We start from the raw sequence: 111,588 nt of genomic DNA on the forward strand, positions 1-111,588 counted from the left end.
GAACGGACGCTTCCTTCGTACTCACCCTCACGGGCTTTCCTCCGGGCTTTTCCCTCCGGTACTTCGTGTTCTTGCGTTTCCGACTCTATCAGATCCTTTCGGCATCTGATTCCCAGTCAGCGGGATTCGTCTTTCCGGCTGTTGGGCCGTTCCGACGAGTGAGACTTTAGCGGATTCCCTGCCTCCGACGCTAATCGGGGGCTGCGCTCAGATTTCGAACGCGGATTCCCTCATTTCGCAAAAACGCACGGAGAGCACGATGGCGCGGCAAAGCACCATCAGCTTCAGTAGGTCTTGCGGAATGGCTGTCCGGGGCCGACCGGGGTCGGTGCTCACGTCGGACAACTCGGAGAACCTTACGGATCGGCGATTCCCATGTCAACCCAGGCCCTGAGGCGTACTCTCTGCGTATGACTACGCGTGCGCACACCACCCAGTGGTGGGCCGCCTGACGGCGGCCCGCACTCGCGCATGCACCACGCGGCCGCCGCTCTCGGCGGCCGTTCGCGTATCCCCCTCCGGGAGGCGGCCGTCGGGTCGGCGCCCAGGAGAAGAGGGAGAACGAAACGCGATGACGAGGATCTTCAGCGGGGTCAAGCCGACCGGGCACCTGACGCTGGGCAACTACCTCGGGGCCGTCCGGCGGTGGGTCGAGATTGATCAGCATCGGGCGGACGCGCTGTTCAGCGTCGTGGACCTGCATGCGCTGACCGTCGAGCACGAGCCCGCGCGGGTGAGGCGGCTCAGCCGGCAGGCGGCCACGTTGCTCCTCGCCGCGGGGCTCGATCCGGAGCTGTGCACCTTGTTCGTACAGAGTCATGTCGACGAGCACGCGCGGCTGTCGTACCTGCTGGAGTGCACGGCCACGGACGGCGAGCTGCGGCGGATGATCCAGTACAAGGAGAAGAGCGTCCGGGCGCAGGCCGCGGGGCAGGGGGTACGGCTGTCGTTGCTGACGTATCCGGTGCTGATGGCGGCGGACATCCTGGCGTACGGGGCCGACGAGGTGCCGGTGGGTGAGGACCAGACGCAGCACGTGGAGCTGACCCGGGACCTGGCGGTGCGGTTCAACCAGCGGTACGGGCACACGTTCACGGTGCCGAGGGCGACGCGGCCGGAGGTGGCCGCGCGGGTCATGGACCTTCAGGACCCCACGTCGAAGATGGGGAAGTCGCACGTGAACGGGGCCGGGATCGTCTATCTGCTCGATGACGCGGAGACCGTGCGGCGGAAGATCATGCGGGCCGTGACCGACAGCGGGCGGGACGTGGAGTACGACCGGGAGGGCAGGCCAGGGGTCGCCAACCTGCTCGATCTGTTGGCTGCCGCGACGGATGGGAACCCGGAGGCGCTGGCCGGTGTATATGAAACGTACGGAGCGTTGAAGAAGGACACGGCGGACGCGGTCGTCGAGCTGCTGAGGCCCTTGCGGGAGCGGCATGCCGAGCTCGCGGCGGACCCCGGCTTCGTGGATCAGGTGCTACGGGACGGGGCCGAGCGGGCCCGGGGGACGGCTCGGCCCCTGGTGGACCGGGCCTATGGCGCGATCGGGCTGTTGCCTGCCGGGTGACGGAACGCGTTGCGGTAGTCGCGCGGGCTGGTGGCGAGGTGCGAGGCGAAGTGCTGGCGCATCGTGACCTCGCTGCCGAAGCCCGCGCGGCGGGCCACCTCGGGGAGGGGGTGGTCGGTGAGTTCGAGGAGTTTCTGCGCGGCGGCGACACGCCGGCCGATGAGCCAGTGCAGGGGGGTGGTTCCGGTGGTGGCCTGGAAGTGGCGGGCGAAGGAGCGGGGGGACATGCCGGCGCGGGCGGCCAGGGTCGCGACGGTGTGGGGCTCGTCGAGGTGAGCGAGGGCGTGGGCGCGGACGTCGGCCAGGGCGTCGGCGTCGCGGTCGGCGCGGGGAGTGGGGTGCTCGATGAACTGGGCCTGGGTGCCCGTGCGGAAGGGGGCGGTGACCATCGAGCGGGCGATGGAGGCGGCGGCCTCGGCTCCGTGGGCGGTGCGGACGAGGTGGAGGCAGAGGTCGATGCCGGCGGCGGTGCCGGCGGAGGTCCAGATGCCGGTGTCCTCGAGGAAGAGGGCGTCGGGTTCGACCTGGATCTCCGGGTGGCGGGCGGCCAGGGTGTCGGCGAGGTGCCAGTGGGTGACGGCGCGGCGGCCGTCGAGGAGTCCGGCGCGGGCGAGGACGAAGGCGCCGGCGCAGAGCGAGGCGACCGGGATGCCGGCGGTGTGGGCGCGGCGGAGGGCGTCGAGGACGGGGGCCGGAAGGTCGGCGTCGGGGTCTTCGATGCCGGGGACGAGGAGCAGGTCGGTGGTGGTGAGCTCGTCGAGCCAGCTGAGCGGGCGGTCGGGGGTGAGGGTGAGGCCGCCGCGCAGGGGGACGGGGGTGTGCGGATCGGCGGCGGCCCGGCGGAGCTCGAAGGGCGGGACGCCTCGGAGGCTGCGGTCGCTGCCCCAGACCTCGGTGATGACGGAGACGTCGAAGGCCCGGATGCCGGGGAAGGAGAGGAGCGCGATGCGCTGGGGGCGCGAGGGGGGGTGGACGGCACGTGTGGCAGTAAACCATCGATCGCTGTCATTCGTTCCTCTGGGAGAGGGGGTCGGCCGGAGGAAGGATCGTGGACATGGAGATCGCACAGAACGCAGCGCTGGTTGTCATCGACGTGCAGAAGGGCTTCGAGGAGGAGTTCTGGGGGAAGCGGAACAATCCGGCCGCGGAGGAGAACATCGCGGCTCTGATCGACCTGTGGCAGGAGACGGGGCGGCCGGTCGTCTTCGTGCGGCACGACTCGGTGGAGGGCTCGCAGTCGCCGCTGCGGAAGGGGTACGTGGGGAACGACTTCAAGGACTTCGTCGAGGAGCGGCGCGGGAAGGGTGCCGGGCCCGAGCTGCTGGTGACGAAGTCCGTGAACTCTGCCTTCTACGGAGAGCCGTCGCTGCAGGAGTGGCTGGCGGGGCAGGACATCGCGCAGATCGTGATCGTCGGGATCCAGACGAACATGTGCAACGAGACGACGGCCCGGATGGGCGGGAACCTCGGGTTCGACGTGGTGTTCCCGCTGGACGCGATGCACACCTTCGACCTGGAGGGGCCGTTCGGGTGGTCGCGGAGCGCCGACGAGCTGTCCCGGGCGACGGCCGTGTCCCTGCACGGGGGGCAGTTCGCGAAGGTCGTGTCGACGGAGGAGGTCGTGGAGGGGGTGTCCGCCGGGGGCCGGTGACCCCGGCGGGGCGGGGGCAGGGCGTCAGCTGTTGCCCGAGGCGAGTTCGCGGCTGCGGTCGCGGGCGGCTTCGAGGGCGGCGATGAGGGCGGCGCGGACGCCGTGGTTCTCCAGCTCGCGGATGGCGCTGATGGTGGTGCCGGCCGGAGAGGTGACGGCCTCGCGGAGTTTGACCGGGTGTTCGCCGCTGTCGCGGAGCATCACGGCGGCGCCGATGGCGGCCTGGACGATGAGGTCGTGGGCCTGGGCGCGGGGCAGGCCGAGGAGGATGCCGGCGTCGGTCATGGCCTCGACCAGGAAGTAGAAGTAGGCGGGGCCGGAGCCGGAGAGGGCGGTGGCCGCGTCCTGCTGGGACTCGGGGACGCGAAGGGTCTTGCCGACGCCGCCGAAGATCTCCTCGGTGTGGGCGAGGTGCTCGGGGGTGGCGTGACTGCCGGCCGAGATGACGGACATCCCCTCGTCGACCAGGACGGGGGTGTTGGGCATGACGCGGACCACGGGGGTGCCGGTGGCGAGGCGCTCCTCGATGAAGGAGGTGGGGATGCCGGCGGCGGCACTGATGACCAGGCGGTCGGCGGCGACGTGCGGGGCGAGTTCGTCGAGGAGGCGGCCCATGTCCTGGGGCTTGACGGCCAGGATGAGGGTGTCGGCGCGCTTGGCGGCCTCGGCGTTGGTGACGGTCTCGACGCCGTAGCGGGTGCGCAGTTCCTCGGCGCGTTCGGCGCGGCGGGCGGTGACCAGGAGGTTCGCGGGGCGCCAGCCCGCGCGGATCATGCCGCTGAGGAGCGCTTCACCGATCTTGCCGGTGCCGAGGACTGCGACGGTCTGGGTCATGGCTCTGTTCACCTCGCCGGAGGGGGTACGTGTCGTCATCCTCGCACCGGTGGGCCGGGTGGTGTGCGGGTGTCCGAGGGGCGGTCAGGCGGTGCGGCGGCGAAGGGTGGCCGCGCCGAGGCCGAGGACGAGGAGGGCGCAGCCGGCGACGACGAGGGCGTCGCGGACGAAGTCGCCGGTGATGTCGGGGTGGCGGAGGACCTGGTTCATGCCGTCGACGGCGTACGACATCGGCAGGACGCCGGAGATCGCTTCGAGGGCGGGGGCCATCCGGTCGCGCGGGGTGAACAGTCCGCAGAGCAGCAGCTGGGGGAAGATCACGGCCGGCATGAACTGGACGGCCTGGAACTCGGAGGCGGCGAAGGCGGAGACGAAGAGGCCGAGGGCGGTGCCGAGGAGGGCATCGAGGAGGGCGACAAGGAGCAGGAGCCAGGGGGAGCCGATGACGTCGAGGCCGAGGAACCAGATGGCGAGGCCGGTGGCCAGGGTGGACTGGACGACGGCGAGGAGGCCGAAGGCGAGGGCGTAGCCGGCGATGAGGTCGGCCTTGCCGAGGGGCATGGCGAGGAGGCGTTCCAGGGTGCCGGAGGTGCGTTCGCGGAGGGTGGCGATGGAGGTCACCAGGAACATCGTGATGAGCGGGAAGATGCCGAGGAGGGAGGCGCCGATGTTGTCGAAGGTGCCCGGGCTTCCGTCGAAGACGTACCGGAGCAGGAAGAGCATGACGCAGGGCACGAGGAGCATCAGGGCGATCGAGCGGGGGTCGTGGCGCAGCTGACGCAGGACGCGGGCGGCGGTGGCGAGGGTGCGGGCGCTGCTCATGGCCGGGGCTCCTCCTGGGTGGTTCGGGGGTGCGGGTGCGCTGCTCGGGCGGCTGCGGCGTCGACCAGGTGGAGGAAGGCCTCCTCGACGGTGGCGGTGTCGTTCCGGTGGCGGAGGGCTTCGGGGGTGTCGTCGGCGAGGATCTCGCCCTCGCGCATGAGGAGGAGTCGGTGGCAGCGTTCGGCCTCGTCCATGACGTGTGAGGAGACGAGGAGCGTCGTGCCTCGGTCGGTGGCGATCTGGTGGAAGAGGTTCCACAGGTCGCGGCGGAGGACGGGGTCGAGGCCGACGGTGGGTTCGTCGAGGACGAGGAGTTCGGGGGTGCCGAGGAGGGCGACGGCGAGGGAGACGCGGCTGCGCTGGCCGCCGGAGAGCCGGCCGGCGAGGGAGTCGGCGTGCGAGGCGAGGTCGACGTCGGTGATGGCCCGGTCGACGGCCGTGCGGCGGTCGTGGCGGTGGGCACGGCCGGGGAGCAGTACGGCGGCGAAGTAGTCGAGGTTCTGACGGACGGTGAGGTCGTCGTAGACGGAGGGGGCCTGGGTGACGTAGCCGATGCGGGAGCGGAGGGTGGGGTCGCCCGCGGGGCGGCCGAGGACTTCGAGGGTTCCCTCGACCTTGGCCTGGGTGCCGACGATCGCGCGCATGAGGGTGGACTTGCCGCAGCCGGAGGGGCCGAGGAGGCCGGTGATCCGGCCGGCCGGGACGGTGAAGTCGAGGCCGCGCAGGACGGTGCGGGAGCCTCGGACGGCGGTGAGGTGGTGGGCGGTGACGGCCGGGGTTCGGGTGGTGTCGGCCGGGGCGTGGGTGGTGATGGCCGGGTCGGCGGTGGCCTTGGGCGTGGCCTTGTCGGCGGCCTCACCCGCCGGATAATTCATCATGTGATGAATAGTGCGCCTGGGGGTGCCGACCGTCAAGGATCCGGGGGTCGCATGTGCCCGGGGCTAGTTGCGCCTGGGCTTCCTGCGGGCGGACGGGTTGCCGGTGCGGGCGCCGCGGCGCTTCTCGTACCGGGTGCGGGCCGTCTCGTACTCCGTGCGGTGCAGTTTCTCGCCGGGGGCCTCGACGAGGCAGCGGACGCAGTAGGCGAGGAGCGAGCCGATGAAGCCGATCGCCTTGAGGCTGCGCAGGGACTCCTCGCGGGCCGGGTCGGCGGGCCGGCGGAGGAAGCCCTCCCAGGTCTTACGGAAGGCGATGGCGCTGCAGACGGCGAACATGACGACGACCAGCGTGTTCAGGATGCCGCCGACGTCCGCGATCTGCAGGCCCTGGTAGGCGAAGCGCAGCAGGAAGCCGGCCGCGACCGCGGCGGCGAGCGAGCCGGCGGCCAGGCCGGCGCGGCGCAGCGCGTAGTGGCCGCCGTGGTCGACCCAGGTCGTGCCGAAGAAGCGGATCTCCTCGGGCCGGGGGCCGGCGGGGGTGCCACCGGTCGTGCTGGGGGTCTGCTCTTCGTCGCTCACGAGGTCGATTATCCCCGGGGCGACGGAGGAGGGTCTCAGGCGCAGCGCGGCGCGACGAAGCCGTCGCTGCCCGTACGCACGTAAGCGTCGGAGACGTACTCACCCGGCGCTATGTTGTCCCAGATCCGCGTGGTGCCGTAGGGGCCGCTGATCCATTCGCCGTTCTTCTGGCAGGAGATCGCCACGGTGGTGTCCAGGGGCAGGACCCGGACGATCGGGTACTGGGTGCTCGGCCCCGAGCGCACGTTGACCCGGTAGCCCGGCGCGACCGCGTAGCGCGTCGCGCTCAACGTGGTCACGGTCTCCCCGGCGGGCTTCTTCTCGTCCGTACCCATGGTGTCCTCCCCCTTGGCGCAAAAGCGCTCCACTGAGTTTCACTCTGTGCGACGCGCAGGCTAGCAAGCTCCACCGACATCGCGAGGCCCATGGACTAGGCTCCGTCGGGTCGCGCACGTGCGCGCGAGTGACGGGGACTCACACGGGGGTGGGCGATGCCGCCGTTGCGCGGTACCGGTGCCGGCCGGGAAGCGGAGGGGCCCGAGTACGCGGGCGACTACCGTCTCCAGGCATGTCTGGGCGCCGGCGGCATGGGCGTCGTACACCTCGCGGCCTCGGCCTCCGGGCTGAGACTCGCGGTCAAGGTCGTGCACGCACGGTATGCGGAGGACCCCGAGTTCCGAGCGCGTTTCCGCCAGGAGGTCGCCGCCGCGCGCCGGGTCAGCGGAGCCTTCACCGCGCCGGTCGTCGACGCCGACCCGGATGCCGTACGCCCCTGGATGGCCACCCTCTACGTCCCCGGGCCCACGCTCGCCGACCAGGTCAAGCGGAACGGTCCGCTGGCTCCGGCCGAGCTGCGCCGGCTCACCGCCGGACTCGCGGAGGCACTGCGCGACATCCACCGCGCCGGTGTCGTGCACCGCGATCTGAAGCCCAGCAACGTCCTGCTCACCGACACCGGCCCCAAGGTCATCGACTTCGGCATCTCGCGGCCGGTCGACAGCGATCTGCGCACGGAGACGGGCAAGCTCATCGGCTCGCCGCCGTTCATGGCGCCCGAGCAGTTCCAGCGGCCGAGGGAGGTCGGGCCCGCGGCGGACGTGTTCGCGCTGGGTTCCGTGCTGGTCCACGCGGCGACCGGGCATGGTCCCTTCGACTCCGACAGCCCGTACATCGTGGCGTACCAGGTCGTCCACGACGAGCCGGATCTGACCGGTGTGCCGGTGGAGCTGGCGCCGCTGGTCGCGCGTTGCCTCGCCAAGGAGCCCGCCGAGCGGCCGACGCCGGACCAGATCATGGCGGCGCTGCTGCCGCCCTCGTACGCGGCGGAGGCGTTCATACCGGCGCAGCGCCGACGGCCCGCCCTGCCGGACGGGGAGGACCGCGCCCAGGGTCCCGCGCCCGCGTGGGACGCGGACACGCCGGTACGCGCCCCCGCGGCTCCTCCGCGCCGCCGGGGCACGCGCGTCCGGCCGCGGCTGCCGATCGCCGTCGCCGCCGCGGTCGCGCTGGCCGGGGTCGGTCTGTACGCGGTCCTGAGCCCCTCGGCGCCCGGCGGTCCCGAGACCCCCACCCGCCCGGCCGAGGTGGCCAAGGCCTTCGTCGGCTGGCAGACCACACTCCAGAAGCACGGGCCCACGGTCGCGCCCGCGTGCACCCACGGCGGGGGCGCGCTGTACTGCTCGGCGCGGGGCGTGGACCTCGCCCGGCTCGACCCGGTGACGGGACGGGTCCTCTGGTCCCGGCCCGTCCCCGTCAGGGCGGAGTCCCCGGCCACCCCCTTCCCGCTCGCGGACGGCCTGGTCGGCGCCGCCGCCCCGGCGGGCCCGCTGCGGGCGTACGCGGCCGCCGGCGGCACGCCCGGCTGGAGCGCCGGGGCGAAGCTCCCCGAGCTGTACCGGCCGGCCGGGACCGCCGTCGTGCTCTCCGACGGACAGGGCGGGATCCGGGCCGTCGACAGCCGGAGCGGCAAGGAGCTCTGGCGGCACGGTCTCGCCGGCTTCGGAGTTCCGCGGCCGGGTCCGTACGACGCCCCGTCCGGGCTGCTCACGGTTTCCGAGACCTCGCCCGACGGGACGCGCACGCGGATCGGCACCGTCCGGCCCCGTACCGGCGAGGTGAACTGGCGGCGCGACCTGGACGGCGGCCTCGACCCGCTGGGTCGTACCGACGACGGAGCGCTGGTCCTCGCCTCGCTCCACCAGACCTCACTGGTCGACGCCCTCGTCCTGCTCGACCCGGACGACGGCGCGGTGCGGCGGCTCCCCCTCCCCTACCGGATCGACGTCCGGGGCGTCGCCGTGCGCGGCTCGGTCGTCCATGTGCTCGACGCGAACGGGCACCTCACCGCCTTCGACACGGCGGCGCCGAAGGGGCGGGTGCTGTGGGGGCTGGAGACGGGCGCCGGGAACGTGTCCGCGCCGGTCGTCGGCCCCGGTGACCGGCTCTACTTCTCCGTCCAGGACGGGCGGCTGCTCGCCGTCGACACCGTACGCGGCGCCCTGATCGGCCAGACCCGGCCGCGGCTGCTCAACGGGCGGCTCGACTACGCGCCCCTGGTGCCGCCGCCGCTGGTCGTGGGGGACCGGGTGTTCGGGACGGCCCCGGACGGCTCCGTCTTCGCGGTGGACACGCAGGACCCCGCGTCCTGGTGAGTCACGCGGGCGCGTAGCCCGTGCGCGTACCCGGGAAACACCGCGGCGGCGGGGAGCGGGCATCGTGTGCCGCTCCCCGCCGCCGCGGGTCGTCGCCGGGGTCGGCCGATCGTCGCCGGGCTCAGCCGAGCTTGGTCACGTCCCTGACCGCGCCCTTGTCGGCGCTCGTCGCCATCGCCGCGTACGCGCGCAGGGCCGCCGACACCTTGCGCTGCCGGTTCTTCGGCGCGTACACGCCGTTCAGCGCATCCTTGCGGGCGGCGAGGGTGGCCTCGTCGACGAGGAGCTCGATCGAGCGGTTCGGGATGTCGATGCGGATCCGGTCGCCGTCCTCGACGAGGGCGATCGTGCCGCCCGAGGCCGCCTCCGGCGAGGCGTGACCGATGGACAGGCCCGACGTGCCGCCGGAGAAGCGGCCGTCCGTGACAAGCGCGCAGGTCTTGCCCAGGCCCCGGCCTTTGAGGAAGGAGGTCGGGTAGAGCATCTCCTGCATGCCGGGGCCGCCGCGCGGGCCCTCGTAGCGGATGACGACCACGTCGCCGTCCTTGACCTGCTTGTTCAGGATCTTCTCGACGGCCTCGTCCTGGGACTCGCAGACCACGGCCGGGCCCTCGAAGGTCCAGATCGACTCGTCGACACCGGCCGTCTTGACCACGCAGCCGTCGGCGGCGAGGTTGCCGTGCAGGACCGCGAGGCCGCCGTCCTTCGAGTACGCGTGGGCCGCGTCGCGGATGCAGCCGCCGGCCGCGTCCACGTCAAGGGCGGCCCAGCGCTCGGACTGGGAGAAGGCGGTCGCCGAGCGGACGCAGCCGGGGGCCGCGTGGAACAGCTCGACGGCCTCCTCCGACGCGGAGCCGCCGCGGACGTCCCAGGTGTCCAGCCACTCCTTGATGGAACGGGAGTGGACGGAGTGGACGTCCTCGTCGAGGAGACCTGCGCGGTAGAGCTCGCCGAGGAGGGCCGGGATGCCGCCGGCCCGGTGCACGTCCTCCATGTAGTACGTGCGGTCCTTGGCGACGTTCGGGGCGACCTTGGCCAGACAGGGGACCCGGCGCGAGACCTCGTCCATGTCCGGCAGGCCGTAGTCGAGCTCGGCCTCCTGCGCTGCGGCGAGCAGGTGCAGGATCGTGTTGGTCGAGCCGCCCATGGCGATGTCGAGGGCCATGGCGTTCTCGAAGGCCCCGCGGGTCGCGATCGAACGGGGCAGGACGGAGGCGTCGTCCTCGTCGTAGTAGCGACGGGTGATGTCGACGACCGTGCGGGCCGCGGCCTCGTACAGTCCCTTGCGGGCGGTGTGGGTGGCGAGCAGCGAGCCGTTGCCGGGGAGGGAGAGGCCGATCGCCTCGGTCAGGCAGTTCATCGAGTTGGCGGTGAACATGCCGGAACAGGACCCGCAGGTCGGGCAGGCGTTCTCCTCGATCCGGAGGATGTCCTCGTCCGAGATCTTCGGGTTCACGGCGTCGGACATCGCGTCGACCAGGTCGAGCGTGCGGACCGTGCCGTCGACCAGGGTCGCGCGCCCGGCTTCCATCGGGCCGCCGGAGACGAAGACCGTCGGGATGTTGAGGCGCAGGGCGGCCATCAGCATGCCGGGGGTGATCTTGTCGCAGTTGGAGATGCAGATCAGGGCGTCGGCGCAGTGCGCCTCGACCATGTACTCCACGCTGTCCGCGATCAGGTCGCGGGAGGGCAGCGAGTAGAGCATGCCGCCGTGACCCATCGCGATGCCGTCGTCGACGGCGATCGTGTTGAACTCGCGCGGGATGGCACCGGCGGCCGTGATGGCCTCGGAGACGATCCGGCCGACGGGCTGGAGGTGGGTGTGGCCCGGGACGAACTCCGTGAAGGAGTTGGCGACCGCGATGATCGGCTTCCGGCCGATGTCCGCGCCGGGTACACCGGAGGCGCGCATAAGGGCGCGTGCGCCCGCCATATTGCGACCGTGGGTGACTGTGCGGGACCTCAGCTCGGGCATCGTCGCTCGCTCCTCGTGATGGGTGTGCTTGCTTTCGAGCGTACGCCGACGGCCCAAGATCTGGACAGCGCGTCCGTATGCCGGACGAGGTGTTCAGCTTTCGGTCAGTTGCCGCTCGGCGCCCCCATGGCCCTCAGGACTCGGTCAGGTACCGCTGGAGGGTCGGGGCCACCATCGCCACGATCTTCTCCGGGTCCGCCGACGCCAGCGGCTCGACCTGGATCACGTACCGCATGATCGCGATCCCGATCATGTGCGAGGCCGCCAGCTCCGCGCGGAACTTGGGGTCCGGTACGTCGAGCTCGTCCGCGATCCGCTCCAGGAGCCGTCGCAGCACGAAGGTCCGCAGCACCTTGGCCGCGGCCTCGTGGGTCAGCGCGGAGCGGACGATCGCGAGGAGCGGGGCGCGGCTGACCGGGTTCTCCCAGACGCCGATGAAGAACCGCGCGAGCCGCTCCCCGATGCCCTCGCGCGGGCCGCCGACGATCGCGGGGACGACGGTCGCCGGTTCGAAGGAGACCTCGATCGCGGCGGCGAAGACCTCGTCCTTCGTACCGAAGTAGTGGTGCACGAGCGCCGGGTCGACCCCGGCCGCCTTGGCGATGCCGCGTACCGAGGCCTTGTCGTAGCCGCGCTCGGCGAACTGGGCGCGGGCCGCCTCCAGGATGCGCTCGCGCGCGCCGGGTCCGCCCTCCTCCCCGGTGCGGGAGGGGCGGCCGCGCCGACGTGGGGCCGGTCCGGTCGGTCCGGACTCGGTCGGTCCGGTCGGTCCGGTCGGTCCGGTCGGTCCGGTCACGGTCGGCGGACCCGGGAGGAGCGGGTGGCGGCCGACGCGAGGTGGAGCCGGGTGAACGCCAGGGCCTCCGCGAGATCGGCCTCGCGTTCGGCGGCTGACATCGCGCGGCGGGTGTTTACCTCGATGACGACGTGCCCGTCGAAGCCGGTGAGCGCGAGGCGCTCCAGGAGCTCGGCGCAGGGCTGGGTGCCGCGCCCGGGGACCAGGTGCTCGTCCTTGGCGGAGCCCTTGCCGTCGGCGAGGTGGACGTGGCCGAGCCGGTCGCCCATGCGGTCGATCATCGCGAGGGCGTCGGTGCGGGCGGTCGCGGTGTGCGACAGGTCGACCGTGAAGTGCCGGTAGTCGTCCTTGGTGACGTCCCACTCGGGGGCGTACGCGAGCATCTCGCGGTCCTTGTACCGCCACGGGTACATGTTCTCGACGGCGAACCGCACGTCGGTCTCGTCCGCCATCCGCCAGATGCCGGTGACGAAGTCCTTGGCGTACTGGCGCTGCCAGCGGAACGGGGGGTGGACGACCACGGTGGACGCGCCGAGCTTCTCGGCCGCCGCCCGTGCGCGCCGGAGCTTGACCCACGGGTCGGTGGACCAGACGCGCTGGGTGATGAGGAGGCAGGGGGCGTGCACGGCCAGGATCGGCACCTGGTGGTAGTCGGAGAGCCGGCGCAGTGCCTCGACGTCCTGGCTGACCGGATCGGTCCACACCATGACCTCGACACCGTCGTAGCCGAGGCGCGCGGCGACCTCGAAGGCCGTCGCCGTCGACTCCGGATAGACCGAGGCCGTCGACAGGGCGACCTTCGCATCCGGGACGCGCACCACTGGTTCTGCCACGGGGACAGGGTACGGGGCGGGCCGGGGAGTGGAGGGTGGTTCAGGTCACGCCGGGCTTCCGTCCCCCTGGCCGCCCTGTGCCGCCCTGCGGCCGCGTACGGTCCGCGCACCCCGGTCCGGGGCCGCCGGCCGGTCCCGTCCCGGGCCGTCCACCGGTCAGTGCTCCGGCAGGTGGTCCAGGCGGCGGAGGATGACGCCCTCGCGCAGGGCCCAGGGGCAGATCTCCAGTTCCTCCACGCCGAGCAGGTCCATCGCGCCCTCCGCGACGAGCGCGCCCGCGAGGAGCTGTCCGGCGCGGCCCTCCGAGACGCCCGGCAGGGCCGCGCGCTCGGGGATGGTCATCCCCGCGAGGCGCGGGACCCACTCCTCGAGGGACTTGCGGGTCAGGATCCGCTGGACGTAGAGCCCCTCGCCCGAGCCGGGGGCGCCGGCGATCCTGGCCAGCTGCTTGAAGGTCTTGGAGGTGGCCACGACGTGGTCGGGGCGGCCGGCGCGGCTGAAGACTCCGACCGTACGGGCGATCTGCGCGCGCACGTGGCGGCGGAGGGCCTTCACGTCGTCGAGGTCGGCCGGGTCCCCCGGCAGCCAGCCGGCGGTCAGCCGGCCAGCGCCGAGCGGCAGGGAGACGGCCGTGTCGGGGTCCTCGTCGATGCCGTACGCGACTTCGAGGGAGCCGCCCCCGATGTCGAGGAGGAGCAGTTTGCCGGCGGACCAGCCGAACCAGCGGCGGGCGGCGAGGAAGGTGAGCCGGGCCTCCTCCTCGCCGGTGAGGACCTGGAGGTCGACCCCGGTCTCGTCCTTCACGCACGCGAGGACGGCGTCGGCGTTGCTGGCCTCGCGGATCGCGGAGGTCGCGAACGGCAGCACCTCCTCGCAGCCCTTGTCCTCGGCGGCCAGGAGGGCGTCCCGGACGGTCGCGGTGAGCCGCTCGACGCCGTGGGGCGCGATGGCGCCCCGTTCGTCGAGGAGTTCGGCGAGCCGGAGCTCCACCTTGTGGGAATGGGCGGGCAGCGGCCGGGCGCCGGGGTGGGCGTCCACCACCAGGAAGTGCGCCGTGTTCGAACCGACGTCGAGGACTCCGAGTCTCATGGGCGGAACGGTACTGCGCGCACCCGCATACGCTTGGTGTTGTGCCAAAGACGAAGAAGGCGAAGCCGGGCAAGGACAGCGGCGGCGACACGGGTGTGCCGGCCGTGACGGCTGTGACGGACGTGAAGGCCGGCGGGGCGACCGGGGCCGCCGAGGCGGGCAAGGCCGTGAAGAGCGGCAAGAAGCGGGGAAAGAACGTGGAGCCGGACGAGAAGGGCCTCGACTTCGCGCGCGCATGGGTCGAGTTTCCCGACCCGGCCGACGAGGAGCAGGTCTTCCGCTGCGACCTGACCTGGCTGACCTCGCGCTGGTCGTGCATCTTCGGCAGCGGCTGCCAGGGCATCCAGGCGGGCCGGGCCGACGACGGCTGCTGCACGCTGGGCGCGCACTTCTCCGACGAGGACGACGAGAAGCGGGTCGCGACGCACGTGGCACGCCTCACTCCGGAGCTCTGGCAGTTCCACGACGTCGGTACGGAGACGGGCTGGGTACAGCTCGACGAGGACGGCGACCGGCAGACCCGCCGCTGGGAGGGGTCCTGCATCTTCCAGAACCGTCCCGGGTTCCCGGGCGGCGCGGGCTGCTCGCTGCACATCCTGGCCCTCAGGGAGGGCAAGGAGCCGCTGGAGACCAAGCCGGACGTCTGCTGGCAGCTGCCGGTGCGGCGCACGTACGACTGGATCGACCGGCCCGACGACACGCGGGTCCTCCAGGTGTCGATCGGTGAGTACGACCGCCGGGGCTGGGGTCCTGGCGGCCACGACCTGCACTGGTGGTGCACCTCGGCCACGTCGGCGCACGGCGCCGGGGAGCCGGTCTACGTCACGTACCGGCCCGAGCTCACCGAGATGATGGGCAAGGAGGCGTACGAGGTCCTGGCCGGGCTGTGTGAGGCGCGGCTCTCCTCGCAGCTGCCGCTGGTGGCCCCGCACCCGGCCGACCCGAAGGCCTAACCGCCGGGCCCCGCATCCGGCCGGCCCGAAGGCCTAACCGCCGGGCCCGGCCCCGTACGCCGGTCGGTCCGGAGGCCCGGGAGCCCGTTCAGGACGTGGGCGACGAGGGTGACTCCTCCGTCGTCGGCGGCGGGGTCGTCGGCTCCGTCGTGCCCGGGTCCGTCGTGGTCGGGGGCGGTTCCTCCGTCGTCGGCGGCGGAGTCGTCGGCTCCGTGGTCGGCTCCGTGGTCGGCGGAGTGGTCGACGGAGGTGTCGTCGGTGGTTCCTCCGTCGTCGGCGGCGGAGTCGTCGGCTCCGTGGTCGGCGGGCTCGTCGGCGGGGTCGTCGGCTCGGTGGTCGTCGGCGGCGGGGTGACCGGGTCGGCCGGGTCCACCGGGGCGGCCGGCGGAGGGGCGCCGACCCCGCGCCCGTCGATCCTGACCACCGCGCCCGAGGGGTTCACCCCGATCCTGGCGCTCCACGCGCCCCGGGGTGCCCGGCCGTGGTCGACGCGGACGGCGATCGTGATCGTCTCGCCGGGACGGAGCGTGCCGGAGGCGCGGCTCACGTACAGCCAGGGCGCGTCCGTCCACAGCGACCACTCGACGGGGGAGCCCCCGGAGGCGGTGAGGGTGAGCAGGGTCAGGTCGCCGTGGCCGCGCGCCGCGACCGTGAGCCAGCCCGACGCGGCCCCGCCGGGGCGGGTCGGGTCCATGGGGCCGGTGGGGCCGCCGGGGCTGATCACCTCGACGGAGACGTCGGGGGCGCGGCTGCCCCGGGTGAAGCGGGGCTCGGGGGTCGTACGGGCGTTGCCCGCGTTCTCGTACCGGTCGTAGGGGCGGCCGTCGGGGCCGACCGGTTCGTCCGCCTCGCGCGCACTGACCCGGGACCCGTCGTGGGCGCTCACGTCGGCGGCCGGAACGCCCCGGTAGGAGGTCCACAGGGCGAGGACGGGTGCGGCGACCACGGCCGCGACCACGGTGGTCGTCACCGCCCGGGCCCGCATCCGGTCGCGGCGGGCCGCATGGTCCTTCGGGTCCATGGGGAAGCCGGTCGGCATGAAGCGGGGGGCTCCGGCACGCGCGCGGGGGACGTGCAGCATCGCCATGTACGCGGCGGCCCGGGGCGCCTCGACGAGCGGCAGCCCGGCCGGGGGCAGGGCTCCGGCGCCCGGCCAGGGGCCGGCGGCGCCGACGCGTTCGGCGGCCCGCCGGCAGCGGGGGCAGTCGTCTACGTGCCGGACGAGTTCGGCCCGCAGGGCGGCCGACAGGAGTACCCGCTGGTCGCCGGTGAGCCGGGCGACGGTGGGGCAGCTCCCGGTCTCGACGACGGCGAGGGCGGCCCGGGTGCGCTCGACCTCGCAGCCGGCGGTGGCGAGGAGTTCGCGGGCGGCGAGCGGGTCGAGGGAGAGCACCGCGGCGACCTGACGGTGGCTGAGCCCGTGCCGTACGGCCAGCTCCAGGGCCTCGCGCTGCTCGGGCGTGGTGCCGGCGGCCTCGGGCCAGGCGAGCAGCGCGAGCTCGGCGCGGCGCCGCTCGGCGGTCTCCTCGGGGATCCGGGGCGGCTCGGGCGCGGTGACGGCGGGCCGGCCGGTGTGGGCGCCCTGGCGCTTGCGGCGCTGCTCGCCGAGGCTGCGCAGACAGGCCCAGCGGGCGAGGGCGTACAGCCAGGCCGTACGGCCGTCCTCGTCGGAGGGGCAGCGGCCGTGGTGGCGCTCGGCGACGGCGAGGACGTCGCCGAGAACGGCGGTGGCCGTGTCGTGGTCGCAGAGCACGGAGAGGCAGTACGTGAAGAGGCCGTCGAGGGCGGCCTCGTAGCGGGCGGGGGGCCGGCGGCCGAGCGTGCGCGGTCCCTCGTCCGTGGCGCGGTGCGCCCCGTGTGCGCCGGTGGGGCGTCCGTGAGATTCCAGCCTGCTGCTCGTCACCCGGTGACCGTAGGCAGCACGGGGGGCACTTTTCGTACCGGTCGCGTTCTTCTCATTCTTACGGGTGAAGGTATCGCTCGAAAGGGGACAGGAACCGGTCGTTCCGGGGCCGGGAACCGGTCCGGGGCCCGTTGTCAGTGGGGGCCGCTACGGTGGCGACATGGCTGCCCGTACGAAATCGACCAAGGACAGGCCGTCCTACCGCTGCACCGAGTGCGGCTGGCAGACGGCCAAGTGGCTCGGCCGCTGCCCCGAGTGCCAGGCCTGGGGGACGGTCGAGGAGTACGGCGCGCCCGCCGTCCGCACGACCGCGGCGGGCCGGGTCTCCACCGCCGCCGTCCCCATCGGGCAGGTCGACGGCCGGCAGGCCACCGCCCGCTCCACCGGCGTCGACGAGCTGGACCGGGTGCTCGGCGGAGGTCTCGTGCCCGGCGCCGTCGTGCTGCTCGCGGGCGAGCCGGGCGTCGGCAAGTCCACGCTCCTGCTCGACGTGGCGGCCAAGGCGGCGAGCGACGAGCACCGCACGCTCTACGTGACGGGCGAGGAGTCCGCGAGCCAGGTCCGGCTGCGCGCCGACCGGATCAACGCGCTCAGCGACCACCTGTACCTGGCGGCCGAGACCGATCTGTCGGCGGTCCTCGGGCACCTCGACGCCGTGAAGCCGTCGCTCCTGATCATGGACTCGGTGCAGACCGTCGCCTCCCCCGAGATCGACGGCGCGCCCGGCGGCATGGCCCAGGTCCGCGAGGTCGCGGGGGCCCTCATCCGGGCCTCCAAGGAGCGGGGCATGTCCACGCTCCTCGTCGGCCACGTCACCAAGGACGGGGCCATCGCCGGTCCCCGGCTCCTGGAGCACCTGGTCGACGTCGTCCTGAGCTTCGAGGGCGACCGGCACGCGCGCCTGCGGCTGGTCCGGGGCGTCAAGAACCGGTACGGGGCGACCGACGAGGTCGGCTGCTTCGAGCTGCACGACGAGGGCATCACGGGTCTGGCCGACCCCTCCGGGCTCTTCCTGACCCGGCGTGACGTGGCCGTGCCGGGCACCTGTCTGACGGTCACCCTGGAGGGCCGCCGGCCGCTGGTCGCCGAGGTCCAGTCGCTGACCGTGGACTCCCAGATCCCCTCCCCGCGCCGGACCGTCTCCGGTCTGGAGACCTCCCGCGTCTCGATGATGCTGGCGGTCCTGGAGCAGCGCGGCCGGATCAGCGCGCTGGGCAAGCGGGACATCTACAGCGCGACCGTGGGCGGCGTGAAGCTCACCGAGCCCGCCGCCGACCTGGCGATCGCGCTCGCCCTCGCCTCCGCGGCGAGCGACACCCCGCTGCCGAAGAACCTGGTGGCGATCGGCGAGGTCGGGCTCGCGGGCGAGGTCCGGCGGGTCACGGGCGTCCAGCGCCGGCTGGCCGAGGCGCACCGGCTGGGCTTCACGCACGCGCTGGTCCCGACGGACCCGGGCAAGGTGCCGGCGGGCATGAAGGTGACGGAGGTCGCGGACATGGGCGACGCCCTGCGGGTGCTGCCGCGCGGCCGGCGCGCGAAGGCCCCGGAGACGGCGGAGGGGTAGGCACCCCTTCACGGCTTCACGGCTTCACGGCCGAGGGGCGGGGGTGCCCCGTACGGCGGAGACATAAGAGGGCAGTCCATACGGCGGAGGCGTGGGGGGAGGAACAGTCCGTACGGCCGCGGCGTAAGGGGGACAGTCCGTGCGGCCGAGAGGCAGGGGTACCCCGTACACGGGGGTGACAGGTTCGCTCCGTACGCTTCACGGAGGCGCGGAGGGTTAGGTCCGTGCCGGGGCGGGGACCCCTTTCGGACCACCCGGGATCGGTCGGGGGCGGAGGGCGGCGGGGTGGTGTCGCTAGACTTTGCCCTGGTCTCGCCCATCCGTACGAGCCGGAGGAGTGCAGTGGCAGCCAAGGACGGGGCAGCAGCTCCTGGAAAGTCCGGCGCGGGCTCCGGCAACGAAGCACTGATGCGTGCCGCGCTGAGCGCGGTCGCGCCCGGCACCGCGCTGCGCGACGGCCTGGAGCGGATCCTCCGCGGCAACACCGGTGGGCTCATCGTGCTCGGCCTGGACAAGACGGTCGACTCGATGTGCACCGGCGGGTTCGTGCTGGACGTCGAGTTCGCCGCCACGCGCCTGCGTGAGCTGTGCAAGCTCGACGGCGCGCTCGTCCTCGACAAGGACATCACCAAGATCCACCGCGCCGGTGTGCAGCTGGTCCCCGACGCCTCCATCCCCACCGAGGAGACCGGCACCCGGCACCGCACGGCGGACCGGGTCTCCAAGCAGTGCAACTACCCGGTCGTCTCCGTCTCCCAGTCGATGCGACTGATCGCGCTGTACGTGAACGGGGAGCGCCGGGTCCTGGAGGAGTCGGCCGCGATCCTGTCCCGCGCCAACCAGGCCCTCGCCACCCTGGAGCGGTACAAGCTGCGTCTCGACGAGGTGGCCGGCACGCTCTCCGCGCTGGAGATCGAGGACCTGGTCACGGTCCGGGACGTCACCGCCGTCGCCCAGCGTCTCGAGATGGTCCGCCGGATCGCCACCGAGATCGCCGAGTACGTGGTCGAGCTCGGCACCGACGGACGGCTCCTCTCGCTCCAGCTCGACGAGCTGATCGCGGGCGTGGAACCGGAGCGCGAGCTGGTGATCCGGGACTACGTGCCGGAGCCCACCGCCAAGCGCGCGCGTACGGTCGCGGAGGCGCTCACCGAGCTGGACGCGCTCACCCACACCGAGCTGCTCGAACTTCCGGTGGTGGCGCGGGCCCTGGGGTACAGCGGCTCGCCGGAGACCCTCGACTCGGCCGTCTCGCCGCGCGGCTACCGGCTCCTGGCGAAGGTCCCGAGGCTGCCGGGCGCGATCATCGAGCGGCTGGTGGAGCACTTCGGCGGGCTGCAGAAGCTGCTCGCGGCGAGCGTGGACGACCTCCAGACCGTCGACGGCGTCGGCGAGGCCCGCGCCCGCAGCGTGCGCGAGGGCCTGTCGCGGCTCGCGGAGTCCTCGATCCTGGAGCGGTACGTCTGATCCCGGGGCGGTACGGCCTGGGAGTGCCGGGCCGTGCGGCCTGGGAGTGCGGCCTGGACGTACGGGGCGTGCGGCTCGTCAGTCCTTGGCGAGCGTGAACGAGGCCGGGAGCACCCTGGCGCCCGGCATCGTCGCCTCCACGAGGTAGGTGCCGGGACCTGCCTGGCCCTTCGGAGCGGTGGCGCACTGCGGTGCGCTCCGCTCGCGGTCCCACTCCACGGTGTGGGTGACGGTGGCCTTCGCGGGGACGCTCAGCAGCACCGGGGTGCCGGGGCGGGGGCAGTCCGCGGAGGACCAGATCTCGTCGTCCTGGGCGTCGCTGATCGTCAGTACCGCGCTGCGGGGTCCGAAGTCGGCCTTGCAGGCGGTGTTCGAGGTGTTCTTCGCGACGAGGTGGAAGCGGGGCTTCTCCCCGGCCTCGTAGCTGACCCGCACGCTGCGGAGCGTCAACTGCAGCGCTCCGGCCGGGCAGTTGGGGAGGGGGGAGTCGGCCGGGACCTGCTGCCCCGCGCCGGTGCCCGCGCCTCCGTCGCCGCCCGCGCCGTCGGTGTCACCGTTCTTGCCGCCGCCACCGGTGCCGGTGGACGTACCGGTGTCCGTGCCGGCGTCGGCGCCCGAGCCCGGGTCCGTACCGCCGCCGTCCGAACCGCCGTTGCCGCCACTGTCGCCGTTGCCGCCGGTGGTGTCGTCCGAATCGTCCGACTCGTCGCGTCCGCCGGGCTGTTGACTGATCGCCGGTCCCGAGCCGGAGGGGCCGGGGGTGATCGAGGGAGGGGTGGGGGACGAGCCGTTGGCCGCGTCGTCCGACTTCTTCCCGCCCCCGTCACCGGAGGTGACGGCCCATACGGCGAGGAGCGCGAGAAGCGCCACCAGGCACGCCGCCACCGCCCTCCGTCGCCAGTAGATGGTGGAGGGAAGCGGCCCGACCGGATTGCGCAAAGATCCCACGACCCGAACCTTACGAGAGATCCGGCCCAACTCCCGCCCCACCCGCCGCCCGAGACCTCAAGTTTTGCCGATGATCACATCCATCGGTTCCGGGAACTTTTCCCGCGACGGCACCTGATTCCCTCGCCACCTCACCCGAAACCGGGGGGAAACGGACGGAACGGCGAGACCCCCACTTTCGTCGGGGGTCGTTCTGGCCGTTGGCCCGGGGCGGCGGACTTCGGATTCCGGTTAGCGTCGTCCACCATGAACACCCTCCTCGACCTGTCCGACCGGCTGTATCTCGACGTCGCCGACTTCGCCCACTCCACCCCCCACTGGTTCCAGTGGCTCGCCGAGGTCTGGACCGAGGCCGGACTGCTGCTGTTCGGCGCGCTGTTCCTGGCCGGCTGGTGGCGCTCCCGCGACGGTTCGAGCCGGCTGATGGCGCTCGCGCTGCTCGCCCCGCTCGCCACCGCCTTCGGATACGTGGTGAGCGAGGGACTGAAGTCGCTGATCGACGAGGAGCGCCCGTGCCGCGCGGTCGCCGGGGCACCCGCCTCGCTCGTGACCTGCCCGCCGTACGGCGACTGGTCCTTCCCCAGCAACCACTCGGCCATCGCGGGCGCCGCCGCCATCGCGCTCGCGCTGTCCTGGCGCGGGATCGTCTGGCTGACCGTGCCGATGGCGCTGCTCATGGCCTTCTCCCGGGTCTTCGTCGGCGTGCACTACCCGCACGACGTGACCTTCGGTCTGCTCCTCGGTGGTCTGGTCGCCTTCCTCGTCATGCGGGCGGCGGTCCGGCCGGTGGGGTCCCTGGTGGAGACGGCCCGGTCGAGCCGGAGCTCGGCCGTGGTGTGGTGCGCGGGGCGCGGGCCCCGTACGCACGCCGCCCCGCGCGCGGAGGAGCCCCGGCGGGTGGGCCAGGGCACGTACTGAGCGGTCGCCGGGCCCGGGGCGCCCGTGCGGTCCCCGGGCCCGTACGGAACGCGCCTCGGAGCCCCGCGCCCGCGTGCGTACGGCTGACGCCTCGGAGGCCCGCGCCCGCTTCGGTGGGTGCCGCCCCGGCGTGCGCGCCTCGGCGCGCGGCGCGATGCCACCCCGGCATCCGTGCCACGGCGTGTACGGATCACTCCGCGGACGTGCCAGGATCGGAGGTGCCATGAATTCCATCGACGCTCCCCTCACGCCCGAGGCCCCCCGTCCGCCCGTCGCCCCCGCCGTCCCGGCGCCGCCCGCCGAGCTGCACGGTCCCGTCCTCGCCTGGTTCGACCGGCACGCCCGCGACCTGCCCTGGCGCCGCCCCGAGGCCGGCGCCTGGGGCGTCATGGTCAGCGAGTTCATGCTCCAGCAGACCCCGGTCGTCCGCGTCCTGCCGGTGTACGAGCAGTGGCTCGCGCGCTGGCCGCGCCCGGCCGACCTGGCCGCCGACGCCCCCGGCGAGGCGGTCCGGGCCTGGGGCCGGCTCGGATACCCGCGGCGGGCGCTGCGGCTGCACGCGGCCGCCGCGGCCATAACGGAACGGCACGGCGGCGACGTACCGAGCGATCACGGGCAGCTGCTCGCGCTGCCCGGCATCGGCGAGTACACGGCGGCGGCGGTGGCCTCCTTCGCGTACGGGCAGCGGCACGCGGTCCTGGACACCAATGTGCGCCGGGTCTTCGCCCGCGCGGTGACCGGCGTCCAGTACCCGCCGAACGCGACCACGGCCGCCGAGCGGCGGCTCGCCCGCGCCCTGCTGCCCGAGGACGAGACGACCGCGTCCCGCTGGGCCGCCGCCTCGATGGAGCTGGGCGCGCTGGTGTGCACGGCGAAGAACGAGGACTGCGGGCGCTGCCCGATCTCCGGGCGGTGCGCCTGGCGGCTGGCCGGGAAGCCGGCCCACGAGGGTCCGGCGCGGCGCGGTCAGACGTACGCGGGGACCGACCGGCAGGTCAGGGGCCGGCTCCTCGCGGTGCTGCGGGAGTCGGCGGACCCGGTGCCGCAGGCGGCCCTGGACGCGGTCTGGGACGAGCCGGTGCAGCGTGCCAGGGCCTTGGACGGCCTGGTCGCGGACGGTCTCGTGGAGCCGCTGGACGACGGGTACTACCGGCTTCCGGTGTCCTGAGGCTCCCGGCCGGCCGCGCCCCTACCGGCCGTCGAAACCTCTTCCGCCCGCTGTTACACAACCGATGGGTAGCCGTGCGTCCACCGACGGCTGCCCCGCACAGCCCCGTGACAACCGCTCCGTAGCGTCGTCCACGACACGAGGAACGAAGCTGGTCACGGGGTTGCGGAGGCGGTTGGGATGAGGCATGGAGAGGTGCTCGACTTCGAGGAGTACGTACGCACGCGGCAGGAGGCGCTGCTGCGCAGTGCCCGTCGTCTCGTCGCCGACCCCGTCGACGCCCAGGACCTCCTCCAGACGGCCCTCGCCCGCACCTTCGGGCGCTGGGACGGCATAGCCGACAAGTCCCTGGCCGACGCCTATCTGCGCCGGGTCATGATCAACACCCGGACCGAGTGGTGGCGTTCCCGCAAGCTCGAAGAGGTGCCCACCGAGCAGCTGCCCGACGCCTGCGGCGACGACCCCACCGAGCAGCACGCCGACCGGGCCCTGCTCATGGACGTCCTGAAGGTGCTCGCGCCGAAGCAACGCAGCGTCGTCGTCCTGCGCCACTGGGAACAGATGAGCACCGAGGAGACGGCGGCGGCGCTCGGCATGTCGACGGGTACGGTGAAGTCGACGCTCCACCGCGCGCTCGCCCGGCTCCGCCAGGAACTGGAGAGCCGTGACCTCGACGCCCGCGCCCTGGGGCGGACCGGAGAGCGGACGACCGTACGGGGCGACGAACGGGAGCGGGAGCGGTGCGCGGCCTAGACGGCGGAGCCGACGGCAGCAGACACGACGACGGCATCAGCGGTGATGGCCGCGGCAGCGGTGACGGCCGCCGGCACGACAGCGACCGCAGGCACCACGGCGGCAGCGGTCACGACGACGGCAGACACCCCGACGGCAGCGGTGACGGACCCGGCGACGACCGGTACGGGACCGGGCGCCGTCGGCGCCGTACCGTCAAGGCGGCGAGCATCACGGCGGCGGCCGGGCTCGTCGCCGTCGGGCTGTCCATGGCCGCCTGCTCCACCGGCGGCACCGGATCGCGTGACGAGGGCGCGGCGGGCACCCACGACGTGGCCTCGGCGGCGCCCACCTCCGCCCCCTCCGCCGACGGTGGACCACGGGCCGCCGAGCGGGTGGACCCGATCGCGCTGCTCAAGGCCGATCCGAAGATCGGCGAGCGGTTCAAGACCGATCTGAAGCCGTGCGTCGCGGACGCCTACCCGGTGGACGCCTCCTACGGCAATCTCACGGACGCCCCCGCCCCCGATGTCGTCGTCAACGTGATGACCTGCGGCGATGCAGTCGGCATCGGCACGTACGTCTACCGGAAGCAGAGCGACCGGTACGAGAACGTCTTCATGGCGGAGGACGCGGGGGTCTACGCCACGATCGACCGGGGCGAGCTCGTCGTCACCCAGCAGGTGTACGCGAAGGGCGACCCGGTCGCGTACCCCTCGGGCGAGGACGTGATCACCTACCGCTGGGCGGGAAACAGGTTCGTCCAGCACGACTGGGTGCACAACGACTACAGCCGGGCCGTCGGCGACGGCGGCATCGAGGAGCCCGCGCCGAGCGAGCCCCCGGCGAACTGAGCCGTGACCGTCCACCGAGCCGTACACCGCCGCGACCGCTCCAGCGCACGACCCGAAGGGCACCGCACGATGGCCGAGACCCATGTCCTGTTCGTCGAGGACGACGACGTCATCCGCGAGGCCACCCAGCTCGCCCTGGAGCGGGACGGCTTCCGCGTCACGGCCGTGCCCGACGGGCTCTCCGGTCTGGACGCCTTCCGCGCGCAGCGGCCGGACATCGCCCTGCTCGACGTGATGCTGCCGGGCATGGACGGGGTCAGCCTCTGCCGCCGCATCCGTGACGAGTCGACGGTGCCGGTGATCATGCTGTCGGCGCGCGCCGACTCGATCGACGTCGTCCTCGGTCTGGAGGCGGGGGCCGACGACTACGTCACCAAGCCCTTCGACGGCTCCGTGCTGATGGCCCGTATCCGTGCCGTGCTGCGCCGCTTCGGCCACGCGGGCGGGCCCGGCGCCGGTGACCACGGCGGGGAGGGGCCGGGCGGCGGGCTCCTCGTCTTCGGCGACCTGGAGGTCGACACCGACGGCATGGAGGTCCGCAGGGGCGGGGCGCCGGTCGCGCTGACCCCGACCGAGATGCGGCTGCTCCTGGAGTTCTCCTCGGCGCCGGGCACGGTGCTGTCCCGGGACAAGCTCCTGGAGCGGGTCTGGGACTACGGCTGGGGCGGCGACACCCGGGTCGTGGACGTCCATGTGCAGCGGCTGCGCGCCAAGATCGGCCAGGACAGGATCGAGACGGTCCGCGGCTTCGGCTACAAGCTCAAGAGCTAGGGACGGGGCGTGAAGCTGTTTCCCCTCCGTACCGGGGTCCGCTGGAAGATCGCCGTCGCCATCGCGGCGGTCGGCGCGCTGATCGCGGTCACCCTGAGCGTGGTCGTGCACAACGCCGCCCGCATCTCGATGCTCGACAACGCGCGCGAGGTGCAGATGGAGCGACTGCTCTTCGCGCAGCGGCTGTACGAGACGTCGAAGCCGAAGGAACCGCGCTTCGGCACGAAGATCAACGACCCCGCGCTGCCCGCCCAGCTCGACGAGCTGATGCGGGACAGGCGGCGCGGCACGTACGTGCAGGAGCACCGGGGCGGCGGGCCGCCCGACGTGTGGGCGGCCGTGCCGCTCGCCAACGGCGACGTGCTCTCGCTGCACATCCCCTTCGCCGACCGCAGCGCGACGATCATGAACGATCTGGACCGGGCGCTCGTCATCGGCTCGGTCTCGGTGGTCTTCGGCGGCTGCGCGCTCGGCGTGCTCATCGGCGGCCAGCTCTCGCGACGGCTGCGGAAGGCCGCCGTCGCGGCCGGCCGGGTCGCCCAGGGCAACACCGACGTCCGGGTGCGGGAGGCCGTCGGCGGGGTCGTACGGGACGAGACCGACGACCTGGCGTGGGCGGTCGACGCCCTCACCGACGCCCTCAACGAACGGATCGAGGCCGAGCGGCGGGTCACCGCGGACATCGCGCACGAGCTGCGCACCCCGGTGACCGGGCTGCTCACGGCGGCCGAGCTGCTGCCGCCGGGGCGCCCCACCGAGCTCGTACGGGACCGGGCGCAGGCCATGCGGACCCTTGTCGAGGACGTCCTGGAGGTGGCCAGGCTCGACAGCGCGTCCGAGCGGGCCGAGCTCCAGGAGATCTCGCTCGGCGAGTTCGTGGAGCGGCGGGTGCGGGCCCTCGATCCGGAGGTGGTCGTCCGGGTCGTCCACGAGTCCTGGGTGAACACCGACCCGCGGCGTCTGGAGCGCGTCCTGGGCAACCTCCTCGCGAACGCCGCCAAGCACGGCAGGCCGCCGGTGGAGGTCACCGTCGAGGGCCGGGTCGTCCGCGTCCGCGACCACGGTCCTGGCTTCCCCGAGGCGCTCCTCAAGGAGGGCCCGAGCCGGTTCCGTACGGGGTCGAGCGACCGCGCGGGCCAGGGCCACGGCCTGGGCCTCACCATCGCGGCGGGCCAGGCCCGGGTCCTCGGCGCCCGGCTGACCTTCCGGAACGTGGCCTCCGAGAGCGCGCCGAACGGAGTGGGAGGTGCCATCGCGGTGCTGTGGCTGCCGGACCACGCGCCGACGAACACGGGCAGCTTCCCGGTGCTGCGGCAGCCCGACTGATGCTGCGGCAGCCCGACTGAGCTTCCTCCGGCGTACGTGAAGGCGGGGCCGGCCCCCTCCGGGACCGGCCCCGCCTTTTCCGTACCGCTTCGGCGCCGGGTCAGACCGGCTCGGCGACCTTCGCGTGGCCGTCGCCCTCCGCCGCCTCCGGGGCCGGCGCGGGGCCGGCGCCGCGGAGCGCCACCTCCTTGACGAGGAAGGCGAGGACGAAGCCGAGGACGGAGACCGCCGCGGCGACCAGGAAGGCGCTGTGCGTACCCGAGGAGACCGCGTGCTGGTAGGCCTCGCGGAGCGCCTCCGGCAGCTTGGCCAGGCTCGCCGCGTCGAGCTGGGCGGTCCGCTCGGTGAGCCCGGACCCGCCGCGTACCGCCATCTCGTCCTGGACGCGGCTCGTGAAGAGCGCGCCCATGATCGCGACGCCGAAGGAGGAGCCGAGCGTCCGGAAGAGGGTGGTGGAGGACGAGGCGACGCCCATGTCCTTCATCTCGACGCTGTTCTGGGCGACGAGCATGGTGATCTGCATGAGGAAGCCCATGCCGGCGCCGAGGAGGGCCATGTAGATCCCGGAGGTCAGCCGGGAGGTTCCGGTGTCCATCTGGGCCAGCAGGAAGAGACCGACCGTCATGAGGGCGCCGCCCACGATCGGGAAGATCTTGTACTTGCCGGTGCTGGTGGTGAAGCGGCCGACGAGCAGCGAGACGACCATCATCGCCATGAGCATCGGCAGGAGCAGCAGACCGGAGTTGGTGGCCGAGGCGCCCTGGACGGACTGCTGGAAGATCGGCAGGTAGAGGACCGCGCCGAACATCACGAAGCCGGTGATGAAGCCGATCAGGGACATCACGGTGAAGTTGCGGCTGCGGAAGATGTGCAGCGGCATGATCGGGTCGGCCGCCCGCGTCTCGACGTACAGGAAGGCGGCGAGCGCGGCGGCTCCGCCGACGGCGAGGCCGACGATGGTGGCCGAGCCCCAGGCGTACTCCGTGCCGCCCCAGGTGGTGACCAGGACGATCGCGGTGATGCCGACGGTCAGCAGCGCGGCGCCGAGGAAGTCGATGGGGGTGCCCGTCGCGCGCCGCTTCTTCGGCAGGTGCAGGACGACGCCGACCATGGCGAGGGCGACGGCGCCGAGCGGCAGGTTGATGTAGAAGGACCAGCGCCAGCCCCAGTGGTCGGTGATGGTGCCGCCGACGAGGGGGCCGCCGATCATGGCGAGGGCCATCACGCCGGCCATCATGCCCTGGTACTTGCCGCGCTCGCGGGGCGGGATGAGGTCGCCGATGATCGCCATGACGCCGACCATGAGACCACCGGCGCCGAGGCCCTGGATCGTGCGGAAGCCGATGAGCTGGCCCATGTCCTGGGCCATGCCGCTGAGCGCCGAGCCGATCAGGAAGATCACGATCGAGGTGAGGAAGACGCCCTTGCGGCCGAACATGTCGCCGACCTTGCCCCAGAGGGGGGTGGAGGCGGCGGTGGCCAGGGTGTAGGCGGTGACGACCCAGGAGAGGTGCTCGAGGCCGCCGAGTTCGCCGACGATCGTCGGCATCGCGGTGCCGATGATCATGTTGTCCAGCATCGCGAGGAGCATGGCGATCATCAGGGCGAGAAGGACGACGCGGACACTGCGCGGCTTCTGCTCCGCCTTGTCCCGCACCGGCTCCTCCCGCGCTGGTTCAGCTGCTGTCTGCGTCGTCATGTCCGTTCCTTACTTGCCGCCCGGCTAGTTACTACACTGGGGACGGTAGGCCCGTAACTTGCCGGTCGTCAAGTAAGTTTTCTGGAAAGTGGAGAGCAGCCATGGCCCGAGGCAACACCCGCCAGCGCATCCAGGACGTGGCCCTGCACCTCTTCGCCGAGCAGGGGTACGAGAAGACCTCGCTGCGCGAGATCGCCGAGCACCTCGACGTCACCAAGGCCGCGCTGTACTACCACTTCAAGACCAAGGAAGACATCATCATCGGCATCTTCCAGGACCTCACCCGGCCCATGGACGAGCTGATCGCCTGGGCGCGTGAGCAGCCGCGCACGCTGGAGGTCAGGGAGCAGATCCTCCGCCGCTACCAGGAATCCCTGATGAGCGCGTACCCGCTGTTCCGCTTCATGCAGGAGAACCAGGCGGCCGTCCGCGACCTCAGCATCGGCCTGACCTTCAAGGAGCGGATGCTCGAACTGAGCGGCCTGATCCAGGAACCGGACTTCGCCGTGCTCGACCGGGTGCGCTGCGTCAGCGCGATCTTCACGCTGCACGCGGGGATGTTCTTCATGGACAACGTCGAGGGCGACTCCGAGGAGAAGCGCGAGGCCGTCCTCGAGGTCGCCCTCGATCTGCTGAACCAGGCCCACGGGGCCGGATAGCGGGAGCTCGGAGGCTCGCGCCCGGGTGGCGGAGCTTCCTCGGAGGCTCACGCCCGAGTGGCGGAGCTTCCGAGGAGGCTCACGCCCTGGTGGCGGAAGCTCAGATGGTCACGCCGTGGGACCGCAGGAAGGCGGCCGGGTTCACGGCGGTGCCGTAGTTCGGGGTCGTACGGATCTCGAAGTGCAGGTGCGGGCCGGAGGAGTTGCCGGTGTTGCCCGAGAGGGCGATCTGCTGGCCGGCGGCGACCTTCTGGCCGACGTACGCCTTGATCTTCGACAGGTGGGCGTACTGCGAGTACGTGCCGTTGGCGTGCTTGACGACGATCGCGTTGCCGTACGCGGGGCCGTCGCCGCCACCGTTCGGGCCGGCCTTGACGACGGTGCCCGAGCCCGCGGCCTTGACCGGGGTGCCGACCGGGACGGCGAAGTCCTGGCCGGAGTGCTTGTGGGACCACATGGCGCCGCCCTGGTTGTAGCTGGCGGTCAGGGTGTACGAGGTGACCGGCTTGACCCAGGACGGGGCCTTCTTGGCGGCGACGACCTTCGTGGCGGCCTGCTTGACGGCGACCTGCTTCGCGGCGATCTGCTTGGCGGCCGTGGCCTTCGCCGCGGCGGCCTTGACCTGGGCGGCGACGTGGGCCTGGGTCTCGGCCTGGGCGGCGACGGCGGCGGACGCGGTCACCGCGACCGGGGCGACGGCCTTGCCCTCGGCGGCGAAGGCGGACCCTGCTCCGGTCACCATCGTCGCTCCCAGGCCGGCGGCGGCAAGAGCGACGACGGTGACACGGGCGGCGGGGTTCATGCGCTTCGACATACGGGGGAAACCTCCGGGAAGTACGGGACCCGACGCGAACGGTGCTGCGCCGGGCTTGCTCATCCTTGGTAACCCGGACCCCCATCCAGCCCAAAACACCCCATCTACGACATCACGTCGTAGCGATCTCCACGGAAGTTCACCTCTTGACGACCTCGGAGGCCCGCTTCGAAAACGGACATACCAACACAAGAGAATCGGTTTATCCGCATGTCGCCAGTGCCCGGAACCGCCGGAAAAGCCGCCCGTCGCCCGGTTCGGGACCCCTCGGGACCAAAGTCCCGACGGTTCACTCGTGAACGTCCCGAATCAACACCAAAGGTCGCAACTATTCCGGTTAGTACCCTTCGAAACCCCTGTGCGCCTTGTCACCAGGCGCGGGCCCCGGATGGGATCTGGGTCACGCGACCGGGCCGTCCGGAACCCTCTCCCGCACTACGCTGACCGCATCGGGGACCCAGGGGGGACACATATGGAACCGGCACTCATCGGCACGCGCCTCGCCTCGGCGGCGATCGGCCCGATCCTGAGGAAACTGCTGGCCGGCGACGGGCCGGGGGCGGGCCTCACGGGCAAGGCGGCCAAGATCCGGCTCTCCGGCCTCGTCTCCTTCCGCGGCGAGAAGCGCACGCTGACGGAGAAGGACGTCCGCGGGCTCGCCGCGACGCTGGTCGAACACTCCCTCGGCGGGCCGGGCGAGGCGCCGTTCCCCGCCGACGAGACCGAGGCCGTCATCCATGCGCTGGGGACGACCCTGCTCGCCCTCGGCGACCTCGACATGGACGACGTCCAGGCCGTCCGCCTCGGCCACACCGCCCTCGCCCGGCGCCTGCGCGCGGCGGCGCCGGCCCCCGACGGCCTGTCGACGGACTCGGCCCTCTACCTGGATTCGCTGACCGAGTGGGCCTGCCTCCACATCCTGGAGTTCTTCACCCAGCGCTCCACGTTCGTCGCCCGCAGCCTGGTGGAACAGACCCGCGGCCAGACGGAACTCATCGCGAAGACCGACGAGCTCATCCGCCGGACACCGCGGACGGACGGCCGGGACGCGGAGTTCGAACGGCGCTATCTGGCCCACCTGGCGAAAAAGCACGGGCGTCTGACGATCTACGGCATCGACCTGCACGACTCGCCGGACCGGTGGCCGCTGGACATGGCGTACCTGTCGCTCGAGGCGACGGGGCGGGAGCCGGGGATCTTGACCGCGACGAACGAGACGGGGCGCCTCGCCGCGTCGCAGCGCGAGCAGTCCCCCCTCCGCGCCGATCTCGCCCTCACCCGCCACGACAAGGTCCTGCTGCGTGGCCTCGCAGGATCCGGCAAGACGACGCTCGTCCAGTGGCTGACGGTCTCGGCTGCCGTGGAGGGCCGCACCGGGGACATGGCCTACCTGAACGGCCGTATCCCCTTCGTCCTCCCCCTGCGCACCCTCACCCGCCACGGCGAGCGGCTCCCCGCCCCCGACCACTTCCTCTCGGCCGCCGGCTGCCCGCTCGCCCCGCCCGAGGGCTGGGCCGACCGGGTCCTGGCCGCCGGGCGGGGCCTGGTCCTCGTCGACGGCATCGACGAGATCCCCGAGGCCGAACGCGGCCGGACCCGCGACTGGCTCCGGGGCCTCCTCGACGCGTACGAGGGCAACCGCTGGCTGGTGACCTCCCGCCCCACGGCCGTACGGGACGACTGGCTGACCACCGACGGCTTCACCGAGCTGACGCTCGCGCCCATGTCCCGCGCCGAGGTCGCCACGTTCGTGCGCCGCTGGCACCGGGCCGCAGGCCCGGAGGCGGAGCCGTACGAGCAGCCCCTCCTCGACGCCCTCCGCACTGCCGAACACGTCGCCCGGCTCGCCACCAACCCCCTCATGTGCGGCCTCATCTGCGCCCTGCACCGCGACCGGCGCGGCTACCTGCCCCGGGGCCGCAAAGCCCTCTACGAGGCCGCCCTCTCCATGCTCCTCACCCGCCGCGACCGCGAACGGGACATGGCCGCCCCGTACGGGATCGCCCTCGACGAGGCCCCGCAGATCCAGCTGATCCAGCGGCTCGCGTACTGGCTGACGCTGAACGGACGCCTCCAGATGGACCGCGCCCACGCGGAATCGGTGATCGCCGAGGCCGTCCCCGCCGTCGTGGAGGCATCGGGACACGAACCCGGCACGGTCTTCACCCACCTCCTCCACCGCAGCGGCCTGCTGCGCGAGCCGACGGCGGACACGATCGACTTCGTCCACCGCACCTTCCAGGACTACCTGGCGGCCAAGGCCCTGGTGGACCACTGGGACATCGGCGTCCTGGTCCGCCACGCGACGGACGACCGGTGGGAGGACGTCATCCGCATGGCGGTCGGCCACGCGCGGCCCCGCGAGTGCGCGGAGATCCTGCGGGAGTTGCTGGGTGCGGCGGACCGCGCCCAGGACCGGCAGACCCAGCTGCGGCTGGTGCTTCTCGCGGCGACAGCGCTTGAACACGCGACGGAAGTGCCCTTGGGGGTACGGGAGGCAGTCATGGCCCGTACGGCCGAGGTGATCCCCCCGCGCGATCCGGACGAGGCCCGCGAGCTGGCAGCGGTGGGCCGGCTGGTCCTCGACCTGCTCCCCGGCCCGGAGGGCCTGAGCGACGAGGCGGCCAAGATGGTGGTGATCACCGCCAGCCACATCACCGTCGACGCCGCGATCCCCTATCTGGCTCGCTTCACCGGCCACTCCAGCCTGCAGGTCCGATCCCAGCTCGTCTGGGGATGGTCCCGCTTCGAGACGGAGCGGTACGCCGAGGAGATCATCGCGCGGCTCGAACCCGATCAGCTGGAATACACCGTCGCGAACGACGATCAGGTCGCCGCACTCGTGCGGCTCGGTCTGCGGCCCGACTCCCTGGACCTCCGAGAGCCACTTACGGAGCACGGCATCGAGCTCCTACGCGTGCTGCTCCCCCACGTGCGGCGACTCCTGCTGCCCAGGCCGGATCACGGCTCGCTGATCCACGATCTGGGCGACCTCCGCTTGCCCCGGGTGACGGCGCTCCATCTGTGGGCCGGATCCGGCGCCCCCGCCTTCGAGGAGATCGCCCGCGTGTTCCCGCAGCTGCACGAGCTCCATGTCTATGGCGAGGACCTCCCCACGTACGACGTGGCGTCGCTCGGGCCGCTTCAAGAGCTGACCCTCGTACACACCTACAGCGTCGAAGGCGGCAGAAGAGCTCGCCACGTCCTGTGACACAAAGGGGCGGGCCCGGAACCGTCAGGTTCCGGGGCCGCCCCTTTGTGCACTACACGCTCAGCGCGTGCGTCACGCGTCCTTCGACAGGTTCGGGCCCGTGCCGCCCGTCGCCTCGATCGGCGGGGCGTCCGGCAGGGCCGTCTTCTCCTCGCCGCGGAAGGTGAACTGGCGCTCCTCGCCCTCGCCCTCCGTGTCCACGACCACGATGTGACCGGGACGCAGGTCGCCGAAGAGGATCTTCTCCGACAGCGTGTCCTCGATCTCGCGCTGGATCGTCCGGCGGAGCGGACGGGCGCCGAGCACCGGGTCGTAGCCCTTCTTCGCGAGCAGCTCCTTCGCCGACTGGGAGAGCTCGAGGCCCATGTCCCGGTCCTTGAGGCGCTCGTCGACGCGGCCGATCATCAGGTCGACGATCTGCAGGATGTCGTCCTGGGTCAGCTGCGGGAAGACGATGACGTCGTCCACACGGTTGAGGAACTCCGGGCGGAAGTGCTGCTTCAGCTCGTCGCTGACCTTCGCCTTCATCCGCTCGTAGTTGGACTTCGTGTCTCCCTGGGCGGCGAAGCCCAGGTTAAAGCCCTTCGAGATGTCCCTGGTCCCGAGGTTGGTGGTCATGATGATGACCGTGTTCTTGAAGTCCACGACCCGGCCCTGGGAGTCGGTCAGGCGACCGTCCTCCAGGATCTGGAGAAGGGAATTGAAGATATCGGGGTGGGCCTTCTCGACCTCGTCGAAGAGGACGACGGAGAACGGCTTGCGGCGCACCTTCTCGGTGAGCTGGCCGCCCTCTTCGTAGCCGACGTATCCGGGCGGCGAACCGAAGAGACGGGAAACCGTGTGCTTCTCGCTGAACTCCGACATGTCGAGGGAGATCATCGCGTCCTCGTCGCCGAAGAGGAATTCGGCGAGCGCCTTCGAAAGCTCGGTCTTACCGACACCGGACGGACCGGCGAAGATGAACGAGCCACCGGGGCGCTTCGGGTCCTTCAGACCGGCCCGCGTACGGCGAATGGCCCGCGAGAGGCCGATGACGGCGTCCTTCTGCCCGATGACGCGCTTGTGGAGCTCGTCCTCCATGCGGAGCAGGCGGCTGGACTCCTCCTCGGTCAGCTTGAAGACCGGGATGCCGGTGGCGGTCGCGAGGACCTCGGCGATCAGATCGCCGTCGACCTCGGCGACGACGTCCATGTCGCCGGCCTTCCACTCCTTCTCGCGCTTGGCCTTCGCGGCGAGGAGCTGCTTCTCCTTGTCGCGGAGCGAGGCGGCCTTCTCGAAGTCCTGCGAGTCGATCGCGGACTCCTTGTCGCGGCGGACGCCGGCGATCTTCTCGTCGAACTCGCGGAGGTCCGGCGGCGCGGTCATCCGGCGGATGCGCATCCGGGAGCCGGCCTCGTCGATCAGGTCGATCGCCTTGTCCGGGAGGAAGCGGTCCGAGATGTACCGGTCGGCCAGGGTCGCGGCCTGGACGAGGGCCTCGTCGGTGATGGAGACCCGGTGGTGGGCCTCGTACCGGTCGCGGAGACCCTTGAGGATCTCGATGGTGTGCGGCAGCGACGGCTCGGCGACCTGGATGGGCTGGAAGCGGCGCTCGAGGGCCGCGTCCTTCTCCAGGTACTTCCGGTACTCGTCGAGCGTGGTGGCACCGATGGTCTGGAGCTCACCGCGGGCCAGCATCGGCTTGAGGATGCTGGCGGCGTCGATCGCGCCCTCGGCGGCACCCGCACCCACGAGGGTGTGGAGCTCGTCGATGAACAGGATGATGTCGCCGCGGGTGCGGATCTCCTTGAGGACCTTCTTCAGGCGCTCCTCGAAGTCACCGCGGTAGCGGGAGCCGGCGACCAGCGCGCCGAGGTCCAGGGTGTAGAGGTGCTTGTCCTTGAGGGTCTCGGGCACCTCGCCCTTGACGATGGCCTGCGCCAGGCCCTCGACGACGGCGGTCTTGCCGACGCCGGGCTCGCCGATGAGCACCGGGTTGTTCTTGGTGCGGCGGGACAGCACCTGCATGACCCGCTCGATCTCCTTCTCGCGCCCGATGACCGGGTCGAGCTTGGATTCGCGGGCCGCCTGGGTGAGGTTGCGGCCGAACTGGTCGAGGACCAGGGACGTCGAGGGGGTGCCCTCGGCAGGGCCGCCGGCCGTGGCGGCTTCCTTGCCCTGGTAGCCGGAGAGCAGCTGGATGACCTGCTGCCGCACCCGGTTGAGGTCGGCGCCCAGCTTCACGAGGACCTGGGCGGCGACGCCCTCGCCCTCGCGGATCAGGCCGAGCAGGATGTGCTCGGTGCCGATGTAGTTGTGGCCGAGCTGGAGGGCCTCGCGGAGCGACAGCTCCAGGACCTTCTTGGCACGCGGGGTGAAGGGGATGTGCCCGGACGGGGCCTGCTGCCCCTGCCCGATGATCTCCTCAACCTGCTGGCGGACCGCCTCGAGCGAAATCCCGAGGCTCTCCAGGGCCTTAGCGGCGACACCCTCACCCTCGTGGATAAGGCCCAGAAGGATGTGCTCGGTGCCGATGTAGTTGTGGTTGAGCATCCGGGCTTCTTCCTGAGCCAGGACGACAACCCGCCGCGCGCGGTCGGTGAACCTCTCGAACATCGTTAATCGCTCCTCAGAGCGGTCAGTCAGTTAGGGGTCGATCCCCTCCCTGTCCTTCCGCAGCTTAGTCCCGCAAGCGGGGACCGCTCATTCCAACTGCCGACATCCGTCCGGATCACCCCTCTTCCGTGGGGGGACCTGCCGCCGAACAACCGACAAATGCTCCAACCCGATGGTGCGAGACGATGTTCCCGCAGGCCAAGTAGTTAGCCGCGCCTTGAGTACGCCGATGGCGAACGTGAGACGCCGAAGCCCGCGAGTCACCCCTCTCCACTAGGAATGTCTTACCCGTAAGGACTGACACTCCATGCGGCGCACCCCGGTTCCCTCCGCTACCAGCGAACACCCTTGCGCTCCCGAATGCACGCGTACGCCCCATCACGGACACCTTGGGCGTTCGGAAGGGAACCGTCCGTCACCGGGGGCGTAACCTACGCGCCCCCGCGGGAGTTCCCCGGACATGGCCTTCACCGTCCCGCTTCCCCGTAGGCCGCTCGACGGCGGTCTGGCGCGGTGGTACGAACACGAGCTCGGCTGGGCGACGGTGGCGGGTCCGCCGGTGCAGCTGGTCACGGGGCTGCGCTTCGACGTCCTGGAGCTGCCTGCGGCGGCCGGTCGCGGCGTGCTGCGACGGATGGGCCCCGCGACGGGGCCGGTGGCCCTGCTCGGGCGCCGGATGCGGCTTCTCGTGGCCGCGGGGAGCGCGGAGGAGCTACCGGGCCTGCTCGACTGGCTCGAGTGGGGCGGTATCTCGCTCGATCTCGCGATGCTGGGCGCCGACGGCCGGATGACCGCGCCCCTTCCCCCGGGGGGCGGATCCGGCGCGCCTGACGCGGCCGTGTGGCTGCGGGCCCCGGCACCGGGTCGCGAGGTCGAGTCCTCGCTGCCGGCGCTGCGGTCCGCGCCGTGGGGCGATGCGGACGCCCCCTGCCTGGTGCGGCTCGTGGCCGCCGCGGCGGTGGAGTGCCATCGGGTGCGGCTGCTGAGTGCCCGGACCCGGGGGCCGGCTGCTCAGCAGCTGTCGCCTCAGCGGTTCGCGTCCTCGTAGGCCGCCTTGATGTCGGCGGGCACGCGGCCGCGGTCGTTCACGTTGTAGCCGTTGTCCTTCGCCCACGCGCGGATCTTCGCGGTGTCCGGGCTGCCCGTCGCCACGGCGCGGCCCTTGCCGCGTCCGCCGGTGGTGCGGCCACCGGTGCGACGGCCGCTCTTGGTGTACGGCTCGAGCAGGCCACGGAGCTTTTCCGCGTTGGCGGTGGTGAGGTCGATCTCGTAGGTCTTGCCGTCCAGCGCGAACGTCACGGTCTCGTCCGCCTCGACGCCGTCGAGGTCGTCGACAAGAAGGACCTGAACCTTCTGTGCCACCGGATTTCCTTTCATCGAAAATGCAGTACGCGGAAAGGAAACCGCTTTTCCCGGAAAAACACAAACCCCTGGCAGAGGTTCAGAACCCCGGCAACGCGGGAAACGTGCGCGATTCGGACATAGGGTTCCGTGCGGGGTTCATGACGGGGTTCCACCGTGGTTCCGCCGGGGTTCCGCCGCGGTTCCGCGCGGGGTTCAGGACGGGTTCCGTGTCACAGGTGCAGAAGCATCCGGCTGTTGCCCAAGGTGTTCGGCTTCACTCGTTCGAGACCGAGGAACTCCGCGACTCCCTCGTCATAGGAACGCAGGAGCTCGCTGTAGACATCTCCTTCGACCGGGGTCTCACCGATCTCGACGAAGCCGTGCTTCGCGAAGAAGTCGACCTCGAAGGTCAGGCAGAATACCCGCCGCACCCCGAGCCATCGGGCGGTGTGCAACAACTTGTCCAGCACCTGATGTCCCACACCGGCTCCCTTGAACTCGGGATCGACGGCGAGAGTGCGCACTTCGGCGAGGTCTTCCCACATCACGTGGAGAGCACCACAGCCGACGACGGTGGCGTCCTCGTCGCGTTCCGCGACCCAGAACTCCTGGATGGACTCATAAAGGGTGACGGTCGCCTTGTCGAGCAGGATGCCGCGCCGGACGAACGGATCGACGAGACGGCGGACCGCGGCGACATCTCCGGTGCGGGCCCTGCGTACGGTGACGGCTTTGGCGGAGGCCGCGGAGGCGGCCGGGGAAGCAGACGGCGACATGGGGGGACGCTATCGCTCCTGGGCCCCGGTCCCGTCGGCGCCCTCCTCGGGCGGGGCGGTGATCGGGGTATCGCGCTGGACGATACGGATCGCGTCGTTCAGGGCCTCGCGCTGGTCCTGCGACATCATGCCGAAGAAGGCGATGAGCGCCGCGGCGGGGTTGTCGCTCTGCGCCCACGCCTCGTTCATCAGGGCGGCCGCGTATGCGGCGCGGGTGGAGACCGCCGTATATCGATAGGCACGGCCTTCGACTTCTCTGCGGACCCAGCCCTTCTGATGGAGATTGTCCATGACGGTCATGACGGTGGTGTAGGCGATGGACCGTTCCCGCTGAAGGTCCTCCAGAACTTCTCGGACGGTCACCGGACGGTTCCATTGCCAGACGCGCGTCATGACGGCGTCTTCGAGCTCTCCCAAAGGACGGGGCACAACGTCACTTTAGAACGCAAACCGTCATTAAGGGGCTATTGACGGAAAGAAACGCAACAAAAGGACGTACGACCTCCGAGGGTCGTACGTCCCGGGGACTCAGGAGGCGGGGGCTCAGGAGGTGGCGGGGCCGTCCGCCTGCCGGGCGGCCTCGGCGCGGGCGAGGGCGGCGTCCACGACCGCGTCCTCCTTGGCCTTGTTCGGGCCGCCCTGGCTCTTGACGATCGTGACGACGAGGCCGATGAAGAAGGCGGCCATCACGACGGGGGGCAGGAGCGCGGATACGTAGTCCATGGCGACCAGGGTAGCTAGCCGGCGACCCGTTCCTCGGGCGGGGGCGGGGGTACGGGCCTGCGGCGCGGCGGGAACGCCTCGGAGGGCTTGGGGACCGGGCGCTCGGTCGGGACGGGCGGCGTCGGCTTGGGCTCGTCCGCCGCCGCGCGTCCACCGGGCAGCACGAGCAGCCGGGCCCTGGGGGCGGCCGCCTCGGGGGTGGTGGTGGCCTGGGTGACCCGGGCCAGGCGCGCGCGCACGGAGCGCTCGGCGAGGGTCTGGCAGCGGGCGAGCAGCGTGGCGGCGGCGGGATTGTGGCGCAGTGCGCGGAGGGCGGCGAGGTCGTCGGCCGCCGGGTCGTACCCGGCGGCGAGCGCGTCCCGTAGGAGCTCCAGATAGCCGCCGAGAGAGCCGGGCAGCGCCTCGCGGTACCGGGTCAGATCGTCGAGGAGGAACGCGCGGAGACGGCCGGCCTCGCGTACGGCCTCGTCCACGGATTCGGCCAGGCGCAGAGCGTCCTGGACCTCCTCGTCCTGGAGGGGGGCGGGGTGGAGGGCGACGGCGAGGGCACGGCGGAGCACACGCAGCTCGTCCGCGCTGAACGCCATGCCGCCGCGGGATCCGTATGGCGTGGGCATGGGCCGACGATACGCGCTAATCGGACAATTTCCGCTTAGCGATCATTACGGCGCGTCGACGGCCGGGGCCCGGAGGAGGGCGGCGGCGACGGCTGCCGCGCCCGGGCGTCACCGGCGCCTCGCCAGGCCTTGTCCGGGCCTCACCGGGCCGTGTCGGGCTTCGTCAGGCCGCATCCGGGCCTTGTCCGGGCCTTGCCGGGCCGCGCCCGAACCCCGCCTGGTCGGGTCCGGGCCTCATCAGACCTCTCCGGGCCTCTCCCGACCGCGTTCGGTCCCGCCGGGCGGGGTCCTCACATGCGGGAGACGTTGCGCTCGTAGACCAGGCGCAGGCCGATCAGGGTCAGCCAGGGCTCGTGCTCGTCGATCTCCTTGGAGTCGGCGAGGACCATCGGCGCCAGGCCGCCCGTCGCGATCACCGTCACGTCCGACGGGTCGCCGTTCGGGCCGACGAGTTCCCGCTTCATCCGGGCGACCACTCCGTCGACCTGGCCCGCGTAGCCGTAGACGATGCCCGACTGCATCGCCTCGACGGTGTTCTTGCCGATCACGCTGCGGGGCCGGGCCAGCTCGATCTTGCGGAGCATGGCCCCCTTGACCCCGAGCGCCTCGACGGAGATCTCGATGCCCGGCGCGATCGCCCCGCCCGCGTACTCGCCGCGCGTGGTGATCGCGTCGTACGTCGTCGCCGTACCGAAGTCGACGACGATCGCCGGGCCGCCGTAGAGCTCGACGGCGGCGACCGCGTTGATCACGCGGTCCGCGCCGACCTCCTTGGGGTTGTCCGTGAGGACCGGGACGCCCGTCTTGACGCCCGGCTCCACCAGGACCGCCGGAACGTCCCCGTAGTACCGCCGCGTCACCTCGCGCAGCTCGTGCAGCACCGAGGGGACCGTCGCGCAGATCGCGATCCCCTCGATGCCGTCGCTCAGCTCGACGCCGAGCAGCGGGTGCATGCCCATGAGGCCCTGGAGCAGGACCGCCATCTCGTCGGCGGTGCGGCTCGGATCCGTGGAGATCCGCCAGTGCTCGACGATCTCGTCACCGTCGAAGAGACCGAGGACCGTGTGCGTGTTGCCGACGTCGATGGTGAGCAGCATCAGGCCCGCACCTCGCGCAGGTCGAGGCCGATGTCGAGGATCGGGGAGGAGTGGGTGAGGCCGCCGACCGCCAGGTAGTCCACGCCGGTCGCCGCGTACGCCGCCGCGTTCTCCAGGGTCAGCCGGCCCGAGGACTCCAGGACCGCGCGGCCCGCGACGAGGGCGACGGCCTCCTCGGTCTCGGCCGGGGTGAAGTTGTCGAGCAGGATCAGGTCGGCGCCCGCGTCGAGGACCTCGCGGACCTGGCGCAGGGTGTCGACCTCGACCTCGATCGGCAGCTCGGGGAACAGCTCGCGCACGGCCTTGAAGGCCTCGGCGACACCGCCGGCCGCCACCACGTGGTTGTCCTTCACCAGGGCCGCGTCGGACAGTGACATGCGGTGGTTGACGCCGCCGCCGCAGCGGACCGCGTACTTCTCCAGGGCGCGCAGGCCCGGAGTCGTCTTGCGGGTGTCGCGGACCTTGGCCTTCGTGCCCTCCAGGACGTCCGCCCACGCGCGCGTGGCGGTGGCGATGCCGGAGAGGCGGCACAGGATGTTGAGCGCGCTGCGCTCGCCGGTGAGCAGGTCGCGGGTGCGGGCGGTGACGCTGAGGAGCAGGTCCCCGGCCTCGACGCGCTCGCCGTCCTCGACGTGCCGCTCGACCTCGAACTCGTCCGCGCAGACGATGGACAGCACGGCCTCGGCGACCCGCAGACCGGCCACGACACCGGCCTCGCGGGCGGTGAAGTCGGCGGTGGCGACGGCGTCCTCGGGGACGGTGGCCACGGTCGTCACATCGACCCCGCCGTCGAGGTCCTCGGCGATCGCGAGGTGGGCGATGTCCTCGACCTGGATGGGGTCGAGACCGGCGTCCGCGAGGAGTTCGGCGAGCGCGGGGTCGAGACCGCACTCGAACTCCGCGCCGTCGCCGCAGCCGCAGTCGTCGCCGCAGCCGCCCTCCTCCTCGGAGGGAACCGTGCTGATCTGGATGAGAGGGACGTCCACGGGCTCGGGACGGGCTTCCTCGGGCGTGCTCACTTACGGCTCCCTGGGGCGTCGAGGGTGGGGGGAAAGTCGAAGGTGTCGGTGGTGCGGACGTCGAGGGCCCGCTCCGGGGTGAGGTGGACGACGAGGTGCCTGCGCCAGTTCACGTCGTCCCGGTCGGGGTGGTCCTCGCGCCAGTGGCAGCCGCGGGTCTCCTCGCGGCGGCGGGCGGCGGCGACCAGGACCCGGGCGACGCACAGCAGGTTGGTGGTCTCCCACGAGTCCACGCCCGGCTCGGCGGCCTTGGTGTCGTCGGTGCCGCCCGCGAGGGCGTCGTCGTGCAGGGCGTCCAGGGCCTCCGCGGCCTCCCGCAGGCTGGCCTCGGAACGCAGCACCCCGGCGCCGGCCGTCATGGTCCGCTGGATACGGGTCCGGGCGCCCGCCGCGGGCAGCGGCAGGGTCACCGGGGCCGGGTGCGGCACCGGTGCGCCCGCCGCGCGCGGCGCGGCGGCCGTGATCTCCTCCGCGATCCGCTCGGCGAAGACCAGGCCCTCCAGGAGCGAGTTCGAGGCGAGCCGGTTGGCGCCGTGGACGCCCGTGCAGGCGACCTCGCCGCACGCGTACAGGCCGGGGACGGTGGTACGGCCCCGGAGGTCGGTGCGGATGCCGCCGGAGGCGTAGTGGGCGGCGGGGGCGACCGGGATCGGCTCCGTCACCGGGTCGATGCCGTGGGCGCGGCAGGCGGCCAGGATCGTCGGGAAGCGCCGCTCCCACATCTCGGCGCCGAAGTGGCGGGCGTCGAGGTACATGTGCTCGGTGCCCTGCTCCCGCATCCGGCGCATGATCGCCTTGGCGACGATGTCCCGGGGCGCGAGCTCGGCCAGCTCGTGCTGCCCGGTCATGAAGCGGACCCCGTCGGCGTCGACCAGGTGGGCGCCCTCGCCCCGTACCGCCTCGGAGACCAGCGGCTGCTGGCCCTCGGAGCCTGCGCCGAGGAAGAGCACCGTGGGGTGGAACTGGACGAACTCCAGGTCGGAGACCTCGGCGCCGGCGCGCAGGGCGAGCGCGACGCCGTCGCCGGTGGAGACGGCCGGGTTGGTGGTGGCGGAGAAGACCTGGCCCATGCCGCCGGTGGCGAGGACCACCGCGGGCGCGTGGACGGCGCCGACGCCGTCGTGCTGCCCCTCCCCCATGACGTGGAGGGTCACGCCCGCCGTACGGCCCTCGGCGTCCGTCAGGAGGTCGAGGACGAGGGCGTGCTCGATGGTGCGCACGCCCCGGTCCCGTATCGCCTCGACCAGGGCGCGGGAGATCTCGGCGCCGGTCGCGTCCCCGCCCGCGTGCGCGATGCGGCGGCGGTGGTGGCCGCCCTCGCGGGTCAGCGCGATCTCGCCGTCGGCGGTCTTGTCGAAGTCGGCGCCGGTCGCGATGAGGCGGTGGACGGCGTCGGGGCCCTCGGTGACGAGGGCGCGCACGGCCCGCTCGTCGCAGAGCCCGGCGCCGGCGACGAGCGTGTCGTCGAGGTGCTGCTCGGGGGTGTCGCCCTCGCCGAGCGCGGCGGCGATGCCGCCCTGGGCCCAGCGGGTGGAGCCGTCGTCGAGGCGCGCCTTGGTGACGACGACCGCACGGAGCCCGGCGGCGGTGCAGCGCAGGGCGGCGGTGAGGCCCGCGACGCCGGAGCCGACCACGACGACGTCGGCGTCGATGGCCCAGCCCGGCGCGGGCGCGTGCAGCCGTATTCCGGTCACTTGGCGGCTCCGAAGGTCAGGGGGATGTTGTCGATGAGCCGCGTGGTCCCCACGCGCGCGGCGACCGCGAGGATCGCCTCCCCGTCGTGGTCGTCGGCGACCTCGGTGAAGTCGGCCGTGTCGACGAGCGCCAGGTAGTCGAGGACGAGCGGCGGCTCGGCCCGTGCCGCGTCGTCGAGGACGGCGCGGGCCGCGGCCCGCACGGCCCCGGCGCAGCCGCCCTCGACCGCCTGGGCGACCGCGTGGGCGTCGGCGGCGGCGCGGGCCTCGCCGAGCCGGGACAGCGCCTCGGCGCGGTTCTCCGCCCGCCCCTGGGCACCCGGCAGGGACGCGGCACGCGCGCGCAGCGCCTCCTGGGCGGCGAGCCGGTCGGCGGCGGCGAACAGCGCGCCGGACAGCGCGAGGGCGGTACGGCGCTCGTCGGCCGACAGGTAGCGGTTGCGGCTGGACAGGGCGAGGCCGTCGCTCTCCCTGACGGTCTCCACGCCGACGATCTCGACCGGGAAGTTCAGGTCGCGGGCCATGCGGCGGATCAGGGCCAGCTGCTGGGCGTCCTTCTGGCCGAAGAAGGCCAGGTCGGGCGCGGTGAGGTGGAGGAGCTTGGCGACGACGGTCAGCATGCCGTCGAAGTGGCCGGGCCGTGAGGCGCCTTCGAGGCGCTCGCCCATGGGGCCCGCGGTGATCCGGACCTGGGGCTCCCCGCCGGGGTAGACCTCGTCGACGGAGGGCGCGAAGACGACGCTCGCGCCCGCGTCGAAGGCGAGCTCCAGGTCGGCCTCGAGGGTGCGGGGGTAGCGGTCGAGGTCCTCGCCCGCGCCGAACTGGAGCGGGTTGACGAAGACGGTGACGACGACGAAGCCCTCGGCACCGACACGCTCGCGGGCGGTACGGATCAGGGCGGCGTGACCCTGGTGGAGGGCGCCCATGGTCATGACGACGGCGTTGCGGCCGGGCAGCCCGTGGTGGGCGGCGGCGTCGGCCAGGTCCTCGACCGTGGGGAGGAGCTCGGCCGGCCGGTGGCGGACGGGGCGGCCGCCCTCGGCGCTCGTGCGGGCGGACAGGGTCATCGGTCGTCTCCTTGCGGCCCGTCGGCCGCTCCGGCGGTGCCCGTCGAGGTGTCGGCGGCGAGTACCCCGAGCAGGTCCTCGGCCAGCTCGGGCTTGAGCAGGCCGTGCGCGAGCGCCCGGTCGGCGGTCGTGCGGGCCATCGCCAGATAGCCGGCGACGGTGCCGGGCGCGTGCTTGCGCAGCTCGGCGACGTGGGCGGCGACCGTGCCGGCGTCGCCGCGCGCGACGGGGCCGGTGAGGGCCGAGTCACCGGACCGCAGGGCGTTGTCCAGGGCGGCGCCGAGGAGCGGTCCCAGCATCCGGTCGGGGGCGGCGACCCCGGACTTGCGGAGCAGCTCCATCGACTGCGCCACCAGGGTGACCAGGTGGTTCGCCCCGAGGGCCAGGGCCGCGTGGTACAGCGGGCGGGCCTCCTCCGCGATCCACTCGGGCTCGCCGCCCATCTCGATCACCAGGGCCTCGGCGGCGAGCCGCAGCTGCTCGGGCGCGGTCACCCCGAAGGAGCAGCCGACGAGCCGCTGGACGTCGACCGGGGTGCCGGTGAAGGTCATCGCGGGGTGCAGGGCGAGCGGGAGGGCGCCGGCCCGGCGGGCGGCGTCGAGGACCCGTACCCCGTACCGCCCGGAGGTGTGCACGATCAGCTGTCCCGGCCGTACGGCTCCGGTGTCGGCGAGGCCCTCGACGAGACCGGGCAGGGCGTCGTCCGGCACGGTGAGGAGGACCAGGTCGGCCAGGGCGAGGACGCGCGCGGGCTCGACGACCGGGACCTCGGGCAGGAGGTCCGCGGCGCGGCGCCGGGAGGCGTCGGAGACGGCGGAGACGGCGACGGGGCGGTGCCCGGCGAGCTGGAGCGCGGCGGCGAGGGCGGGGCCCACGCGGCCGGCGCCGACGACTCCGACGGTGAGCCGGGCGGGTCGGTCCTCGGCGCGGGGCTCTGGCGCTGCTGGTGCGTTCACGGTGGGGACGGCCTTCCGTTCCAGTCCTCGGCGGGTACCGGACGATTTCTGGTCATGCTACGCCAGCGTTTCGCGCCGCCCGCGGCTGTCCACAGGGTGGGGGCGGCGGTGTGATGATCGGGCCATGAATCCTGTGGACTCCGTGGACCCTGTGGACGAGGAAGCGGCCCGGCTCCACCGGGCGAAGGTCTGGGGCGGCGCCGACCGCAAGCTGTGGCACACCCCGGTGGACGGCGCGGTCGGCACGCGCCTGCGTGAGCTCGCCGAGTGGACGGAGGCGTCCGGGCGGGCGGAGCAGCCGGTCGACACGTACGGGGACGGGCCGGTCGAGGAGCTGGAGCGGCGCGTCGCCGAGCTGCTCGGCATGCCCGCCGCCGTGTTCTTCCCGACCGGCACGATGGCCCAGCAGGTGGCGCTGCGCTGCTGGGCCGGACGCACCGGCAGCCCCGCCGTCGCCCTCCACCCGCTCGCCCACCCCGAGGTCCATGAGGGCGGCGCGCTCGGGGCCGTCTCCGGGCTCCGTACGGTCCACCCCACCGACGCGCCCCGGCTGCCGACGGCCGAGGAGGTACGGGACCATCCCGAGCCCTTCGGGACGCTGATGCTGGAGCTGCCGCTGCGGGACGCCGGCTTCGTACTGCCGACCTGGGACGAGCTGACCGAGGTGGTGGAGGCCGCCAGGGAACGGGACGCGGTGGTCCACTTCGACGGGGCGCGCCTCTGGGAGTGCCCGACGCGTCTCGGCCGTCCGCTCGCGGAGATCGCGGGGCTCGCCGACAGCGTCTACGTCTCGTTCTACAAGTCCCTCGGCGGCCTGTCCGGCGCCGCGCTGGCCGGACCCGACGAGGTCATGGCGGAGGCCAGGGTGTGGCGGCACCGGTACGGGGGCCTGGTCTTCCAGCAGTACCCGGCGGCCCTCTCCGCGCTCCGCGGCCTGGACGTGGAGCTGCCCCGGCTGCCCTCGTACGTGGCCCACGCGCGCGTGGTGGCCGACGCGGTCCGGGAGGCGTTCGAGGAGGCGGGAACGGGCTGGTTCCGGGTCCACCCGGAGGCCCCGCACACCCACCAGTTCCAGGTCTGGCTGCCGTACGCCCCCGAGACCCTGACGGCGGCGGCCCTCGCCCAGACCGAGGCCACGGGTACCGCGCTCTTCCACCGCTGGTCCGCCCCGGGCCCGGGCGGCCCGCCGGGGGTGTCGGTGACGGAGCTGACGGTGGCGGAACCGGGCCTGGAGTGGACGGCGGAGGACGTGAAGGCGGCGGTACGGGACTTCCTGTCGCGGCTCACCTAGAGGCGCGTGGGTGCCGTCGTCGGCGCAGGGAGGCGCGGATGCCGCCGCGCGGGAGGCCGCCCCGCGGGAGGCCGGCCCGCGGGAGGCCGGCCGCCACCACCCGCTCGAAGCGGCGGCGGTCGCGGGCGGCCCGGAGCAGGGCGACGTCGTAGGTGCCGGGCGGCGGAGGCGGGGGCTCCCCGAGGCGGGCGGCGCGGTAGCTGTCGAAGAGGTACTGGTGCAGCGCGTTCATGTCCTCACCGTGCGCCGCGCCGGTGCGGTCCGGCCCGTCGTTTGACGACCCCCGTCAAACGGCACGACAGCGTCCCCGTCCCACCCCGCACCATGGACGGGTGAGCGTGACGATCGACATCACCGGACTGCCGCACGAGCGGATCACCTTCTGCCCCTCGCCCCTGGCGGAACTGGGCGCCGCCCTGCACGCGCTGGCCGAGCCCGCGCACCACCCCCGGCTGCACGCCTGGACCACCACGACGACGGCGGCGCTGAAGCCGGAGCTCGCGGACCGGCTCCACGAGGCCGACTTCATGTGGAACTCCACCCGCTCGGACATCCTGCTGCCGCCGCGGCCCCGGGAGACCCTGGCGGAGGAGCTGGACGACCTCGACCGCATGGACGACGAGACGTACGTGGGATCCGCCCTGGAGATCTCCTGCAACGGCAAGTACACGCGCGGCGCCCCCTCGCCGCTCGTCAACGAGCGGATGCGGCGCCGCGCCCTCGACCTGGCCGCGGCGCGGGGGCCCCGGCAGACCGCGTTCGTGGAGCGGATGCTGGCCGACCCTCCCGGCACGCGCGCGTGGATCCGGCGGCTCCTGGAGGACTGCGACGAGGCCTTCTTCGCGGACACCTGGCGGCGCGTCCACCTCCAGCTCGCCGCCGACGCCCGCCACAAGACCGAACTGATGCGGCGCAAGGGGCTGGCCGAGGCCGTCGCCGACGCCTCCGCCGCCATGACCCTGGAGGAGGACGCGCAGGGCTCCCGGATCGTCGTCGACAAGCTGGTCCAGGGCCGGACGAGGGCCCAGGGCTCCGCGGTGACGTTTCTGCCGACGGCCTTCGGCTGGCCGCACCTCTTCGCTCTCTACACCCCCGGCTGGCAGCCCGTCATCCAGTATCCGATCCCCGCCCGCGACCTGGGCGGCGCGGCCTCCGTCGAGGAGGTCAGGCTGCGCCTGGAGGCCGTCGCCCACCCCATGCGGATGCGGCTCTGCCGCAGCCTGGCCCGCGGCTCCAGCACGACGAGCGAGCTGGCCGACGCGTACAACATCACCGCCCCCGAGGTCTCGCGGCACCTCGCGGTCCTGAAGAAGGCCGGTCTGATCACCACCCAGCGCCGTGGCCGGTACGTCCTGCACCAGCTCGACGCGGCCGTCGTCGCCCGCCTCGGCAGCGACTTCCTGGAGTCGGTCCTGCGCTGAGCCCGCCAAGGCCGGCCGCGCCGGGCCCGTCAGGGCGGCGGGGAGGCTCTCAGGACCTGCCGCCCGCCCGCACCAGACCCGTCTCGTACGCGAGGACGACGACCTGGACCCGGTCACGGAGGCCCAGCTTGGTCAGGATGCGGCCCACGTGGGTCTTCACCGTCGCCTCCGACAGGACGAGCCGGGCGGCGATCTCGCCGTTCGACAGGCCCTGGGCGACCAGCATCATCACCTCGCGCTCGCGGTCCGTCAGACGCCCCAGCTCCTTGTGCTCGGGCTCCTTGCCCGACGACGGCAGCATCGGCGAGAAGCGGTCGAGCAGCCGCCGGGTGGTCGAGGGCGCCACCACCGCGTCCCCGCTGTGCACCGAGCGGATCGCGCCGAGCAGCTCCGCCGGGGGCACGTCCTTCAGCATGAAGCCGCTCGCGCCCGCCTTGAGCCCGGAGAACGCGTACTCGTCGAGGTCGAAGGTGGTCAGGATGAGCACCTTCGGGGCGTCCGGCTGCGAGCAGATCCGCCGGGTCGTCTCCACCCCGTCCAGCTTGGGCATGCGCACGTCCATGAGGACGACGTCGACCGCCGTCGCCCGCAGCACCTCGAGGGCCTCGACCCCGTTGCCCGCCTCCGCCACGACCTCCATGTCCGGCTGGGCGGCGAGCACCATGCGGAAACCGGTGCGCAGCAGCACCTGGTCGTCGACAAGCATCACACGGATGGACATCAGATTCCTTCGGGGTCGTCAGTGGGCGGGCTTGAGGGGGAGCAGGGCACTGATCCGGAAGCCTCCACCGGGACGCGGGCCCGCGTCCAGCGTGCCGCCGACCATGCCGACCCGCTCCCGCATGCCGATCAGGCCGTGGCCCCGGCCGTCGGCTCCCCCGTCCTCGTACATCTCCTGCGGCGCTCCCCGGCCGTCGTCCTCGACGAGCAGTCCGAGGCCGTCGTCGAAGTACACCAGCCGGACGGCGGCACCGACGTCGGGACCGCCGTGCTTGCGCGTGTTGGTGAGGGCTTCCTGCACGATCCGGTACGCGGTGAGCTCGACCCCGCTGGGCAGCGGGCGGGGGCTGCCCTCGACCGCGAAGTCCACGGTGAGACCGGCGCCCCGCACCTGCTCGACGAGGTCCTCGATCTGCCGCACGTCGGGCTGGGGGACGTACTCCCCGGCCTCCTCGTGCTCCCCGGTGCGCAGGATGCCGAGGAGCCTGCGCATCTCGGCGAGCGCCTGCCGGCCCGTGGTGGAGATGGTCTCCAGGGCCTGCTTCGCGGTCTCCGGTGAGGAGTCCATGACGTAGGCGGCGCCGTCGGCCTGCACCACCATCACCGACACGTTGTGCGCGACGACGTCGTGCAGCTCGCGGGCGATCCGGGCCCGCTCGGCGGCCACCGCGACCTTGGACTGGGCCTCGCGCTCCTGCTCCAGGCGGGAGGCGCGCTCCTCCAGCTGCGCGAAGTAGGCGCGGCGGGTGCGGAGCGAGTCGCCGAGGACCCAGGCGAGCGCGAACGGCACGGTCATGATGACCGTGAAGAAGACCTTGGCCGCACCGGAGTCGGTGCCCTCTATGGGCCACCTCAGCTGCGAGAGCGTGGAGGCGCAGAGTCCGCCGACGAGCGCGAGACGGGACGCCCAGCGGGGTCCGTCGTGCGCCGCGACGGCGAAGATGATCATGAGCATGGCGAAGTCGGCCAGGAACGGCCTCAGCCCGAAGCCGAGCTGCGCGATCCCGAGACCGCCCGCGAGCAGCAGCATCTTCTCCGGTGCCCGCCGCCGCAGGGCCACGACCAGGGAGAAGAGCACGGCCACGAGACCGTACGCGGCGGGGTGGTCGACCGCCGGGTAGGTCGTCCCCACCCACAGCAGGGAGAACCCGAGGAGGACGACGGCCCAGAAGGTGTCGACGCCCGTCGGGTGTCTGCGGAGGAAATCGTAGAGGCGCTGCACGTCACCCAGAGTAGGGAAGAGAGGGAGGTGCTCGGATCAACCGTGGGGTCGATCCTTGACACGGGGCCCGTACTCCCCGAGGTGGAGACTGGGGCTCGTGACGGATGAGACGTGTCAGTGGCAGGGGTGGCGTGAGGCCACGGAACGGGCGCTGTACGGCCCGGGAGGCTTCTACCTGCGCCCCGAGGGCCCCGCGGGGCACTTCCGCACCTCGGTGCACGCCTCCCCGCTCTTCGCGGCGGCCGTGGCCCGGCTGCTCGGCGAGGTCGCGGAGGAGCTGGGAACGGCCGAGGTCGACCTGGTGGACGTGGGCGCGGGGCGCGGTGAGCTGCTCACGGGCGTGCTCGCCGCGACGGAGGGCGGCGGGCTCACGGTCCGGGCGTGCGCCGTCGAGCGGGCCGCCCGCCCGGCGGGGCTCGACCCCCGGATCGTGTGGACCGCCCGGCCGCCCCGGGGGACGAGGGGGCTCCTCTTCGCGAACGAGTGGCTCGACAACGTGCCGGTGGACGTGGCCGAGGCGGACGCGGAGGGCACGGCGCGGTACGTGGAGGTCCGCGCGGACGGCGCCGAGCGGCTCGGCGCGCCCGTCTCCGGTCCGGACGCGGAGTGGCTGGCCCGCTGGTGGCCCCTGCGGGAGCCGGGTGCGCGGGCCGAGATCGGCAGGACGCGGGACGAGGCCTGGGCGGCGGCGGTGGCCTCGCTCGCGGCCGGCCGGGCGGTGGCCGTGGACTACGCGCACGTACGGGACTCCCGGCCGCCCTTCGGCTCCCTGACGGGGTTCCGCGCGGGCCGCGAGGTCCCTCCGGTGCCTGACGGCAGCTGCGACCTGACCGCCCATGTGGCACTGGACGCGTGCGGACGCCTGACGGAAGATCCGGCGGGCGAGGGGCACACGGGCGCGTACGGGAGCCTGACGGCGGGGCCGGTCGGCGACGGGCCCGTCGCCGGCACGGGCGGGGCGCCGGCTCCGGGGTTGCCCGTGGCCGAGCTGGTCACGCAGCGGGAGGCGCTGCGGCGGCTCGGGGTGTCCGGGGAGCGCCCGCCGCTCGCGCTCGCCTCGACCGACCCCGCCGGCTACGTCCGCGCGCTCGCGTCCGCCGGCGAGGCCGCCGAACTCACCGCCCGCGGTGGTCTCGGCGACTTCCTCTGGCTGACCCAGCGGGTTCCGGACGGCACCGACCGCTGACCACCCGGCCGGTCACGGCCCCCGTCGGCACCCGGCCCCACGGGTCGCGTCGCCGCCTCGGGTCCGTCCTCCGGGCGGGGAGCCGGCGGCCCGGGGCGGCAGGGGATACTGGCCGCATGACGGAGACGACGGTCGGCATCGGCGGCGCGGCGGAGAGCACCGACATGGTGCTGAACATCGGGCCGCAGCATCCCTCGACCCATGGCGTGCTCCGGCTCCGGCTCGTGCTCGACGGCGAGGTCGTCCGGCAGGCCGAGCCGGTCATCGGCTACATGCACCGCGGTGCCGAGAAGCTCTTCGAGGCGCGGGACTACCGGCAGATCATCATGCTGGCCAACCGTCACGACTGGCTCTCCGCCTTCTCCAACGAGCTCGGCGTGGTCATGGCCGTCGAGCGGATGCTGGGCATGGAGGTCCCGGAACGCGCGGTGTGGACCCGTACCCTCCTCGCCGAGCTGAACCGGGTCCTCAACCACCTGATGTTCCTCGGCTCGTACCCCCTCGAACTGGGCGGGATCACCCCGGTCTTCCACGCCTTCCGGGAGCGCGAGGAGCTCCAGGCGGTGATGGAGGAGGTCTCCGGCGGCCGGATGCACTACATGTTCAACCGGGTCGGCGGCCTCAAGGAGGACCTGCCCGCCGGATGGCTGGGGCGGGCGCGTCAGGCCGTCGCGGACGTGCGGTCGCGGATGGACGTGTACGACCGGCTGGTCCTCGGCAACGAGATCTTCCGGGGCCGTACGCGCGGGGTCGGCGTCCTGTCCCCGGCCGCGGTCCACGCGTACGGGGTCTCGGGGCCCATCGCCCGCGCCTCGGGCGTCGACTTCGACCTGCGCCGTGACGAGCCGTACCTGGCGTACGGGGAGCTCCGGGACACGCTGCGGGTCGCGGTGCGCGAGGAGGGCGACTGCCTGGCCCGGTTCGAGTGCCTGCTCGACCAGACGCACAACTCCCTGGACCTGGCGGACGCCTGTCTGGACCGGATGGCGGAGCTGCCGCCGGGACCGATCAACCAGCGGCTGCCGAAGGTGCTCAAGGCTCCCGAGGGCCACACGTACGCGTGGACCGAGAACCCGCTCGGCGTCAACGGCTACTACCTGGTGTCCAAGGGCGAGAAGACCCCGTACCGGCTGAAGCTGCGCTCGGCCTCGTTCAACAACATCCAGGCCCTCGTCGAGCTGCTGCCGGGGACGCTCGTCGCCGACATGGTGGCGATCCTGGGTTCGCTGTTCTTCGTCGTCGGCGACATCGACAAGTAGCCGGCGCGCGGCGGAGGCTCAGGGTCCCCAGCGCATCACGGCGTACTGCCGCTCCTCCGTGCCGGGCGTCCGCCGGTCGACGGTGCTCCAGCCCCAGCGTGCGTACCGGTCCGTCAGTTCCGGTACGTCGAGGGTCATGAGCAGCGCCGGTCCGGACGTCCCGACCACGAGCAGCGCGTCGTGGAGGTGCTTGCCGATGCCCTGGCCCTGGTGGGCCGGGGCGACGACGAGTTCGGCGAGCTCGAAGGCGGGAGCGCCGCCGGACAGGGCCGTGTCGTTCCATCCGGCCGCGAAGCCGAGCAGGGCGTCGTCCGGGGCGAGCGCGATCACCGCGGTGAACCCGTCCTTCCGCGCGGCCGCGTCGAGCAGCCTGTCCACGGTCCGTACGGCGCTGAGCGGCGGCTCGTGCCAGGGGGCGCCGCAGAACGCCTGCGCGCACAGGGCCAGCAGTTCATCGCGGCGGCGGGTGCCCTCGCCGACCGGGAGGTCGGTGAGGCGGTACGTCACGAGTTCACCGCTCCGCGCAGCTCGGCGACGTCGAGCTGCTCGGTCTCGTCGTGCGCGGTCAGGTCGATGACCTGGCCGATCGCCTGCGCCGGAGCCGTGACGCGCGGCGCGAGCGGGTTTCCCGCGGCCGTGCCGGCCGGGTCGGTGACGGACGCGACCGGGGTGAGGAGCGGGGCGCCGAGCGCGGTCCGGGCCGCCAGGGCCTCTTCGAGGACCTCCTCGCCCACGACGTCGGCGAGGTCCGTGTTCTGCACGGCCTCGATGGCCTCCGCCGCCTTCTGCGTGCCGAAGAAGTCGAAGCCGCCCTCGGGGCGCGGGACGGGCCTGCGGGCCGCGTACGGGACGATCGCGGCCGCGGTCGGCACGGTCGGCACCTTCGTGGAGGCCGGCGGGACCGGGGCGGCCTGCGGCAGCGCGAGGGCGGTGGCGGCCGGGCGGGCGTGCTCGGTTCCGGCGGCCGCCGCGTGCTTCCCCTGCGGTTCCTCCGTCTCACGGGCCCGCTCCGCGAGGTCACGCGCGCGGGCCGCCTCCGCGGTACGGCGGGCCTGCTGCACGGCGGCGTTGCGCGGGAGGTCGCGCAGCGCCTGGGCGGCGCGGCGGAACGCCTCGGGGGTGGGCGTGGAGCCGCCGGCGGGCAGCGCCTTGGCGGCGCCGGTGCCGGACGCCGTGCCGGTCGTCTCCAGGGCGAGGACACGACGGCCCTCCAGCGCGCTGGCCCGCTCGGTCTCGGCGGTGGCGTACCGGCGGAGCAGGTCGGCGTGCTCCCCGCGCAGCGCGGCGAGCTCCACGCGCTTGGCGCGGAGCTTGGCGTCGAGCCGGGCGCGCAGCGCGCGGGACTCGTCCAGGTCGGACTCCAGCTCGGCGGTCCGCTCCTCGGCCTTCCACTGGTCCGCGGCGCGGGCCCGGTCGAGCTCGGCGACCCGCAGACCGGCGCTCCGGTCCCAACTGCGCATGAAGACGGCACCGGTGACGGCGGCGGCCGCCGCCGCGGCGGCGAGCAGCCGCACGACCACCAGATCGCCGGGCAGCCAGGAGGCCGCGGCGCACACGACCGCGGCGCCGGCGACCGCGGAGGGCGGCAGCAGCTTGTGCAGAGGCGGGGAATGGCGGTGGCGTCCACGTGGCATGGCCTGAAATTTACCGTGCGTAGGCGCCGTGTGGGGCGTCGGCCCGGCAATCTCTTGGCCACTTCTCGCCATCAGAAGTGGATATCCGCCGTTCCGGTTCCGTTTCGGGCCGACTCCCCTCACCCGGTGCCTACTTCTTGAGCAGCCCCTTCTCCGTCAGATACGCCTTGGCGACGTCCTCCGGCTTCGCCCGCTCGGCGTCCACCTTGCGGTTGAGTTCGGCGAGATCCGCCGTGGTCAGTACCTTGGTGATCTTGTCGAGAGCGGCGGCTATCTCCGGGGAACCGGCGTCCTTCGCGTTGACCACGGGCAGCACGTTGTCGGCGTTCTGCAGCTTCTTGTCGTCGTCGAGGAAGACGAGTCCGTAGCTGTCGAGGGTGGCGTCCGTGGTGGTCGTCAGGACCAGCTGGTCCACCCCGTCCTTGACGGCCTGCTTGGCCTGCGGGGTGCCGACCCCCTTGGGGTCGATCCCGGTCACGTCGATCCCGTACGTCTTCTTCAGACCCGGCGCGCAGAACGGCCGTACCGCGCATTCGTCACCGGCGGCGATCCTCACCTTCAGCTTCGCACCGCCGAGATCCGAAAGCGTCTTCAGCTTGTTCTTCTCGGCGAATTCCTTCGTCACCGCGAACGCGTTCTGATCGACCGCCTCACCGACCGCGAGCACCTTCAGACCACGCGGTTCGGCGAGCTTCCGCAGCGCCTCGACCGTGGCCGCCGCGTCACCGGAGGCGACCGGCTTCTCCTCGGGCGCCTTCGGTCCGTTCACCTTCGCGTTGAGGAATTCCGCGATCGTCGCCGCGTATTCCGGGACGATGTCTATCTCGCCCTTCTCCAGGGACGGTTCGTACAGTTCGCGGTTCTTCACGGTGGTGATGGACACGGAGTACCCGGCGTCCCGCAGCGTCTGCGCGTACAGCTCGGCGAGGACCTTGGCCTCGGTGAAGGCCGCCGCGCCGACCACCAGCGAACCGGCGCCGGCGCTCCCGGTGCTCCCGGCCCCCTTCTCCTTGCCCTGCTCCAGGCTGTCACCGCCGCACGCGGCGAGCGCGACGGTCAGCGCCGTCGTACCCAGTACCGCGCCCGCGATACGCGAGACCCTGTTCACGAGATCACCCATCTCCAGTCAGTTTTCGATCGGTCTTTCACGTCGTCGTCCGAGAAGGCGGTCCGCGCCCACGAGGACGCCCTCCACCAGGAGGGCGAGCAGAGCCACGAGCACGGCGCCCGCGACGACCCGCGCGGTGTCGTACGTGGCGAAGCCGGCCGTGATGATCCGGCCGAGGCCGCCCTGCCCGACCATCGCCGCGACCGTCGCCGTGGCGACCACCTGCACCGCGGCCGAGCGCACCCCGGTCATCACCACCGGCCGGGCGAGCGGCAGTTCGACGCGGCGGAAGAGCTGGCCGCCCGTCATCCCCATGCCCCGCGCGGCCCGCACCGCGGCCCGGTCCACCTCCCGCACCCCCACGTACGCGTTGGTGAGGAGCGGCGGTATCGCGAACAGCACGAGGGCCACCACGGTCGGTACGTAACCGGCGTTCCGCAGGGGCGACACCATGAACAGGGCGAGGACCGCGAAGACGGGGACCGCCCGCCCCACGTTCGACACGTTCACCGCGAGGGCCCCGCCCCGGCCCAGATGACCGAGCCACAGGCCCAGCGGCAGCGCGAGCGCCGCGGCGACAAGGAGCGCCGCCCCGCTCACGTACACGTGCTCGGCGAGCCGCCGCCCGATGCCCTCCTCGCCCGTCCAGTGCGCGCCGGTGGTGAGCCAGCCCCAGGCGTCCGTCACCACCCCCATCTCACCCACCTCCCGGCGCGGTCCGTATCCGGGTCCACGGCGTGAGCAGCCGCTGGAGTCCCAGGAGCAACAGGTCGGCGGTGACGGCGAGCAGCACGCACAGCACCGACGCGGCGAGCATCTGCGCCTTGAAGAACGTGGGCAGCGCGTCCTCGATGAGATTGCCGAGGCCACCGCGCCCGACGACCGAACCGATCGTCGTCAGCGCGATCGTGGAGACCGTCGCCATCCGTATCCCGGCCATCAGCACCGGCAGCGCGAGGGGAAGTTCGACCTGCCAGAGCAGCCGCAGCGAGCCGTACCCCATGCCCCGGGCGGCCTCCCGCGTATCGGCGGGCACCGCTGCGAGGCCCGCGAGCGTGTTCCGCACGAGGATCGTCAGCGCGTACAGCACGAGGCCGGTCACCACGAGCGCCGCCGACAGACCGAAGAAGGGCAGCAGCAGCGAGAACATGGCGAGCGACGGCACCGTGTAGAGCAGGGTGGTCAGACCGAGGACCGGTCCCGCGAACCGGGGCCGGGCCCGGACGAGGAGCGCGAGCGGCACCGCGACGAGGAGCGCGATCACCACCGACACGACCGTGATTCCCACATGCTGGAGCGTCGCTTCCGCCAACTCCCCGGCCCGCGTGCGCAGATACTCCCCGCAGATCCAGTCGTTCGTGACCAGACAGTTCGGTGCGCCCATCCGTCCCTCCCCCCGGCCGTCGACCTTCCCGAACGCATGTGTGACGACCCTAACCCCCGCCACCGACAATCCCCGAGACTCGCCACAATGCGGCAACACGCCCTTCACACACCCCCGACGCCCAGGGGACAGAATGGGGAACCATGATCCGGTTCGAGCACGTGACCAAGCGGTACGCGGACGGCACCACCGCCGTCGACGACCTCTCCTTCGAGGTCGCCGAGGGCGAACTCGTCACCCTGGTCGGGCCGTCCGGCTGCGGCAAGACGACCACGATGATGATGGTGAACCGGCTCGTCGAGCCGACCTCCGGCCGCGTCCTCGTCGACGGCCGGGACATCGCCGGCGTCGACCCCGTCGCCCTGCGCCGCAAGATCGGCTACGTCATCCAGCAGGTCGGGCTCTTCCCCCACCGCACCGTCCTCGACAACACCGCGACCGTCCCCGCCCTCCTCGGCTGGAAGAAGGCCGCGGCACGTGCGCGTGCCGCCGAACTCCTCGACCTCGTCGGCCTCGACCCGGCCACCTACGGCTCCCGCTACCCCGCCCAGCTCTCCGGCGGTCAGCGCCAGCGCGTCGGCGTCGCCCGCGCCCTCGCCGCCGACCCGCCCGTCCTCCTCATGGACGAGCCCTTCGGCGCCGTCGACCCCGTCGTCCGAGAACGCCTCCAGAACGAGTTCCTCGCCCTCCAGGCCACCGTCCGCAAGACCGTCCTCCTCGTCACCCACGACATCGAGGAGGCCGTCCGCATGGGCGACCGCATGGCCGTCTACGGGCAGGGCCGCATCGAGCAGTTCGACACCCCCGCCACCGTCCTCGGCTCCCCCGCAACCCCGTACGTCGCGGACTTCGTCGGCAGCGACCGCGGCCTCAAGCGGCTCGCCGTCACCCCCGTCACCGAGGCCGACCTCGACCCCGTACCCCCGGCGAAGCCCGGCGACGCGAAGGGGACGGACGGCGCCCCCGCTCCCGTACCCCTCGGGACCTCGCTCAAGGACGCCCTCTCCGTGCTCCTCCAGCACGACACCGGCCGGCTCACCGTCACCGGCGCCGACGGGCGCCCGCTCGGCGTCCTCACCCCGGCGGGCGTCCACCGCGCCCTGCGCCGGGCCACCGTGGAGCAGGCGTCGGACCGTGGAGCGGGCGTCAGGTCGCGCTGAGCTTGCCGCCCAACCAGACCATCCCCGGCGGGATCTCCCTGTTCCACGTGTTGAAGTTGTGGCCGCCGCTCTCCAGCGTGATCGAGGAGACCCGCGCCGGGCTCTTCACCTTCTTGATGAAGTCCAGCGTGCCCTTCAGGTTGCCCTCGCCCCGCTTCGACGTCGTCACCAGGAACGACGACTTCCCCTGCGGCAGATGGTCCAGGCTCCACAGCAGGTCCCCCCGCTTCCGCAGCCGGTCGTCCCCGTGGAAGAGATCCCCCGTCGTCACGTCCTCCGCCGCCCGGTAGTACGCGGAGAACCCCACCCCCGCCGCGAACCGGTCCGGATGGTGCAGGGCGATCTTCAGCGCGCAGTACCCGCCCGTCGAGTTCCCCATGAACCCCCAGTTCCGGGGCTTCGTACCCACCCGGTACGACTCCGAGACCGCCTTCGGCAGGTCCTCCGCGAAGAAGGTCTCCGTCTGCGGCCCCCCGGGCACGTCCACGCACTCGGTGTCCCGCGGGGGCGCCACCGTCGGCCGCAGCATCACCAGGATCATCGGCTGCATCCGCCCCTCCTTCGCCTGGAGGTACGCCGTCTTCGGGTACTTCAACCCCTTGATGAGGTTCTCCGCCGTCCCCGGGTACCCCGTGAGCACCACCGAGGCCGGGAACGCGCGCTTCGCGTACCGCTCCTGGAAGTACTCCGGCGGCAGGTACACGTAGGCCGGCGACACGATCCCCGAACGCTCCCCCGCCACGACGACCTTCTGTATCTGGCCGCCGACCGCCGGACGTTTCCCGCCGGGCACGTCGAGCCCCTGCGTGCCCACCACCCGCAGGTCCTTCGAACCGGCCGCGTGGTCGAGGACCACGCCCATGTCCTGCTCCTGCCCGAACAGGTCGGCCCACGAGCCGTAGAAGAGGAACGACCGGTTCGCCGCCAGGCCCACCGCCGCGAACAACGCCACCTGGGTCGCGAGCAGCAACCCGACCCGCCCCACGTACGCCCGCCAGCCACGACGCGCGAGGCGCGGCCACAGCCAGACCGTGGCGACGAACAGCGCCACGGCCAGCACGACCGCAACCACCAGGACTTTGTTACTGGTGAGACCCATGGGACGACCGAGCCTTCTTTCCGAGAATTTCCTGTGACCGAATGAACCCGACTCCGCACGACTCCGTCCTAGAAGGCGCACCAGCCGGAACGGCCCGCCGAACGCGCCGCAGGGCCCGACCGGAGTCAAAGACCCCTCGCTGGACCACGGGAAGTACGGGAAGCCATGTCTGTCACGCTAGATGGGGACAAATCAGGAATGGTTCCGGTTCGGGTACGCCGGATTCTCCGCGGCCCCCGACCGGAGAAGGTCCCCGCGCTCGTCGGCACGGCCTGCACCCTCATCGGCCTCATCGACATCGCCGCCGGCGTCTTCCCCCGCTTCCGCGCCAGCCGCATGCACGCCATGGCCGAAGTCCTCCCCGGCACCCTCGGCCCGCTCTCCGCCGCCCTCTCCCTCAGCGCCGGCGTCCTCCTCCTGCTCCTCGCCCACGGCCTCAAGCGCCACAAGCGCCGCGCCTGGCGCGCCGCCGTCGTCCTCCTCCCCCTCGGCGCCGCCGCCCAGTTCATCTGGCGCCACTCCGTCCTCGGTGCCCTCCTCTCCCTCGTACTCCTCGCCCTCCTCCTCCGCCACCGGGCCGAATTCGCCGCCCTCCCCGACCCACGGAGCCGCTGGCGCGCACTCGCCAACTTCGTCGTCATGGGCGGCGGATCCATCGCCCTCGGCCTCGTCATCGTCAGCGCCCACCCGCGCCGCGTCCTCGGCAGCCCCAGCCTCGCCGACCGCCTCGAACACGTCCTGTACGGACTCCTCGGAATCGAAGGCCCCGTCGGCTACAGCAACGGCGTCGACTGGACCGTCGGCTACTCCCTCGGCGCCCTCGGCATGCTCACCGCCCTCACCACCATCTACCTCGCCTTCCGCCCCGAGCACCCCGCCGCCCGCCTCACCGACGACGACGAGGCCCGACTGCGCGCCCTCCTCGACCAGCACGGCGGCCGCGACTCCCTCGGCCACTTCGCCCTCCGCCGCGACAAGGGCGTCGTCTTCTCCCCCAGCGGAAAAGCCGCCGTCTGCTACCGCGTCGTCTCCGGCGTCATGCTCGCCAGCGGCGACCCCATCGGCGACGTCGAAGCCTGGCCCGGCGCCATCGAACGCTTCATGGACGAGGCCAAGGCCCACTCCTGGACCCCCGCCGTCATGGGCTGCTCCGAGACCGGCGGCCAGGTCTGGACCCGCGAGACCGGCCTCGACGCCCTCGAACTCGGCGACGAGGCGGTCGTCGACGTCGCGGATTTCTCCCTCTCCGGACGCGCCATGCGCAACGTCCGCCAGATGGTCAAACGCATCGAACGCAACGGCTACACCACCCAGGTCCGCCGCGTCCGTGACCTCGACGCCACCGAACTCGCCCACGTCCGCCGCGCCGCCGCCGACTGGCGCGGCACCGACACCGAACGCGGCTTCTCCATGGCCCTCGGCCGCATCGGCGCCCCCGGCGACGGCGACGCCGTCATAGCGACCGCCCACAAGAAGAACGACACCGACGCCCCCGACACCCCCTACGGCGACCTCAAGGCGATCATCCACTTCGTCCCCTGGGGCCCCGACGGCATGTCCCTCGAACTCATGCGCCGCGACCGCTCCGCCGACCCCGGCATGAACGAGCTCCTCATCGTCGCCGCCCTCCAGGCCTCCCCCGGCCTCGGCATCGCGCGCGTCTCCCTCAACTTCGCCATGTTCCGCTCCGCCCTCGCCCGCGGCGAGAAGATCGGCGCCGGACCCGTCCTGCGCGTCTGGCGCGGACTCCTCGTCTTCCTCTCCCGCTGGTTCCAGATCGAGTCGCTCTACAAGTTCAACGCGAAATTCCGGCCACGCTGGGAACCCCGCTTCGTCGTCTACCGCACCAGCCGCGACCTCCCCCGCATCGGCTTCGCCGCCATGCAGGCCGAAGGCTTCGTCAGCCTCTCCCTGCCCCGCCCCTTCACCCGCAGACGCCCCGCTCCCACCCCCCGGCCCTGCGCCCACATCGTCCCCCCACCCGCCGAACGCGAGATCCGCGCGGCCTGATCTCGCCCCCGGGCCCTACGCTGGACACATGAGTAAGACGATCGACCGGGGCACCGCCCGAGGCCTGCCGGAGTGGGACCGCTGCGCGGTCATGGGCGTGGTCAACGTGACGCCCGACTCCTTCTCCGACGGCGGCCGCTGGTTCGACACCACGGCCGCCGTCAAACACGGCCTCGAACTCGTCACCGAGGGCGCCGACCTCATCGACGTCGGCGGCGAGTCCACCCGCCCCGGCGCCACCCGCGTCGACGAGGAGGAAGAACTCCGCCGCGTCGTCCCCGTCGTCCGCGGCCTCGCCGCCGAAGGCGTCACCGTCTCCGTCGACACCATGCGCGCCGGCGTCGCCGCCCGCGCCGTCGAAGCCGGCGCCGTCCTCGTCAACGACGTCAGCGGCGGCCTCGCCGACCCCCGGATGATCCCCGCCGTCGCCGCCGCCGAAGTCCCCTTCGTCGTCATGCACTGGCGCGGATTCAGCCAGAACATGAACAGCCTCGCCGTGTACGACGACGTCGTCACCGAAGTCGTCGGCGAACTCCGCACCCGCCTCGAAGCCGTCGTCGACGGCGGAATCGACCCCGAACGCATCGTCGTCGACCCCGGCCTCGGCTTCGCCAAACTCGCCCCCCACGACCTCGCCCTCGTCGCCCACCTCCCCGAGCTCCGCGCCCTCGGCCGCCCCCTCCTCGTCGCCGCCTCCCGCAAGCGCTTCCTCGGCCACGTCCTCGCCCGCGAGGGCGCCGCCCCGCCCCCCGCCCGCGAACGTGACGCCGCCACCGCCGCCGTCTCCGCCCTCGCCGCCCACGCGGGCGCGTGGGCCGTCCGCGTCCACGAGGTCAGGGCCACCGCCGACGCCGTACGCGTCGCCCGGGCCGTCGAGGGAGCCGCGTGAACCCCGAGGACTGGCCGGAGGACGAGGAGAACGGGCCCGACGAGGAACCCCGCACCGCCCCCGGCAGCGACGAGGCGGCCGTCGAAGCCGCCAACACCGCCTTCTACGAAGCGATGGAGACCGGCGACTTCGAAGGCGTCGCGGACCTCTGGCTCGACGACGGCGCCACCCCCATCACCTGCGTCCATCCCGGCTGGCCCGTCCTCACCGGCCGCGGCGAGGTACTCCGCTCGTACGCGCTGATCATGGCGAACACCGAGTACATCCAGTTCTTCCTCACCGACCTCAAGATCTCCCTCGCCGGCCGCACCGCCGTCGTCACCTGCACCGAGAACATCCTCAGCGGCGGCCCCGCCGAGGACGGCGCCGCCCTCGGCCCCCTCGTCGGCCAGCTCGTCGTCGCCACCAACGTGTTCCGCCACACATCCGACGGCTGGAAGATCTGGTCCCACCACGCCTCCCCCGTCCTGGCCGAGACCGAGGGAACCGAGAACGGCGAGCCCGGCACGGACGAGACCGGACCCCCCTCCTGACCCGCCCCCGCCCCCCACGGGCAAGCGCTGTCGGCCCCCGCAGGTAGATTCGACAGTGGACACCCGGCCGTCCGCACCCGGCTGCGTGCCCACCCGAACTACGACAGCAGGAGTGATTCGCGTGGATCGTGTCGCGCTGCGCGGCCTCAAGGCCCGGGGCCACCACGGCGTCTTCCCCAAGGAGCGCGAGGAGGGCCAGACCTTCATCGTGGACCTGGTCCTCGGCCTGGACACCCGCCCGGCGGCCGCCGACGACGACCTGACGAAGACCGTGCACTACGGAATCGTCGCCGAAGAGGTCGTCGACGTCGTCCAGGGCGAACCCGTCGACCTCATCGAAACCCTCGCCGAGCGCATCGCCCAGCAGTGCCTCAGCCACGCCGGAGTCCAGGAGGTGGAAGTCGTCGTCCACAAGCCGGACGCGCCCATCACCGTGCCCTTCGACGACGTGACCATCACGATCACCCGGAGCCGACGATGAAGCCGACGCAGAGCGACCCCACCGTCCAGCCCGTACCGGCCTCCGTCGTCGAGACCGTCGACGCCGCCGACGTCACCCTCTCCAACCCCCGCTGGGCCGTCCTCGCCCTCGGCGCCAACCTCGGCAACCGCCTGGAGACCCTCCAGGGCGCCCTCGACGCCCTCGCGGACACCCCCGGCCTCCGGGTCAAAGCCGTCTCCCCCGTCTACGAGACCGAGCCCTGGGGCGTCGAGCCCGGCACCCAGCCCTCGTACCTCAACGCGGTCGCCCTCGTGAAGACGACGCTGCCACCCTCCTCCCTCCTGGAGCGGGCCCACGCCGTCGAAGAGGCCTTCCACCGCGTCCGCGAGGAGCGCTGGGGCGCCCGCACCCTCGACGTCGACATCGTCGCCTACGCGGACGTCCTCTCCGAGGACCCCGTCCTCACCCTCCCCCACCCCCGCGCCCACCAGCGCGCCTTCGTCCTCGCCCCCTGGCACGACGTCGACCCCGACGCCCAGCTCTCCGGCCACGGCCCCGTCACCGCACTCCTCGCCGCCCTCGGCAGCGAAGGCGTCACCCGACGCGCCGACCTGGAACTCCGTCTCCCCGAGTAGTCGTTACGCTTCGTGGCAGACCGCCCACGACCACGACCGACGACCACACGAAGGACATCCGGTGAAACAACTGCGGCTCAAGGTGCTCACCGGACTGTTCCTCGTCGCCGGCATCCTCTCCTGGGGCGCCGCCCGGCTCTGGGACTCGGTCGGCACCCTCCCCAGCGTGCCGGTCGCCGCGCCCATCGTCCTCGCCGTGATCGCGGCCGTCCTCGCGGCGACCGCCCTCTCGATCCGCTCCCGCCTCAAGGCCCAGCGCGACCGCCGCCCCGGCGCCAAGGGCGTCGAACCCCTGATGGCGGCCCGCGCGGTGGTCTTCGGCCAGGCGAGCGCCCTGGTCGCCGCCCTCGTCGCCGGCATGTACGGCGGCACGGGCGTCTTCCTCCTCGCCTTCCTCGACGTCCCGGCCCGCCGCGACCAGGCCCTCTACGCGGCCCTGGCGGTCGCGGCGGGCATCGGCGTCATCGCGGCGGCCCTCTTCCTGGAGCGGGTGTGCAAACTCCCGGAGGACGACGACGAGGGCCCGGGCAAGGCCCGGGCCTGAGTCTCGGTGGTGCCGGTTCAGCGCGCCATGATGAGGCTCATGGCCTCGGCGCGGGTCGCGGGGTCACGCAGCTGACCGCGCACGGCCGAGGTGATGGTCTTGGCACCCGGCTTGCGGATTCCTCGCATCGACATGCACATGTGCTCGCACTCGAAAACCACGATGACGCCGCGCGGCTCCAGCATCTCCATCAGGGAGTCGGCCACCTGCGTGGTGAGTCGTTCCTGCACCTGAGGGCGGCGGGCGTAGACGTCGACGAGGCGGGCCAGCTTCGACAGACCGGTGATCTTGCCCGTCGTCGACGGGATGTACCCGACGTGAGCCACTCCGCGGAACGGGACGAGGTGATGCTCACAGGTCGAGTAGACCTCGATGTCCTTGACCAGCACCATCTCGTCGTGGCCCAGGTCGAACGTGGTCGTCAGGACGTCCTCGGGCTGCTGCCACAGGCCGGCGAATATCTCCTTGTACGCCCGCGCCACCCGCGCCGGCGTCTCCTTGAGTCCCTCTCGGTCCGGGTCCTCGCCGACCGCGATGAGGAGCTCTCGTACGGCGTTCTCGGCGCGCTTCTCGTCGAACTCGCCGATCGTGCCCTCGCCGTCCAGCGTCACCGGGTCGGTCATCCTGTGCCTCGTTCCGTCTGACTGTCGTACGCGCGAAATGGCCGCGCCCCCACAGGCTAGAACCTGTGGGGGCGCGGCTTCCATTCCGGGGTGACCGGGCGGTCAGTCCTCGGGGGTCTCCACGGGGGCGATGTCGATGCCCTTCGTGGTGTCGACCGAGGGGGTCGCCGAGCCGTTCGCGCTGTTCGTCAGGGCGAGCTCCTTGGGGGAGAGCACCGGCGGACGCGTGGACGGGGTGCGGCGGCTGGAGCCGGTCCAGGCCGGGCGGGCCGGGCGCCTGACGATGGTGGAGAAGATCTCGGCGATCTCCTCCTTGCCCAGCGTCTCCTTCTCCAGGAGGGCGAGGACCAGGTTGTCGAGGACGTCGCGGTTCTCGACGAGGATCTCCCAGGCCTCGTTGTGCGCGGTCTCGATGAGCTTCTTGACCTCTTCGTCGACCAGCGCCGCGACCTCTTCCGAGTAGTCGCGCTGGTGCGCCATCTCACGGCCGAGGAACGGCTCGGTGTTGTCGCCGCCGAACTTGATGGCGCCGAGACGCTCGGTCATGCCGTACTGCGTGACCATCGCGCGGGCCGTGGCGGTGGCCTTCTCGATGTCGTTCGCCGCGCCCGTGGTCGGGTCGTGGAAGACGAGCTCCTCGGCCGCGCGGCCGCCCAGCATGTAGGCGAGCTGGTCGAGCATCTCGTTGCGCGTGGTCGAGTACTTGTCCTCGTCCGGGAGGACCATCGTGTAGCCCAGGGCGCGGCCGCGGGACAGGATGGTGATCTTGTGGACGGGGTCGGAGTTGGGTGAGGCCGCCGCGACCAGGGCGTGTCCGCCCTCGTGGTACGCGGTGATCTTCTTCTCCTTGTCCGACATGATCCGGGTCCGCTTCTGCGGGCCCGCGACCACTCGGTCGATCGCCTCGTCGAGCGAGTGGTTGTCGATCAGCTTCTTGTCCGAGCGGGCGGTGAGGAGCGCCGCCTCGTTGAGGACGTTGGAGAGGTCCGCGCCGGTGAAGCCGGGGGTGCGTCGGGCGACGGCGCCGAGGTCGACGTCCGGGGCGACCGGCTTGCCCTTCTGGTGGACCTTGAGGATCTCCAGGCGGCCCTGCATGTCCGGGCGGTCGACGGCGATCTGCCGGTCGAAGCGGCCGGGGCGGAGGAGCGCCGGGTCGAGGATGTCGGGGCGGTTCGTGGCGGCGATCAGGATGACGCCGCCCTTCACGTCGAAGCCGTCCATCTCGACGAGGAGCTGGTTGAGGGTCTGCTCGCGCTCGTCGTGGCCGCCGCCGAGGCCGGCGCCGCGGTGGCGTCCGACGGCGTCGATCTCGTCGACGAAGACGATGGCCGGGGCGTTGGCCTTGGCCTGCTCGAAGAGGTCGCGGACGCGGGAGGCGCCGACGCCGACGAACATCTCGACGAAGTCGGATCCGGAGATCGAGTAGAACGGCACGCCGGCCTCGCCGGCGACGGCGCGCGCGAGGAGCGTCTTGCCGGTTCCGGGCGGGCCGTAGAGCAGGACGCCCTTGGGGATCTTGGCTCCGACGGCCTGGAACTTCGCGGGCTCCTGGAGGAATTCCTTGATCTCGTGGAGTTCCTCGACGGCCTCGTCCGAGCCGGCGACGTCGGCGAAGGTGGTCTTCGGCGTGTCCTTGGTGATGAGCTTCGCCTTGGACTTGCCGAACTGCATGACGCGGGAGCCGCCGCCCTGCATCTGGTTCATCAGGAAGAGGAAGACGACCACGATGAGGACGAAGGGGAGGAGGGAGAGCAGGATCGAGACGAAGGGCGACTGCTTCGTCGGGGAGACGGTGTAGCCCTTCTCGATCTGCCCGGCCTCGAACTTCTCCTGGAGCTTGTCGGCGATGTCCACGCCCTGGCTGCCGATGTAGCTGGCCTGGACCTTGCTGCTCTTGTCGATCTTCTGGCCGTCGATGAGCTCGATCTTGATGATCTGCTCGTCACCGGTGGTGACCTTTGCCTGCTTGACCTGGTTCTTGTCGATCGCCTGGACGACCTTGCCGGTGTCCACCGTCTTGTAGCCCTCGGACGAGCCGACGACCTGCATCAGCACGACCACGGCGAGGACGGCCAGCACGATCCACATGACCGGCCCACGGAAGTATCGCTTCACGTCCATCCATACGGAGCGAGAACGCTCCGTCCCTCCTGCCCGTAGGAAAATGCTGCTGTGAGTGCTGCTGTGTGAAAAAGCTGTTCTTCGGACGGTACCTCAGCATCGTCGCCCGCGACCGCCTTCCCGTGGTTCAACGGAGGGAAGGCGGTCGGGGTTCCCCGTACGGCCGGGTGTTCAGCCGCCGTAGACGTGCGGGGCGAGCGTGCCGACGAACGGAAGGTTCCGGTACTTCTCGGCGTAGTCGAGGCCGTAGCCGACGACGAACTCGTTGGGGATGTCGAAGCCGATCCACTTGACGTCGATCGCGACCTTGGCGGCCTCGGGCTTGCGCAGGAGCGTGCAGACCTCGAGGGAGGCGGGCTCGCGCGAGCCGAGGTTCGAGAGCAGCCAGGAGAGGGTCAGGCCGGAGTCGATGATGTCCTCGACGATCAGGACGTGCTTGCCCTTGATGTCGGTGTCGAGGTCCTTGAGGATCCGGACGACGCCCGAGGACTGGGTGCCGGCGCCGTAGGAGGAGACGGCCATCCAGTCCATGGTGACGGGGGTGGAAAGGGCGCGAGCCAGATCCGCCATCACCATCACGGCCCCCTTGAGGACGCCGACGATGAGCAGGTCCTTGCCCGCGTATTCCGCGTCGATCTTCGCGGCCAGCTCTGCCAGCTTGGCGTCGATCTCTTCCTTGGTGATGAGCACCGACTGGAGGTCGGTGCCCATGTCCTTCTCGTTCACCCGGGTCACTTTCGTTGCAGCGTGCGTCAGCCTTGCCGGATGACCAGTCTGCCACCCTGGCGGCGGGCTTCGACGCGGCCGGGCAGGTTGATGGCTCCTTGGCCGCGCCAGCCGGTGATGAGCCGGTCCAGTTCTTCGATGTGCCGGGCGAAGAGGGAGCCGGCGGGTGCGCCTTCGGCGATGACGGCGCGGCGCAGGACGCGGCGGCGTACGGCGGGGGGGAGCCCGTGGAGCTTGGCGCATTCGAGTGCGCCCGCTTCGTCGCGTACGGCGGTCTCGGCGTCGGCGGCCCAGGTGTCGAGGGCGTCGGCGTCGTCGCGGGAGAGCTGGGCCGTTCGGGCGAGGGCTTCGACGACGCCTTTGCCGAGGGCCTTCTCGAGGGCGGGGAGGCCTTCGTGGCGGAGGCGGGAGCGGGTGTAGGCGGGGTCGCTGTTGTGGGGGTCGTCCCAGACGGCGAGTTCCTGTGCGACGCAGGCCTTGCGGACGGTCTGGCGGTCGAGCTGGAGGAAGGGGCGCCGGTAGCGTCCGGCGGCGCCGGAGATGGCGGCCATGCCGGAGAGCGAGCGGATGCCGGAGCCGCGGGCGAGGCCGAGGAGGACGGTCTCGGCCTGGTCGTCGCGGGTGTGGCCGAGGAGGATCGCGGCGGCTCCGTGGCGCTCGGCCGCGGCGTCGAGGGCCGCGTACCGGGCGTCGCGGGCGGCGGCCTCGGGTCCTCCTTGGCGGCCGACGGTGACGGTGACGGCCTCGACGGGGGTGAGGCCGAGGGCGGTCATGCGTCCGGCGACTTCGTCGGCCCGGGTGTCGGAGCCGTGCTGGAGCCCGTGGTCGACGGTGATGCCGCCGGCGCGCAGGGGGAGTTTGCGGGCCTCGAAGGCGAGGGCGGAGGCGAGCGCCATGGAGTCGGCGCCTCCGGAGCAGGCGACGAGTACCAGCGGTTCGTCGTCGGTGGTGTGTTCGGTGAGGACGTCGTGGAGTACGCGGCGGACCGCCAGGCGTATCGCCGCGACCGCAGGATGGGGACCCATGTCCGGTGCCCTTCGTGATGGGGGTGGGGTGCCTCGGTCGGAGTCTTAACGGTCGGAAAGGGGGTTTCGGTCACTCAGAGTGCGTCGATGGTGACAGAAACCCGGCCGTTACCCGAGCATTGCACGCCTCACCCTGTGCCCAGGGTCCCTCGGATGGGTGATTGGTGGGGTGTTCTGACGTGTTCCTGTGTCGTCTGCCGCACCCGTCTCAGGAGTCTGCCTTACGGTGCACCCTCGCGATCCAGTCGGCGGGGGCGGCGATCTCGGCCTTGGTGGGGAGCGTGTTGGGCGAGGTCCACACGCGGTTGAAGCCGTCCATGCCGACCTGGTCGACGACGGCGCGTACGAAGCGTTCGCCGTCGCGGTACTGGCGGAGTTTGGCGTCGAGGCCGAGGAGCTTGCGCAGGGCGAGGTCGAGGCGGGAGGCGCCGCGGGCCCGTCGCGCCTGGAACTTCTCGCGGATCTCGGCGACGGAGGGGACGACCTGGGGGCCGACGCCGTCCATGACGTAGTCGGCGTGGCCTTCGAGGAGGGACATGACGGCGGTGAGGCGGCCGAGGATCTCGCGCTGTTCGGGCGTCTGGACGAGTTCGACGAGGGAGGGGGAGGGTTCGCCCTCCTCGCCTTCGGGGCGGCCGCCGGCGAGGGTCTGGACGGCTTCGCGGAGGCGTTCGACGACGGTGCCGGGGTCGACGTCGGTGGCGGCGAGGAACGACTGGATCTCGCCCTGCAGGTGGTCGCGGAGCCAGGGGACGGCGGTGAACTGGGTGCGGTGGGTCTCCTCGTGGAGGCAGACCCAGAGGCGGAAGTCGTGCGGGTCGACGTCGAGTTCGCGTTCGACGTGGACGATGTTGGGGGCGACGAGGAGGAGGCGGCCGCCTCCGTGCGCCCCGGCGGGGAATTCGCGGGTGGCGGGGGCGAAGGTCTCGTACTGGCCGAGGATGCGGGAGGCCAGGAACGACAGGAGCATGCCGAGTTCGACGCCGGTGACCTTGCCGCCGACGGCGCCGAGGACGGCGCTGCCGGGGGTGGCGGAGCGGCGTTCCTGCATCTTGCCGAGGAGGGGGGTGAGGAGTTCGCGGAAGCCGGCGACGTTGGCCTTGATCCAGCCGGCCCGGTCGACGACGAGGACGGGGGTGTCGTGCGGTTCCGTGCCCTCGGGGATCATCCGGGTGTAGGCGCGGACGTGTTCCTCGGATGCTTTGGCGTGCCTGCGGAGTTCTGCGACGACCTCGCGGGCTTCGTCGCGGCTGACTTCGGGTCCGGGCCGCACGAGGCGGGTCGCGGTCGCGACCGCGAGGTTCCAGTCGACCATCCCGGATGTGCCTGCGCCACCGATGCTCGTCATGCGTCAACCGTACGGTCTCGGCGCGTGTTCGGTGAGGGTTCGGGGCGGGTCGGACCCGGGTGGGGTACGGGCGGGCGGGAGGTCGGCCGGGGTCAGTGCTGTCCGGTGAGGGCGGCGGAGAGCCGGTCGAGGGCGGGCTGTGCCTCGTACGGGGAGGGGGTGCGGCCGGCGAGGAACGCGAAGGCGAGGAGGCGTCCGTCGGTGGTGACGACGGTCCCGGCGAGCGTGTTGACGCCGGTGAGGGTGCCGGTCTTGGCGCGGACGAGTCCGGCGCCGGCGGTGGCCGGGGCGGTGTCGAAGCGGCCGGCGAGGGTGCCGGTGAAGGCGCCGACGGGGAGTCCGGTGAGGAGGGGGCGCAGGGCGGGGCGGGTGGGGTCGGCCGCTCGGGTGAGGAGTCCGGTGAGCAGGGTGGCGGAGACGCGGTCGCGGCGGTCGAGTCCGCTGCCGTCGGCGAAGCGGGCGCCTGCGACGGGGAGGCCGAGGCCGGCGAGTTCGTCGCGCACGGCCCGGGCGGCGCCGTCGAAGCTCGCGGGCTGCTCGCGGGCCAGGGCGGTCTGCCGGGCGAGGGCTTCGGCGAGGTCGTTGTCGCTGTGGGTGAGGGTGCGTTCGACGAGGTCGGCGAGGGGGGCGGAGTACGTGCGGGCGAGGGGGGCGGTCTTGGGGGTGTGGCCGGGGGCGGGGTCGCCGGTGATCCGGACGCCGGCCTCGGTGAGGAGGTCCGCGAAGGTTCTGGCGGTGTCGCCCGCCGGGTCGGCGGTGCGGGGGGCGGGGCCGCTGGTGCTGTCGTCGAGGCGGCCACTGCGGGTCATGAGGGCGACGACGGGGGCGATGTTCTCGTTGGGGCCGATGGGGTGGAGCGTGGGGCCCGGGTAGAGGGTCGTGTCGTAGGTGAGGCGTACGGAGGTGTGGCCGCGCTTCTTCAGGGCCTGGGCGGTGTCGGCGGCGAGTGCCTTCAGGCGGGCCGGGTCGAGGGTGGGGTCGCCGCCGCCGGTGAGGGCGACGGTGGTGCCGTCGGGGGTGGCGGTGACGGTGGTGGGGATGCGGTGGTCGGGGCCGAGGGCGGAGAGCGCGGCGGCGGTGGTGGCGATCTTGACGGTGGAGGCGGGGGTCATGGGGGTGGTGGCGCCTTCGCCGTAGAGCTGCTCGCCGGTGGCGGTGTCGACGACGGAGGCGGTGCGGAGCGGGCCGAGGCCGGGATCGGCGAGGAGCGGTACGAGGGCGGCGGCGAGGTCCGCGGGGCGTGTGGCGGGCGCGGGGGCGTGCAGGGCGGTGAGGACGCCGGGGGCGCTGGGCGCGGGTGCGGGGCGCCGGGGCGCGGCGGGGGCGGGCGGCGGGGCGTGATGTGCGCCACCCGTCGCCGGGGCGGCGGCGCGGGCCCGCTCGGCCGTACGCTGGCCCGAGTCCCACGGTCCTGCCGCGGTCACCGCGACGGCGGCCAGGGCCAGGCCGAGGGCGGCGGAGCCCGCCGTGAGCTGCCACATCCTCGGTTCGGGCATTGCTGACCAGCCCCTTTCGCGATCACACACGTGCGTGAGGGACACTTAACCACCGCGCGCCGTCGCGAGCATTCACTTGTGTTTGATTCAGGAGGAGCCACCCGTGGAGTTCGACGTTCTCATCGAGATCCCCAAGGGGTCGAGGAACAAGTACGAGGTCGACCACGAGACCGGTCGCATCCGTCTGGACCGTCGCCTCTTCACGTCGACGGCGTACCCGACCGACTACGGCTACGTCGAGAACACCCTGGGTGAGGACGGCGACCCGCTGGACGCGCTCGTGATCCTCGACGAGCCGACTTTCCCGGGCTGCCTCATCAAGTGCCGCGCGATCGGCATGTTCCGCATGACGGACGAGGCGGGTGGCGACGACAAGCTGCTGTGCGTCCCGGCCACGGACCCGCGGATGGAGCACCTGCGGGACATCCACCACGTGGCGGAGTTCGACCGCCTGGAGATCCAGCACTTCTTCGAGGTCTACAAGGACCTGGAGCCGGGCAAGTCGGTCGAGGGCGCTGACTGGGTCGGCCGGGCCGAGGCCGAGGAAGAGATCGAGAAGTCGTACGCGCGCGCCAAGGAGCAGGGCGGTCACTGAGCCTCTGGTTCCGTGCCGGTCGGCCGAGCCCCTGGTTCTGTCCTGATCGCGTGAAGGCGGTGTGCCCCTCGGGGTGCACCGCCTTTCGTACGTCCGTCGCACGCCCATACTGGAAGCCACGATTCCCCTGGGGAGAGCGAGGCGGGCAGAGTGGTGGCGGAGCCGAACGGCTCGAAGGGCGGCCCTGACGACGGTCCGGAGGACCGGAAGCCGCAGTCGGACGAGGCGCGGAGCGCGTTCGTGCCGCCTGCCGGTGTGGAGCAGCCCGCGCCGCCGGAGGAGGAGCATCCGACCTCCGAGTTCGCCCTGCCCGCGGGGTTGACCGCGGAGCCGCCCGTGGAGCAGGAGGGTTCGGCGTTCGCGACGCCGGCGACCTATTCGGCGAAGAACTCGCCGCCGGCCTTCACCCCGGCGTACGGGGTGCCTCTGGTGCGGCTGTCGCAGGACGCGCCGTGGCAGGACCGGATGCGGACCATGCTGCGGCTGCCGGTGGGTGAGCGGCCGGTGCCGGAGGCGCCGCGCAAGGAGGACGAGGCGGGTCCTTCGGTGCCGCGCGTGCTCGACCTGACCCTGCGCATCGGTGAGCTGTTGCTCGCGGGCGGGGAGGGGGCGGAGGACGTCGAGGCGGCGATGTTCGCGATCTGCCGTTCGTACGGTCTCGACCGGGTCGAGCCGACGGTGACGTTCACGCTGCTGTCGGTCACGTACCAGCCGTCGCTGGTGGACGACCCGATCACGGCGAACCGGACGGTACGGCGCCGGGGGACGGACTACACGCGGCTCGCGGCGGTGTACACGCTGGTCGCCGATCTCAACGCGCGGGCGCACGAGGTGACGCCCGAGGAGGCGTACCGGCGGCTCGCGGAGATACGGCGCAACCGGCATCCGTATCCGGGGTGGGTCCTCACGTCGGCGGCGGGGGTGCTCGCCGGTGCGGCCTCGGTGTTGCTGGGCGGTGGCCTGACGGTCTTCCTGGTGGCGGCGCTGGGGGCGGTGCTCGGCGACCGGCTGGCGTGGCTGTGCGCGGGGCGGGGGCTGCCGGAGTTCTACCAGTTCCTGGTGGCGGCGATGCCGCCGGCGGCGATGGGTGTGCTCCTGACGATGCTGCACGCGGATCTGCGGCCTTCGGCGGTGATCACCGGTGGTCTGTTCGCACTGATCCCGGGGCGGGCGCTCGTGGCGGCGGTGCAGGACGGGCTGACCGGTTTCTACATCACGGCCTCGGCCCGGCTCCTGGAGGTCGCGTACTTCTTCGTCGCGATCGTGGTGGGCGTGCTGTCGGTGCTGTACATCGCCGTGCAGTTCGACGCGCAGCTCAATCCCGAGGGGGCGCTGCAGGCGGTGGAGCGGCCGGTGACGCAGATCCTGGCGTCGATGGTGCTGTGCGCGACCTTCGCGATCCTGTTGCAGCAGTCGCGGGCGACGGTGCTGTTCGCGACGCTGAACGGCGGGGTGGCGTGGGTGATCTACGCGTCGATCGCGGTGACCGCGGAGGGTTCGGCGGTGATGGCGACGGCGGTGGCGGCGGGCCTGGTGGGCCTCTTCGGGCAGCTGATCGCCCGGTACCACCACACGTCGTCGCTGCCCTATGTGACGGCGGCGATCGGCCCGCTGCTTCCCGGTTCGGCGACGTACTTCGGGGTGCTCGCGATCGCCCAGAACAACCTGGACCAGGGCTTCGCCTCGCTGGCGAAGGCGGCCGCCCTGGCCCTTGCGATCGCGATCGGGGTGAACCTGGGGGGCGAGCTGGCCCGGCTCTTCATGCAGGCCCCGGGCGCGGCGGCGGCGCGGCGGGCCGCGAAGCGCACCCGGGGGTTCTGACCTCTGGTCCGGCCTCGGCGTCAGCGCTTGGCGTGGCGGCCGCGGGGGTTCTGGGGGTTGGGGGCGCCGGGGGCGTCGTGGTCGCCCCGCGCCTGCTCCTTCTTGGACTGGGAGCGGGCCCTGAGGAACTCGATCACGATCGGGATCACGGAGATCAGGACGATGCCGACGAGGATCATCTCGATGTGCTTGTGCACGAAATCGATCTTGCCGAGGGAGGCGCCGAGCAGGGTCACGCCCGCACCCCAGAGCACGCCGCCGATGATGTTGAACGTGATGAACGAGCGGTAGTTCATGCGGCTGACGCCGGCGATGATCGGCGTGAACGTCCGCACGATGGGGACGAAGCGGGCCAGGATGAGCGACTTCGGGCCGTGCTTCTCGAAGAACTCGTGGGCCTTCTCGACGTTCTCCTGCTTGAAGAGCTTCGAGTCGGGGCGCTTGAAGAGGGCGGGGCCCACCTTCCGGCCGAAGAGGTAGCCGACCTGGTCGCCGATGATCGCGGCGGCCACGACCAGGGTGCAGACCATCCACAGCGGCTGGTCGAGCTTTCCTGTGGTGACGAGCAGGCCGGTGGTGAAGAGCAGCGAGTCGCCGGGCAGGAAGAACCCGATGAGGAGTCCGGACTCGGCGAAGACGATGACGAGGACACCGATCAGACCAAAGGTCTGGATCAGATAGTCCGGGTCCAGCCAGCTCGGTCCGAGGGCAAGCGTGTTCACGGGTTCCGGGCTCCTGCGGTCGGTGGGGGCGTGGGGGACGGCTGGCCCCAAGCTATCAACGCGAGGCGAACCCGACCGGTTCCACCCGGGTCCCACAGGATGCGGACGGGGTGCGCGGCCCTGAGGGTGGGGGGTCAGGAGGTGTATGCCGATGGGCATCGAAGAGTACGGGGGCGGTCAGGGGCCGCACCCCGACGTGCTGGTCGTGACGACGAACGACGTGCCGGGGTTCGAGGTCAGGCAGGTGATCGGTGAGGTCTTCGGGCTCACGGTCCGGTCCCGTCATCTGGGCAGCCAGATCGGCGCGGGTCTGAAGTCGATGATCGGCGGGGAACTGAAGGGCCTGACGAAGACCCTGGTGGAGACCCGTAACCAGGCGATGGAACGCCTGGTGGAACAGGCCAAGGCGCGCGGCGCGAACGCCGTGCTGATGTTCCGCTTCGACGTGACGGAGGCGGCGGACGTGGGCACGGAGGTGTGCGCGTACGGCACGGCGGTGGTGATCGCGCCGCGCGTCTGAGCCGGGTCCGGCCCCGGCGGGGCTCGCCGGGGCCGGTGCGGTGGTCCTGAGGGTGACAAGCCGTGAGGTGCCGCGCCGTGAGGTGCCGCGCCGGGGCGGCAGGTGGGTCCGACGTGGTGTGTGACGCACGTCTGTTCGGGTCACATCTCGGGATGTTATGCCCCCTTCGTCCACTTATGGTGGGGCGGTGGCCACCGATCACGCTCCGCCCGCGCCGTCCTCATCCGCCGACGAGACCCCGCTGCGGATCCTGCTGCCGCAGGTGCTCCCCGCACTCGTGGTCGGGGTGATGGCGAGCCTGCTGTTCCTGGGGATCAGCGCCCTCGCGGAGCAGTTCCAGGGCGTCCTCTGGGAAGACCTGCCGGACGCGCTCGGCATCGGGGCGTACTCCTCCCTCTGGACCATCCTCATGCTCACGGCGACCGGCATCGTCGTGGGACTCGTCATCTGGAAGGTGCCCGGGCACGCCGGTCCCGACTCGGCCTCCACGGGCCTCGGCGGGGCACCGCTCGCCCCCGGGGTCGTACCGGGACTGCTGCTCGCGAGCACGCTCGCGCTCGCCGGCGGGGTCAGCCTCGGCCCCGAGAACCCGATCATCGCGGCCAACGTCGCCCTCGCCTACTGGCTCGGCCGCAAGGCCGCTCCCGCGGTGCCGGGCGCCGCCTGGGTCGCCCTCGCCTCGGCCGCCACGATCGGCGCCCTCTTCGGCACCCCGGTGGCCGCCGCCCTGGTCCTCTCCGAGGCCCTGGTCGGGCAGCCGGGGCGCGGCTCCCTCTGGGACCGGCTCTTCGCCCCGCTCGTCGCCGCCGGCGCCGGCGCGATGACCACCGAACTCATCGCCGAGCCCAGCTTCGCCCTGGGCCTCCCGCCGCTCACCGATCCCGGCTGGGGCGACCTCCTCGGCTCCCTGGTGATCGCCTCCGCCGCGGCCGCCTTCGGGCTCCTCTCCTGCTACCTCTTCCCCTACGTCCACGCCGCCTTCCAGCATCTGCGTCACCCCATGGTGATGCTGCCCCTCGGTGGCCTCCTCCTCGGCCTCCTGGGCGCCCTCGGGGGGCATCTGACGCTCTTCAAGGGCCTGGAGGAGACCAAGGAACTCGCCTCCTCGATCGGCGGCTGGTCCTCGGGCGAACTGGCCAAGTTCGCCGCGGTCAAACTCCTCGCCCTCGTCGTCGCCGCCTCCTGCGGCTTCCGCGGCGGCCGCATCTTCCCCGCCGTCTTCGTCGGCACCGCCTTCGGGCTGCTCGCCCAGGCCCTCGTCCCCGAGGTCCACCCGGCGGTCGCCGTCTCCTCGGCCGTCCTCGGCGTCCTGCTCGCCACCACCCGGCAGGGCTGGATCAGCCTCTTCACCGGCGCCGCCCTCGCCGGCTCCCCCGCGGTCCTCGCCCTGCTCTGCCTCGCCTCCCTCCCCGCCTGGCTGATCGTCACCGGCCGGCCCCAGCTCGAACTCGACGAACACGGCCGCGCCCTGCGCTGACCCCCGCCTCCCCTTCCCCGCCGTCAGTCCCACCGTCAGAAGGAGTCACCATGCCGCTGCACAAGGGCCCCGCCGCCGCTTCCGAGCCCGCGAGCCGGCTCGCGCTCAACCCGTTCTTCGGACAGGCCAACCCTGTCGGCGGCATGACCGACGCGCCGCCCCGCCACCGGTTGCCCGACGGCCCGCTGCCCCCGGCGAGCGCCTACCAGCTCGTCCACGACGAGCTGATGCTCGACGGCAACTCCCGGCTCAACCTCGCCACCTTCGTCACCACCTGGATGGAACCCCAGGCCGGGGTGCTGATGGCCGAGTGCCGCGACAAGAACATGATCGACAAGGACGAGTACCCGCGCACCGCCGAACTGGAGCGCCGCTGCGTGGCCATGCTCGCCGACCTGTGGAACGCCCCGGATCCCGCCGCGGCGGTCGGCTGCTCCACCACCGGCTCCAGCGAGGCCTGCATGCTCGCCGGCATGGCCCTCAAGCGCCGCTGGTCCCAGCGGAACGCCGACCGGTACCGGGGAGGGGCCCGCCCCAACCTGGTGATGGGTGTCAACGTCCAGGTCTGCTGGGAGAAGTTCTGCAACTTCTGGGAGGTCGAGGCCCGGCTGGTCCCCATGGCGGGCGACCGCTTCCACCTCGACGCCGAAACCGCCGCCGCGCTCTGCGACGAGAACACCATCGGGGTCGTCGCCGTCCTCGGCTCCACCTTCGACGGCTCCTACGAACCGGTCGCCGAGATCTGCGCCGCCCTCGACGCGCTCCAGGAACGGACCGGTCTCGACGTCCCCGTCCACGTCGACGGCGCCTCCGGCGCCATGGTCGCCCCCTTCCTCGACGAGGACCTGGTGTGGGACTTCCGGCTCCCCCGCGTCTCCTCCATCAACACCTCCGGCCACAAGTACGGCCTGGTCTACCCGGGCGTCGGCTGGGCCCTGTGGCGCTCGCCCGCCGAACTCCCCGAGGAACTCGTCTTCCGCGTCAACTACCTGGGCGGCGACATGCCCACCTTCGCCCTCAACTTCTCCCGGCCGGGCGCCCAGGTCGTCGCGCAGTACTACACCTTCCTGAGGCTCGGCCGGGAGGGTTACCGGGCGGTGCAGCAGGCCTCCCGGGACATCGCCCGCGGTATCGCCGAACGCGTCGAGGCCATGGGCGACTTCCGGCTGCTCACCCGCGGCGACCAACTGCCCGTCTTCGCCTTCACCACCGCTCCCGACGTCACCTCCTTCGACGTCTTCGACGTGTCACGGCGGCTGCGCGAACGGGGCTGGCTGGTGCCCGCCTACACCTTCCCCGCCGACCGCGAGGACCTGTCCGTCCTGCGCGTGGTCTGCCGCAACGGCTTCTCGGCCGACCTGGCCGAACTCTTCGTCGAGGATCTGAGCCGCCTGCTGCCCGAACTCCGGCGCCAGTCGAAGCCGTTCACCCACGACAAGGACGCCGCGACCTCCTTCCACCACTAGAACTCCGCCACGAGGGCCTCAGCTCACCCGGTCCTCGCAGGCCAGCCGGAACTCCGACCACCGGACCCCGTCCGCCGTCAGCGCGTACCGGCAGCTCGACGACTCCCGCAGCAGGCCGAGCGGAGTACGGCGGGTGTGGTGGCCGCCTTCGTCGAGCCGGGCGAAGGTACGGCCGCCGTCCACGCTCCCGTACCCCGCCGGCTCCGCGCCGATCCCGACCAGGCCACCGGGCCCCGGGACCGGCAGCCCCAGAAGGCTGCGGGGCTCCGCGGTCGGGCCCGTGGTCCACATCCGTTGCCAGGTGCCGCCGCCGTCCAGGGAGCGGTGCAGGGCCCGCATCGGGTTCTTGACGGGCTCACCGCCCGCCGGCTCGCCCATCTCCGCCGCGTACACCGCGTCCCGGCCCACCGCGACCGCCGTGTACCACCCGGGACCCGTGGCGGGGCTCGGCAGCCGGCTGACCGTCCAGCCGCGCCCCCCGTCCCGGGAGACGGCGACCGCCGCCCGCCCCGAGACCGGGTCCGTGCCCGAGACCCACCAGGATCCGTCGGGCTCCGGCTGCTCCTGCGGCCGGGGACGCGCCCCGAGCAGCGGCACCCGGGCCAGCGCCCGGCGCCGCCCGTCCTGGGGCGAGACGACCACGAGCCGCTCCCGCTCGCACGCGTCGGGCAGGGCTCCGGCGGGCTCGGCGCAGTCGGTGGTGAGCACCGCCCCCGCGGGTATCTCCGGGATCGTCCCGACCGTACGCCGGTCCACCGCCCGCCAGTCGCGGCCGCCGTCGGCGGTGAACCAGCTCCGCGCCTCTCCCGGCTCCGCCCCGCCGTCCTCGATGAGCGCCCGGCCAGGACCGAGCGGGACGAGGTGGGCCGAGATGCCGTCCGTCCCCGTCGTCCGGGGCAGCGGGGACCGCCGCAGCACCCACTCCTTCGCCCCGGCGTCCCGCACGGCCACGTGCTGCCGGCAGAATCCGCTCTCCGGCGCCGCCGGCTCGCTCACGCACTCGGCGAGCAGCGCGAACCCGCTGCCGTCCCGCGCGAAGCCCAGACTGTGCGCCCAGCCGGGCAGCCCCGGCGCGGACGGTATCCGGGGCGGCGCCCCGAACCGTCCCGGAGACGCGGAAGCCCCCGGATCCCCCGCCGCTCCCGAGGCGCCCCTGCTCGAAGCACCCGCGGGACCCGCGGGATCCGAACCGTCGCCCGGCTCCGCGCCAAGCCCCGTACAACCCGTCAGTACCACCCACACCAGCGCCACGACGGCACCGGCCCGTCCCACCGGCCTGCGCATCGCACGTCCCCCTGTCCTCCCTCGGGCGGTCCGCGGTGGGCCGCTGCTTTCAATACACCGCTCGCCGCCTTCGGGTTCCCACCTCCGCGCCGCTACTTCCCCAGCCGCCCGAACTTCCTTACCGCCAGCGGGAAGAAGACCGCCAACAGCACCAACGGCCACACCACCGCCGCCCCGATGTGCCCCGGCTCGCCGCCCGGGTTGCCGAAGAGGTCACGGACCGCCGTCGCGGTCGCCGACATCGGGTTCCACTCCACGAAGGTGCCGAGCCAGCCCGGCATCGAGTCCGGCGACGCGAAGGCGTTGGAGAGGAAGCCGACGGGCCAGACCAGGATCTGCACCGCCTGCACCAGTTCGGCCCGCCCGGCGACCAGGCCGAGGAAGATCCCGATCCAGAGCATCGCGAAGCGCAGCAGGAGCAGCAGTCCCAGGGCGGCCGAGGTGCTTCCGAGGCCGCCGTTCGCCCGCCAGCCGATCGCGTACCCGACGCCGACCATCACGAGCAGTCCCACGGCCGACTGGAGCATGTCGGCGGCGGCCCGTCCCACGAGCACCGCTCCGTCGGTCATCGGCATCGAACGGAACCGGTCGATCACCCCCTTGTTCAGATCCTGCGTCACCGCCGTCATGGTGCCTTCGAGCCCGAACACCATGGTCAGGGTGAGCATCCCGGGCACCAGGAAGTCGACGTAGTCGCCGTCGACGCTCCGTCCGCCGCCGACCAGATAGCCGAACATCAGCAGCATCATCACCGGGAACACGAGCCCGACCAGGACCTGCACCGGCTGCCTCGCCCAGTGCGCCAGCTCGCGGCGGGTCATCGTCCAGCAGTCGCTCACCACGTACGCCGCGCTCATGCCGCAGCCTCCTTCTCCTCGGACCGGTCCGGACGGGCCTTCTCCTCGGACCGGTCCCGACCGGCGCCCGTCAGGTGCAGGAAGACCTCGTCGAGCGTCGGCCGCCGCAGGGCGATGTCCTCCGCCTCGATCCCGGCCTCCCCCAGCGCCCGTACGGTCGCGGTGAGGGAGGCCATCCGGTCGTCCACCGGCGCGCTGAGCCGCCGCCGGTCGGTGTCCACGCTCACCTCGGCCCGTGCCGCGGGCAGCAGGCCGGCCGCCTCGCCGAGCCGCGCCGCGTCCCGTACGACCACGTCGATACGGTCGGTGCCGACCCGCGCCTTGAGTTCGTCGGCCGTGCCGTCCGCCACGACCCTGCCCCGGTCCACGACGGAGATCCGGTCGGCGAGCCGGTCGGCCTCCTCCAGGTACTGCGTGGTGAGCAGCACCGTGGTGCCGCCCCCGACCAGGGAGCGCACCGACTCCCAGACCTCGCCGCGGCCCCGCGGGTCGAGTCCGGTCGTCGGCTCGTCGAGGAAGAGCACCTCGGGCTCCGTGATCAGCGAGGCGGCCAGGTCGAGCCGGCGCCGCATGCCGCCGCTGAACTGCTTGACCGGCTTGTGGCCGGTGTCGGCGAGGCCGAAGCGCTCCAGGAGTTCGTCGGCCCGCGTCCCGGCGCGGCGCGCGCCCAGGTGGTGGAGCCTGCCGAACATCTCCAGGTTCTGCCGGCCGCCCAGTTCCTCGTCGAGGGCCGCGTGCTGCCCGAGCAGCCCGATCCTGCGCCGCACCTCCCGCGCCTCGGTCCGTACGTCGTGTCCCGCCACCCGCACCAGGCCCTCGTCGTGGCGCAGCAGCGTGGCCAGGATCCGTACCGTCGTGGTCTTGCCCGCGCCGTTGGGGCCGAGCAGGCCGTGGACGGTGCCGCGTCCGACGGTCAGGTCGAGGCCCGCGAGGGCGTCCTTCTCCCCGTACCGCTTGCGTGCGCCCTGTACGAGGATCGCGTCCGCCGTCATGTCCGTTCCTCCCGAAAAAGTTGTAGTCAAATTTGACCACTTGCCGCCGACGGAGGAAGGTATGCCCTCGTCCCGCATTAGTCAAACTTGATTAGCCGGGGTGCCGGTCCTGTCCCCGGTCAGGTGGCGAAGGGGTTCTCCTCGCCCTCGGCGAGCACCCCCACGAACGGGTCCCCCTCGCCCGCGAACACGTACGCCCCGCCCTCGATCCGCTCGATCAGGCCGAGCGTCCACTCCTTGCCCGCGTCGGCCGAGTGGACCCACAGGTGCATGATCTCGCCGATGTGGCCGAGCTGCCCGGGGCCGCCCTCCGGCGTGTAGTACTCGGTGACCGCCGTCCGCCACTCGTCGAGCGCCCGGACCCGCCGACGCAGCAGCTCCGCCGCCTCCTCCCGGGGCAGGTCCACGATGAAGCCGATGCCCGCCGACAGGACGTCCATCTTCTGGTCGTACGTGGTCAGCGCCTCGCGCAGCAGGGCGAAGTACTCCTCCGTGCCGCGGTCCGTCAGCTCGTACTCGACGCGTGGCGGCCCGCCGACCGCGCTGGGCGCCACCTCGTGCGCGTGCAGCAGTCCCTGCTTCGCCATCTGCTTCAGCGCGTGGTAGATCGAGCCGGGCTTGGCGTGGGACCACTCGTGCGCGCCCCAGTACTCCAGGTCGTTGCGCACCTGGTAGCCGTGGGCGCGGCCGTGCTGTTTGACCGCGCCCAGGACGAGGAGACGGATCGCCGACATCTCACGTACCTCCTAGTCAATTTTGACCAGGGTACGCGCGTGTGCCTCTGTGTACGGGGCCTACGCGCGCGGGGTCACCGCCCCTGCTCCTCCGCGATCAGGTCGAAGGAGCCCTTGCCGTCCAGGGACTCCCGGATGATGTCCGCGTGCCCGGCGTGCCGGCCGGCCTCCTGGACGAGGTGGAGCAGCATCCAGCGGACCGAGACCTGTCCGTCCTTCGGGAACCAGGGGGCCTCCGGCAGCGGGAAGGTGTCGTCCAGGCTGGGCACGGAACGGACGAAGTCCTCGGTCTCCTTCGCCACTCCCGCCCAGAACTCCACGATCTCCGGGATCGTCTCCTCGTCCACGAGACGGAAGGCGTCGCCCCAGGTCTCCTGGGTGCGCTGCCGCTCGTTGGGCCGGCGCTGTGCCAGCCGGAGCCAGTTGAGCTCGACCTCGGCGACGTGTTTGAGCAGGCCGGAGAGGCTGAGCTCGCTGGCGCTGGGGCGGCCCGCCGCCTGCTCCTCGGTGAGCCCGAGGAGCGAGCGGCGGATCGCGGCGCGCTGGGCCTCGACGAAGTTGAGGAGCGCGCCGCGCTCGTCGCCGTGGGCCTCGGTGGGAACGAGAGCGACCATGATGTCCGCCTTCCGTGGGGAACGTTTCCGACACCGCTCAAGCTACGGACCCTTGCGGACAGCTACTGTCCTCGACGCGGATCAGAAGGGGAAGCGGCTCCGGCCGTGCTGGATCGAGATCCACTTCTGGGTGGTGAAGCTCTCCACCATCGCCTCGCCGTTGAGCCGCCCGATGCCCGAGTGCTTCTCGCCGCCGAAGGGCACGATCGGCTCGTCGTGCACGGTGCCGTCGTTGATGTGGATCATGCCGGTGTGGATGCGCTTGGCGACCCGTACGCCCCGCTCGACGTCCCCGGTGTGGACGGCGCCGCTGAGCCCGTACGGCGTGTCGTTGGCGATCCGTACGGCCTCCTCCTCGCCGTCGAACGGGACGATCAGGGCGACCGGGCCGAAGATCTCCTGGCCCAGGATCGGGGCGTCCGGGGCGAAGCCGGTGAGGACGGACGGGGAGACGAGGTTGCCGTCCACCGTGCCGTGCAGCAGGGCCGTCGCGCCGGCCGCCACCGTCTGGTCGACGAGCGAGGAGACGGCCTCCGCCTGCTGGGAGTTGATGAGCGGACCGATGTGGGTGGCGGGGTCGGCCGGGTCGCCGACGCGGAGGGTCTTCACCTTCGCCACGAACTTCTCGGTGAACTCCTCCTCCAGGGTGCGGTCCACCAGGATGCGGTTGGCGGCCATGCAGACCTGCCCCTGGTGGACGAAGCGGCTGAAGACGGCCGCGTCCACGGCGTAGTCGACGTCGGCGTCCTCGAGCACGATCAGGGCGCTGTTGCCGCCGAGTTCGAGGACGGCGTGCTTGAAGTTCTGCGCGCAGACCGTGGCGACGTGGCGGCCGACCTTGTCGGAGCCGGTGAAGGAGATGACCTTCGGGATCGGGTGGGTCAGGAGCGCGTCGCCGATCTCGGCGATGTCGGTGACGACGACGTTCAGCAGACCGGCGGGCAGGCCGGCCTCCTCCAGGACCTTGGCGACGAGGGTGCCGCCGCAGATCGGGGTGTTCTGGTGCGGCTTGAGGACGACCGCGTTGCCGAGGGCGAGCGCGGGCGCCACCGACTTGATCGAGAGGAGGAAGGGGAAGTTGAAGGGCGAGATGACGCCGACGACGCCGACCGGGACGCGGTAGACGCGGTTCTCCTTGCCGTCGACCGGGGACGGCAGGATGCGGCCCTCGGGGCGCAGCGCGAGCTGCACCGCCTCGCGCAGGAACTCCTTGGCGAGGTGCAGCTCGAAGGCCGCCTTGAGGCGGGTGCCGCCGAGTTCGGCGATGATCGTCTCGGCCATCTCCTCCTCGCGGTCCTCGACGATCCGCAGCGCGCGCTCGAAGACGAGCCGGCGCGTGTACGGGTTGGTCTCGGCCCACGCGGCCTGGGCGCGCTCGGCGGCCCGGTAGGCGCGGTCGACCTCACCGGCGGTGGCGACGGTGATCGACGCGAGCTTCTCCCCGGTGTACGGGTTGAAGTCGATGATGTCCCACGAGCCGCTGCCCGGCTTCCACTCGCCGTCGATGTACTGGTGGGCCAGGTCGGTGAAGTGCGACATGGATCGAGACCCCTCTACCCGCTCTGCCTCTGCGCGATGACAGAAGTGACGTCGGAACTGATGTCACGTCATCGTACTGATGTGTCAGATGAGTTGGAGGAGGCCGCGGAGAAGATCCCGGCTTTCGGCCGGATCCGGGCCGTCCGCCTGGAGTCGCTCCATCACCCGCTGGTACTGGGCCACCTCCTCGCGCTTGTCGAGGTAGAGGGCGCTGGTGAGCTGCTCCAGGTAGACGATGTCGGAAAGGTCGGACTCGGGGAAGCGCAGCATCGTGAAGGCGCCGCTCTCGCCGGCGTGGCCGCCGAAGCTGAAGGGCATGATCTGGAGCGTGACGCCCGGGTGTTCGGAGACCTCGATGAGGTGCTTCAACTGACCGCGCATGACGGACCGGTCGCCGTAGGGGCGGCGGAGCGCGGCCTCGTCGAGGACGGCGTGGAACTGCGGGGCGCGCTCGGAGACGAGGACCTTCTGCCGTTCGAGGCGCAGGGCGACCCGCCGGTCGATCTCGGCGGCGGGAGCCTCGGGCATGCCCCGGGTGACGACGGCCTGGGCGTACTCCTCGGTCTGCAACAGGCCGTGGACGAACTGCACTTCGTAGACGCGGATGAGCGAGGCTGCGCCTTCGAGGCCGATGTACGTCTGGAACCAGCCGGGCAGGACGTCGCCGAAGCTGTGCCACCATCCCGCGACGTTGGCCTCGCGGGCGAGCCCGAGGAGCGAGCCGCGTTCGGCCTCGTCCCCGACCCCGTACAGCGTGAGCAGATCCTCGACGTCCCTGGCCTTGAAGCTCACCCGTCCCAACTCCATACGGCTGATCTTGGATTCGGACGCCCGGATCGAGTAGCCGGCCGCCTCGCGGGTGATCCCGCGCGACTCGCGCAACCGCCTCAGCTGGGAGCCCAGCAGGATGCGCCGCACCACACTCCCGCTCGCTCCGCCCGATTCGCCTGCGGTCACGGCTCCAGCCTCCCCTTACGGTGTCGAGCCCCCGTCGAGCCCCGGATTCTGCCACCAAACGCTTCAGCGCGTACACATTCGATTACGGAAAGGCGGCGAGTTCAGGGCATCCGTGGGCACGGTGCGGGCAGATCGCGAAAAGTTCCCCTCATCAGGTGGACGACTTATGCACAGATTAGGCACGGGGGCGGACAGGTCCGGCGCGTGCACGTGCATCTGCCCTTGCATCCAGTGAGCGCATTCGGAACCATGGGCCCCGCGCAGCCGCGTACTCGTTCGTGTTGTCGTGTTGTCGCACCACAGTCGCGATTCCCGGGAGTGCCTCGCATGGGGACGAATGGATCGACCGTGCTCGAGCCGTTACGGCAGGGCCTTCCGCCGATCGATCCCGGCGCCGTCTCCACCTCCGCGTCCTGCGCCCTGCCCGCGCGGTACGAAGCCGTGCGCGGGGCACGGAAGTTCACCAGCGCCACACTGGACCGCTGGAAGCTGACCGAACGGTTCGACGACGTCGCCCTGGTCGTCTCCGAGCTCGTCACCAACGCGCTGCGCCACGCGGTGCCCGCCGACGCGCCCCAGGAACAAGGCGAGAACCCGCCGGTGCGGCTGCACCTGATGCGCTGGTCCTCGCACCTCGTGTGCGCCGTGCGCGACCCGAGCCAGGAGAGCCCGGAGGCGCGGGGCGGCGAGGAGGACTTCGCCGCCGAGTCGGGACGCGGGCTGTTCCTGGTGGACTCGTTCAGCGACAGCTGGGGGTGGCACCCGCTCGCCGGCACGCTGCGGGGCAAGGTGGTCTGGGCGCTGTTCCGGGTCGGTCCTGAGTAGCCGTCCGGCCCGTGGACGCGAGGGCGGGACGTAGAGGAGAAGGGCCCCGGCGCTTTTGTCGCCGGGGCCCTTCTCTCGTGCGCTTCGTCCCGTCCGTCTCACACCAGGTGGTCGAACTCCCCGTCCTTGACGCCCAGCAGGAGCGCCTCTATCTCCGCGGGCGTGTAGACGAGCGCGGGACCCTCGGGGTGGCGCGAGTTTCGTACGGCAACGTTTCCCCCCGGAAGCTTGGCGAACTCCACACACGATCCCTGGGAGTTGCTGTGCCTGCTCTTCTGCCACACGACGCCTCGCAGCTCCGTGGCCGCCATGCCGTTGTACGCGCGATGCGCATGATGCACTGGTAGCTCCCCGAGTTGCTTGGTGCAGGTGTCAACTTCCTCGGATCATAGCTGTGTTCATATGGCCGATGCATGGGCAGATGCACGTGCACGAGGGGTTGCGTAGCGGCTACGCGACGCAGCGTGCGGCCGCCCTCCCCCGCAGGGGGAGGACGGCGGATTCCACGCGCCGGTTCAGCGCTCCTCGCGGAAGTCGACGTGCCGGCGGACGACCGGGTCGAACTTGCGCAGGGTGAGGCGGTCGGGGTCGTTGCGGCGGTTCTTCCGCGTGACGTAGGTGAATCCGGTACCGGCGGTGGACCGGAGCTTGATGACGGGGCGGAGTTCGTTGCGTGCCATGGTGTGTAGAGTAATTGAAAATGGTTCCCATTTCCAATGTCTTGACGGAGAGGTAGGTCACCCTTGTCCGCCCACTGCCAGCTGACCGGAGCGCGTCCCGGATTCGGCAACCGGATCTCGCACTCCCACCGGCGCACCTCACGCCGCTTCGACCCCAACATCCAGCACAAGCGCTACTGGCTCCCCGGCGAGGGCCGCTACGTCCGGCTCACCCTCAGCGCCCGCGCGATCAAGACCGTCGACGTGATCGGCGTCGAGGCCGCCGTGGCCCGCATCCGGGCCCGCGGAGGGAAGGTCTGATGGCCAAGCGCAGCAAGATCGCACGCAACGAACACCGGAAGACGGTCGTGGCGCGGTACGCCGAGCGGCGCGCCGAGCTGAAGGAGGCCATCCGCCGCCCCGGCACCCCGGCCGCCGAGCGGGAGGCGGCGGTACGGGAGTTGGACCGGCAGCCCCGGGACGCCAGTGCCACCCGGATCCGCAACCGGGACGCCGTGGACGGCCGCCCCCGTGGCCATCTGCGGAAGTTCGGCCTCTCCAGGGTCCGGGTCAGGGGACAGGCGCACGCCGGCTATCTGCCGGGGGTGCGGAAGGCCTCGTGGTGAGGGGTGGTAGGAGGGCCGGCGGAGGCTGACGGCTTCTCCCACGGGTCATCCGGGCCGCGGGTCATCCGGGCGGCAGGTCATCCGGGCGGCAGGTCATCCGGGCCGCAGGTCTTCCGGGCCGCGGGTCATCGGTTCGTAGGCCATCGGGCCGCAGGCCGTCCGGGCCAGGGGTCATCCGGGTAGTTCGGCGAGAAGTCTGCCCGCGCGGTCGTACAGCGCGGGGCCGGCTTCCATGTCCTCCGGCCCGGTGGCCGCGTACCAGACGCCCCAGCCCGGCCGGTCCGGCAGTTCGAGCAGGGTGGCGACGGTCCTGCGCCCCCCGGCGCCCGTCAGTTCGACGCGTCCCGCGTCACGGGTGCCGTAGTAGAGGCCCGAGTGGAAGACGCCCGTCGCGTCCCCCTCGCTCTGGTGGCTCACGCCGGGCCGGGAACGGTCGATGTTGCCGTCGACGACGCTGCGGACGTTCTCGTAACCGTCCGGACCCGTCCAGTGCCTGCCCTCCCTGGTCAGCCACACGGTGTAACCCTGCCCGGCGTCCACGCGCTCCCCGGGACGGACGGTGCGGACCGGGCTCGGAGCGGGTGCGACGGCCTTGACCGGCGTGGCCTTGACCGGCGCGGCCTCCACGGGGGCGGCCTCCGCCCGGGCGGCGACGGTCGAGGACCCGGTGGCCGTCCCGGGCGAGGACTCGGTGGACGCCCCCACGGCCGAAGGCGCCGCCATCACCGCCGCGGCCACGACGCCGGCCGCGGCGAGCAGGTACTTCTTCATCCGGTTGCTCCTGGGATCGGTGGGCCTGTGGACCGCGAGGGTGCGCGGTCCTCACCCCTACCAACTCCCTTTGTCGCCGCCCCGGATGACGTGTGCGCGAAATCGGTGCCGGACAGGACGCGCCGGGCTCACCGCGCGCGCGTGGAGTCCGTCAGCGCCGTCGTGACCTCGTCCAGGGCCGCCAGGAGCAGCACGGCGCCCTTGTGCAGCAGGAAGTGGTCCGGCGGGTCGTCCGACCAGGCGTCCAGTGTCTCCCGCAGGTCTTCCCAGTGCGGCTCCCCGCGCTCCCTCACCTCCTTCGCGCCCCGTTCCGTCGCCCGGCGCAGGGACTCCGCGAGGGTCGCGGCGGCCGGCAGGGCCGGGGCGCCGCGTTCCGGCAGGTGTGCCTCCAGGAGCATCGTCACCCGCCCGAACTCCGCGAGCGCGTGTCCGGCCTGCTCCGCCGCCGCGTGCGAGAGGCCCCGGTGCCGTACCGGCTCGTGCGTGGCGCGTTCCACCGCCTCCTGCCAGGCGATCCGGGCCTCGCGCGTCCTCAGGAGCGCCTCCCGCACGTCGGGGCTGCCCGTCCCCGCCGGATCGGCGTACCGCGCGGTGACGACGGCCGCGTACCGGCCGACCGACTCCAGCCAGTCCGCGAGCCGGCCGCGCAGCCGGGGTGTCTCCCAGGCCGGGTAGACGGCGTACGCCAGCATCGCGAGGAGTCCGCCGAGCAGGGTCAGCGTCACCCGGTCCCGTACGGTCTGGTTCAGGCCCGCGCCCTCCATGCCGAGCAGGAACACGACGTACGCGGAGACGAAGACCTGGCCGGCCGCGTACCCCGTCCGCATCAGCAGGTACATCCCGAAGGCGCACACCACCGCGAGCGCCGCCGACAGGTACGTGCCCGGGTGCGCCGACCGCACGACCGCCGTCGCCAGGGCCACCCCGACCAGCGTGCCGCCGAACCGCGCCACCGAGCGCGCGTACGTCTGCGAGAAGTCCGGGCGCATGACCATCACCGAGGCCATCGGCGCCCAGTAGCCGTGCCCGAGCGGCAGCACGCCGCCGAGGAGGTAGCCGGTGCCCGTGACCACCGATACACGGATCGCGTGGCGCAGGACCGGGGAGTCCCGGCGCAGCTCGGCGCGCACCTTCGCCGCGACGATCGGCGCGAGCCGGATCAGGGTGGGGCGGCTGCGGGCGGCGGGCGAGGGGCCGCCGTGCCCCGACGTCCCGGTCGTTCCCGTCGTCCCCGTCGTCGCCTCCGACGGCTCCCTCACCTCCGTCTCCGTCCTCGGCTCCGCCGTCTCGACGACGTCGCCGAGCAGCGCCGAGAGGCGGACGGCGGCGCGGCGGGACGGGCCGGTGAGGACGGCGCCCGTGTCCGGGGTACGGAGGGCGGCGACGGCGGGCGGGGGAAGGACGACCGGTTCGCCGTGCCGGATCGCGTGCGCGGCGGCGTCGAGAACCGCGCCCGCTGCCGCGAGCAGCTCCCGCACCCGGTCCCGCGCCGGGCCCTCCTCCGGCGCGCCGACCGCCGGATCGGCGAGGGAGGCGAGCACCGGACGGATGCGTTCCGCGAGCCCTCGCGCCCCGTGCAGCTCCGCCGGGCGGCGGCGGGCCTGGCCTGGCGTCACGGCGGCCGCGCTGCGGGCCGTCATGAGCGGTACGGGGTCGAACGGGGCCACCGGGTCGTGACGCAGGCGGCGGGCGTAGTCCGCCTCGGCGGCGAGCGCGTCCGCGAGGGCGTCGCGCTGGGCGCCCCAGCGGCGGACCGGGAGGACCACGACCAGGGCGGCCTGGACGACACCTCCCGCGAAGATCATGACGGCGTGTCCCGCGGCGGTCGCGACGGAGGTGGGGAGGGTGACGGTCACCAGCATGATCGCCACGTTGGAGGAGGCGATGAGGCCGGCGGTGGGTCCCGCGGCCCAGGCGAGCCCCGACAGGAACGTCCAGAGGAGCAGCAGGGCGAGGAAGAGGCCGTCGTGGGCGCCCGTGAGATAGCCGAGGAAGGTCGACACGGCGAGGCTGGCGCCGGAGGCGAGGGCGAGGGTGGGGCGGGGGCGCCAGGAACGCTGGAAGGTGGCGATGGCCGCCTGGAAGGCGCCGAAGGCGGAGGAGGCGGCGACGCCGGGGTCGAAGAGGGCGAGCGAGAAGCCGCTGACGAGGGCGAGGCCGAGGGCGGCGCGGGCGGCGATGACGGGGTCGAGCCGTCGCCGCTCGACGGTGAGTCCGGAGCGGGCGGTCTCCCTCAGCGCCCGGAGCCAGCTCATGTCCTGAGCGTATCCAGGATCACCCCAGAAGCGGTCATTTCCCCTCTTCCGAACTACCGCTCCCCGCCGCGCCAGGACGCACCGGCTCGTCCCAGACCGCACCGGCTCGTCCCGGACCGCCGGACCGTCCGAGCCGGCGGACCGTCCGAGCCGCCGGCCCCCGCCGTCGGCGTGCGGCCCCCTCACCCCCGCAAGCCCCGGCGCCCCGGGTTCAGGCCCGCCCGGTCCGCCGCCGAAGCGCCGTGGGTCCAGCCCGCCTCGTCCCAGGCCGCCCGGACCCGGGTCGCTCGCGTCTCCGGGAAGAGTTCGTCCGTTCGGGTGGTGACCGCCAGGTCGCGGGAGGCGAGGGCCGGGAGGAGGGTCGGGGTCTCGGCGGAGACCCGCCGGGACGTCGCGGAGAGCCGTGCGCCGAGCCGGTTCGCGTACGCGAGGAGGAAGGACTGCCGGAAGGACTTCGTGCGCTTGCGCCCGCCGGCCCGCTGTTCCGCCTCCGCCCGCGTCATCGCCGCCTGCCCCTGCACGAGCAGCGACGTGTACAGCAGCTCCACCGGGTCGAGGTCCCCCTCGAAGCCGACCACCGTCGAGAAGCCGTACGCCTCGTTCCACACGGCCCGGCAGTGGTTCGCCGTCGCCACCGCGTCGAGCAGGATCGCCTTCGCCTGCTCGTACGGCGGTTCCACCCCGATCCTGATCGCCCCCGGCGTCTCCGGCGACGGCGCGCCCGCCGCGAGCGTCGCCTCGTCCAGGCTGTGCCGGGCCATCAGTTCCTGGGCCTTGGCGGTGAGCGCCTCCGCCTCCTCCGGATACCCGGTCGCCTCCGCCTTCGCGAGCAGCGCCCTGATCCGGGTGAGCATCCGGGGCTCCCCGGCCGCCGCCGGCGGCAGCGCCTCGCCGGGTACGGGGCCGACGGCGTCCAGGCGCGGCAGCCGGACCAGGAGCCGGTACAGCTCCAGGACGGTCGTCGCCTGCGAGAAGCGGTCCGTGGGCCGGCCGGGGGAGGCGTCGAGTTCGTCGAGCTGGGCCCGCCAGCGGCGCGGCAGCGTCCCGTACCGGGCCGTCTCGGACCGGATCAGGCCGGCGAGGACCCGCAGGTGCTCGTCCGACAGCTCGCGGCGCGCCATGCGTGCGACGTCCGCCGGCTGCCAGCCCCTCGTCCACAGCGTCCGGACGAAGTCCTCGCCACGACGGACCAGTTCGGGGTCCGTGTCCGGGCCGGCGGCCAGCAGTGACGCCGCCGTGTCGAGCGATCCGTCGTCGTTCGCGTACAGCGCCTCGAAGGCCTTGTCGATCGCCCTGCCGACCGTACTCACGCCGTACCCCTCGCGTCCCTCGTGTCTCTCGTATCCCTCGTGTCCCATTCCTCGCGCGCCCGGGCGATCACCGCCCGGTGATCGAGCGACCAGTCGATCAGCTGCTTGATCAGGTGCGTCATGCTGTGGCCGGTCTCCGTCAGCGCGTACTCCACCTGCGGCGGCGTCGTCGGGTACACCGTCCGCGAGACGAGCCCGTCCCGTTCGAGGCGGCGCAACGTCAGGGTCAGCATCCGCTGCGAGATGCCCGTGACCAGACGCTGGAGTTCCCTGAACCTCCTCGGCCCGGCCGCGAGTTCGACGACCACGTGCACCGTCCACTTGTCGCCGAGCCGGTCCTGCACGTCCCGTACCCCGCAGTCCTCGGCACAGCTCACCAAGGGCTCGGTGGTTACCTCCGTGTGCCCCTCCGACATCAATGTGCCTCCTTCCGCGCTCTTCCCCGTCCCCCCACGATGGTCTCAGCCGTCCCGACCCCTGGGGGAAACCATGCTGCTCGTCACCGGTGTATCCGGCGCTCTCGGCTCGCTCGTCGCCGACCGGCTCGCCGGCCGCGACGACGTCGTCCTCGGTACGCGCGCGGGGCTGCCCGGCACCCGACGCCTCGACTTCGACGCGCCCGCGACCCTGCCGGAGGCCTTCGCCGGGGTGGACACGCTGCTCCTGATATCCGCCGGTTACGGCGAGGACGACACCGTCGTCGCCCGGCACGGGGCCGCGATCTCGGCCGCCGAGCGGGCGGGCGTCCGGCACGTCGTCTACACGAGCCTCTCCGGCGACGGCGACCACCTCACGTACGCGCTCGCGCACCGCTGGACCGAGCGGCGGCTGCGGCGCTCCGCCACCCTCGACTGGACGATCCTCCGCAACGGCCTCTACGCCGAGTTCCTCGCCCGGATCGCCGCCCCCGACGCCGACGACCGGATCACAGGACCCCTCGGCGAGGGCCGGCTCGCCGCCGTCGCCCGCGCGGACCTCGCCGACATCGCGGTCTCCGTGGCGACGGACCCGGCCGCCCACCGGAACCGGGTGTACGAGCTCGTCGGCGAGCGGCCCCTCGGCGGCGCCGACCTCGCGGCGGCCCTGGGCGCCACGTACGCCCCCGGCACGCTCGCGGACGCCCGCGCCGCCGTCGCCGCCTCCGGGGCCCTGCCCTTCCAGGTGCCGATGCCGACGAGCACGTACTCGGCGATCGCCCACGGCTTCATGGACGGTACGGGGGTCGAGAGCGACCTGCGGGCGCTGCTCGGCGGTCGCGAACCCCTCGACGCGCTCGACGTGTTCGTGAAGGCCGTACGGGAACGGTAGGGCCAGGCCTACCTTCCGGACGCCCGGCAGTGGTCGTGATCGGCGGCGGCGGAAACGGTTCGCTTGGGGCATGACCACGACCACCGCCGCCCCCGCCGCCGTACGGCTCCGAGGGCTCACCCGGCACCACCGGGACGTCCGCGCCCTCGACGGCGTCGACCTCGACTTCCACGCCGGGACCTTCACCGCCGTCATGGGCCCCTCCGGCTCCGGCAAGTCCACCCTGCTCCAGTGTGCTGCCGGCCTCGACCGGCCCACCGCCGGGCGGGTGGAGGTCGGCGGCACCGCCCTCGAAGAACTGAGCGAGCGGCGGCTGACCCTGCTGCGGCGGGACCGGATCGGCTTCGTCTTCCAGTCCTTCAACCTGCTGCCCTCCCTGACGGCCGCGCAGAACGTGGCCCTGCCCCTCCGGCTCGCCGGCCGCCGCCCGTCGCGCACGGAGGTACGGGAGGCGCTGGCCCGCGTCGGGCTCGCGGGGCGGGAGCGGCACCGGCCCGGTGAACTCTCCGGCGGCCAGCAGCAGCGGGTCGCGATCGCCCGCGCGCTGATCACCCGGCCGGCCGTCCTCTTCGGCGACGAGCCGACCGGCGCGCTCGACTCGACGACGAGCCGCGAGGTGCTCGACATGCTGCGGGAGCTGGTCGACCGGGACGGTCAGACGATCGTCATGGTCACCCACGACCCGGTGGCGGCGGCCCGCGCGGACCGGGTGGTCTTCCTGGTGGACGGCCGCGTGACGGGCGAACTGCGGGCCCCGACGGTGGAAACGGTCACGGCCCGGATGACGGCGCTTGAGACGGGGGCAGGGACGGGGGTGGGGGTGGGCTCCGGCTCCGGCTCCGGCTCCGGCTCCGGCTCCGGCTCCGGCTCCGGCTCCGGCTCCGGCTCCGGGGCATGGTCCGGGACCGGCTCGGGCTCCGGGACCGGATCCGAAACCGGCGACAGCCCGGCCGTGCCCGGATCCCCCGGGTCTGCCGCCATTCACCGGTCCACCGGCGTCGGCGCCCCCGTCGGGAGGACCTCGTGCTGACCGTCGTCCTCTCCGGGCTCCGGGCCCGCTGGGCCTCCTTCCTCGGCGGGTTCGTCGCCCTCGCCCTCGGCGTCGGGCTGCTCACCACCATGGGGCTCGGCCTCTCCGCCACCTTTCACGCGCCCGAGCGTTCTCCCCAGCGGTTCGCCTCCTCGCCCGTCGTGGTGCAGGGGCGGGACCGGCTGACGCTCGACGTGCGGCGCGGGCCCGAGACCGTGTCCGTGGCGCAGCGGCTCGACCGTCCACAGCCTGTGGACAGTGATCTCCTCCGTGAGCTGCGCGCCCGCTGGACGGTCACCGCCACCCCCTCCGGCCGCCCCGACGCCGTCGGCGTCGACGCCCCCGCCGCCGACGTACGGGCCCTCGTGGGCGACCGCGCCCAGGTCCTCACCGGCGCCGACCGGGTACGCGCCGACCCCGGCTCCGAGCGGGACGCCGACGCGCTCGTCGGCCTGAACGCCCTCCTCGGCACCTCGGGCGGCGTCACCGCCTTCGTCTCCGTCTTCGTCGTCGCCTCCACCTTCGCGTTCGCCGTGGCACTGCGCCGCCGCGAGTTCGGGCTGCTCAGGACCGCCGGAGCGACCCCCGGTCAGATCCGGCGGCTGCTCCTCGCCGAGGCCATGGCGCTCGGCGTGCTCGCCTCCGCCGCCGGCTGCGCGCTCGGCGCCCTGGGCGCGCCCCTGCTCGCCAGGACCCTCGTCGACGGCGGTCTGGCACCGGAGTGGTTCACGGTCGGCGGGCCGGCCTGGCCCTTCCACGCCGCCTTCTGGACGGGCGTGACCGTGGCCCTCGCCGGGGCCGTGGCCGCGTCCCGGCGCGCCGGGAAGGTCGGTCCTGCGGCGGCGCTCCGCGAGGCGGACGTCGATGCCGACGCCCTCCCCCTCGGCCGTGCCCTGCTCGGCGCCGGACTGCTCCTGGCCGGCCTCGGACTCCTCGTCCAGACGTACGCCACCGATCCGTCCGCGCTGCTCAAGCGGAAGACGTACACGACCCTGCCGATGCTCCTGATCACCGGCGTCGCCCTGCTCTCCCCGCTGCTCGTCCGGCCGGTGGCCCGGCTGCTGCGGCTGCGGGGGGCCGTGGGGACGCTGGTACGGGAGAACAGCGCGGCCTCCGTGCGCCGCACCGCCGCCGTCGCCGCCCCCGTCCTCGTGACCGTGGCGCTCGCCGGGACGCTCTTCGGCTCGGCGACGAGCGTCACGCTGGCGAAGGAGGCCGAGGCGCGGGAGCAGACGGCCGCCGAGTACGTGGTGGCCGGCAGCGGCCTGAAGCCGGTGACGGCGCCCCCCGGGGCCGTCGTGTCCGCCACCGGGGCGACCTCCGTCTTCGTACGGGACGGGGCCGAGGCCGTCGTGAAGTACGGGGCGCGGGCGGTCACCGACCCGGCGGCCTTCGCCGACCTCGCCCGGCTGCCCGTGGTCGCCGGTGACCTGCGGGACCTCGACGACCGGTCGATCGTCGTCAACGAGGAGTTCGAGCGGCACCGGGTGGGTGAGACCGTCGAGGTCTGGCGTGCGGACGGGACAGGCCCGGTACGGCTCCGGGTGGCGGCCGTCCTCGTTCTGGGGACGGGCGACAACGGGCCGTACGTCACGGCGGCGAACGCCCCCGGCTCCGCCCCCGACCGGATCGAGGCGCGCGGCGGCGGTACGGCGGTCCGGGCCCTGGCGGCGAGCGGCGGCACCGTCAGGACCGCCGACGCGTGGGCCGACGCCGGCCACCGGGCGGGCGACAACCCGCAGAAGCGGCTCGGCATGCTCCTCGTCCTCGGCATCGCCCTCGTCTACACGGTGATCGGCCTGGCCAACACCCTGCTCATGGCGACCTCCGTACGCGGTGGGGAACTGGCCTCGCTGCGGCTCGCCGGAGCCACCCGGGCCCAGGTCCTGCGGGTGGTGACGGGCGAGGCGACGCTCGCCGTCGCGATCGGCACGGTGCTCGGCCTGGCGGTGACCGCGCTCGTCCTCGGCACCCTGGGAGCGGGCCTGGCCGCCCTGTCGGCGCCGGTGGCCCTGGCCCTCCCGTGGGGCACGGTCGGCGCGGCGGCGGGCACGTGCGCGGCGGTGGCGGTCGCCGCGTCGGCCCTCCCCGCGTGGCGCCTGACGCGCTGAGCGGCCAAGGTGGACGGACGGGGCGGTGACCGGGGTCGGAGCCGGGTCACCGCCCCACCCGTCCGCGCGGCCCGCACGGCTCATGGGTACCGCCTTCACGCCGCCGCCGTACCGCCTGCTCCGTCGTACGCGCGCGCGGCTTCCACGTACCGCCTTCGTGGGCACTTCGGGCAGCCGACTCCGCCGTACCGCGCGCGTGGCTCCTGCTCATCGCCTTCGCGGCTGCCCCGCACCTCCGCGCGGCCCTACTGCCCCGCACCTCCGCGCGGCCCTACGTACCGCCCTCGCCGCCCTCACCCCGCCTCAGGCCCCGGTCGCCTCCGCCGCCTCCGACGACGCCTCCCCCGGCATGGATTTCGCCGCTCTCCATTCCGGTGCCAGGACCGACCAGACCTCCTCGTCGTGGCGCCTGCCCCGATAGGGGTAGCTCGCCCTCAGGACCGCGTCCCTGCTCATGCCGAGCCGTCGGGCCACGGCGATGCTCGGTTCGTTGTCGGAGGACACCACCCACTCCACCCGGTGGATCCCGCGCACCTCGATCGCCCAGTCGACGAGCGCCCGCGCCGCCCGGGTCACCAGGCCCTTGCCGACGCCTGCCGGCTCCAGCCAGCAGCCCGCCTCGGCCCGGCCGCTCCTGGTGTCGAGGGACCGGAGGATCACCGCGCCGACGAGGGTGCCGTCGGACCAGATGCCGTGGATGCGGCCCGTGTCGGCGGCCGTCTTCTCCGCGTACGCCCGGAGGAAGGCGCGGCTCGACTCCAGGTCGGTGACGACGTCGGGGAGTCCGTTGCGGGCACCGATGAACTCGCGCCCCCGGTCCATGTGCGCCAGGAACTCCTCGGCCTGCCACGGTTCGAGCGGGCGCAGCTCCGCGCCGTCGTCCCCCAGCGGTATCGCATACATCATCGTCGTCGCCTTCCACCGATCACGGATCACGGATCACGAATCATGGATCACGGGTCACGGCCGGATCCGGCACTCGCGGCGGAGGGATCCTCTCATCCCTCCGCCGCGTCGGCGGCCGTCACGGGACGAGGACCAACTTGCCCCGCGCGTGGCCCGTTTCGCTCAGCTCCTGGGCGCGTGCCGCCTCCTTCAGGGGGAGCGTGTCGGCGAGCCGGACCGCGAGGGTGCCCTCCGCCGCCTGCCGGGCGTGGGCCGTGAGCCCGGCCCGTACGGCGTCCGGGTCGCCCAGGACCCCCGTGAAGGCGATCCCGTACCGCTCCGCTTCCACGTCCGCGATCGTCGCGATCCGTTCCTTCCGCGCCGCCCCCTCCCCGCCGAGGAGTTCGATCGCGACCGGCAGCACCCCGTGCCCGGCCGCGTCGAAGACCGCGTCGACGCCGTCGGGTGCGGCGGCCCTGACCCGGTCGGCGAGGCCCTCCCCGTACGTCACCGGGATCGCGCCGAGTTCGCGCAGGTAGGCGTGGTTGGACTCGGACGCGCTGCCGACGACCGTGATCCCGGCCGCGACGGCGAGCTGCACGCCCACCGAGCCGACGACACCCGCCGCGCCGTGCAGGAAGAGGGTCTCGCCCGCCCGGACGCCGATCAGGTCCAGGACGCGCTGTGCCGTCTCCCCCGCCACCGGGAGGCTCGCGGCGGCTGCCCAGGAGAGGCCGGCGGGCTTGGGGGCGACGATGTCGGCGATGGCGTACTCGGCGTAGGCACCGGTCCTCGTCCAGCCGAGGACCTCGTCGCCGACGGCCAGGCCGGTGACGCCCTCGCCGAGTTCGTCGACGGTGCCGGCGAACTCCAGGCCCGGCACGGCCGGGAAGGTCGTCGGGTAGAACTCCTCGACCCAGCCGTGCCGGCGCTTCCAGTCCACCGGGTTGACCCCGGCCGCCGCGACCCTGACCCGGACCTCACCCGGTCCTGGCACCGGTACGGCGACGTCCGTCGCGTGGCGCAGCACCTCGGGGCCGCCGAACTCCTCGTACACGATCGCTTCCATCTCAGCCTCCAGCGCTGTCCGTTCACGTTTTCCGCTCTTCGACGTGATCAAGACTGCGCCCTCGGCCATCCGCCTCCCGCCCTCCCAACGGCCAGTCCCACCTGGCCGGAAGAACAGCCGCGGCCTGTCCCTTCCCGCGTACGCTCCCCGCATGGACGTGTCCACGCTGACCACCGCGTACGAGATCATCCGACAACCGCTCGGGGAGATCCTCCCCGAGGTCTCGGCGGCCCTCGCGCCCCTCGTCCCGCACGTGGACGCGGCCGAACTCTCCACCCACTGCGCCCACTCCCCCTTCAAGACCCTCGGCGGTACGGAGCTGCTGACCGCCGCCGAACTGGCGCCGCTGCTCGCGGCGGGCGTGCCCGGGAGCCCCTGGCAGGGCACCGCGACGCTCGGCGGCCGGGAGCGCGGGGTCGTCGCCGTCACGAGCCACGCGACCGCGCGCGGGGCGGTCCTCGTGCTCGTACGGGAGGACGGCGCCGGCCCCGTCGACGCGGCCGCGCTCACCGTGGCGCAGGCCCTGTGGGACCTGGTGTCCGCCCACTTCGACCGGTTCGCGACGGAGGCGCTGCCGGGTGCGCTCGCCCGTTCGCGGGCGGCGGCCGACACCCGGGCCCGGGTGATCGCCGAACTGACGGCCTCGCACACGGCATCCCTCTCCGGCGTCCTCGGGGTGCTGCGCAGCCGCGCCCTCGACGACACGACGGCCCGGACGACCGCGACCGACCTGGCCGCGACGGCGCTGATCGAGATGCGGGCCGAACAGCGCCGGGACCGGGCGCTCGCCGAGGAGCCCGCCCAGGACGCCTTCGAACGGCTCGCGACCGAACTGCGGCCGATGCTGCGGCACAGCAGGGTCCGGCTCGACCTGGGGGCCCCAGACTCGGAGCGGTCGCTCGCGGCGGACGTGGCACACAGCGCGCGGGCGATCGTCCGGTCCCTGCTCCTGATCGTGCTCGAACAGGATTCGGTGCGCCGGATCCACGTCGGCTGGCAGCTGACCGAACACGAACTGCGGGCCTCCGTGCGGGACGACGGCGCGGGCGCGCTCGCCCCCTGCGACCTGGGGGCGGGCACGATCCGGGACCGGCTCGAGGTGCTCGGCGGCCGGCTCGACATGGACGCCGTCCCCGGATGGGGCACGACGATCACGGCGGTGATCCCGCTGGCGGCACCGGCCGCGCCGGTCGAGGCGGCGCACCCGCTGGCCGGTCTGGGCGAGCGGGAGGTGGAGGTCCTGCGGCACCTGGCCCTCGGTCACCGCAACCGGAGGATCGCGGAGGAGCTGCACATCAGCGAGTCGACGGTGAAGTTCCACGTCGCGAAGATCCTGAACAAGCTGGGCGTCGACTCCCGGGGCGAGGCGGCGGCACTGTTCCACGCGGCGGCGTAGGGCCCGATCGCCCTCCCCGCCCCGGCCCGCCTTCCGGGGACTGTCAGTGGTCGGTGCCAGACTCGTACCCATGAGCGAGAGGTGGGCGCTTGCGGCCGAGGCCGAGGGGGACGGAGCGCTGCTCGTGCCCCTCGGTCCGGACGGGCTGCCCGCCGGGGAGGTGCGGCGGGAGCCGGACCTGGTGGCGGCCGTACGGGCCCGGCCGGACGTGGCCCGCTGGGTGTGGCGGTCGACGGCCGAGGTGTACCCGCGGCTGCTCGCCTCCGGGGTGCGGGTCGAGCGGTGCTACGACATCGAGGGCGCCGAGCAGCTGCTCCTGGGGCACGAGGGACGGCTCGGCGAGCCCCGTTCGGCGGCGGCGGCCTGGGCCCGCCTGCGGAACGGTCCTGTGCCGCCCGATCCGCCGCAGCGGGGCGCCGAGCCGAACGCGCAGGACTCGCTGTTCGAGCCCCGGCCCGTCGTCTCCGTCCCCTTCGACGGCCTCCTCGCCGTCTACGCCGAGCAGGTGCGCCGCCACGGTCTGGCGGAGCACCCGGGCAGGATGCGGCTGCTCACGGCCGCCGAGTCGGCGGGGATGCTGGTGGCCGCGGAGATGCACCGGGCGGGGCTCCCGTGGCGGGCGGACGTGCACCGGGACCTGCTGCACGAACTGCTCGGCGAGCGGTACGCGGGCGGGGGAGAGCCGCGCCGTCTCGCCGAGCTCGCGGACGAGGTGTCGACGGCCTTCGGTCGCCGCGTCAGGCCCGATCTGCCGGCCGATGTGGTGAAGGCCTTCGCGCAGGCCGGGCTCCGGCTGAAGTCGACGCGGCGCTGGGAGCTGGAGGAGCTGGACCATCCGGCGGTGGAGCCGCTGATCGCGTACAAGAAGCTGTACCGGATCTGGACGGCGCACGGCTGGTCGTGGCTCAAGGACTGGGTGCGGGACGGGCGTTTCCGGCCGGAGTACCTGCCGGGGGGCACGGTCAGCGGGCGCTGGACGACCAACGGCGGCGGGGCCCTGCAGATCCCGAAGGTGATCCGGCGCGCGGTGGTCGCGGATCCGGGCTGGCGGCTCGTGGTGGCCGACGCAGACCAGATGGAGCCACGGGTGCTGGCCGCGATCTCCCGGGACCCGGGTCTGATGGAGGTCGCGGGACACCCCGACGATCTGTACACACGGCTGTCGGACCGGGCCTTCTCCGGCGACCGGGCGCACGCGAAGCTCGCGCTCCTGGGCGCGATCTACGGGCAGACCAGCGGCGACGGCCTGAAGAACCTGGCGGCGCTGCGGCGCCGGTTCCCGCGCGCGGTGGCCTACGTCGACGAGGCGGCGAAGGCGGGTGAGGAGGGCCGGCTCGTGCGGACCTGGCTGGGCAGAACGAGCCCCCGGGCGGTCGGCGCGGGCGAGGACGAGGAGGCCGGCCTGCCGCAGGAGGGCGGCGAACCGGCTTCGGAGGAGGGCGAGTTCGTCCCCGGGTACGCCTCGGGGAACGCGCGGGCGCGGGGCCGGTTCACCCGTAACTTCGTGGTCCAGGGCAGTGCGGCCGACTGGGCGCTGCTGATGCTGGCGGCGCTGCGGCGGTCCCTCGGGGGGATGCGGGCGGAGCTGGTGTTCTTCCAGCACGACGAGGTGATCGTGCACTGCCCGGCGGAGGAGGCGGAGGCGGTCACGGAGGCGATCCGGGGCGCCGGGGACGAGGCGGGGCGGATCGCGTTCGGGGAGACGCCGGTACGGTTCCCGTTCACGACGGCCACGGTCGAGCGGTACGCGGACGCCAAGTAGACGACAGGCCCCGGGGCGGTGTGTGCGGAGTGCCGGCGGCTCGGAGGCCGGGCGATGCGCGGGGCCCGGAGCCGGGGTGGGGTGCGGGGGCGCATAGACGCCAAGTAGCCGCGGCGGTACGGGAGGTGGCGCCCACCTCCCGTACCGCCGCGGCTCTCCCGTCGGCTACTTCAACGGAAGCTTCTGCCACTTGAGGCTCAGCGCGATGCTCTTCAGCTGCTCCATCGTCAGCGCGGGCTCGGGGCGCGTGGCGTCCTCGTGCTGGGCGCCGGTGTTGAAGCCGGAGACGACGACACGGAAGCCCTCCGGCGTGATCGTGTCCGCCGTCCACCACACGACGCCCGCGCCGCCCTTCTCGCCGGGCTGCTGGGTGAGCTTGACCCTGCGGCCGTCGGGGAGCTTGGTGACGTCCCCGCTGCCGAACAGGCCCTGCGTCGCGTCCTTCATGTTCGGCTGGACGTTGATCTGGACGAAGCTCTTGCCCTTGCCGTCGTCGACGACGACGAAGCCGTAACCGCCCTGCCCGCCCTTGTCGACGACCGTGAGGCCCTTGGGCAGGAGGGAGCGCAGGGTGGCCTGGATGGCGGGGCCGCTGGGCTCTGCCGGCGTCCGGGGGGCGTCGGCGCCGCCGGGCCTCTTCGGCTCGGCGGGGAGCTGCTTCAGGAGCGGCAGCCAGGCGTCGGCGGTGACCAGGGTCTTCAGCTGGGCGGGGCTGAAGGGCGGGGCCTCGCGGCTGATCTCGGCGCCCTTCTGGGCGGCGGCGTTGTACTCGCTCGCGTCGATGAGGAAGCCGTCCTTGGTGAGCAGGACCGCCCGCCAGTTCTTGGTCTCCTCGCGCTTGTCGGGGTACTCGTACCCCTGGTGGATCATCAGGAAGGAGCCGTTCGGCAGCCGTTCGGTATCGCAGTGGTCGTGGGGGACAAGGGCCTTGGAGGGGCAGGTCACCCGGCCCGCGCCCGCCTCGCCGTCGCCGGAGGCGCGGTAGAGGCCGACGCTGACGGCCGCCTTGCCGGCGCCGTCGTCGTAGACACCGAGGACGGACTGACCCTTGCCGTCCGGGTTGTCGATCTCCCACGTGCCCGTCGGGGTGTTGTCCGTGAGGACGACGGCGAGGTCCTTGACCGGAATCTGGGCCTGGAACGGCATCTCCGGCGCGGGCGATTCCGTGGCGGAGGTCGGCTTGGGGGTCTTGGGGGCCCCGGCCACGGAGACCTGGTCGGGTCCTCCGGCGGGTGAGAGCAGCGAGCCGCCGTACACCCCGCCGAGGCCGACGGCGGCGAGCGCGAGGGCGCCGCCGGTCACCGCGAGGCGGCGCCGGACCAGGCGGCGGCGACCGCGCCGGAGCCCGCCCGCGACCAGCTCGTGCCGATCGTCGACGGCGAAGCCGTCGCCGGTGCGGCGCAGGACGGCGCCGAGCTCCTCCTCGAATCCCTCGTGCTGGGGGTCTGCGTTCTGGGACATGTCGAAATCACCGTCTCCGGTCGTGGGTGGCAGAAGGGTGCGGGAACCTCGGCTGTCGGCGGGCGGTGAAGCCGTCAGCGGGTGGTGCGGCCGTCAGCAGGTGGTACGGCCGTCAGTGGGTGGTGCGGCTGCCAGCGGGGTGGAGCTGCGCTCCGTGTGCGGCTGTCAGCGGGGGGAAGCTGTCGTTCCGTGTGCGGCCGTCAGCAGGGGGTGAAGGTCGTCGTTCCGTCCGCGGCCGTCAGCGGGCGGCGAACTCGGTGAGGCTGCCGCCGAGCCGCTGCCGCAGCTTCCCGAGCGCGCGCACGGAGCGGGTGCGTACCGCCGCGGAGCTGACGTGCAGGGCGTCGGCGGTCTCCTCGACGCTGCGGTCCTCCCAGTACCGCAGCACCACGACCGCCCGGTCCTTGGGCGCGAGCCCGGCCAGCGCGTCGAGCAGTGCGATCCGGAGCGCCGGGTCCTCGCCGGTGTCGGGGGCGCGGTCGGGCAGCTCGCCGAGCGGGCGCTCGGTGGCGGAGCGGCGGCGCCGGTGGCTGAGGAACGTGCGGACGAGCACGGTCTGGGCGTACGCGGCGGGGTTGCCGATCCGTGCCATGCGGCCCCACAGGGCGTACATGCGGCCGAGCGTCTCCTGGGTGAGGTCTTCGGCGAGATGGGTGTCCCCGCTGGTCAGCAGGCATGCCGAACGGAACAGGTGGCCCGTGCGTGCGGAGGCGAACTCCTGGAACTCGTCCGCGCGGGACTTTCTCATGCCCCTCCTTTTCCTCGCGGTCACGGGGTGTGGTCGCTGTACACCTCATTGACGCGACGGCGGCCGGTAAATGTTTCAGTCCCTGTTCCAGAATTTTTCGAGGTGTCCCGCTCGACGCATCCAAAGAAGCGGAATCGGGTAATCCCCTTGTATGAACACTCTCAGCGCAGCCCAGAGCCTGGCCGCGGGAGTCTGGCAGTCAGGCCTGGGGCAGTTCCTCGCCGGGCTCGTCGTCGTCTTCGTCCTGATCGCGGCCGTCTGGCTCGGGTTCCGGGTCCGCGACCGCGAACCCCGTCCGCCCAAGCCGGACGAGCAGCCGCACCGGCCGGAGACCACGCGGCCGCCCGGCGAGGCGTCCGAGTACCGCAGACCCGCCGAGATGCCGCAGACGGACGGCGAGCACCGGCTCATGCCGTACCAGCTCAAGAACTCGGGTACGTCGGGTACGGAGACGTCGCCCGACCCTCCGTCCGAGGAGAAGCGCAAGTGGGGCGGGATCTCCAGCGGAGGCTTCGGAAGCGGAGGCACGGGCCACGGCGACTGACCCGGGACCGAGGCCGTACCTGACCGAGACCGACCGAGGCTGACGGAGGCCGTACGCCCCTGAGGCCCTCGCCCTCCCCCTCTCCCAGCGCCACCGCCCGCGACCGCGGGCGGTGGCGCTGGCGTCTCCGCCCGCCCGTACGTGGCGCCCCGCCTCGCCCGGATCCGCGGCTCACTCCCCCAGGGCACGCCCCGCGCGCGAGGCCACGTGGGCGGGCGGTGCGAGGTCCTGAGGAAGCACGGGGTCGGTGACCGGCTCGCCGAACGTGGTCACCACCGGCAGCACCCCCGCCCACAGCCCGAGCGCCGCGTCCTCGGAGTCGCCGTCGTCGGGCGGGCCGCTCCGGGTCTTCACCGACGCCTCGGTCAGATCGAGCGCGAGGACGGCGGTCGCGGCCAGTTCCTTGCGGCTGGGCTGCCGCGCGTACTCCCACTGGCCCGGGGAGCTCTGCTCGGTGAGCGCCCGGAGACCGCGCAGCTTCTCCTCCGGGTCGGTCACGAGCCGGGGTATGCCGTAGACCATCGCGCAGCGGTAGTTGACCCCGTGCTCGAAGACGGAACGGGCGAGGACGAGCCCGTCGACATGGGTGACCGTGACGCAGACGGTGGTGTCGGGGGCCCGGACCAGGCTGCGGCTGGCGACCGAGCCGTGCAGGTAGAGCAGGTCGCCGTCCACGCCGTACGCGGTGGGCACGACCATCGTCGTACCGTCGACGGGAACGCCGAGGTGACAGAGGAAGCCGGCCGCGAGCACGGCGTCCAGGTCGGCGCGCCGGTGGCTGCCCTTCTCCCGCATCCGGCGCAGCCGGGTGCGCTCGGTGACGGGCAGGTCCCCCGTGCCCGTCGGTTCGCCGGTGGCTTCCGTGGTGGTGCTCATGCTGCCCTCTCGTCGCGGGTACCGGTTGCTCGTGGAGTTGTACGGGGTCCCGCCCCGCCTCCGCCATCGGCGCCCACCTGTCGGAACGACGGTGCGCGGTACGGGAGTCGGCCCCCGGCCGACGCGCACCCGTGGACGGCGGAGGGCCTCGGGGACGGCCGGAGGACCTCGTGGTCGAGGCCCGTAATGCCCCGGTGACGGCTGCTGTTCAGCCTCCGGGTCCCTCCGTACCGTCCCTGGAGGAGCACTCCGATGCACCTGCCCCGGCCGTCCCGGCGCAGACGCGCCGTGCCGGCGGCGGCCTCGCTGACCGCGGCGACCGCCCTGCTGACCGGCCCGATGCCCGCCATGGCCGCCGACTCCGCCACCGCGGCGTCCGCCGCGGTGGACCCCGCCCTCCGGGCCGCCGTGGCGGGCGGCGGGGAGTCGGCCTTCTTCGTCGGCGACCCCGCACGTCGTCGGCGCCGTGGCCCTGCTCTGGGTGGCTGCCCCCTCGCTGATCGGCGACGTCGACGAGGCCCGCAAGCTCCTGAGCGAGGGCGCCCGTGACGTCGAGGACATCCCCCACCGTCCTCGACGTCACCGGCAAGCCGCTCGCGAAGGCCACCGTCGCGGTCGACGGCACCCCGGTCGGCGCGGTCGTCACCGGCACCGACGGCCGCTACACGCTGCCGAAGGTCGCCGAGGGCTCCTACACGCTGTCCGTGACACCGGCCCGCCCCGGTCCTGTGCAACGGCGGCCACCTCGGCGCGCTGGACGTCACCGCCGACCGGACGAAGGACGTCCAGGTCCCGTCCCGCTCCGACGCCCGCGGCAACAGCTGCGTCCCGGCCGCGTACTCCTGGATCAGCGGTACGACCAAGGCCGCCCTGAGCGGTGACGAGGACGCGTAAGACGGTCTCGCTGCCGTTCCCGGTCAGCTTCCAGGCATGAAAAAGCCCCAGGTCACGGCGAGTGAGTCCTGGGGCGATTCCGAGCCGCCTTCGGGATTCGAACCCGAGACCTACGCATTACGAGTGCGTTGCTCTGGCCAACTGAGCTAAGGCGGCTTGCCGTGCAGACCCATGGTGGGTGCAGCAGCGCGGCCAAGTCTACACAGTTTCCGGGGGTGCTCCGACCACCCCCGGATCATGGCTATGAGCAGCGCTTTCCGTCTTGCGGAGGAGTGCCTTCCAGGAGGTAGGCGTTGATGGCCGTGTCGATGCAGTCGCTGCCCCGGCCGTACGCGGTGTGACCGTCGCCCTCGTAGGTGAGGAGGGTGCCGGAGGAGAGCTGCTCGGCGAGGGACCGGGCCCACTTGTACGGGGTGGCCGGGTCGCGGGTGGTGCCGACGACCAGGATCGGGGCGGCGCCCTCGGCGGTGATGCGGTGAGGGCGGCCGGTGGGCGGGGACGGCCAGGAGGCGCAGTTGAGGGCCGCCCAGGCGAGGCCCCTGCCGAAGACCGGGGAGGCCTTCTCGAAGGACGGGACGGCCTTCTCGACGTCGGCGGGGCCCGTGTAGGCGGGCGGGAGGTCGAGGCAGTTCACGGCGGCGTTGGCGAACATCAGGTTGGCGTACGTGCCGTCCGCCTCCCGCTCGTAGTAGCTGTCGGCCAGCGCGAGGAGGCCCGAGCCCTCGCCGCCGAGCGCCCGGGTGAGGGCCTCGCGCAGCTGGGGCCAGGCGCCCTCGTCGTACATCGCCGCGATCACGCCGGTGGTGGCGAGGGACTCGCCGAGCGGGCGGCTCTCGCCGGTGGGCACGGGCTCGGCGTCCACGTCGCGGAAGAACTTCCTCAGCGCCTCTCCGGCCGCCTCGACCGACCCGGTGCCCAGGGGGCAGTCCGGCGTGCGTACGCAGTCGGCCGCGAAGGCGCGGAAGGAGGTCTCGAAGCCGGCGGTCTGGTCGCGGTTGAGGTCGATCGCCGGCAGCGACGGGTCCATCGCCCCGTCGAGGACGAGCCTGCCGACGCGGTCCGGGAAGAGTTCCGCGTAGGTGGCGCCGAGGAACGTGCCGTACGACGCCCCCACGTAGCTGAGCTTCGCGTCGCCGAGCACCGCCCGCAGGATGTCCATGTCGCGGGCCGTCTCGACGGTGGAGACGTGCGGCAGGATCTTCCCCGAGCGCTTCTCGCAGCCGGCCGCGAACTCCTTGAAGGCGGCGCTGAGCGCGGCGACCTCCGCGATGTCGTCAGGGGTCTGGTCGACCTGCGTGTACGTGTCCATCCGGGGGCCCGTCAGACACTCGACGGGCTCGCTGCGGGCGACTCCGCGCGGGTCCACGGCCACCATGTCGTAGCGGGCGCGGACGGGGGCGGGATAGCCGATGCCCGCGTACCCCTGGAGGTAGCCGACGGCGGAGCCGCCGGGTCCGCCCGGGTTGACCAGGAGCGAACCGAGCCGCTTGCCGGGGCCGGTCGCCCGGACACGGGACACGGCCAGCCGGACCTCGCCCCCGTCCGGCTCGGCGTAGTCGAGCGGGGCGCGCAGGGTGGCGCACTGGAAACCCGCGACTCCGCAGTCGCGCCACTCCAGCTTCTGGGCGTAGTACTTCTTCAGCGCCCCGGCGTCCGGTGAGACCGAGGGAGCGGAACGGGCCGACGTGGTGCGGGACGCCGCCGCGTCGCCTCCGCCCGTGCAACCGGAGAGGATCAGTCCGGCGGCCGCGAGGGCCGTGGCGGACGTACGGAGCAAGCGCCTGGAGTCCATCCCCGGAGCGTATCCGGACCGGTACACATCGTGTCCAATCGTGCCGTGTCCCCCCGCCGGCCCTCGAGCGTCCCTCGGATCAGCCTCGGGTCGGCCCCCGCATCAGCCCCGGGCCGGCCCCGCGTCAGTCCCGCAGCGCCAGCGTCATCGCCTCCACCGCGAGCAGCGGCGTCACGTTCCGGTCGAGGGCACGGCGGCAGGCCAGGACCGCTTCGATACGGCGGAGGGTGCGCTCCGGAGTGGTGTCTCGGGCGACCCGCTCCAGGGCGTCCCGCACGTCCGTGTTGGCGAGGTCGGAGCGCGAGCGCAGCTGAAGGGCGAGGACATCGCGGTAGAAGCCGGTCAGCTCGGTGAGCGCGAGGTCCAGGCTGTCGATCTGCGTCCGCTTCTTGCGCCGCTTCTGGTCCGCCTCCAGGTCCTTCATCATGCCGGCCGTGCCGCGCGGCAGCCGCTCGCCGGGGCCCACGCCGAGAGCCGCCTTCAGCTCCTCCGTCTCCCTGGCGTCGGCCTCCTCCGCCACCTGGCCCGCGTCCTCCGTCGCCGTGTCGATCAGCTCCTGGGCGGCCTTCAGGCAACCGCCGATGTCGTCGACCCGCAGGGGCACCTTGAGGACGGCGGCCCTGCGCGCGCGGGCCCGCTCGTCGGTGGCGAGCCGCCGGGCCCGGTCGATGTGCCCCTGGGTGGCCCGAGCGGCGGCGTGGGCCGTCTCCGGGTCGATGCCGTCGCGCCGTACGAGCACGTCGGCGACCGCGTCCACCGGAGGCGTCCGGAGGTTGAGGTGGCGGCAGCGGGAGCGGATCGTGGGCAGCACGTCCTCGATCGAGGGCGCGCAGAGCAGCCAGACAGTACGGGGGGCGGGCTCCTCCACGGCCTTCAGGACCGCGTTGGCCGACTTCTCGTTCAACCGCTCGGCGTCGGCCACCAGGATGACCTGCCAGCGGCCGTTCGCCGGCGCGGTGTACGACTTGCGGACGGTGTCGCGCATGTCCTCGACCCGCACCACGGCTCCGACGGCGGTGACCGTGGTGATGTCGGCGTGGGTGCCGACCAGTGCCGTGTGGCAGCCGGTGCAGAAGCCGCAGCCCGGCGCCCCGCCGAGCGTCCGGTCGGGGCTCACGCACTGCAGCGCGGCGGCGAACGCCCGCGCGGCGGTCTCCACCCCGGACCCCGGCGGACCGGTGAAGAGCCAGGCGTGGGTCATCTGGGAGGCGTCCGGCTCGGGCTCCCCCGCGGCATGGGCGGTGACGAGCGCGTCGGCGTCCCGCGCGGCGGCGGCGAGCTGCTCCTCGACCCGTGTCTGTCCGACCAGGTCGTCCCATACGGCCATGTCTGCCCCTCCTCAGGTACGCACTCCATTGTGGGGCAGTCCTCTGACAGACCCCGCCGGAAAGCGGAGGGGACACCTCGCGTTCAGGCCTCGCCGCGGACGCGGGCGCGGGTGAGCCAGAGGCCGACCGCGGAGCCGAGCACCGCCACGCCCGAGCCGACGCTCGCCGTGACGTGGGTGGCGCCGGTCCATTCGGCGACGATGTTGATGTAGGCGTTGCCGAGGACGCCGGCCGTGAGCAGCAGCCAGAACAGGAACCGCATGGAGATCTCCGTGATTCGGGAAGGAGGGAGGTGGGGAGGACGGCGACGGGCCGTGATCCGTGATCCGTACGGCTTCGATCCTCGTCGGCCCGCCGCCCGCGCACAGCGGTGCCCGCCCCCGGACCGATGGTGGAGCCTGCTCCACCGCGCCCCTCGGGTCCTCCTGCATAACCTGGCGGCATGCGCGACGCGATCAAGGAAGCGACCCGGGCGTCGCTCCACCTCCTGACCGGTGCGGCGATCGCGATCCTCTGTTACCTGATGGTCGGCGTCGTCCTCTTCACGGCCTGCCTCACCGTCACGGTCATCGGCGCCGGCGTGCTCCCCGAGAGCGTGCTGCTGCTGCGCCGGCTCGCCGGCTGGGAGCGGCGCCGGACCTCCGCATGGACCGGGACGCCCCTCCCGGAGGCGTACCTTCCGATCGAAGGCCCGCTCCCCACGCGCGTGCGCACCGCCGTCACCGACCCCGGCACCGCACGCGACCTCGTCTGGGCCGGGGCGCAGCTGTTCTACGCCTTGGCGCTCTGGTACGCCTCGCTGGTGCTGTGGTTGCCCGCGCTGATGGTCGACGGCGTGATGACCGGCGTCGTCGGACGGCGTCCGGTGGTCCTGCCGCTGATGGGCCGGCTCGCCGGCCTCGGGGCCGACTGGTCGCGCGCCCTGCTCACCCCCGCCCCTTCGGCAGCCCGGGACGCCGCGCTGGCCGCCCGCATCGAGCAGCTGACGGCCACCCGTGCGGGCGCGGTCGCCGCGCACGGCGCCGAACTGCGCCGGATCGAACGCGATCTGCACGACGGCGCACAGGCCAGGCTCGTGGCGCTCTCCATGCGGATAGGCCTGGCCAGGCGGGCGTACGCATCCGATCCCGTCACCGCACGGCGGCTCATGGACGACGCGCAGACGCAGGCCGAGGAAGCGCTGGCCGAGCTGCGGCACGTGGTGCGGGGCATCCACCCGCCGATCCTCACCGACCGTGGCCTGACCGGGGCGGTACGTGCCCTCGCCGCGAGCAGCGGCCTGGAGGTGGAGGTGTCCGTGACCGGTCTCGCCGACCACACCGGCCACGCGGAGCACCCGGAGCACCCGGCTCGGGTGCCCTCGGACGTCCCCCGCCCGAACGACCCCCGCGTCCCCGGCCCTCGTGCCCCCGCCGCCATCGAGGCCACCGCGTACTTCGTGGTCGCCGAGGCCCTCACCAACGCCGCCAAGCACAGCGGCGCGGCTCGCGCCTCCGTCGCCCTCAGCCGCGAACCGACCGCTCTACGCGTACGCGTGGCGGACGCGGGCCGTGGCGGGGCCGAGGCCGGCGAGCGCGACGGCTCCGGGCTCACGGGGATGCGCCGCCGGGTCGCCGCGCTCGACGGCACCGTACGACTGACCAGCCCCGACGGGGGCCCGACCGTGATCGAAGTGGAGCTTCCGTGCGTGTGGTGATCGCCGAGGACAACGCCCTCCTGCGGGAGGGGCTGGTGCTGCTGCTGACCTCCTCCGGCCATGAGGTCGCCGGGGTCGCGGCCACCGGCCCCGAGATCCTGCCGCTGCTCCTGGAGCACCGCCCCGACGTGGCCGTCCTCGACGTGCGGCTGCCGCCCGGCTTCCGCGACGAAGGGCTGCGGGCGGCGCTCGCGGCCCGTGAACGGCTGCCGGAGCTGCCGGTGCTGGTGCTCTCCCAGTACGTGGAGGAGACCTACGCGGCCGAGCTCCTGGGCGGCGACGCACGGGGCGTCGGCTACCTCCTGAAGGACCGGGTGGGCCGGGTGGACGAGTTCCTCGACGCCCTGGAACGGGTCGCCTCCGGTGGTACGGCCCTGGACCCGGAGGTCGTCACCGAGCTCCTCGCCCGCCGCCGCGACGACCCCCTGAAGTCCCTCACGCCCCGCGAGCGCGAGGTCCTGGAGCTGATGGCCCAGGGACACGACAACGGCACGATCGCCCGCTCGATGGTGGTCACCGAGCGGGCCGTGCACAAGCACGTCGGCAACGTCTTCCTGAAGCTCGGCCTGCCGCCGACCGACAGCGGCGGCCACCGCCGGGTCCTCGCCGTGCTCGCGTACCTCGACGCCTGAGAAGCGGCCCGGGCCGGCCACCGGGACACCGAGCCACCCGATCTCACCGATCGCCCGGCCCCCGGCCGCCCGCCGAGGTCACCGGCCCAGCCGTCGCCCCGACGCCGGCAGGAACACGCCCGCGATCACCGTGACCACCACCGTGCCCGCGATCAGTCCCAGCTGCGCCGGCGGCAGGTACGGCAGGCCGCCGGTGAGCGACCAGGCGAAGGCGGTCAGCGGCAGCGCGGCCACCACGGTCCCGATGAGCAGGCCGGTGGCGGTCAGGAAACCCGCCTCGAGGCCGAGCATCCACCGCAGCTGGCCGGCCGACGCGCCGACCTGGCCGAGCAGCCGGAGTTCGCCGCGCCGCCCGGCTCCGATCACCATGAGGGTGCTGAGGACGGAGAGGAGGGTGAGCCCGCCGATCGCGGCGACGACCGCGGCCGACACGACGCCGTTCAGTTCGGCTCCCGGTGGCGTCACCCGCTCAGGCACGACGGGGCCACCGGTGGAGGCCCCCGTGGCGGCCAGTACGCGCGCGGGATACGGATCCCTCATGTGCGGGGCCAGTTCGGCCTTCGGCAGGAGGAACTCACCGAGGGCGAGGGAGCGTTCGTACACCGCCACCACCCGCAGCCGCTTCGGCGTACCGTCGCCCAGACGCAGCTCGACCGTCGAACCGGTCTCCAGGCCGAGCGACCCGGCCATGGTCGTGCCGACCGCGACCGTTCCCTTCCCCGCTAGCCCGGCCAGGTCGCCGGAGACGACGCCCGGGTCGAGGGTGCCCGCCAGGCCCGCGGCGTCCACACCGAGGACCGGAAGCCGGTCGAGGCGCGGCGAACCGGCCTCCGTCCTGGCCAGCACGACCGTGGAACGCAGCACGTCGGTGGCCGCGTCGACCCCGGGCAGTTTCCGTACCCGTTCCGCCGTCGTGCCGGAGACCGCGAGGTCCGCGGTCGTCGCGGCCCGCGCCTGCGCGTCCGCGGCCCGCACCGTCGTGGCGCCCGCCGAGAGCTGCACCAGCGCGAAGGAGGTGACGAGGGCGACCGGGACGAGCGCCGCCCCGAGGCGGCGGGAGTGCGCGTGCGCGCCGGCGGCGGTGAGCCGCCCCGGCGCACCGCCGAGCCGGCGGAAGGCCGGCTCCAGGACCTTCATCGCGGCCCGCGCGATCCACGGCCCGAGCAGGGCGCACCCGGAGACCAGCGTCACCGTGGCGGCTCCGGCGGCCGCCGCGGCGGCGTCACCGCCCTGGAGCGAGGCCGTACCGGCCGACGCCACGCCCGCCACGAGCAGCGCGATCCCGCCGAGCCGCCGCGCACGGCCCTTCCCCGGGCGGCCGGGCCGCCGGGTCGCGAAGAGGACGACGAGCCGGGTGACGGCCACCACGACGACGGCGACGAGAGCGGGGGACGCCGCGAACATCCAGGGCGGGACGGGGAGTTCGAGTCCTTCCGGTACGACTCCGGTACGGGCCCGCAGCACCGACCGCAGCGCCAGGAACACCGGCACGGCCGCGACCGCTCCGAGCAGCGCCGCGAGGCCCGCCACCCGGGTCACCTCCCGGCCGGCCGCCGCCCGTATCTGACGGGGGGTCGCGCCGACCGAGAACAGCAGGTGCCGC

The 111,588-nt window shown here is 72.7% G+C and carries 106 protein-coding genes, 1 tRNA gene and 1 pseudogene (1 of these 108 only partly in view); 44 read left to right on the forward strand and 64 right to left on the reverse strand.

Translation table 11 applies throughout. The annotated features are described in order from the left end of the window. The first annotated feature begins 571 nt into the window (after positions 1-571). On the forward strand, positions 572-1,570 hold the full coding sequence (trpS, locus tag ACFWUY_RS17220; protein WP_384108222.1) for a tryptophan--tRNA ligase: 999 nt from the start codon (positions 572-574) through the stop codon (positions 1,568-1,570). Here trpS and ACFWUY_RS17225 read toward each other — a convergent pair. Further along, positions 1,537-2,517: a GlxA family transcriptional regulator gene (locus tag ACFWUY_RS17225; protein ID WP_384108475.1), complete on the reverse strand. Its 981-nt coding sequence runs from the start codon at positions 2,515-2,517 to the stop codon at positions 1,537-1,539. The genes trpS and ACFWUY_RS17225 overlap by 34 nt on opposite strands. A 107-nt stretch (positions 2,518-2,624) precedes the next feature. Here ACFWUY_RS17225 and ACFWUY_RS17230 point away from each other — a divergent pair, with 107 nt between their 5' ends. Further along, on the forward strand, positions 2,625-3,221 hold the full coding sequence (locus ACFWUY_RS17230; protein ID WP_384108224.1) for a cysteine hydrolase family protein: 597 nt from the start codon (positions 2,625-2,627) through the stop codon (positions 3,219-3,221). A 24-nt stretch (positions 3,222-3,245) separates the two neighbouring features. Here the strand turns inward: ACFWUY_RS17230 and proC are convergent, their stop codons facing one another. From proC to ACFWUY_RS17255, 5 genes are all read right to left on the reverse strand, one after another. Further along, positions 3,246-4,055: a pyrroline-5-carboxylate reductase gene (proC, locus tag ACFWUY_RS17235; RefSeq protein WP_384108226.1), complete on the reverse strand. Its 810-nt coding sequence runs from the start codon at positions 4,053-4,055 to the stop codon at positions 3,246-3,248. 84 nt (positions 4,056-4,139) lie between these two features. Further along, positions 4,140-4,877, reverse strand: coding sequence for an ABC transporter permease (locus ACFWUY_RS17240; protein WP_384108229.1), 738 nt, complete (start codon positions 4,875-4,877; stop codon positions 4,140-4,142). After that, complete coding sequence (locus ACFWUY_RS17245) at positions 4,874-5,755, reverse strand: ABC transporter ATP-binding protein (RefSeq protein ID WP_384108231.1); 882 nt, start codon at positions 5,753-5,755, stop codon at positions 4,874-4,876. Before ACFWUY_RS17245 ends, ACFWUY_RS17240 begins: the two co-directional genes overlap by 4 nt. Positions 5,756-5,818: 63 nt before the next feature. Continuing rightward, entirely contained in the window at positions 5,819-6,334 is a 516-nt protein-coding gene (locus ACFWUY_RS17250; RefSeq protein ID WP_384108233.1) for a hypothetical protein, read from the reverse strand. Between the two features lie 35 nt (positions 6,335-6,369). Further along, positions 6,370-6,669: an SH3 domain-containing protein gene (locus ACFWUY_RS17255; RefSeq protein WP_384108235.1), complete on the reverse strand. Its 300-nt coding sequence runs from the start codon at positions 6,667-6,669 to the stop codon at positions 6,370-6,372. Between the two features lie 156 nt (positions 6,670-6,825). On the opposite strand from ACFWUY_RS17255, the gene ACFWUY_RS17260 reads away from it, so the two are divergent. Next, on the forward strand, positions 6,826-8,985 hold the full coding sequence (locus tag ACFWUY_RS17260; protein WP_384108237.1) for a PQQ-binding-like beta-propeller repeat protein: 2,160 nt from the start codon (positions 6,826-6,828) through the stop codon (positions 8,983-8,985). A 121-nt stretch (positions 8,986-9,106) separates the two neighbouring features. On the opposite strand, the gene ilvD is transcribed toward ACFWUY_RS17260, so the two are convergent. The 4 genes from ilvD to ACFWUY_RS17280 all read right to left on the reverse strand — a co-directional run bounded on the left by ilvD (position 9,107) and on the right by ACFWUY_RS17280 (position 13,678). Continuing rightward, complete coding sequence (gene ilvD, locus ACFWUY_RS17265) at positions 9,107-10,960, reverse strand: dihydroxy-acid dehydratase (RefSeq protein ID WP_384108239.1); 1,854 nt, start codon at positions 10,958-10,960, stop codon at positions 9,107-9,109. 133 nt (positions 10,961-11,093) lie between these two features. Continuing rightward, a complete protein-coding gene (locus tag ACFWUY_RS17270) occupies positions 11,094-11,756 on the reverse strand; it encodes a TetR family transcriptional regulator (RefSeq protein WP_384108241.1) in 663 nt (220 codons plus the stop codon). Beyond that, complete coding sequence (locus ACFWUY_RS17275; protein ID WP_384108244.1) at positions 11,753-12,589, reverse strand: sugar phosphate isomerase/epimerase family protein; 837 nt, start codon at positions 12,587-12,589, stop codon at positions 11,753-11,755. Before ACFWUY_RS17275 ends, ACFWUY_RS17270 begins: the two co-directional genes overlap by 4 nt. Before the next feature lie 156 nt (positions 12,590-12,745). After that, positions 12,746-13,678: a Ppx/GppA family phosphatase gene (locus ACFWUY_RS17280; protein WP_384108247.1), complete on the reverse strand. Its 933-nt coding sequence runs from the start codon at positions 13,676-13,678 to the stop codon at positions 12,746-12,748. A 41-nt stretch (positions 13,679-13,719) separates the two neighbouring features. Here ACFWUY_RS17280 and ACFWUY_RS17285 point away from each other — a divergent pair, with 41 nt between their 5' ends. Then, entirely contained in the window at positions 13,720-14,631 is a 912-nt protein-coding gene (locus ACFWUY_RS17285; RefSeq protein WP_384108249.1) for a hypothetical protein, read from the forward strand. 88 nt (positions 14,632-14,719) lie between these two features. On the opposite strand, the gene ACFWUY_RS17290 is transcribed toward ACFWUY_RS17285, so the two are convergent. Next, positions 14,720-16,534: a hypothetical protein gene (locus ACFWUY_RS17290; protein WP_384108251.1), complete on the reverse strand. Its 1,815-nt coding sequence runs from the start codon at positions 16,532-16,534 to the stop codon at positions 14,720-14,722. Between the two features lie 160 nt (positions 16,535-16,694). Between ACFWUY_RS17290 and radA the strand changes: the two genes are divergently transcribed. Together radA and disA are read left to right on the forward strand one after the other, a co-directional pair. After that, entirely contained in the window at positions 16,695-18,098 is a 1,404-nt protein-coding gene (gene radA, locus ACFWUY_RS17295; RefSeq protein WP_384108253.1) for a DNA repair protein RadA, read from the forward strand. Positions 18,099-18,440: 342 nt separating this feature from the next. Then, positions 18,441-19,565 carry a DNA integrity scanning diadenylate cyclase DisA gene (gene disA, locus ACFWUY_RS17300; protein WP_384108255.1) on the forward strand — a complete coding sequence of 375 codons (1,125 nt, stop codon included), beginning with the start codon at positions 18,441-18,443 and terminating at the stop codon, positions 19,563-19,565. 78 nt (positions 19,566-19,643) lie between these two features. Here the strand turns inward: disA and ACFWUY_RS17305 are convergent, their stop codons facing one another. Beyond that, the gene (locus ACFWUY_RS17305; RefSeq protein WP_384108258.1) at positions 19,644-20,513 is read right to left on the reverse strand and encodes a hypothetical protein; all 870 of its coding nucleotides are present in this window, start codon (positions 20,511-20,513) and stop codon (positions 19,644-19,646) included. A gap of 246 nt (positions 20,514-20,759) precedes the next feature. On the opposite strand from ACFWUY_RS17305, the gene ACFWUY_RS17310 reads away from it, so the two are divergent. The 6 genes from ACFWUY_RS17310 to cseC all read left to right on the forward strand — a co-directional run bounded on the left by ACFWUY_RS17310 (position 20,760) and on the right by cseC (position 26,282). Then, the gene (locus ACFWUY_RS17310; protein ID WP_384108260.1) at positions 20,760-21,431 is read left to right on the forward strand and encodes a phosphatase PAP2 family protein; all 672 of its coding nucleotides are present in this window, start codon (positions 20,760-20,762) and stop codon (positions 21,429-21,431) included. Positions 21,432-21,654: 223 nt separating this feature from the next. Next, complete coding sequence (locus ACFWUY_RS17315; RefSeq protein ID WP_384108262.1) at positions 21,655-22,599, forward strand: A/G-specific adenine glycosylase; 945 nt, start codon at positions 21,655-21,657, stop codon at positions 22,597-22,599. A gap of 180 nt (positions 22,600-22,779) precedes the next feature. Beyond that, positions 22,780-23,352: a SigE family RNA polymerase sigma factor gene (locus tag ACFWUY_RS17320; RefSeq protein ID WP_384108264.1), complete on the forward strand. Its 573-nt coding sequence runs from the start codon at positions 22,780-22,782 to the stop codon at positions 23,350-23,352. Continuing rightward, on the forward strand, positions 23,340-24,185 hold the full coding sequence (locus ACFWUY_RS17325; RefSeq protein ID WP_384108266.1) for a hypothetical protein: 846 nt from the start codon (positions 23,340-23,342) through the stop codon (positions 24,183-24,185). Before ACFWUY_RS17320 ends, ACFWUY_RS17325 begins: the two co-directional genes overlap by 13 nt. Before the next feature lie 69 nt (positions 24,186-24,254). Continuing rightward, entirely contained in the window at positions 24,255-24,956 is a 702-nt protein-coding gene (cseB, locus tag ACFWUY_RS17330; protein ID WP_384108268.1) for a two-component system response regulator CseB, read from the forward strand. 9 nt (positions 24,957-24,965) lie between these two features. Beyond that, complete coding sequence (gene cseC, locus ACFWUY_RS17335; protein ID WP_384108270.1) at positions 24,966-26,282, forward strand: two-component system sensor histidine kinase CseC; 1,317 nt, start codon at positions 24,966-24,968, stop codon at positions 26,280-26,282. Between the two features lie 100 nt (positions 26,283-26,382). Here cseC and ACFWUY_RS17340 read toward each other — a convergent pair whose 3' ends face one another. After that, the gene (locus ACFWUY_RS17340) at positions 26,383-27,981 is read right to left on the reverse strand and encodes an MDR family MFS transporter (protein ID WP_384108272.1); all 1,599 of its coding nucleotides are present in this window, start codon (positions 27,979-27,981) and stop codon (positions 26,383-26,385) included. A gap of 101 nt (positions 27,982-28,082) precedes the next feature. Between ACFWUY_RS17340 and ACFWUY_RS17345 the strand changes: the two genes are divergently transcribed. Continuing rightward, positions 28,083-28,640, forward strand: coding sequence for a TetR/AcrR family transcriptional regulator (locus ACFWUY_RS17345; RefSeq protein WP_384108274.1), 558 nt, complete (start codon positions 28,083-28,085; stop codon positions 28,638-28,640). 100 nt (positions 28,641-28,740) lie between these two features. Here ACFWUY_RS17345 and ACFWUY_RS17350 read toward each other — a convergent pair whose 3' ends face one another. Further along, a complete protein-coding gene (locus tag ACFWUY_RS17350) occupies positions 28,741-29,454 on the reverse strand; it encodes a M23 family metallopeptidase (protein ID WP_384108276.1) in 714 nt (237 codons plus the stop codon). 472 nt (positions 29,455-29,926) lie between these two features. On the opposite strand from ACFWUY_RS17350, the gene ACFWUY_RS17355 reads away from it, so the two are divergent. Beyond that, positions 29,927-32,665 (forward strand): NACHT domain-containing protein, encoded by a 2,739-nt coding sequence (locus ACFWUY_RS17355; RefSeq protein WP_384108278.1) that lies wholly within the window; start codon positions 29,927-29,929, stop codon positions 32,663-32,665. 72 nt (positions 32,666-32,737) lie between these two features. Here ACFWUY_RS17355 and ACFWUY_RS17360 read toward each other — a convergent pair whose 3' ends face one another. Continuing rightward, the gene (locus ACFWUY_RS17360; RefSeq protein ID WP_384108280.1) at positions 32,738-35,260 is read right to left on the reverse strand and encodes an ATP-dependent Clp protease ATP-binding subunit; all 2,523 of its coding nucleotides are present in this window, start codon (positions 35,258-35,260) and stop codon (positions 32,738-32,740) included. A 460-nt stretch (positions 35,261-35,720) separates the two neighbouring features. On the opposite strand from ACFWUY_RS17360, the gene ACFWUY_RS17365 reads away from it, so the two are divergent. Continuing rightward, positions 35,721-36,308, forward strand: coding sequence for an SCO3374 family protein (locus ACFWUY_RS17365; protein ID WP_384108282.1), 588 nt, complete (start codon positions 35,721-35,723; stop codon positions 36,306-36,308). On the opposite strand, the gene ACFWUY_RS17370 is transcribed toward ACFWUY_RS17365, so the two are convergent. The 10 genes from ACFWUY_RS17370 to ACFWUY_RS17415 form a co-directional block, all read right to left on the reverse strand. Next, positions 36,287-36,622, reverse strand: coding sequence for an Lsr2 family protein (locus tag ACFWUY_RS17370; RefSeq protein ID WP_351216935.1), 336 nt, complete (start codon positions 36,620-36,622; stop codon positions 36,287-36,289). The two genes, ACFWUY_RS17365 and ACFWUY_RS17370, sit on opposite strands and share 22 nt — an antisense overlap. 212 nt (positions 36,623-36,834) lie before the next feature. Continuing rightward, entirely contained in the window at positions 36,835-37,380 is a 546-nt protein-coding gene (locus ACFWUY_RS17375) for an amino-acid N-acetyltransferase (protein ID WP_384108284.1), read from the reverse strand. A 9-nt stretch (positions 37,381-37,389) separates the two neighbouring features. Further along, positions 37,390-37,809, reverse strand: coding sequence for a BlaI/MecI/CopY family transcriptional regulator (locus ACFWUY_RS17380; RefSeq protein ID WP_384108286.1), 420 nt, complete (start codon positions 37,807-37,809; stop codon positions 37,390-37,392). A 114-nt stretch (positions 37,810-37,923) separates the two neighbouring features. Further along, complete coding sequence (locus ACFWUY_RS17385; protein ID WP_384108288.1) at positions 37,924-38,103, reverse strand: hypothetical protein; 180 nt, start codon at positions 38,101-38,103, stop codon at positions 37,924-37,926. Positions 38,104-38,117: 14 nt separating this feature from the next. Continuing rightward, on the reverse strand, positions 38,118-38,690 hold the full coding sequence (locus tag ACFWUY_RS17390) for a hypothetical protein (protein WP_384108477.1): 573 nt from the start codon (positions 38,688-38,690) through the stop codon (positions 38,118-38,120). A 320-nt stretch (positions 38,691-39,010) separates the two neighbouring features. Continuing rightward, positions 39,011-39,817: a type III pantothenate kinase gene (locus ACFWUY_RS17395; protein ID WP_384108290.1), complete on the reverse strand. Its 807-nt coding sequence runs from the start codon at positions 39,815-39,817 to the stop codon at positions 39,011-39,013. Beyond that, entirely contained in the window at positions 39,817-40,836 is a 1,020-nt protein-coding gene (nadC, locus tag ACFWUY_RS17400) for a carboxylating nicotinate-nucleotide diphosphorylase (protein ID WP_384108292.1), read from the reverse strand. Before nadC ends, ACFWUY_RS17395 begins: the two co-directional genes overlap by 1 nt. After that, on the reverse strand, positions 40,833-42,530 hold the full coding sequence (locus tag ACFWUY_RS17405; protein ID WP_384108294.1) for an L-aspartate oxidase: 1,698 nt from the start codon (positions 42,528-42,530) through the stop codon (positions 40,833-40,835). Before ACFWUY_RS17405 ends, nadC begins: the two co-directional genes overlap by 4 nt. Beyond that, on the reverse strand, positions 42,527-43,597 hold the full coding sequence (panC, locus tag ACFWUY_RS17410; RefSeq protein WP_384108296.1) for a pantoate--beta-alanine ligase: 1,071 nt from the start codon (positions 43,595-43,597) through the stop codon (positions 42,527-42,529). The genes ACFWUY_RS17405 and panC overlap by 4 nt, the downstream gene beginning before the upstream one ends. After that, positions 43,594-44,553: a Rossmann-like and DUF2520 domain-containing protein gene (locus ACFWUY_RS17415; protein WP_384108298.1), complete on the reverse strand. Its 960-nt coding sequence runs from the start codon at positions 44,551-44,553 to the stop codon at positions 43,594-43,596. Before ACFWUY_RS17415 ends, panC begins: the two co-directional genes overlap by 4 nt. A 124-nt stretch (positions 44,554-44,677) precedes the next feature. On the opposite strand from ACFWUY_RS17415, the gene ACFWUY_RS17420 reads away from it, so the two are divergent. Further along, positions 44,678-45,844 carry a threonine aldolase family protein gene (locus ACFWUY_RS17420; RefSeq protein ID WP_384108300.1) on the forward strand — a complete coding sequence of 389 codons (1,167 nt, stop codon included), beginning with the start codon at positions 44,678-44,680 and terminating at the stop codon, positions 45,842-45,844. Here the strand turns inward: ACFWUY_RS17420 and ACFWUY_RS17425 are convergent. Then, entirely contained in the window at positions 45,837-46,076 is a 240-nt protein-coding gene (locus ACFWUY_RS17425) for a hypothetical protein (protein WP_384108302.1), read from the reverse strand. The genes ACFWUY_RS17420 and ACFWUY_RS17425 overlap by 8 nt on opposite strands. A gap of 106 nt (positions 46,077-46,182) precedes the next feature. Here ACFWUY_RS17425 and ACFWUY_RS17430 point away from each other — a divergent pair, with 106 nt between their 5' ends. Further along, positions 46,183-47,265: a DUF5937 family protein gene (locus ACFWUY_RS17430; protein WP_384108480.1), complete on the forward strand. Its 1,083-nt coding sequence runs from the start codon at positions 46,183-46,185 to the stop codon at positions 47,263-47,265. 49 nt (positions 47,266-47,314) lie between these two features. Here ACFWUY_RS17430 and ACFWUY_RS17435 read toward each other — a convergent pair whose 3' ends face one another. Together ACFWUY_RS17435 and ACFWUY_RS17440 are read right to left on the reverse strand one after the other, a co-directional pair. Further along, positions 47,315-47,986 carry a response regulator gene (locus ACFWUY_RS17435; protein WP_384108304.1) on the reverse strand — a complete coding sequence of 224 codons (672 nt, stop codon included), beginning with the start codon at positions 47,984-47,986 and terminating at the stop codon, positions 47,315-47,317. An 18-nt stretch (positions 47,987-48,004) separates the two neighbouring features. Then, entirely contained in the window at positions 48,005-49,207 is a 1,203-nt protein-coding gene (locus ACFWUY_RS17440; protein ID WP_384108306.1) for a sensor histidine kinase, read from the reverse strand. Positions 49,208-49,304: 97 nt separating this feature from the next. On the opposite strand from ACFWUY_RS17440, the gene ACFWUY_RS17445 reads away from it, so the two are divergent. Both ACFWUY_RS17445 and ACFWUY_RS17450 read left to right on the forward strand, forming a co-directional pair. Continuing rightward, positions 49,305-50,393 carry an SAM-dependent methyltransferase gene (locus tag ACFWUY_RS17445; RefSeq protein WP_384108308.1) on the forward strand — a complete coding sequence of 363 codons (1,089 nt, stop codon included), beginning with the start codon at positions 49,305-49,307 and terminating at the stop codon, positions 50,391-50,393. 116 nt (positions 50,394-50,509) lie between these two features. Next, positions 50,510-51,652: an NADH-quinone oxidoreductase subunit D gene (locus tag ACFWUY_RS17450; RefSeq protein ID WP_384108310.1), complete on the forward strand. Its 1,143-nt coding sequence runs from the start codon at positions 50,510-50,512 to the stop codon at positions 51,650-51,652. An 18-nt stretch (positions 51,653-51,670) separates the two neighbouring features. Here the strand turns inward: ACFWUY_RS17450 and ACFWUY_RS17455 are convergent, their stop codons facing one another. The 5 genes from ACFWUY_RS17455 to ACFWUY_RS17475 form a co-directional block, all read right to left on the reverse strand. Further along, positions 51,671-52,159, reverse strand: a complete 489-nt coding sequence (locus ACFWUY_RS17455; protein ID WP_384108312.1) for a GNAT family N-acetyltransferase — start codon at positions 52,157-52,159, stop codon at positions 51,671-51,673. After that, a complete protein-coding gene (locus ACFWUY_RS17460; protein ID WP_384108314.1) occupies positions 52,156-53,286 on the reverse strand; it encodes a hypothetical protein in 1,131 nt (376 codons plus the stop codon). Before ACFWUY_RS17460 ends, ACFWUY_RS17455 begins: the two co-directional genes overlap by 4 nt. A 130-nt stretch (positions 53,287-53,416) precedes the next feature. Beyond that, positions 53,417-54,406 carry an ABC transporter substrate-binding protein gene (locus ACFWUY_RS17465; RefSeq protein ID WP_384108316.1) on the reverse strand — a complete coding sequence of 330 codons (990 nt, stop codon included), beginning with the start codon at positions 54,404-54,406 and terminating at the stop codon, positions 53,417-53,419. Between the two features lie 6 nt (positions 54,407-54,412). Then, positions 54,413-55,090 carry an ABC transporter permease gene (locus ACFWUY_RS17470; protein ID WP_384108318.1) on the reverse strand — a complete coding sequence of 226 codons (678 nt, stop codon included), beginning with the start codon at positions 55,088-55,090 and terminating at the stop codon, positions 54,413-54,415. Between the two features lies 1 nt (position 55,091). After that, a complete protein-coding gene (locus ACFWUY_RS17475; RefSeq protein WP_384108320.1) occupies positions 55,092-55,778 on the reverse strand; it encodes an ABC transporter permease in 687 nt (228 codons plus the stop codon). 143 nt (positions 55,779-55,921) lie between these two features. Between ACFWUY_RS17475 and ACFWUY_RS17480 the strand changes: the two genes are divergently transcribed. Next, positions 55,922-56,938 carry an ABC transporter ATP-binding protein gene (locus ACFWUY_RS17480; RefSeq protein ID WP_384108322.1) on the forward strand — a complete coding sequence of 339 codons (1,017 nt, stop codon included), beginning with the start codon at positions 55,922-55,924 and terminating at the stop codon, positions 56,936-56,938. Here the strand turns inward: ACFWUY_RS17480 and ACFWUY_RS17485 are convergent. Beyond that, on the reverse strand, positions 56,925-58,037 hold the full coding sequence (locus ACFWUY_RS17485; protein ID WP_384108324.1) for an alpha/beta hydrolase: 1,113 nt from the start codon (positions 58,035-58,037) through the stop codon (positions 56,925-56,927). The genes ACFWUY_RS17480 and ACFWUY_RS17485 overlap by 14 nt on opposite strands. Positions 58,038-58,202: 165 nt before the next feature. On the opposite strand from ACFWUY_RS17485, the gene ACFWUY_RS17490 reads away from it, so the two are divergent. The 6 genes from ACFWUY_RS17490 to ACFWUY_RS17515 all read left to right on the forward strand — a co-directional run bounded on the left by ACFWUY_RS17490 (position 58,203) and on the right by ACFWUY_RS17515 (position 63,090). Continuing rightward, positions 58,203-60,047 carry a phosphatidylglycerol lysyltransferase domain-containing protein gene (locus ACFWUY_RS17490; protein WP_384108326.1) on the forward strand — a complete coding sequence of 615 codons (1,845 nt, stop codon included), beginning with the start codon at positions 58,203-58,205 and terminating at the stop codon, positions 60,045-60,047. 28 nt (positions 60,048-60,075) lie between these two features. Further along, positions 60,076-60,936 carry a dihydropteroate synthase gene (folP, locus tag ACFWUY_RS17495; RefSeq protein WP_384108328.1) on the forward strand — a complete coding sequence of 287 codons (861 nt, stop codon included), beginning with the start codon at positions 60,076-60,078 and terminating at the stop codon, positions 60,934-60,936. Then, positions 60,933-61,469: a nuclear transport factor 2 family protein gene (locus tag ACFWUY_RS17500; protein ID WP_384108332.1), complete on the forward strand. Its 537-nt coding sequence runs from the start codon at positions 60,933-60,935 to the stop codon at positions 61,467-61,469. Before folP ends, ACFWUY_RS17500 begins: the two co-directional genes overlap by 4 nt. 121 nt (positions 61,470-61,590) lie before the next feature. Further along, positions 61,591-61,950 carry a dihydroneopterin aldolase gene (gene folB, locus ACFWUY_RS17505; RefSeq protein WP_056569486.1) on the forward strand — a complete coding sequence of 120 codons (360 nt, stop codon included), beginning with the start codon at positions 61,591-61,593 and terminating at the stop codon, positions 61,948-61,950. Continuing rightward, positions 61,947-62,546, forward strand: a complete 600-nt coding sequence (folK, locus tag ACFWUY_RS17510) for a 2-amino-4-hydroxy-6-hydroxymethyldihydropteridine diphosphokinase (protein ID WP_384108335.1) — start codon at positions 61,947-61,949, stop codon at positions 62,544-62,546. The genes folB and folK overlap by 4 nt, the downstream gene beginning before the upstream one ends. A gap of 61 nt (positions 62,547-62,607) precedes the next feature. Beyond that, entirely contained in the window at positions 62,608-63,090 is a 483-nt protein-coding gene (locus ACFWUY_RS17515; protein WP_384108337.1) for a DUF3180 domain-containing protein, read from the forward strand. 17 nt (positions 63,091-63,107) lie between these two features. On the opposite strand, the gene folE is transcribed toward ACFWUY_RS17515, so the two are convergent. The 6 genes from folE to dacB form a co-directional block, all read right to left on the reverse strand. Next, positions 63,108-63,713, reverse strand: a complete 606-nt coding sequence (gene folE, locus ACFWUY_RS17520; RefSeq protein ID WP_384108339.1) for a GTP cyclohydrolase I FolE — start codon at positions 63,711-63,713, stop codon at positions 63,108-63,110. 102 nt (positions 63,714-63,815) lie between these two features. Next, on the reverse strand, positions 63,816-65,834 hold the full coding sequence (gene ftsH, locus ACFWUY_RS17525; protein ID WP_384108341.1) for an ATP-dependent zinc metalloprotease FtsH: 2,019 nt from the start codon (positions 65,832-65,834) through the stop codon (positions 63,816-63,818). Positions 65,835-66,005: 171 nt separating this feature from the next. Then, entirely contained in the window at positions 66,006-66,545 is a 540-nt protein-coding gene (gene hpt, locus ACFWUY_RS17530; protein ID WP_030219931.1) for a hypoxanthine phosphoribosyltransferase, read from the reverse strand. Between the two features lie 41 nt (positions 66,546-66,586). After that, entirely contained in the window at positions 66,587-67,585 is a 999-nt protein-coding gene (gene tilS / locus ACFWUY_RS17535; RefSeq protein ID WP_384108343.1) for a tRNA lysidine(34) synthetase TilS, read from the reverse strand. A 208-nt stretch (positions 67,586-67,793) separates the two neighbouring features. After that, positions 67,794-68,933, reverse strand: coding sequence for a zinc-dependent metalloprotease (locus ACFWUY_RS17540; protein WP_384108347.1), 1,140 nt, complete (start codon positions 68,931-68,933; stop codon positions 67,794-67,796). Positions 68,934-69,025: 92 nt separating this feature from the next. Continuing rightward, the gene (dacB, locus tag ACFWUY_RS17545; protein ID WP_384108351.1) at positions 69,026-70,429 is read right to left on the reverse strand and encodes a D-alanyl-D-alanine carboxypeptidase/D-alanyl-D-alanine-endopeptidase; all 1,404 of its coding nucleotides are present in this window, start codon (positions 70,427-70,429) and stop codon (positions 69,026-69,028) included. Positions 70,430-70,532: 103 nt separating this feature from the next. On the opposite strand from dacB, the gene ACFWUY_RS17550 reads away from it, so the two are divergent. Beyond that, positions 70,533-71,024 carry an inorganic diphosphatase gene (locus ACFWUY_RS17550; RefSeq protein WP_024758444.1) on the forward strand — a complete coding sequence of 164 codons (492 nt, stop codon included), beginning with the start codon at positions 70,533-70,535 and terminating at the stop codon, positions 71,022-71,024. Between the two features lie 150 nt (positions 71,025-71,174). Next, a complete protein-coding gene (locus tag ACFWUY_RS17555; RefSeq protein ID WP_384108354.1) occupies positions 71,175-72,845 on the forward strand; it encodes a threonine/serine exporter family protein in 1,671 nt (556 codons plus the stop codon). Between the two features lie 20 nt (positions 72,846-72,865). Here ACFWUY_RS17555 and ACFWUY_RS17560 read toward each other — a convergent pair whose 3' ends face one another. Then, positions 72,866-73,567 (reverse strand): DedA family protein, encoded by a 702-nt coding sequence (locus ACFWUY_RS17560; RefSeq protein ID WP_384108356.1) that lies wholly within the window; start codon positions 73,565-73,567, stop codon positions 72,866-72,868. Positions 73,568-73,718: 151 nt separating this feature from the next. Between ACFWUY_RS17560 and ACFWUY_RS17565 the strand changes: the two genes are divergently transcribed. The 3 genes from ACFWUY_RS17565 to ACFWUY_RS17575 all read left to right on the forward strand — a co-directional run bounded on the left by ACFWUY_RS17565 (position 73,719) and on the right by ACFWUY_RS17575 (position 77,030). Further along, the gene (locus tag ACFWUY_RS17565; protein ID WP_384108358.1) at positions 73,719-74,087 is read left to right on the forward strand and encodes a YbjQ family protein; all 369 of its coding nucleotides are present in this window, start codon (positions 73,719-73,721) and stop codon (positions 74,085-74,087) included. A gap of 187 nt (positions 74,088-74,274) precedes the next feature. Next, positions 74,275-75,564 carry an ion channel protein gene (locus ACFWUY_RS17570; protein ID WP_384108360.1) on the forward strand — a complete coding sequence of 430 codons (1,290 nt, stop codon included), beginning with the start codon at positions 74,275-74,277 and terminating at the stop codon, positions 75,562-75,564. A 50-nt stretch (positions 75,565-75,614) separates the two neighbouring features. Continuing rightward, complete coding sequence (locus ACFWUY_RS17575; protein ID WP_384108364.1) at positions 75,615-77,030, forward strand: glutamate decarboxylase; 1,416 nt, start codon at positions 75,615-75,617, stop codon at positions 77,028-77,030. 18 nt (positions 77,031-77,048) lie between these two features. Here ACFWUY_RS17575 and ACFWUY_RS17580 read toward each other — a convergent pair whose 3' ends face one another. From ACFWUY_RS17580 to ACFWUY_RS17610, 7 genes are all read right to left on the reverse strand, one after another. Next, positions 77,049-78,314, reverse strand: a complete 1,266-nt coding sequence (locus tag ACFWUY_RS17580) for an exo-alpha-sialidase (RefSeq protein WP_384108366.1) — start codon at positions 78,312-78,314, stop codon at positions 77,049-77,051. A gap of 92 nt (positions 78,315-78,406) precedes the next feature. Then, positions 78,407-79,171, reverse strand: coding sequence for an ABC transporter permease (locus tag ACFWUY_RS17585; RefSeq protein WP_384108368.1), 765 nt, complete (start codon positions 79,169-79,171; stop codon positions 78,407-78,409). Beyond that, the gene (locus tag ACFWUY_RS17590) at positions 79,168-80,163 is read right to left on the reverse strand and encodes an ATP-binding cassette domain-containing protein (protein WP_384108370.1); all 996 of its coding nucleotides are present in this window, start codon (positions 80,161-80,163) and stop codon (positions 79,168-79,170) included. Before ACFWUY_RS17590 ends, ACFWUY_RS17585 begins: the two co-directional genes overlap by 4 nt. 119 nt (positions 80,164-80,282) lie before the next feature. Beyond that, positions 80,283-80,897, reverse strand: a complete 615-nt coding sequence (locus tag ACFWUY_RS17595; protein ID WP_384108372.1) for a PadR family transcriptional regulator — start codon at positions 80,895-80,897, stop codon at positions 80,283-80,285. A 74-nt stretch (positions 80,898-80,971) separates the two neighbouring features. Further along, positions 80,972-81,511, reverse strand: coding sequence for a DinB family protein (locus ACFWUY_RS17600; protein WP_384108374.1), 540 nt, complete (start codon positions 81,509-81,511; stop codon positions 80,972-80,974). Positions 81,512-81,592: 81 nt separating this feature from the next. Then, the gene (locus ACFWUY_RS17605; protein WP_384108376.1) at positions 81,593-83,050 is read right to left on the reverse strand and encodes an aldehyde dehydrogenase family protein; all 1,458 of its coding nucleotides are present in this window, start codon (positions 83,048-83,050) and stop codon (positions 81,593-81,595) included. 84 nt (positions 83,051-83,134) lie between these two features. Then, positions 83,135-84,007 carry a helix-turn-helix domain-containing protein gene (locus tag ACFWUY_RS17610; RefSeq protein ID WP_384108378.1) on the reverse strand — a complete coding sequence of 291 codons (873 nt, stop codon included), beginning with the start codon at positions 84,005-84,007 and terminating at the stop codon, positions 83,135-83,137. Between the two features lie 327 nt (positions 84,008-84,334). Between ACFWUY_RS17610 and ACFWUY_RS17615 the strand changes: the two genes are divergently transcribed. After that, positions 84,335-84,832 carry an ATP-binding protein gene (locus tag ACFWUY_RS17615; RefSeq protein ID WP_384108381.1) on the forward strand — a complete coding sequence of 166 codons (498 nt, stop codon included), beginning with the start codon at positions 84,335-84,337 and terminating at the stop codon, positions 84,830-84,832. A gap of 98 nt (positions 84,833-84,930) precedes the next feature. Here ACFWUY_RS17615 and ACFWUY_RS17620 read toward each other — a convergent pair whose 3' ends face one another. Further along, entirely contained in the window at positions 84,931-85,143 is a 213-nt protein-coding gene (locus ACFWUY_RS17620) for a DUF397 domain-containing protein (protein ID WP_173861569.1), read from the reverse strand. Between the two features lie 204 nt (positions 85,144-85,347). After that, a complete protein-coding gene (gene rpmG, locus ACFWUY_RS17625) occupies positions 85,348-85,512 on the reverse strand; it encodes a 50S ribosomal protein L33 (RefSeq protein WP_384108383.1) in 165 nt (54 codons plus the stop codon). A gap of 63 nt (positions 85,513-85,575) precedes the next feature. Between rpmG and rpmB the strand changes: the two genes are divergently transcribed. Both rpmB and rpsN read left to right on the forward strand, forming a co-directional pair. Beyond that, positions 85,576-85,812, forward strand: a complete 237-nt coding sequence (gene rpmB / locus ACFWUY_RS17630; RefSeq protein WP_384108385.1) for a 50S ribosomal protein L28 — start codon at positions 85,576-85,578, stop codon at positions 85,810-85,812. Then, complete coding sequence (gene rpsN / locus ACFWUY_RS17635) at positions 85,812-86,117, forward strand: 30S ribosomal protein S14 (protein WP_384108387.1); 306 nt, start codon at positions 85,812-85,814, stop codon at positions 86,115-86,117. Before rpmB ends, rpsN begins: the two co-directional genes overlap by 1 nt. A gap of 171 nt (positions 86,118-86,288) precedes the next feature. Here rpsN and ACFWUY_RS17640 read toward each other — a convergent pair whose 3' ends face one another. From ACFWUY_RS17640 to ACFWUY_RS17655, 4 genes are all read right to left on the reverse strand, one after another. Then, entirely contained in the window at positions 86,289-86,888 is a 600-nt protein-coding gene (locus ACFWUY_RS17640; protein ID WP_384108389.1) for a hypothetical protein, read from the reverse strand. Positions 86,889-87,016: 128 nt separating this feature from the next. Beyond that, positions 87,017-89,143, reverse strand: coding sequence for an FUSC family protein (locus ACFWUY_RS17645; protein ID WP_384108391.1), 2,127 nt, complete (start codon positions 89,141-89,143; stop codon positions 87,017-87,019). A gap of 182 nt (positions 89,144-89,325) precedes the next feature. Next, on the reverse strand, positions 89,326-90,501 hold the full coding sequence (locus tag ACFWUY_RS17650) for a DUF2786 domain-containing protein (protein WP_384108393.1): 1,176 nt from the start codon (positions 90,499-90,501) through the stop codon (positions 89,326-89,328). Beyond that, on the reverse strand, positions 90,450-90,869 hold the full coding sequence (locus tag ACFWUY_RS17655) for a winged helix-turn-helix transcriptional regulator (RefSeq protein WP_384108395.1): 420 nt from the start codon (positions 90,867-90,869) through the stop codon (positions 90,450-90,452). Before ACFWUY_RS17655 ends, ACFWUY_RS17650 begins: the two co-directional genes overlap by 52 nt. Before the next feature lie 73 nt (positions 90,870-90,942). Between ACFWUY_RS17655 and ACFWUY_RS17660 the strand changes: the two genes are divergently transcribed. The 3 genes and pseudogenes from ACFWUY_RS17660 to ACFWUY_RS17670 all read left to right on the forward strand — a co-directional run bounded on the left by ACFWUY_RS17660 (position 90,943) and on the right by ACFWUY_RS17670 (position 94,902). Beyond that, complete coding sequence (locus tag ACFWUY_RS17660) at positions 90,943-91,761, forward strand: NAD(P)H-binding protein (protein ID WP_384108397.1); 819 nt, start codon at positions 90,943-90,945, stop codon at positions 91,759-91,761. A gap of 70 nt (positions 91,762-91,831) precedes the next feature. Next, positions 91,832-92,560 (forward strand): annotated as a pseudogene (locus ACFWUY_RS17665) (ABC transporter ATP-binding protein); the annotation flags it as partial. A 224-nt stretch (positions 92,561-92,784) separates the two neighbouring features. Continuing rightward, positions 92,785-94,902: an FtsX-like permease family protein gene (locus ACFWUY_RS17670; RefSeq protein WP_384108399.1), complete on the forward strand. Its 2,118-nt coding sequence runs from the start codon at positions 92,785-92,787 to the stop codon at positions 94,900-94,902. A gap of 303 nt (positions 94,903-95,205) precedes the next feature. Here the strand turns inward: ACFWUY_RS17670 and ACFWUY_RS17675 are convergent, their stop codons facing one another. Next, positions 95,206-95,805, reverse strand: coding sequence for a GNAT family N-acetyltransferase (locus ACFWUY_RS17675; protein ID WP_384108483.1), 600 nt, complete (start codon positions 95,803-95,805; stop codon positions 95,206-95,208). 121 nt (positions 95,806-95,926) lie between these two features. Continuing rightward, positions 95,927-96,856, reverse strand: coding sequence for an NADP-dependent oxidoreductase (locus ACFWUY_RS17680; protein WP_384108401.1), 930 nt, complete (start codon positions 96,854-96,856; stop codon positions 95,927-95,929). Positions 96,857-97,007: 151 nt separating this feature from the next. On the opposite strand from ACFWUY_RS17680, the gene ACFWUY_RS17685 reads away from it, so the two are divergent. Beyond that, on the forward strand, positions 97,008-98,252 hold the full coding sequence (locus ACFWUY_RS17685) for a LuxR C-terminal-related transcriptional regulator (protein WP_384108403.1): 1,245 nt from the start codon (positions 97,008-97,010) through the stop codon (positions 98,250-98,252). Between the two features lie 70 nt (positions 98,253-98,322). Beyond that, positions 98,323-100,014 (forward strand): bifunctional 3'-5' exonuclease/DNA polymerase, encoded by a 1,692-nt coding sequence (locus ACFWUY_RS17690; RefSeq protein ID WP_384108405.1) that lies wholly within the window; start codon positions 98,323-98,325, stop codon positions 100,012-100,014. Between the two features lie 165 nt (positions 100,015-100,179). Here ACFWUY_RS17690 and ACFWUY_RS17695 read toward each other — a convergent pair whose 3' ends face one another. Further along, positions 100,180-101,475 (reverse strand): hypothetical protein, encoded by a 1,296-nt coding sequence (locus tag ACFWUY_RS17695; protein ID WP_384108407.1) that lies wholly within the window; start codon positions 101,473-101,475, stop codon positions 100,180-100,182. 238 nt (positions 101,476-101,713) lie between these two features. Continuing rightward, positions 101,714-102,223 (reverse strand): SigE family RNA polymerase sigma factor, encoded by a 510-nt coding sequence (locus ACFWUY_RS17700; RefSeq protein WP_384108409.1) that lies wholly within the window; start codon positions 102,221-102,223, stop codon positions 101,714-101,716. A gap of 151 nt (positions 102,224-102,374) precedes the next feature. On the opposite strand from ACFWUY_RS17700, the gene ACFWUY_RS17705 reads away from it, so the two are divergent. Next, the gene (locus tag ACFWUY_RS17705; protein WP_384108411.1) at positions 102,375-102,767 is read left to right on the forward strand and encodes a DUF6479 family protein; all 393 of its coding nucleotides are present in this window, start codon (positions 102,375-102,377) and stop codon (positions 102,765-102,767) included. A 171-nt stretch (positions 102,768-102,938) separates the two neighbouring features. Here the strand turns inward: ACFWUY_RS17705 and ACFWUY_RS17710 are convergent, their stop codons facing one another. Further along, positions 102,939-103,643 carry a pyridoxamine 5'-phosphate oxidase family protein gene (locus ACFWUY_RS17710; protein ID WP_384108413.1) on the reverse strand — a complete coding sequence of 235 codons (705 nt, stop codon included), beginning with the start codon at positions 103,641-103,643 and terminating at the stop codon, positions 102,939-102,941. Positions 103,644-103,895: 252 nt separating this feature from the next. Here ACFWUY_RS17710 and ACFWUY_RS17715 point away from each other — a divergent pair, with 252 nt between their 5' ends. Together ACFWUY_RS17715 and ACFWUY_RS17720 are read left to right on the forward strand one after the other, a co-directional pair. Continuing rightward, the gene (locus tag ACFWUY_RS17715; RefSeq protein WP_384108415.1) at positions 103,896-104,192 is read left to right on the forward strand and encodes a hypothetical protein; all 297 of its coding nucleotides are present in this window, start codon (positions 103,896-103,898) and stop codon (positions 104,190-104,192) included. Then, positions 104,189-104,524 (forward strand): carboxypeptidase regulatory-like domain-containing protein, encoded by a 336-nt coding sequence (locus tag ACFWUY_RS17720; protein ID WP_384108417.1) that lies wholly within the window; start codon positions 104,189-104,191, stop codon positions 104,522-104,524. Before ACFWUY_RS17715 ends, ACFWUY_RS17720 begins: the two co-directional genes overlap by 4 nt. 95 nt (positions 104,525-104,619) lie before the next feature. Here the strand turns inward: ACFWUY_RS17720 and ACFWUY_RS17725 are convergent. The 4 genes from ACFWUY_RS17725 to ACFWUY_RS17740 all read right to left on the reverse strand — a co-directional run bounded on the left by ACFWUY_RS17725 (position 104,620) and on the right by ACFWUY_RS17740 (position 107,919). After that, positions 104,620-104,693 (reverse strand) — tRNA-Thr (locus tag ACFWUY_RS17725). An 85-nt stretch (positions 104,694-104,778) separates the two neighbouring features. Then, positions 104,779-106,329 carry an alpha/beta hydrolase gene (locus ACFWUY_RS17730; RefSeq protein ID WP_384108419.1) on the reverse strand — a complete coding sequence of 517 codons (1,551 nt, stop codon included), beginning with the start codon at positions 106,327-106,329 and terminating at the stop codon, positions 104,779-104,781. Positions 106,330-106,453: 124 nt separating this feature from the next. After that, on the reverse strand, positions 106,454-107,656 hold the full coding sequence (locus ACFWUY_RS17735) for a DNA polymerase III subunit delta' (protein WP_384108421.1): 1,203 nt from the start codon (positions 107,654-107,656) through the stop codon (positions 106,454-106,456). An 83-nt stretch (positions 107,657-107,739) separates the two neighbouring features. Beyond that, positions 107,740-107,919, reverse strand: coding sequence for a hypothetical protein (locus tag ACFWUY_RS17740; protein ID WP_384108423.1), 180 nt, complete (start codon positions 107,917-107,919; stop codon positions 107,740-107,742). Positions 107,920-108,099: 180 nt separating this feature from the next. On the opposite strand from ACFWUY_RS17740, the gene ACFWUY_RS17745 reads away from it, so the two are divergent. Together ACFWUY_RS17745 and ACFWUY_RS17750 are read left to right on the forward strand one after the other, a co-directional pair. Then, entirely contained in the window at positions 108,100-109,353 is a 1,254-nt protein-coding gene (locus ACFWUY_RS17745) for a sensor histidine kinase (protein WP_384108425.1), read from the forward strand. Further along, positions 109,341-109,985: a LuxR C-terminal-related transcriptional regulator gene (locus tag ACFWUY_RS17750; RefSeq protein ID WP_384108427.1), complete on the forward strand. Its 645-nt coding sequence runs from the start codon at positions 109,341-109,343 to the stop codon at positions 109,983-109,985. The genes ACFWUY_RS17745 and ACFWUY_RS17750 overlap by 13 nt, the downstream gene beginning before the upstream one ends. Before the next feature lie 78 nt (positions 109,986-110,063). Here the strand turns inward: ACFWUY_RS17750 and ACFWUY_RS17755 are convergent, their stop codons facing one another. After that, positions 110,064-111,588 carry the 3' portion of an FtsX-like permease family protein gene (locus tag ACFWUY_RS17755; RefSeq protein ID WP_384108429.1) on the reverse strand. It continues 950 nt past the right edge of the window, so 1,525 of the gene's 2,475 nt are visible here — the last part of the coding sequence; its start codon lies beyond the right edge, outside the window; its stop codon occupies positions 110,064-110,066.

The sequence above is a fragment of the Streptomyces sp. NPDC058664 genome (assembly GCF_042716635.1).
Classification (GTDB): Bacteria; Actinomycetota; Actinomycetes; order Streptomycetales; family Streptomycetaceae; genus Streptomyces.

Bases quoted from the DNA above. Each gene is read 5' to 3' on its own strand.
- trpS (WP_384108222.1), top strand. From the start codon at position 572: ATGACGAGGATCTTCAGCGGGGTCAAGCCGACCGGGCACCTGACGCTG.
- ACFWUY_RS17230 (WP_384108224.1), top strand. From the start codon at position 2,625: ATGGAGATCGCACAGAACGCAGCGCTGGTTGTCATCGACGTGCAGAAG.
- proC (WP_384108226.1), bottom strand. From the start codon at position 4,055: ATGACCCAGACCGTCGCAGTCCTCGGCACCGGCAAGATCGGTGAAGCG.
- ACFWUY_RS17240 (WP_384108229.1), bottom strand. From the start codon at position 4,877: ATGAGCAGCGCCCGCACCCTCGCCACCGCCGCCCGCGTCCTGCGTCAG.
- ACFWUY_RS17245 (WP_384108231.1), bottom strand. From the start codon at position 5,755: ATGATGAATTATCCGGCGGGTGAGGCCGCCGACAAGGCCACGCCCAAG.
- ACFWUY_RS17255 (WP_384108235.1), bottom strand. From the start codon at position 6,669: ATGGGTACGGACGAGAAGAAGCCCGCCGGGGAGACCGTGACCACGTTG.
- ACFWUY_RS17260 (WP_384108237.1), top strand. From the start codon at position 6,826: ATGCCGCCGTTGCGCGGTACCGGTGCCGGCCGGGAAGCGGAGGGGCCC.
- ilvD (WP_384108239.1), bottom strand. From the start codon at position 10,960: ATGCCCGAGCTGAGGTCCCGCACAGTCACCCACGGTCGCAATATGGCG.
- ACFWUY_RS17280 (WP_384108247.1), bottom strand. From the start codon at position 13,678: ATGAGACTCGGAGTCCTCGACGTCGGTTCGAACACGGCGCACTTCCTG.
- radA (WP_384108253.1), top strand. From the start codon at position 16,695: ATGGCTGCCCGTACGAAATCGACCAAGGACAGGCCGTCCTACCGCTGC.
- ACFWUY_RS17310 (WP_384108260.1), top strand. From the start codon at position 20,760: ATGAACACCCTCCTCGACCTGTCCGACCGGCTGTATCTCGACGTCGCC.
- ACFWUY_RS17315 (WP_384108262.1), top strand. From the start codon at position 21,655: ATGAATTCCATCGACGCTCCCCTCACGCCCGAGGCCCCCCGTCCGCCC.
- ACFWUY_RS17320 (WP_384108264.1), top strand. From the start codon at position 22,780: ATGAGGCATGGAGAGGTGCTCGACTTCGAGGAGTACGTACGCACGCGG.
- cseB (WP_384108268.1), top strand. From the start codon at position 24,255: ATGGCCGAGACCCATGTCCTGTTCGTCGAGGACGACGACGTCATCCGC.
- ACFWUY_RS17340 (WP_384108272.1), bottom strand. From the start codon at position 27,981: ATGACGACGCAGACAGCAGCTGAACCAGCGCGGGAGGAGCCGGTGCGG.
- ACFWUY_RS17345 (WP_384108274.1), top strand. From the start codon at position 28,083: ATGGCCCGAGGCAACACCCGCCAGCGCATCCAGGACGTGGCCCTGCAC.
- ACFWUY_RS17350 (WP_384108276.1), bottom strand. From the start codon at position 29,454: ATGTCGAAGCGCATGAACCCCGCCGCCCGTGTCACCGTCGTCGCTCTT.
- ACFWUY_RS17355 (WP_384108278.1), top strand. From the start codon at position 29,927: ATGGAACCGGCACTCATCGGCACGCGCCTCGCCTCGGCGGCGATCGGC.
- ACFWUY_RS17360 (WP_384108280.1), bottom strand. From the start codon at position 35,260: ATGTTCGAGAGGTTCACCGACCGCGCGCGGCGGGTTGTCGTCCTGGCT.
- ACFWUY_RS17365 (WP_384108282.1), top strand. From the start codon at position 35,721: ATGGCCTTCACCGTCCCGCTTCCCCGTAGGCCGCTCGACGGCGGTCTG.
- ACFWUY_RS17375 (WP_384108284.1), bottom strand. From the start codon at position 37,380: ATGTCGCCGTCTGCTTCCCCGGCCGCCTCCGCGGCCTCCGCCAAAGCC.
- ACFWUY_RS17385 (WP_384108288.1), bottom strand. From the start codon at position 38,103: ATGGACTACGTATCCGCGCTCCTGCCCCCCGTCGTGATGGCCGCCTTC.
- ACFWUY_RS17390 (WP_384108477.1), bottom strand. From the start codon at position 38,690: ATGGCGTTCAGCGCGGACGAGCTGCGTGTGCTCCGCCGTGCCCTCGCC.
- ACFWUY_RS17395 (WP_384108290.1), bottom strand. From the start codon at position 39,817: ATGCTGCTCACCATCGACGTCGGCAACACGCACACGGTCCTCGGTCTC.
- panC (WP_384108296.1), bottom strand. From the start codon at position 43,597: ATGACCCTGTCCGCCCGCACGAGCGCCGAGGGCGGCCGCCCCGTCCGC.
- ACFWUY_RS17420 (WP_384108300.1), top strand. From the start codon at position 44,678: ATGAATCCTGTGGACTCCGTGGACCCTGTGGACGAGGAAGCGGCCCGG.
- ACFWUY_RS17425 (WP_384108302.1), bottom strand. From the start codon at position 46,076: ATGAACGCGCTGCACCAGTACCTCTTCGACAGCTACCGCGCCGCCCGC.
- ACFWUY_RS17435 (WP_384108304.1), bottom strand. From the start codon at position 47,986: ATGTCCATCCGTGTGATGCTTGTCGACGACCAGGTGCTGCTGCGCACC.
- ACFWUY_RS17450 (WP_384108310.1), top strand. From the start codon at position 50,510: ATGACGGAGACGACGGTCGGCATCGGCGGCGCGGCGGAGAGCACCGAC.
- ACFWUY_RS17460 (WP_384108314.1), bottom strand. From the start codon at position 53,286: ATGCCACGTGGACGCCACCGCCATTCCCCGCCTCTGCACAAGCTGCTG.
- ACFWUY_RS17465 (WP_384108316.1), bottom strand. From the start codon at position 54,406: ATGGGTGATCTCGTGAACAGGGTCTCGCGTATCGCGGGCGCGGTACTG.
- ACFWUY_RS17470 (WP_384108318.1), bottom strand. From the start codon at position 55,090: ATGGGGGTGGTGACGGACGCCTGGGGCTGGCTCACCACCGGCGCGCAC.
- ACFWUY_RS17475 (WP_384108320.1), bottom strand. From the start codon at position 55,778: ATGGGCGCACCGAACTGTCTGGTCACGAACGACTGGATCTGCGGGGAG.
- ACFWUY_RS17480 (WP_384108322.1), top strand. From the start codon at position 55,922: ATGATCCGGTTCGAGCACGTGACCAAGCGGTACGCGGACGGCACCACC.
- ACFWUY_RS17485 (WP_384108324.1), bottom strand. From the start codon at position 58,037: ATGGGTCTCACCAGTAACAAAGTCCTGGTGGTTGCGGTCGTGCTGGCC.
- ACFWUY_RS17490 (WP_384108326.1), top strand. From the start codon at position 58,203: ATGTCTGTCACGCTAGATGGGGACAAATCAGGAATGGTTCCGGTTCGG.
- folP (WP_384108328.1), top strand. From the start codon at position 60,076: ATGAGTAAGACGATCGACCGGGGCACCGCCCGAGGCCTGCCGGAGTGG.
- folK (WP_384108335.1), top strand. From the start codon at position 61,947: ATGAAGCCGACGCAGAGCGACCCCACCGTCCAGCCCGTACCGGCCTCC.
- folE (WP_384108339.1), bottom strand. From the start codon at position 63,713: ATGACCGACCCGGTGACGCTGGACGGCGAGGGCACGATCGGCGAGTTC.
- ftsH (WP_384108341.1), bottom strand. From the start codon at position 65,834: ATGGACGTGAAGCGATACTTCCGTGGGCCGGTCATGTGGATCGTGCTG.
- hpt (WP_030219931.1), bottom strand. From the start codon at position 66,545: ATGGGCACCGACCTCCAGTCGGTGCTCATCACCAAGGAAGAGATCGAC.
- tilS (WP_384108343.1), bottom strand. From the start codon at position 67,585: ATGGGTCCCCATCCTGCGGTCGCGGCGATACGCCTGGCGGTCCGCCGC.
- ACFWUY_RS17540 (WP_384108347.1), bottom strand. From the start codon at position 68,933: ATGACGAGCATCGGTGGCGCAGGCACATCCGGGATGGTCGACTGGAAC.
- dacB (WP_384108351.1), bottom strand. From the start codon at position 70,429: ATGCCCGAACCGAGGATGTGGCAGCTCACGGCGGGCTCCGCCGCCCTC.
- ACFWUY_RS17565 (WP_384108358.1), top strand. From the start codon at position 73,719: ATGGGCATCGAAGAGTACGGGGGCGGTCAGGGGCCGCACCCCGACGTG.
- ACFWUY_RS17575 (WP_384108364.1), top strand. From the start codon at position 75,615: ATGCCGCTGCACAAGGGCCCCGCCGCCGCTTCCGAGCCCGCGAGCCGG.
- ACFWUY_RS17580 (WP_384108366.1), bottom strand. From the start codon at position 78,314: ATGCGCAGGCCGGTGGGACGGGCCGGTGCCGTCGTGGCGCTGGTGTGG.
- ACFWUY_RS17585 (WP_384108368.1), bottom strand. From the start codon at position 79,171: ATGAGCGCGGCGTACGTGGTGAGCGACTGCTGGACGATGACCCGCCGC.
- ACFWUY_RS17590 (WP_384108370.1), bottom strand. From the start codon at position 80,163: ATGACGGCGGACGCGATCCTCGTACAGGGCGCACGCAAGCGGTACGGG.
- ACFWUY_RS17595 (WP_384108372.1), bottom strand. From the start codon at position 80,897: ATGTCGGCGATCCGTCTCCTCGTCCTGGGCGCGGTCAAACAGCACGGC.
- ACFWUY_RS17600 (WP_384108374.1), bottom strand. From the start codon at position 81,511: ATGGTCGCTCTCGTTCCCACCGAGGCCCACGGCGACGAGCGCGGCGCG.
- ACFWUY_RS17605 (WP_384108376.1), bottom strand. From the start codon at position 83,050: ATGTCGCACTTCACCGACCTGGCCCACCAGTACATCGACGGCGAGTGG.
- ACFWUY_RS17615 (WP_384108381.1), top strand. From the start codon at position 84,335: ATGGGGACGAATGGATCGACCGTGCTCGAGCCGTTACGGCAGGGCCTT.
- ACFWUY_RS17620 (WP_173861569.1), bottom strand. From the start codon at position 85,143: ATGGCGGCCACGGAGCTGCGAGGCGTCGTGTGGCAGAAGAGCAGGCAC.
- rpmG (WP_384108383.1), bottom strand. From the start codon at position 85,512: ATGGCACGCAACGAACTCCGCCCCGTCATCAAGCTCCGGTCCACCGCC.
- rpsN (WP_384108387.1), top strand. From the start codon at position 85,812: ATGGCCAAGCGCAGCAAGATCGCACGCAACGAACACCGGAAGACGGTC.
- ACFWUY_RS17640 (WP_384108389.1), bottom strand. From the start codon at position 86,888: ATGAAGAAGTACCTGCTCGCCGCGGCCGGCGTCGTGGCCGCGGCGGTG.
- ACFWUY_RS17645 (WP_384108391.1), bottom strand. From the start codon at position 89,143: ATGAGCTGGCTCCGGGCGCTGAGGGAGACCGCCCGCTCCGGACTCACC.
- ACFWUY_RS17650 (WP_384108393.1), bottom strand. From the start codon at position 90,501: ATGGGACACGAGGGATACGAGAGACACGAGGGACGCGAGGGGTACGGC.
- ACFWUY_RS17655 (WP_384108395.1), bottom strand. From the start codon at position 90,869: ATGTCGGAGGGGCACACGGAGGTAACCACCGAGCCCTTGGTGAGCTGT.
- ACFWUY_RS17660 (WP_384108397.1), top strand. From the start codon at position 90,943: ATGCTGCTCGTCACCGGTGTATCCGGCGCTCTCGGCTCGCTCGTCGCC.
- ACFWUY_RS17675 (WP_384108483.1), bottom strand. From the start codon at position 95,805: ATGTATGCGATACCGCTGGGGGACGACGGCGCGGAGCTGCGCCCGCTC.
- ACFWUY_RS17680 (WP_384108401.1), bottom strand. From the start codon at position 96,856: ATGGAAGCGATCGTGTACGAGGAGTTCGGCGGCCCCGAGGTGCTGCGC.
- ACFWUY_RS17685 (WP_384108403.1), top strand. From the start codon at position 97,008: ATGGACGTGTCCACGCTGACCACCGCGTACGAGATCATCCGACAACCG.
- ACFWUY_RS17690 (WP_384108405.1), top strand. From the start codon at position 98,323: ATGAGCGAGAGGTGGGCGCTTGCGGCCGAGGCCGAGGGGGACGGAGCG.
- ACFWUY_RS17695 (WP_384108407.1), bottom strand. From the start codon at position 101,475: ATGTCCCAGAACGCAGACCCCCAGCACGAGGGATTCGAGGAGGAGCTC.
- ACFWUY_RS17700 (WP_384108409.1), bottom strand. From the start codon at position 102,223: ATGAGAAAGTCCCGCGCGGACGAGTTCCAGGAGTTCGCCTCCGCACGC.
- ACFWUY_RS17705 (WP_384108411.1), top strand. From the start codon at position 102,375: ATGAACACTCTCAGCGCAGCCCAGAGCCTGGCCGCGGGAGTCTGGCAG.
- ACFWUY_RS17710 (WP_384108413.1), bottom strand. From the start codon at position 103,643: ATGAGCACCACCACGGAAGCCACCGGCGAACCGACGGGCACGGGGGAC.
- ACFWUY_RS17715 (WP_384108415.1), top strand. From the start codon at position 103,896: ATGCACCTGCCCCGGCCGTCCCGGCGCAGACGCGCCGTGCCGGCGGCG.
- ACFWUY_RS17730 (WP_384108419.1), bottom strand. From the start codon at position 106,329: ATGGACTCCAGGCGCTTGCTCCGTACGTCCGCCACGGCCCTCGCGGCC.
- ACFWUY_RS17735 (WP_384108421.1), bottom strand. From the start codon at position 107,656: ATGGCCGTATGGGACGACCTGGTCGGACAGACACGGGTCGAGGAGCAG.
- ACFWUY_RS17740 (WP_384108423.1), bottom strand. From the start codon at position 107,919: ATGCGGTTCCTGTTCTGGCTGCTGCTCACGGCCGGCGTCCTCGGCAAC.
- ACFWUY_RS17745 (WP_384108425.1), top strand. From the start codon at position 108,100: ATGCGCGACGCGATCAAGGAAGCGACCCGGGCGTCGCTCCACCTCCTG.